The sequence below is a fragment of the Methanobacterium sp. BRmetb2 genome, assembly GCA_003491285.1.
Classification (GTDB): Archaea; Methanobacteriota; Methanobacteria; order Methanobacteriales; family Methanobacteriaceae; genus UBA117.
The window spans coordinates 1795514-1910856 of the sequence record CP022705.1; the positions used below are offsets into that span (position 1 = coordinate 1795514).

Sequence of the window (115343 nt, forward strand, 5' to 3'; positions counted from 1 at the left end):
CACTAGGAATAATTAACAATTTTCTCCATATAAAAAAACTCTTTAAAGAAAAAAAAGGCAATTTAAAATGGAATGTTGGATATGATTGAACTAACTTGGCAATTTTTAATAATTACAGTGATACTACTCTTCGGCATTAATATTGGTTTGGCAATAGGGTATACCAGGATATCCAGAAATGAAATTCTTTTAATAACATTATTGTACTCAATATTAACAGTTATAGTCTTAACTTTGGCTAAAATATACATTAACTTATTATATGGATTTATAAATCAATTTATACCTGAAATACTGGGCATAATAGGTGTTTTAACAATTGTAAGTGGAATTTATACTATTATTCAATGGAAAAAGAATAAAGAAGGAGATTATCCTCTACTCTCGCCTGCATTTTTATCATCAGTAATCTGTGGCATGCTGGGTATGGTATCTACATTTATATTACTATGTAAAGGCACACCATTTTCCATTGAGCTTGTACTGGTTCTGGCAGGGGCTTTATTCCTGGTAATTATGATGTTTTACTTGTTTTCAAAAGTTTTACAAAAAGCTGAAACACCATATTTAGTTGTAGTCTCAAATTACATGATTTTAAATGGTTTTTATTTTTTTATTGCCGCCACATTCATCCCTAATATTGGCACATTATCCGATCTTCAGATGAATCCCCTGACTCTAAATTCCAGTTCATCTCTATTTTTCCTATCTATTGCAGGTTTAGGGGTATTATTATTGGGAGTTTTTTTACAAAACAGAAAATTACAGCGTCAAAATAGTTTATAATATTTTAACAAAAATTTAACAGAAGTTCAGAGTATATTAAAGATTATTACGAGTTCAAAATTAATGCACATGGAATGAAATTAAATAGAATAACACAATTTTAAAGGAGATTACCTATGATACTTTTTGGAAGTGAAATATTAAGCAGTTTAATGCATTTAATTTCTGCGAGTTTACTTATACCCGTTATAATTGTCCTTTTAGCATTCATAATATTTGCGGTTTTGAGTTTAGGAGGATTTATAACTGAAAAATTTTCAAGAACTAAATTTGATGTGGATAAAACAGAAGAACTTATAAGGGCTATTTCCAAATCGTCCAGTCCTGAAGAAATGAGGGAAAAAGTTGAAAATAGCCAATTATTAGCCGGTGATAAAAAGGTGCTGCTAAAGATCATTTCCAATCATGATATTGGTTCCCATGCTAGAAAAGCACTGTCTACAAAATTAATTGAAGAAAAAGAACTTGAATTTGCCAATATAACTCAAAAAACCGATATAATAATTAGATTAGGTCCAACTATGGGGTTAATGGGAACATTGATTCCATTAGGCCCAGGTTTAGCTGCTTTAGGGTCGGGGGACATAAATGCGCTGGCACAATCATTAACCATAGCTTTTGATACGACTGTAACTGGATTAGCAGCAGGTTCAATTGGTTTTATCATATCTAAATATAGAAAAAAGTGGTATGCAGATGATCTATCTATTTTAGAGGCAATAGTAGAAGCAACACTGGAGGCTTTAAATAAATGTCAAACAAGAAAAGAAAATTTTTAGATGGAGATGATGAGGATCCTAGTGCAGGAATTGTTAATTTAACAGATTCCATGCTGGTTTTAGCAGTAGGGTTTTTAATATTTGCTATAATGGCATTGAATACCAATCCGGCTATAGTGGCACAATCTTCAGGATCAACTCAAAATACAGTTTCTGTAACCACAGGTGAAGTTATCAATGATACTCCTGCTACAGAATCTGGTTCAGGTGAAGGATACCAGGAAATGGGAACTGTTTACAAAGATCCAGACACAGGAAAACTTATTATGGTTAAATAAAATGTTCAACATGAAATAAATATTATTACACATGTTAAATTAATTTTTTTCCTAAATAACTGGTTTAAATGGGTTTATCTATAAATAAGAATTTAAAATCAAATTTCAAAATAAATGAGATGGTATCATGATTAAAAAAAGTGATGATCCTCTTGAAGATCCTCTAAAAGATGTGGATTGGTCTTATTACTGGAAAAAAGATTTAAAAAGCCTTCCATCCACTACAAAAGATAAAAAATGGGATAATATCGCTGAAAAATTCAGAGGATGGATGGAAAAAGATGACTATCCTGGAAAATTGTTAAGTAAAATAAAAACAAGTCCAGAATATTCAATTTTAGATATTGGCTGTGGAGAAGGCACAATAAGCATACCCCTTGCAAAAAAAGTTTCTAAAGTGACCTGTGTCGATTTATCAAGCGGAATGCTTAAACTTTTAAAGGAAAGGGCTGTTAGAGAAAAATTAGATAATTTAAAGTATATAAAAACAGATTTACAGGATATTTCTGTTGATGATTTTGAAAAACATGATATTGTAGTTGCCTCCCGGTCATTAAATGGCATAGCTGATATTAAAAATATTCTAAGAGAAATTAATAAAATTGGTAAATATGTTTACATCACTTTATGGGGTCCTGAGGGTAGAAAATATGAGGAACTGGCATGTAATCTTTTGAATCGGAAGCCTCCGAAGTATCCAAGTTATATATATGTATATAACTTGCTGTATCAAATGGGCATCACTGCCAATGTAGAAAAATTGGAATGTGAGACAATTAACACTTATTGCGACTTTGAAGAAGCTATTGACAGATACAAATGGAAAATTGGTGACTTGAATCAGGAGGAAGAGCAGATCCTGAGAAAACATCTGGAAAAAACATTGATTGTCCAGGAAGATGGAACCCTTGAAAATCCTTATGAAAAACCGGATTGGATTCTTATCTGGTGGAAAAATGAATAGAAATTTGATTAACAGTACATATGAGTGATAACTATGAATAAAAATTACTTTGTTTTAATTGCAGCAATTTCTTTGATAGTGATTTCTGGTTTAGGTTATTATATATCAGAAAATGGATCTCTTACCGGCAGTGGCAGTGCCAACATTACAGACATGGCCAACCGAACTTTAACGGTCCCTTCACCAGTTTTTAAGGTGTTATCCACTTCACCCCCAACCACAGTTATGATATATATGCTGGCCCCTGAGAAATTACTGGCTTTTAATTATGAAGTCACCGGTGAAGAACAGAGATTTATACCTGATGAATATAAAGGCCTTCCCTCGGTAGGTGGATGGTATGGATCACAATCAGGTAGCTATGAACAGTTTATAGCGATGGAACCAGACCTGATATTTGAGAGTATCACTCCTTCAAATTCCACATCCCAGCACGCATCAACAATAGCCACTTTAAATGAAAGACAGCAAAAATTCGGTTCAATACCAGTGGTAGGTGTAACTGATACCAGTAACTTCACCACTTTTAATCCATCCATTGAATTTCTGGGAAAAATACTGCAATCAGAAGATAAAGCCAGTAAGTTGGTTAATTTTAATGAAAAAGTGCAAAATGAAGTTAGCAGTGTGGTATCAACTATACCTGAAAGCGAGAGGGTAACGGTTTATTATGCAGAAGGTGTTGATGGTCTTAATACGGATCCTTCCGGCTCAGTGCATGCCCAGTTAATTGATTTCTGCGGAGGAAAAAATGTAGCTGATGTGCAGATTCAAGGGAGAGTAGGCCAGACAGAAGTATCCATGGAACAGGTTCTGAAGTGGAATCCTGAGGTAATTATAACTACTGATTCAACATTCTTCAAAAGCGTCTACAATAGTCCTAACTGGAAGGAAGTAAGTGCAGTTAAAAATAAAAGGGTTTATCTTTCTCCACAATCTCCATTTAAATGGTTTGATAGACCAACAGGAGCAAATATAATAATAGGAATTCCATGGGTCGCTAAAACCCTTTATCCAGATAAATTCCAGAATATGGACCTAAATGGTTATGTTAAGGAATTCTACTCTGAATTTTATCATTATGATTTGAGTGATGGTCAGATAACTGAAATTCTGAAAGAATCTGGAATGCAAGTATAAAACATATTAAAAGGCTAAAATAATCGTTTAACAACTAATCAAAGATTTAAAATGGGTATTAATCATTAAATAAGTCAATAGATGGTTTAGGATGCAATGATCATGTCAACAAGGATACAAACTTTAAAAGAGAAATTAGTTACTGATGAAAAGACTAGAAACTGGTCAGTGAGTATAATATTAATTGCACTACCAATAGTTCTGTTTTTTACTTCTTTTCTTGTAGGAAGATATCCTTTGACTCCGGTTGAAGTTATTATAACCATATTTGCTAAGATTTTCCCAAACATACATGTTTCTCCTACAGCAGCAACTATTGTCTGGGATATACGACTGCCACGTATTCTGGCGGCTGTTCTTGTAGGGGCAGCTTTGTCTATAGCTGGGGCTGCTTTCCAGGGTACATTTAAAAACCCACTGGTGTCTCCAGATATACTGGGTGTTTCTTCAGGGGCAGGATTTGGGGCAGCTATTGCCATACTGTTGTTGGGCATTCCATTTTTCACCCAGCTTTCGGCTTTTATATGGGGACTTATAGCAGTTACCGTAACTTACCTAATTGCCCGGTCCATCAGGGTTTCAGAAATTTTGGTGATGGTATTAAGTGGTATGGCCATTGGAGCACTTTTTACAGCTATGATATCCTTATGTAAATATATGGCAGACCCTTATGAGAAATTACCCCAAATTGTATACTGGTTAATGGGAAGCATATCAACTGTAGATAACCATGAAGTTTTAGTAGCATCTGTTCCTATTATCATTGGAATAGCTCTACTTTTCATACTAAGATGGAAATTAAATATTCTAGCTATGGGCGATGAGGAATCAAAATCACTGGGAATAGAAACTGGGAAATTAAGATTTATAATAATTGTCTGCTGTACTCTGATTACAGCTGCAGCTGTTTCCATCAGTGGAATAATTGGATGGGTGGGGTTGGTTATACCACACATCAGCCGGATACTTGTAGGTCCGGACCATAGAAATCTTCTACCAGCTACAATATGTTTAGGAGCATCATTCCTATTGTTTATAGACAATATCTCCAGGACAATGCTGGTTACAGAAGTTCCCCTGGGTATTTTAACTGCACTGATAGGAGCACCATTTTTCCTATACCTTCTAAGGAAAGGATACGGGGATTGGACATGACACCACTTTTATCACTAAGAAATCATTATTTAAAGTGTCACATGATTAAAGGAATTTTTAAAAAATACGTAGTTAAGGAGGTGCTTATTTGAGTATATTATCCATAGAAAATGCCACTTTTTCTTATAATGGTAGTGAAAATATATTTCAGGACATTAATTTAACTGTGGATGAGGGGGATGTTCTTTGCATACTTGGCCCTAATGGTTGTGGTAAAACCACATTAATAAAGTGTTTAAACAAATTACTGGAACTAAAAGAAGGCCAGGTTTTTATCAGTGGTAAAAATATTAAAGATATAGACCAGAGAGGAATAGCCCGAAATATTGGTTATATTCCTCAGGGCCATGTTTCAACATTTGCATTTTCAGTATTTGATGTGGTGCTCATGGGTCGGGCTCCTCATCTTGAGTTTCTGGAATCTCCCGGCCGTGAAGATTATGAAAAGGTTGAAAAGGCCTTAAAAAAGATGGGGATATATAATTTAAAAGATAAACCATACACCTCTTTAAGTGGGGGTGAACAACAATTAGTATTTTTTGCCAGAGTTCTAGCCCAGGAACCACGTATTTTGATACTTGATGAACCTACATCTCATCTTGATTTTGGCAATCAGCTTAAAACCATGGATATTATAAAAAAATTAGCTTTAGACGGTCTTTCAGTTATAATGACCTCCCATTTCCCAGACCATGCATTTATATCTTCCAATAAAGTAGCCCTTATGAAAGACTGCAGATTCATAGGTACAGGTACACCAGAAGAGATTATAACTGAGGAAGCCATGGAAATGGTCTACGGAATCCAGGTAAAGATAATGGAACTTGAACTAAGAAAAATTTGCGTTCCTTTGAAATCTTTATAAAAAAAGATTATAACATAATTATAGTATTTAACAGAGCACAGAATATGCAGTTTATAAACAATTTAATAGCTTAAACTTGGGTATTTTAAAGATTAATATGATTGATAATATGATGGGAGGAGCGGTGATAAAATGAGTAATTATATGGATTTATTAAAAAAAGCTGGTAATTTTCACGGAGAAATTTGTGGCGGGATTGTTATGGGAACCAAATTAGCAATATACGGCATGGAAACTATGGGCATGGAACCGGGCAAGAAAGATAAAAGATTGATAGTATTCACTGAAATTGATCGATGTATTTCTGATGCGGTTATGTCAGTAACTAAAACATCTGTTGGAAAAAAATCACTTAAAACCATGGGTTATGGTAAATTCGCTGCCTCCTTTGTTAATATAGAAACTGGAGATGCAATCCGTGTCATAGATATTGATGCAAATAAAAAGAATGAAAAGAAATCAAAAGTAGATGAAGAAACAATTGAAGAGCTAATTAAAAGGATTGATAAAACACCAGCTGAAGAACTTTTTAAGATTCAGAGGGTTTCAGTTAAAATTGACGAAAATGATTTACCTGGAAAACCACGGGAAATGGCCACCTGTGCTGAATGTGGTGAAGTGGTTATGGATGGTAAACATCATTTAAATGGTGGTAAGTCGTACTGTACATCCTGTTACAGTGGGTCATATTATACTCTTTTAAGTGAATAATTTACTTTTTATTACTTATTCCTAAATTATTTAATAGTTGAATCAAGATTTAAATATGGTAATTTAATTTTATTTTTGCCATGTTATTGTCACTAAATACAGTTATAAAGTGTACAGTTTCTACAGTCACTACGATATCTTCTAAATATAACTAAAAACAACTAATTTTATGAAATTTTTGATTTAATTTGGATTATTATTTATTAAATATAGTCTATAATGTAATATAGAAGGGGAATTGATTTTATGGTGGCTGGTGGTACCACATGAATAAGCTGAAAAATCGCATAAAAGGAGTATTTTTTGAGGGTTTACTACCATTAGATCCCTCCCGATTTAGAGCGGAAATCATTGCCGGTATAATCATGGCAGCCATATTTATTCCGGAGGTAATGGGATACTCTAAAATTGCGGGAATGCCTATAATTAGTGGTATATATACCATAATATTGCCAATGGCAGTATTTGCTGTTTTTTGTTCTTCCCGTCACCTTATTGTAGGGGCAGACTCGGCAACGGCAGCTATATTGTTTGGGGTGTTAGTGACAGTGGCTGTTCCGGGAAGTCCCCAATATGTGGCTATTGCTTCTTTAGTTGCTATTTTATGTGCTGTATTTTTAATAACGGCCCGTATTTTAAACCTGGGTTTTATAGGAGATTTCCTGTCCCGTACAGCATTGGTGGGATTCCTCTCTGGAGTGGGGATTCAGGTAGCCATAAGTCAATTAGGGGGAATGTTTGGTATTAAGTCGGTAGGGATAAATACTATTCCCCAAATTATAAATTTCGCCTTTAATTTAGGGGCAATCCATATTTACACTTTAATTATATCAGTTGTTGTATTGGCAGTTATTCTAATAACCCGTCGTATCTCTTCCAAAATACCTGGTGCATTGATTGCAGTGGTAGGCACTATTTTGGCCAGTTTATTATTTGATTTTTCAGGAACAGGAATTTCATTACTGGGCATGGTTCCCAGCAATATTCCTGCTTTTAATCTTCCTAATTTTAATGCATTAGATTTTTATACTTTATTTACTGCTACAGTAGCTTGTTTCACGGTTATAATAGCTCAGAGTGCAGCTACATCCAGGGCATACAGTTTGAAATACTCGGAGGAACTGGATGAAAATAAAGATATTCTGGGTTTGGGATTAGCTAATCTGGCAGCAGGATTAAATAGTACCTTTGTGGTTAATGGGAGTCCAACCAAGACCCAAATTGCCCTGGATTCAGGTGCTCAGAGCCAACTGGCCACACTGGTAACTGCAGCAGCCGTCCTGGTGGTGGTTATTCTATTTACCAAACCTCTTTCTTTACTGCCTAACGCCACTCTGGCCAGTATAGTTTTTTTAATTGGAATGGAAATGGTGGATATATCTGGATTAAAAAAAATTTACCGGCAGGTACCCTCAGAATTTTATCTTGCTTTCATCACTCTTTTAACTGTGGTGGTGGGGGGTGTTTTATGGGGTATTATAGTTGCAATCGTAATATCAATACTTTTACATCTCAGTCACTCCTATCGACCAAATAATAGCATATTAACCCTTAATGAACGAAATGAATGGAATTTTACCCCTGTCCGCCCAGGTGAATTTACCAAAAAAGGTTTGATAGTTTACCGTTTCAACCGAGATCTGTACTATGCCAATGCATACAAACTCATGAAAGAAGTAATGAAACTGGTCAAAACATCAGAATATCCAGTAGAATGGTTTGTTATCGATGCTGGGGGGTTCAGCGGTATCGATTATACTTCTGTGCAGATGTTAAAAGAATTAAAAACTAAACTAGATGAATTAAACATCGTTTTTGCAATGACCACAGTTCTTCCCAATTTAATGAAACAATTTGAGCAGTCTGGATTTATGGATGTTTTGGGGGAATATAACTTATATAAAAATGTAGATGAGGCACTTCAGGCTTTTGAAAATAAAAATAATTTTTAAGATAAAAATTAATCTTGCAAAGCGATACTAAGTTATCACCCTAGAAAAAGATTAATGTTTCTCCAATTATCATGTATGGCTGTTGTTTGTATTTTGAAATATGTATTGAAGATTGGATTATACATTAAGATATTGTAGATTGGATCACGTATTGTATTTTCGGATTAGGTATTGTATGTTCTCTTTTGGAGCCTCATGAAGAAAAGCCAGTTCATAAATGAGTATTAATAGTAGATTTAATTAAAAATTTTTTTAGTAGTTGCATATTATCTATCTCTAAAACAACCTGAGGGAATTGGCTTAATTTTAATGGCTTTGAAAATCCAGGGAGATAAAAATACAATCCATCAACTGCAGGGTACACTGGTGATATTTAAAATAGACATACCTATTGTAACTCCCTAATTAATAATATGCAAACAACAAGTAGAAAATAAATACATCAAAACATCCTACATATGATTTTAAGTTTTTTAAGACAGTTAAAAAATCTAATTTAAAAGAATAATAGTAATAAAATTAAAATCACTATTACACTACTTTATAGGCTTTTAAGATCAATAGTTAATTGCCTATTAGGCAAAAAAATGGAAGTGATAAATTTGTTCGAAGATAGTTACAGTAAAGATAAAAATGCTCCTATTAAAGAAGGAGGAGAATATGATGTTAAGATTGAAGATACCGGTAGAGACGGTGATGGAATAGCCCGTATAGAAGGTTTTGTTGTATTTGTTTCCGGTGCTAAAGTTGGCGATGAAGTTAAAATTAGAGTTAACTCTACAAGAAGAAATTTTGCCTTTGCTGAAGTAATAGAATAACCATTATTTTCTAAAAATGAAAAGTAATATTTACTAATTTCATCTTTTCATCTTTTTATTAAATTTAAGTTAATCATTAACTATTTCACATAAAGTAAAAAAATATTTTTTATACCTCTTTTTTTCTTTTTTAATTATAAATCAAACATTATTTTCTTAAAATCTATTTTTGGTTTGAATATCCAGAATAAAGAATAAGTTCAGGTTGATACTTTTAGTTCTAATAATATTGGTATTGTGACTATTGCCACTGAAATTGGCTGCTGTAAAATAATAAAGATTTTTTCTGGAAATCTGGAGTTATATTTAAATAAATTTAATTACAGGACTATTAATTTTCTTTTTATTATTCAAATAATTTTAGATACTTCTATAGGGAAAAACTCCCTTTTCTTCAAATTCACTTTTGAGCCAGGCCTTTAATATATGTTCGGAAATATTATAAACGCCCTTTTCTGATTCTATTAATCTTAACTTCTGTATTTTGTTTAGAGGTTTACTTAATGAACCTGGCGTTACTTCTAATTGTTTGGCTATTTCATTTCTTTTTAGGGGCTTATCTATAAGAATGGTTATTATATTTTGTTCTTTGAGGGTCAACCTGCTCCATTGATTTATTAAATGAACAGCAATATAAGGCAATGTCCTTTTAAATTCTTCATTTACTTTATCTTCAGTTAAAGACACATTCTTTTGGAGTAATTTAGCAAAGGTATTCACGTAAAATGGTATTCCTTTAGTACATTTATAGAATCTTTCAAATCCACTGTCATCTAAATTTAGGGAAGGCAATTTCTCTTTCAGATAATTATATACAGTTTCTTTGGTGAAAGGAGATATTTCTATATTCAGCATTCTACCTCCAAATGCACCGTCATGGCCTGCTATTTTTTCTATTATGGAATCTCTGGAAGTTATTGATCCTGCAAATACATAAGCTACATTTTTTTGATTTTGAATAACACTTCTAAGAAACCATAAAAATGCGTCTAATTTTTCACCCAGATCATTAAGGGCCTGAAATTCGTCAATTATCATAATGGATCCTTTTATGTCATTAGGGTGTTCTTCGTAGATTATTTGAGGTAAATCCAGAACAAATTTTGAAAGTTTTTTATAATCATCTTCTGACTTGGGAATAGGAACTGGTATCCCTCCTGCGTCAGTGATTTCTCTTAAGCTGAAATTTTTTGTTTTAAAAAATTTTGATATTTTCTGTGATGTGGTGGAGAATTTCTTATTTTCACAGGCTTCTATCCAGCCAGTATAAAAATGTTCAATTATTCCCATTTCAGTTAATTGACCTCTTTGATATCCCGTAGTTGCAGATAGGTCAATATAATTTGTTAAGTAATCATTTTCAAGTTCTCTTTTTATTTTTTTAATTAAAACGGTTTTTCCTACTCCTCTAATCCCAATAATCATCAGTGTAGGGGGAGATCCTTTAGATGTTGTTTCTAAAAGAGTTTTAAGCAGGTTAATATCATCTTCTCGATTATAAAATTGTTGATCTGTTAATTCTGCGTCTGTTCCCCATGCCAGATCTTCCATGGATTCACCTCAAGGATATTTTATTTAGAAATAATGTATTTCAAACTTGTATTGTATTTTGGATCATGTGTTATATATAATCTTTTTTGGATCATGTATTGTATTTTGGATCATGTGTTATATATAATCTTTTTTGGATCATGTATTGTATTTTGGATCATAATTTAGTTATAATTTGATTTTTTCTAAAACCCATTATTTTTAAGGAAAATTCTTCACATTGATAATTGTTCTTCATGTTTGGTTAATCTGTTCATAATTGGTTTTAAAACCGCTCACAATCCAAGTGGGTAAATGCAATTGGAAAAACATAAAAAGAAAAACATCAAAATAATTCAATATAGTTCTAATTTGAGGGGGTGCTTTAATCAATGGATAATATAGATTTAAAAAAAGATCTGTTAATAGTGGGAATTTTAGTATCCTTTCTTACGCCATTTGTTAGATCATCTATTAATCTGGCATTACCTGCTCTAGCAGTTGAATTTGGTTTATCAGCTGTATTTTTAACCTGGATATCAACAATATATTTACTGGTTAACGCCATACTTTACATTCCATTTGGTCGAATTGGAGATATCTATGGGCGAAAACGTATCTTTCAATATGGATTAATCATTTTCACACTAAGCTCATTTGTATCAGCATTCTCTATTTCAGGGGAAATGTTCCTTTTTTTCAGGATTATTCAAGCTATAGGAAATGCCATGATATTTGCTAATTTAAATGCCATGATTTCATCAGCATTTAAAGAAAGTGAAAGAGGTAAAGCTTTCGGATTAACATCCATGGGCGTTTTCGTAGGGTTAATTTTTGGGCCAATACTTGGAGGAGCTATCACTGAAATTGTAGGATGGAGAACATTATTCTATTTAGATACCATAATAGGGATAATAGCAGCTTATGCTATCACAAGGTTTAAATATGATTGGATAGATGCAAAGGGTGAAAAATTAGATATTTTAGGATCATTTATCCTGGGCATATCCCTTATATCCATAATTTATGCTTTGTCAAATCCCACAAGCAATTACATTCTATTTCTACTAATTGCAGGGATAATAGGGCTGGCACTGTTTTATTTGGTGGAAAAGAAGGTTGATTATCCTTTGATTAATTTAGATTTATTTAACAGTAAAAGTTTTACCTTTGGAAACATCACTGCATTCCTAAATTACGCCGCCTTTGTATCTGTAGCGTTTATTCTAACCCTCTACCTTCAATATTTAAAGGGTTATGGTCCTCTTACAGCTGGTCTGATTGTTTCTGTTCAATCCATTATGATGGTTATTGTATCTCCCTTTGCCGGAAGATTATCAGACAAAATCAATCCTGGAAGCGTATCAACCGCAGGGATGGTGTTAACAACTATTGGTGTGGCTCTTATGACTCTAATTAACTTCCAAAATGCCCTATATGTGGGGGCAATTTCTCTTATTATTTTTGGAGCAGGTATAGGTTTATTTTATGCTTCTAATACCAAAGTCGTTCTTGGTGCGGTGGACAAAAAATATTATGGAATTGCAAGCGCCACATTAAGTAATTCAAGATCCATAGGTCAGATATTTGGAATGGGCATAGTAACATTAGTAATCTCTGCCATTTTGGGAAATGTGCAAATAGCACCATCCAATTATCCCGGGTTAATTCTAAGCCTTAGAATAGCACTAGTTGCTATTGCGGTTATAAGCGCAACTGGAATTTTCACCTCAGTATTTAAAGATTAAAAAAATAATGTTATAATAAATGCCTTGATATGGTTTTTAAAAAGTAAATTATTTTAATTATTTTTTAACCTACTTCTTTAATTTACATGATTTATATATGAACAGTGCTCCAATTAAAAAGTTTATAATGGCAATTAAAATAAGTTCCGGTCCTTCAGCTGAGCTTACTTTAATTCCCAGCGGTCCGGTTATATTAAATAGTTCTACTATTCCTATTAGCCACAGTAATATTCCAACAGCATATGTGGCAATTAAATTTTTAGTTAACTGAATTACTACTGCAAAGATAATAAAAATTATTCCAATTTCAGGACTGGAAAATAATAGACTTAAAATTCCCCATATAGCTACAATAATACTGCTTCGCTTTATCCATGTTTTTCTTTTTTCGTCAGCAGATGGTAGAGTTCCTTTATCATTTTCAACATTTTCACTCAAAATAACACCCCCCTTTATGTTGAATATGTATATTGGTGGTTTATATATTTTATGAGTTAATTAAACAGTTAATAGTAGTTTAATGTGAGTTAATCTTAACATTATTAATATATTTTATAAAAATACTTAAATATACCAATTAAAGTAATATTAAAATTTTCTTGAGATATTTAAAGCTTAACAGCGCTTAAATAAAAAAAATTAGGAAATTAAGGATTCATTGGAAAGTATTATTTTCCCTTATTTATAAATTTTTTAGAAAAAGATAATAGAAAGCAGCGAACACTAAAACAATTGTTATATTTACGATTAATTGTAAACAAAAATCGTGGCTTAAATATGTTAATCTAGAAAGACTATAGTTGCTACTAAAAGCACTACATATAGTATAGTAATTATTCTATTCATTTAAACACCAATCTTTTCTATAATCCCTTTTATTACTTATTTTTTGGTAAAAGGTTGAGCACTAAATTCAATTTTTATTCGATTTAAAAAATTCATTAATTCTTCAAGTTTAAAATCTCACCCATACATTTAAACATGAAATAACATGTATATATGAATTATATGATTAATATGAATTTGTGATATTATGACGGAACTTAAAAAAGGAAAATATCTATTTGGCACAGTAAAGGTAGGTGAACGTGGACAGATTGTTATTCCCAAAGAAGCAAGGGATAAATTCGGAATAAAACCCGGAGACAGTTTAATGGTATTGGGAGATAAAAAAAAGGGAATCGCAATAGTAAAAACTGACATGATGAAAGAAATTGCACTAAAAATATTAGAAAATATGAATAACGTCAAGGATGTTTTCAGTTCAGAAAAAAAATAGAAAAAGAATTGATAGTGGGGTTATAATATGGTAAAATCAAGAATACCGGAAACCGATAATGGTATACAAGGCGAGTTTAATGTGGAAATCTATGACCAGATGATGTCCAGGTTGAGAGATAAGGGATTTATGGAAACTGACGAAATTATAAAGTCCGGAATTAATAAGGGATTTGTCCTGGAAATAGGGCCGGGACCAGGGTATCTTGGCCTGGAATGGTTAAGCAAAACCCAGGGTACTAAACTGCAGGGAATTGAAATTAGTCGGGATATGATAAACATGGCCCGTAGAAACAGCAAAGAATATGAACTTGAAAACCGGGTAGAATATGTTGATTGTGATGCTCAAGACATGCCCTTTGATGAAAACATGTTCGATGGTGTTTTTAGCAATGGATCGCTCCATGAATGGTCACAACCCATTAAAATATTCAACGAAATCCACCGCGTTTTAAAACCTGGTGGCAGATACTTTATTAGTGATATGAAAAGAGATATGAACTTTTTAGGCAAATGGTTCCTGAAACTTAATACTAAACCTAAGGAGATGAGGGCTGGATTGATATCATCAATTAACGCGGGATATACTGTTACTGAAATAGTAAATATTCTTGAAAAATCTAATCTGAAAGATTTTAGTATTAATGAAGTATTTATCGGTTTTGAAATTACCGGGAAAAAAGAATAAGGAAAATTAGTCCAAGTTGTGATCATTTTCCCTATTAAATTCCGATATATCTATTTTGTCAATGGATAGATAGGGTAATGCCTCCATATACCTTTTTTTTAAGGATTCAGGGTCCATGTACCAGTAGGCCCGGTCAACATCAGATATTTTATGGCCTGCTAGAAAATCGGCTAATGTTTTATCTCCTATATTATTCATTATGGTGGATATGAAGTATTTACGCATGGCGTGGGCTCTCCAATAACTGTAAGCACCTTCCTTTTTTTTTAAACCTGCCTTTAACCCAATTCTCCGGAAATTGGTTACAATCACATCACGATCAATTGGTTCGCCATTGTTTTTAACGAATAATGCAGAGTCATAATCATTGATTCTTATCTTCTGGTTGCATCCTTTGACCCTCTCTTTGAGATAATCCAGAATCTTCCTAGTAACTTCCGGAGGTATAAAAGTAATATATCTATAATTCACCTTCTTCCGGGTTATATGGACCGTGAGTATAACCTTTCTAAGAAGATGCTGATACTGGAAGAGATCATCAATGGTTTTAATTTCTTTTTTGATTGCTTCACCTGCTGCGTCCATGAATTTCCTAATAGTTAAATTCCGGGCTTCTGCCTGAGCCATACCAGATAATGCCATTAAATAGATTAGGGCCGTTTCTCTAGGGGCAGCAACACTAACCAGACGAGATAAATCTTTCCTTGTTATTAATTTACCATAATTTTCTTCCAGGGCAATATCACCTCGGGAGATCTTGATCGGTGGTACTTGAATATCCATAGAATCATAAAAAGATTTTACAGAGTAAATATACAGATTTATTGTTCCTTCAGCTTTATTTTCATTTTTAAGTTGTTTTTTCATCTTTAAAAAATAGAAGTTAAGTTTTCGATCTCTTAGTTTTATACTTTTTTCTTCTTCAAGGTCTGCTTCCTTGATGAGTTCATCTGGTGTTAAACCGACTAGATTGCAGTAATATTTGAGGAATTCTATATAATATTCAATGGTTGAATCTTCCAGATCTTTTCGTAAAACCCACAGATCAATGCGTTTTTGGTCATCTTCTGTAAAGTTCATACAGATGATTGGGTGATTATTACTAATAAGTATTACCATTCAATTATTATAGTAATATTTATTAAAATTGAAAATTTGATTTATTTAATTACTCCTAATCGTCCTTCCTGTTCCAGTTCCTCTGTGATTTCACATACCAATTCATAGTCGATTTCCAAGTCTTGTGCCGCTTCATAGTTATAAGCTTCATGGTAACTATGGTAATAACCTAAAACCTCTTTTTTAGCAGTATTATAATCAATATTTCGTATTTTAATTACTTTATTTACTCTCAATTTGTTTTTAACTCCTGCTATCATGAAATAATATTTGTTGAATTTTGTTATATATAATTTCATAAAGCTAACTTTGTAAACATTATTTATTTTTAGCTCTAATAATTACATTATTTTGATAAAAAAATTAAAATTGATTCATTTCATCTTCTAAAGGTTTTATAATCTCTTTAATCTTTTTTGCCTTATTGATGTTAAGATAAATATCTAATCCATGTTTTGTTTTATATGGAACAATTAAACTTTCTTTAATTAAGTTTCTAATAGTTCTTTTTACCAGTTTACAACTATATTTGGGTAATCTTTTGCAAACATAGTTTACAGGGGTATGCTTTTGGTTATAGTAACCTTTGCGGTGCATTGAAAAGAGTATCTCTTTTGAGAGGTCATCATATTCCATAAAATTATTAGTAATTACTATAATAAAAGTATTACTATCGTTATTTCAATACATTTATATTACATTAATGTAAAACTAATTTACAGGCGAGTGCATGTTAACCAAAATTTTCGGAAGTTCTCCCCGAGTTAAGTTAATTGACTATTTAGTGGCCCATCCCTGGGAGGAATTTTCAAAAACTCAACTGGCAGAGGGAGCTCAAATCACAAGACCCACAGTATACAAATTATTATCTTCATTAATCCAAGAAAAACTAGTAATCAAGACAAAAAAGGTTGGCAATATCCAATTATATCAAACCAATAGGAAATCACCTATAATAAAACATATTAGTTCCCTACAGAGCTTGCTTGCTGATATGGAAGTGGACAAACAGAAAAAAAATTCCATTAATGAGCAAACAAATATATCTGAAGCCGAATTAGATGAACTGTTAGGAACAGATGATGATGCCAGCCGTATTCTTAAAACCAAAGAAGTTTTACATGTTTTAAAAGTAAATAAATGAGTTAAATACAACTTAAATTTCATTTTTTATATATAAAAATATATAATCTTTTATAACTAGTTATATACAAAAATATATAATCATTTATAAATAGATGTATTTTCTTAATACAACTTTAAAATCTTCCTTTATTTTCCATAATTTAAGTTGATATTCTGAAATAACCTTTTTTAGTTGTTCTAAACTTTCTAGATCATATGATTCTTCCATAGGACGAAATCGCTTTCTTATATCTAAGACGACTCCATTTTTTGAGAAAGCTACTTTTAATATTGTAAAAAATCAAAAAATTTCTTCAACTTTGAAAATCGGATTAAAACAGTAATCAGTTATTGGATTAGATCATTTTCGTAAATAATTCAATTAAAATATACTTAACAACTTACAAACTTTTTTATTAGTTTATTTTAAAACTAAAAATATAATATCTTTTATGGGGGATTGAATGAAAATTGATAGCATTACTATTAAAAATGTGAAAAGTTTTCGAGATGAAGTTATCATTGATTTTAATAATGATTATAATATTTTAGTTGGCCCAAATGGCGGTGGAAAAAGTAATTTATTGGATATAATCACTGTAATTTTGAGACATTTTATTATTAAAGGGTATAAAATAACTTCTCGCACTGACAAGGGCAGAGAATATAAAGACATATCAGAATATAATTTATTTGGACAAATTAACAATATTTTAGATAAATTCATTGGTAATAACAGTGATTCATGCGTTAAAATTGATTTAGAAGTAAATGATGGGGATATAGAAAACATCAATATTATCAAAAATAACCTTAAAAAATTTGAAGAGATATGGAATAAATACAGAACTAAACCTATATTTGATTTTGAAGGTTTTAAAAGTTTAGATCTAACTATTTTAAAATCAAAACAAATTTTAACTTATGAAATAAAAAATAATTCACTTTCTCCTCCTTCTAATAATAAACCAGAATACATTTATCTACAATATCTAAATTTTTTCAATTTATTTGTTTTATTGGCGAAAGAAATGACTGAAATAGATAAGTTAAATAATATTTATCTTTATTTTTCTCCATATCGGGTGGAAGAACAACAAAATTTACAAGTTAGTTTAGCATCCGAGAATTATTATGGATTATTGGAAAAAGATTTAAGATCAACCTCTAAGACAATATCTTCATCACTTAAGCTTGCAACATTCCACTTCGCTGAAAAAATGAGATTTTATGAAGCAGATGAAGATGAAAAACATTTAGAAAAATGGAAAAAAGATTCAGAAGTTAAATTAGTCGATCATTACTTAGAAAAATTGGGTTATTCTTGGGAAATAGACCTTATAGACCCCAATCGTAATTTATATGAAATAATTTTAACTAAAGATGGAAAAAAATTTAATATAGGACAGGCAAGTTCTGGTGAAAAAGAGATAATTAACTTTTTATTAGGTATTTTTGCATTTAATATTGAAAACGGATTGGTAATAATAGATGAACCTGAATTACACCTTCATCCTAAATGGCAGTCCTTACTTATGGATTTATTCATTGATTTATCAGAGAAAACGGGTAATCAATTCATTCTTTCTACTCACTCGCCCGTTTTTATAAATAATAAAACAATATCGAACATCACTAGGATTTATATGGATAAAAGAGAGAGTAATAAAGTTAAACTTGATGAATCTAAGCTTAAAAATGTTAAAGATTTACTTCACATGATTAATTCTCATAATAATGAAAAAATGTTCTTCGCTGACAAAGTAGTTCTTGTTGAAGGAATTCACGATAGACTTATTTTTGAAAAATTAATCAAATTATTTTCTGAAGATATTTCAGAGGTCATTGATGTCTTAGAAGTTGGAGGAAAACATAATTTAGAGAAATATAGGAAATTTCTTGATAATATAAAAGTAAAAAATTTCATAATAGCGGATTTCGATTATTTATTGGATATTGGAGCTGAGGAAATAAAAGATTTGTTTAAAACATCCCCTAAACAGATTAATAAAGAAGTGATAAATAAAAAATCAAGTAAAGATGGCAAAAGGTTAGTAGAAGAATTGGAAAATGCTATCGATGAAAATGATATTGCTAAACTAAAAGAAGTATGGGAATATATCAAATATCGGCATCGGAAAATTAAGGATGTATTAACTGATGATGAAAAAAAATTGGTAAATAATTTTATTGATAGTAAAATGGCAGAAAATATATTTATTTTAAAAGAAGGTGAATTAGAGGACTATTTACCAGATGGTTATAAAAGTAAGGATTTAGAGAAAATTATAGAGCTTTCAAAAGATGAAAATTTTTTTAAGTGGTGGAATGAAATTAAGAATGATGAAAAGGGAATTGAAATGAGTTCTATTATTTCATTTATAGTAAATGCTTAAAAAATCAATTTTCTAAAGTTTTTTATAAAATATTAATCTTTTTCATTTAATAGAAAGCATCTTTTTTAGGTTTTATGGCTATTTTATTAGTTTATAATGAGTAATATGTTAATAAGGTCCAATTCTTATATTCTACATATGAAGCATATATTCTATAAGTAGTTTACAATCATCTTTGAGGTATACAGTGGTGATGTGTTATGGTAACAAATTTTTGGAATCAGATGTATTTTTATTCAATTCTTCACTTCATTTATTAGATACATTATCACCATACATCTTGAGATATTTCAAGGAATTACATTTCTAATTTGTTTAGTACTTCACTTAATTCAATATGTTTAATTTTAGGATTGGTTAATCGTGCTGATGCGAATTTTGTATCATAACTAGGGCTAATTACTATACCTTTTATAACTTTTCCATTTGACAAGTTTTTCATAACCCATCCCATATAAGCGGATATCTGACCAAAAACTTCTCTAGTTGCTCTTACAACTTTTAATTCGATCACCACATATTCTCCTGTCTTTTTATCTTGAGCTAATATGTCAATAAATCCTCCATCTCCTTCACAGAGTTTTTGTCGCTCAGGATTTTTTAGTTCGTAACCAAGATCTTTCAATATACCTATATTATTGTTCAGTTTTTTTTCAATTTTGATTTCATCAAGTATTTTGTCCATTATTTTCACCCAATCAAATTTATCTAAGAACTTTTTATATTCTGGATTTTTATCAATTAACACATCCGTTAGATGTTTCCAAATATGGTCTTCGATTTTAAAAGATATTCCCTGGAAATTCTTATTATAAGCATTCCACTCATCAAAATAAGGATCACTTTTAATTTCATCAAAAGTAATAGGATTCTCAAATTTATACAAAGGCAGATATTCACATCCATAATGCCAATTTTTTATATTAGATATGTCGTTTATGGGATATGCATCACTTGCTGCTAGGATTAAATATTTAATATCCCTGTAAATAACTCCATTTTTCTTACCAGCCCGGTATAATAATGCTAAATCTCCAGCTCGGGTGTCTTTATGACAAGTCCACCAGCTTGCAGGTTCAATATCTGAAACGTCATACTTATTTTTGGGGTTAAGTGATTCTCTTTCGGTTCCATCTTCTTCTAAGAAATATTCGGGTTTAGTTACCCATTGCCAAAATTGTGGTTCATCTCTAACATTGATAGTTACTTTTCCACCAGTTTTTTCGATCCAATTTAAATACTCATTTATTCTATTGGCTTCGAAGTAAAGATCAGAAATTTTATTGTCCCGAACAGTTTTAACAAATTTTCTGTAAGCCTCTTTAGTTTTATCAATTTTTCCCATAGAGTGAAAAACTTCTCCAATTTCCAATAAACTATCCGCATCATTGGGTTCGATTTTTAAAACTTTATTGAAACATTCAAGTGCTTTTTTGAATTCTTTATTTTCCTTAAAAATTAATCCCTTCTGAAAGAAAGGTGCTTCCCATTCAGGATCTATTTTTATACATTCATCGTAATTTTTTAATGCATCATTTTTATTTTTTAACCTATAAAATGCATATCCTTTACTAAAATAGGCATCTATATGATTTGAATCAATTTTTAGGGCTTTATCAAGAAAATTAATATAGCTGATTTCGGATCATCACGTTCAATAAAAATATTCCCCTTACAATACCATGAATCAGCATTTTCAGAATTTATTTTTATTGAATTATTAAAACAATCCAAAGCTTCGTCAAATCTATCGAGATGATAATAAGCTTTTCCTTTTAAAAAAAGAGCAATATCATCTTCTGGAATTATTTTTAGACTTTTATCAATATTTGATTGCACTATTGTATTGATTCAAATCAAGTAAGTTTAAACCTTTGCAGAATGATAATTGATGGTCATTTGGATTAATCTTCAATGCCTTTGAGAACCATTTATCTGCATTTTTAAAATCATTTAAAAGATTAAAAACCATACCTATCATTTCATATGACTTCAAATTTTTTGGATTTATTTTTATTGCCATTTCAAAGCATTTTATTGATTTATTGAATTTTTCTAGTTTAAATAATGCCATTCCCTTAAAGAAATAAGCATCATAGTTGTTAGGGTTAGTATCTAATTCCATATCTGAAAGATTAATTAATTCTTCGAAATTTTCTGTATCTAATTCTTTCTGGGCTTTTTCAACAAATTCTTTATTTTCTGACTTCATTTTATAACCCCTTCAAATCTATTTATTTTAAAATACGATTTTTATACTTTATTTATTTTTAATTCGTTTTAATTTTGTATGTTTCCCCATGATAGTTGATCATTTACCATGTAACCTTCCTACTTTGCAACACAAATTATTTTTTAGTTTTCAAATTAATCATATAATATATACTTATATATACTATGTATATACATTATATAATAAATAGAAATGATAAGGGGGATGTGGAATTAAAAAGTATTTTGAGAGAGTATTTTTTAATTAAAAAGTAATCATTTATATTTTAGATTCAGGATTTTATTGAAGACTATGTAAATTGAAGGATATTAAAATAAAAATTTAAGAATTTAGGGTGAATTTATGAAAAAACATCTGATTTTAGTCGTATTAGTTCTCGCATTTGTTGTAGCTGTATCTGGATGTACTTCAGACACTCAAAGTGAAACCTATTCTTCAGAAGATAATGCATCAAGTGGTGCTGATTCTTCATCTGGAAATTCAGGTAGTCAACTTAAAATTTTAAGTTCAAATGCCCATAGAGATAGTATTGGAAATTACATAATTGATGGAGAAGTTCAAAATACGGGTAATACTGATTTAAGCTATGTGGAAATTTATGCTACCGGTTATGATAGCAGTGGAAATGTAGTTACAACAGACAATACATATGCAGACATGGATAGTATACCTGCAGGCGGAAAATCGGGATTTAAGGTATACTTAGATGATGAACAAAATCAAATAGTAAAATATGAATTACAAGCTTCAGGTTAATTATTTTTTTTATTTTCTTTTTTTAGTGTATCGAGCTACAACCATTCTAATATTTTTTTAAATTGGTATGTTAGACTATAGTACTATACATAGAGTTCTAGGTCTAAAACTCTAAAAGTATAGAAGTAGGGGTTTAAATGGATAGAAATCTAGAACTCTAGAAGAATAGAATCATAATTTTATTGTTTGATTTACTTCTTGATTTTCCATATAACGAAATATTTTTTCAACTTCGTAATATGCAGATTTAACGAAGTTAGATATTAATATAATTTTATCTCCGGAACCAGGGAAAAACTGGAGAAGAAGGATATTAAAACCACACCCCAAATTTACCATAAAGTTGCTTTGAAAACTATTGGGACGAGTTAAAAAAGGATTTGGGTTTTGATGAAGAATAAGCACTTTTTTTAGCTAAAATCTGTGATGTTTCCCGGTTAAGTTATGTTAATACGACTTTTGCAACCTTGCTGGTGAATTCAAATTATGATTCTGTAAAAAATAAAAAATGCAACTATAATGAATTTTATCAGAATTTAGTAAAGGTAAAGGTAAATAAAAGGTATTATAAAGGAAGAATAAACCCTAAAGATATGGAATTTCTGGTTAACGAAACATTTAATATTTAATTAGCGGTGGAATGTTGATGATTACCATCCAAAATTAGGAGATGAGGATATGACATACGTAGATGATGTATTAGAAGAGCTGAGGAGAAAAAATCCTTATGAAACCGAGTTCATACAGACTGCAACTGAGATTTTAAGATGTCTTAATGTAGTGTTTGAAAGGCATCCTGAATTTCAGGAAGCAAAGATTTTAGAAAGATTTTTAGAACCTGAAAGAGTGGTGATGTTTAGAGTACCATGGGTTGATGATAATGGCGAAGTACAGGTTAATCGAGGTTTTCGTGTTCAGTTCAACAGTGCACTTGGCCCCTATAAAGGAGGGCTTCGTTTTCATGAGTCGGTTAATTTATCGATTCTTAAATTATTAGGATTAGAACAGATTTTAAAAAACAGTCTTACCGGTATGTCAATAGGCGGTGCAAAGGGTGGAAGTGATTTCAATCCAAAAGGCAGATCCGATGCTGAGGTTATGAGATTCTGCCAGAGTTTCATGACTGAACTTAGAAATTATATAGGCCCTGATATTGATGTCCCTGCTGGGGATATTGGTGTGGGTTTAAGAGAAGTGGGGTACCTATTTGGGCAGTATAATAGAATTTCAAAGAGGCATAATTGCGTATTAACTGGAAGTGGAATTGAATATGGTGGATCTCTTGTAAGAAGAGAAGCAACAGGTTATGGCCTTATTTATATATTGGAAGAAGCTTTAAACGCAAGGGGAGAAGTATTGGAAGGTAAAAAGATAATAGTTTCTGGTTCAGGAAATGTGGCCATATATGCAGCTGAAAAGGCCATACAACTTGGAGCAACAGTTATTGCTATGTCTGACTCAAAAGGTTACATTTATGACGAAAATGGAATATCTATCCCATTTGTAAAACATATCAAAGAAGAAGAAAGAAAATGTATCTATGAATACTTAAATGATTTTCCTGATACCCTCTATAAAGAAGGAAGTAAAGGTCTTTGGAATATAAAATGTGATATAGCTCTTCCCTGTGCTACTCAAAATGAGTTAGATGAAGATTCAGCAATAAAACTTATTAATAATGGAGTTAAATATGTTGCAGAAGGAGCAAACAAGCCATCAACACCCGAAGCTACTAAATTATTCTTAAAATCTGGATTAATGTTCTTACCAGGAAAAGCAGCTAATGCTGGAGGAGTTACAACCAGTGTACTAGAAATGGCACAAAGAAGCTCAAATATGCACTGGTCATTTGATGAGGTTGATACCCGATTAAAAAGAAACATGGTTAACATATATAGAAATATTGATAAAATGGCTAAAGAATATGGATTTGAAGGTAACTATGTAGTTGGAGCTAATATTGCAGGATTTATTAAAGTTGCAAAGGCAATGATGGCTCAGGGAATTGTCTAATAACTATATAAGTATATAGTTATGAGTTAGATACTTAAAAATTCACATATAATTTATGACTGGATCAGGCTTGATAGTTGGCATATTACACCGTTATACATCGGCTAGAGATATAATGTGTTCGAAGCAGTTAATAAAGATATTGGACCCTAAACTTTCGCCTTCCTCTGTTCTGCTATCACTCGTATCATTAGTTAGTGGATGGATTCTGAAACTAAAAAAATTAATATTTTTAGTAGTATTTCTGGGGCTTGGTCAGACTTTTTTGCATTACTTTTTGTTTTCCTGAATAAGATTATTAAACGGCTTATAATGCCATTAAACAGTAAAACTGTAATACGCTTGACTAATTCTCTAAATCAAGTAATTGTTTTTTCTTTTTCTCAAATTCTTCTTCAGTAATAGCGCCCATATTCTTTAATTCAGCTAATTTTTTAAGTTCATCTAATGAACTAACTGGATTAGTGGTTTTTTCGGATTTTATGCGTGATTCTTCTATTTTGTCATGGATTAAATTGTATATTGACTCTAATTTTTTATCATTGCTTCTAAAAGAATACTGTATACTAGACATATATAATTGAATTGCAGCCGGTGAAAGAAATTTTCCAGAGTCATAATCAACGCTTGTTATCTGATCATAACGGAGATGTTTTTTACCTCGATCCTTTCCCCTAAAATAACTTTTTTTATGAACTATAATCTCATGATCTGCTATTTCCAAAACACCCTTAATATAATCAACATTACTACCAAAACTAGCTCTTCCAGGCATTGATTCAAAGAAGGTAACATCTATTTTAGGATTTGTGGAAGAAGTAACTTCTCCCACTTTTTTCTTATTATTAGTTTTTACATCTTCATTTTTAGTTGCAGATAAATTTTTAGAATTTATTGTATTATCCTGAATAGAAACTTCTTTTTTTGACTTGGATTGATAATTAATATTCTCAAGAGAATTCCCGCAATTAAGACAAAATTTATTATTATCCTGATTTTCTTCACCACATTGAGGACAATGAACCATTAAAAACACCACTTTTAAGTTATTATTTTTATAATTTTATTGTTGCAATAATTCTAATAATCGGTTCTACTATATATTCTTTATAGCTTCAGGTGGCAGAATAGTGCTAAGCAAAACCATCAAAAATTTTTGTAGTGTAACATTTAACTCCTATTTCTAAGCAGTAGATATATAATGGTGTTGTTATAGCATCATCATAAAAACTGGTACACGTTTCAAAATTACTAACAGAAATAGAGTTTTTTATTAAAATTTTTAGTAAAACTAAGAGATGGATAATCTAATTTTTAGTTAAATTAGAAAAATGGAATTATTTAGAATATTAAGTTACAATACATGTTTCAATAATTGTATAAACACATTATTTTTTTGAATTTATTGAAAATAATGATTTTATTAATCTACTGGAGAGGAACTCTTTTATAACGAATGATCCATATTTCTATTTAAAGAAGTTCAATTAGCTGCCATTACTCCACATACTAAACTATTAGAATCATTAATATTTATCTCAAAAATTTCTAAAAAAAAAGAAAGATAATATTTAAATAATTATTTTAATCTTATACAGTTGAAATATCCTTAAATTCTCTGCGGGGCTAGTAATGCTAAATAATCGCCAAAAAAAAGAATTTTCTAGTTAATAGTAATATTTTGTGCTGTTTTAATATATTTAATTCTTTATGAAAGATTTATTAATTGATTATCAATGATTATTTTTTTTCATAAATTCTTCAATAACCTCTAAAAAATGGTCAAAATAGTCTAAATTATCATTTAATATTTTAAATGCCATATCATCTTCAATTTTACCATACCTATGTACTAATATATTTCTGAAGCCTTTCATAGATTTTAATTTGTCCATAGTTATATCATCAATAACATCTGCTTCATATAAGTTATTTAAGATATCTTCATTATCCACAGGAACCCCTAGTTTCAGATCTGAATTAATGATAGAACATATATCAAAAACATTTTCTATAGCATATTCCATTCTTTTATAGATACCATCTTTAATCAATCCCATTTTTTTAAATTGGGATAATGATGAAGGCAAGTTATCTTTTACGAGTTTGAGACTATCATTTATCTCTGCTATCTTTGTTTTTATTATAACTTTTCTTAATGTCATAATAATTATCCTTTTAACTTTTTAGACAATTGCTTCTTTTCCTATATAATCATATAGATATTTCTTAAATAAATCATATTCTTTAATGGTATCATAGGCTATATCATACAAAAATTTTTTATCAGGTAAATAAACAGGTTCACCCTTTAAAACTTCTTTTTTAACATACAAGGGAAGATTTTCAAATATCTGAATATCATAATAATCTTCAAATAATTCTGAAAGTACCTTATATCTAAAATCTGATGCTTCATCCCGATCTCCTTTATAATAAATACATAGATCAATGTCAGAATCTTCCTTCATCTCTCCACGAGAAGCAGAACCGTGAAGCATTATAAATTTAACATTTTCAAATCCGGGAATGCTTTTAATTTTGATAACAGCATTGTCTATTTTAGCTGATATTTTATTGGACATATAATCTCCTATACTATTTACATATCACTTATTATAAATTTTATTTTATTTTTAGGTTTTTAATTAAATAGTTATTGGAATCTAATAAATTAGAAAAATTTATTTTAAAAAAAATTATGCTGTTGCTAAATCATAATGAGTTTGCATATTTGGTAAATTGATGTCATTCATAGTTTTAGCAGTAATAGGCTTTTCCACTTTTCTATGTCTAACAGGTACTATGAAAGAAGCATTTATACGGATTGAGTCTTCATCTATTTTTATATACATATCCCATTTAATAAGTTTTTTTAGTGAAAATTTACTTACATCTAAAATGGAAGTTGCTTCTACTATTTCTAAAGCAACAGGCCTGTAATTTACATCTAAATCAACTATTATGTTATCTTCAATTTCAATAGATTCCTTATATTTGTAATCATCTTTAATACGAAGGTAAAGAACATCATTTTGTACATCATAATCTTTATCCATCTTAAATGTTTTATCCATTTTTTCGCAACCTTCTTTTTACATTTTGTTCATATGTTGTTACTTTTATAATATTTTCGGGAGAATTTATAATTGCAATTATAATAATCAAGTCATATCCTTTTTTAGTAGGATGGTTATAATGTAATTTAAACTTATTTGAATCTTGCTTTAATATACCTTGGGGCTTTTCATTAAGTAAAGAATTAAGAATCCATTTATAATCTAAATTTCTATCATTCATCTTGTTAAGCGCATGATATGTGACAACAATTTGTTTTTATGAAGTACTTGATAAAGTAAGCATCACTTTATCTAAATCTATATCAGTCATCATCTAATTATTAGAAAGCTGCTGTAATAAAGGTATCGACTCTTATAAGATTAAGAATCTAAAATTTTTAAGTATTTTAGGTTATGAAGTCTTTTTAGAGGATTTCAATTATTTATTTAATAAAACATTTAAATAAATTTTATTTACTATTGGTACAGTAAAGTTAAGGGGTTAAGGAATGTTAATCACTGTTTAAATTCTATAATTATATTTCTTTCATTAAACAAAAACAAAAATTGGTAAAAGTTTCTTATATATTTTCTAACCTAGAAACTTTTTTTACTTCTTAAACTGGAATATTTTATATATTAAGTTAGAAAATCATTATAATTTATATACACCTATTTTTTTTGATTTTATTGAAATTTAATATTATTTAAAAACCACAGTTGAACATGATTTAAGATGTGAAGTTGACTTGTCATCATATCCATCTTCATCTCCCAATACTTCCCACTATTAAATTTTAAAAATATGAGAAAATACCATTTTTAGATAAAGCGGGCTATATGTATTGATCTATTTATCCACATTTTGAAATTTTTTTGTAAATATATTCTGTGACCTTAATAAAAATCGGATATTTACTTAAATTTCAACTTAGTTCCAACTAAAATTAGTAGAAGAGTAGAATAATGATCTTTTAATATTTTATATTTTTTTTGCAGCGAGTAAGTGAATAATTTTTTGTTCTATAGTAATAATTCTTCGATTTTAATAAAAATTTTATTTTCTATCCAAAATCTTTATATACTTCATATGACTACAAGTTATACTACTGACTAATGAGTCAGCATAGTGATCTTTAGTCATATTATATTTGGAGTGAAATCGTATGTCACTTGCAAAATGGAAGGAAAGAGAAAGAGAACAGCGTCAAAACGATATAATCGATGCTGCAAGAAAATTATTAGCTGATAAAGATTTTAACGAAGTTTCAATGGATGAAATAGCAAGAGAAATCGGTCTCGGCAAAAGTACCCTTTATCTATATTTTAAAAATAAAGAATCACTGTACTTTGCCATAGTTCTGCGCGGGATCCGAATTTGGGCTGAAACTGTTAAAAATGAGGTTAAAAAAGGAAAAACTGGTTTAGAAAAGCTAAAATTATATCTAAATGCCAATAGAAATTTCTCCAATGAATATCCTGACTATTTCAGGCTCTTATATTCTCCTACATCTATTAAAAAACAATTTGATATGGATAAAATGAACAGTAGTGAAGAGTTCCAGGAAGTAAAGGAATTATTCAAAGAAATAATGTTCATAGGAATAGATTCGATACAAAAAGCTATTGATGATGGTGAAATCAGGCCAGATGTGGATCCTACCGAAGCAATTATTCTCCTATCAGTAATATACAATGGCATGGCAAATATGGGCGACTGGAGTAAAGAGATATTGGAAAGTAGGGATGTTGATCAACAGAAATTTAGCATAGATATAGGAGATTTATTTCTCCACATTGTAGTAAAATAGAGGTATTTGTTATGGAATTTCAGGATAGTATAAACTGTTTGGAGGGTTATTTATGAAAAAAGTGCTATTATTATGTGCCAGTCCACGGCCAAAGGGTAATACTTATCAAGTTTTAGAAGAATGTGCTAATACAATAGAAAAAGAAGGTTTAGAAGCTGAAATAATATCATTTGTAGGAAAAGATATCAAATCATGCCTGCATTGCAGGAAATGTGAAGAATTGAATGAATGCATAATCAACGATGGAATAAATGATATTATAACTAAAATTAAACAATCTGAAGGTTTTATTGTTGGATCCCCAGTATATTTTGGCACTGCACGTGGCGATATAATGTCGGCCTTGCAGAGAATAGGAATGGTATCTTTTTTTAATCAGAACTTTTTATCATGGAAAGTAGGAGGCCCCATAGCCGTTGCACGCAGAGGTGGCCACACATCTACTATACAGGAAATGCTAATGTTCTTCTTATATAATGATATGATTGTTCCCGGTTCAAATAGCTGGAACATGGTTTTTGGATGGGCTCCTGGCGAGGTTCAGGATGATAAAGAGGGAATGGAAGTTATAAGAAAATTTGGTTTTAATGTAGCTAATTTAATTAAAAAAATTAAGTGAAAAAAATGGATGGATTAAATTTATGCTCACAACATGAGCGTTATTTGGGTTAAAGAGGTTTTAAATATGGATTATAATAAATTGGGGAATAAATTAAATGAACTTCTAAAATTGAAAAATGAACCAGTAGCCATAAAATGGTCTGTAAAAGAGCCAAAGAATGTTGGAAAGGAAGAAGGTAAATCAAGATTCTGCAAAAAACTTGAAAAAGCCATGAACGGCGAAATATTTTATGCTACTATGGAAGAGGAAGAATGTATGGGTGGTGCAAGATATTCTGGACTTAAGGATATGCGCGAATTTCCTGCAAATGTACAAAGCGGTGCATTTATGGTTCCAAAGGGCCTGTACAAGAACATTCCAGCAGTGCAGCGTTCAAGGAAAAATGAAACATACATAAACCCTGGAATTTTTAATGCTGTCGTTTTCGCTCCTTTAAATAAGGCAGAATTTGAACCAGATGTGATATTTATGGTCTGCAATGCCCAACAGGGAATGGAAATACTTCACGCAAATGCCTACGATTCAGGAGAACATGGGCTGGGCGCTGATGCAGTTCCAGTATGCAGTTCCATGGCTGCAGCTCCTTATATGACTGGAAAAGTTACCTATGGGTTTGGTGACGTTGCCGCAAGGAAAAACATGAGTATTAATCAAGAAGACATTATGGTCAGTATTCCTGCAAGTGAATTGTCCCGTATAGTTTCTAATTTAAAGGAGATGCGAACTAAAATGTTCTTTAAGGAAATACCATTAGGTGGAGATGTAGCTACTAACTCATGATATAAAGAGGAAGGCTTATTCTTGCAAATAAGAACTGCAATGAATGGATAGTATTAAAAAATAGGAATTAGTGATGTTGAATTAGTGCTATCTTGGCTCCATTTGGGTCTTCTATGAATGCCAGTAATCCCACTGTTATTTGAATGGGTTCCATTGTGACTTTAGCACCCTTTGCTTTAAGCTCTTTAATTGTGGTGTTTAAATCTTTAACGTCCATTCCTATGGAAAATAGTCCCGGTTCATCTACTGGGTTTTTAATGATTTCTACCATAGTTTCCCCTTCACCTTTCAATAGTGTGATTGTTCCTGCTGGTCCGAGATTGTATTGGCTATCTACCTTAAATCCCATAACTTCAGTGTAAAATCTAATTGACTCATCCATATCCTCAACTATGATGGTAGCATATTTAATTTTCATATTTTATCACCATATAAACATCTATTAACCTGGTTAATAATTTTTTATTTTTAAATTTCATTCTTTCTAGAGATAATTCAAGTATCAAAATTGGAAGTTACTACTCTAAAGAAAAAGATAAAACATTGATTTAAGTTTGAAATCATAAATAATTGTTAATTTATATTATTTATTGAATATAATGTTTTCAAATTTAGTAAGATATGCTATCAAGTTTTGAAAATCCGTTTTTTATGTTTTTCCCACAAAAGCCACTAACTCATCATTATCTTTTATTTTAAAAATCGTTCCATTCATATTTGAATTCCCTTTTAATTCTATTAAATCAATGATTTAATTGTAATCTTATGCTATTTATCTCTTTTTTTAGTCATGTATTCCTAATCTCGACTTCAGTTAGCTACTGTCTAAGATATATCTTCTAATAAAAATAATAACTTTTTTTATTTGGGTTTAACTTAATAAAAATGTAGGTGAACCTTATAATGCTGATTTAACTCAATACTAACATCTTTTTTGCACAATTAATGAATTCAAATTAATTGCCTTTAAATATGATTATTTATATATTTGAATCTGATATGCAACTTAATAATAGTTTAAATACATCATATTTTGAATTAATTAAAATTAATAGTTTTCGTAACCTACTGGTGACAAACATTGGATTTAATGAAGTTCAATATAATCATCAAATAATTAAAAATATTTCAGAAAAAGTGTAATTTTATTTAATTAAAAAGAAAAAAAGAGAAAGGGATCTATTTTTTACTAGTTACTATCCCTCCTAAAACCATTAAAACCGCTAGTAGCAGTGCTGCCATGGGTATTCCTGTGGTTTGCATGCCCACTGTTTTTCCGTGTACTGGTGTTGTTGCTGCGTTTACTGTTAATGTTGCGGTGTCTTGGTCGATTGTAGGGTCGTAGGTGCTGGTTAACAGTTGTGGATTGATGGTGTATGTGCCGGCTTTTATTATTTTTAATTTCAGCTTCATGTATGGGTCTCCTACGGGTACTTTTCCTATGGTCCATGTTATTGTTCTTGTTGTAGGATCGTATTTCCATGTTCCCACATCCACTTTTGCACCGGCAAATTCTAATCCTTCAGGTATAGTGTAGGTCATAACCACGTTCCGTGCAGTGTCTGGGCCTTTGTTACCTACTTTGAGTGTGTAGGTTACAGTGTCACCTACCACAGGGTTATCTTTGCTGGGTGTTATTGTCAAGTATAGGCTGGATTTAGGATTGATGATAACATTTACGTAGACGGTCTCATCATCGGTTGCTGCGTTTACATGGGCTGTGCCGGCGGTTTCATCAGCTGTTAATGTTGTTGTGGCTATTCCGTCGGTGGTGGTTTTTTCTATGGTTTTACATCCAATGCTTCCTTTGTCAGTGTTGAATGTTACTGGTGTGTTGTCGGGTATGTGTCCAATAGCTGGATCTAAGGGTGTCACATTTTCTCCGTCATAGAGATTGTTGAAGCTTACAGTTATAGTACTTTCTTGGCCGTTGTCAATAGTGGTTGGATCAGCAGCAATGGTCATATACAACCAAGGGGTGTTAATTACCGGGATGCCTTGGATTAGTTCATCAAATCTTGGATTATTGCAACCCCACCAGTTGTACATACAATCTGCTTCGGGATTACTATTATAAATTGCATCGGGATCATTAACTACTATTCGACAGTAATTAACTTTAAATGATACTTCCTCAGAAGCATTATAGATTCCTCCACCATGTTTAATGGTAGCATCTCCATTGAGGAAGTTATTATTGTTTTGTATGGTGCTATAGGCGATGGTTAAAGCACCATCGTTATATATTCCTCCACCATATGCACTGCCAGAACTATAGTAGCCATTGGCGTAATTGAAGTTGCCTTGTATGGTGCTATAGGTGATGATTAAATTACCATTGTTGTATATTCCCCCACCACGTGCAAGGGCAGTAGTTTCGTATAAGCCGTCAATGTAGTTGTAGTTGCCTTGTATAATGCTATTGAAAATTATTAGATCACCCTCGTTGTATATTCCTCCACCATAGCCAATGGAATAAGTTCCGAGGTCGCAGCTGTTAGTGATTTGGTTGCCTTGTAGGGTGCTATTATTGATGATTAAAGTACCATTGTTATATATTCCTCCACCATATGAAGCTCCGTCGGTGCCTGTTCTATTGTTGTTTAGTGTACAGTAATTAAGAGTCAATAGTCCCATTTCATTGCATATTCCCCCACCATATGCAGTCCCACCATTTTCCATATCCCATCCGGAAAGCATGTTGTTGTCTAATATACAGTGATTAAGAGTTAAATCTCCCATTTGATTGTATATCCCTCCACCTCGTACAGAATCACCGAATAAATAACCATTTTGTATGGTGAAATTGGTTATGGTGACCGTGCAGCTGTTTATGGTTACAGGTCTACCTCCAAATCTACCAACTCTAGTGTTTAAGCTTTGGCCTACCAAATTAAGATCTTTATTTATAACAATATCTTCGTTGTAGGTTCCGTCTGCTACGTAGACGGTTTTGCCAATATCGACGTTGGTTATTCCATCAGTGATGCTAATGTATGCATTGGGAGCGCTTTTGTTGATGGTTGTTCCATCAGGGAATGTAATCATTTCATCAGGGTTGGTTGCCCATCCTCCATATACATAGGTGTCTCCTACTCCTAATGTGAAATCTGCTGTGGCGTAGACCGTGTTTTCTGTTCCTGGATTTATGGTGATGTTTTTGCTCTGTGGGTTGTGTCCGGTTGAGGTGGCTGTTACTTTAAAATCTGTATAGTTTGTTTGGAAATTTAGGATGTATTGGCCTGCACTATTAGTATTAATGGTGGCCAGTATTTCATCTTCATGTGTAACAGTAACTGTAGCACCAGCAAATGGTGTTTCATCAGAACACTTTAAGACCTGGCCAGTAATAGTAACATCCACTCCTGTATCTTCAGCAGGTGTTTCTTGAGACCCTGTGGTTGAAGGATTATCTGGTGCTGCAGGAGTATCATCTACTGTTTCGGCTGCAACTGCTCCAGCAAAACAAAGAGCAAGAATAAGAATACTTGTAGTTAAAATAATATGTTTTTTCACGCTTTTTTCACCCCCTTTTACAGCTATTTTATAATATAATGATCTGAAAAATTAACTGATTATCCACAGGAAAATAACTGAATTTTTAAAAAAGATGGTCAAAGTACAGCTTTAAAACTGAAAATAGTCACATTGACGTGGAATTTTAATCCACTAACTGAAATTTATGTTGTAGTATATAATTATTCCCATATATTAAATTTTTCTTTTATTTGTGACATTAGTCACAGGTATCAATATTAAAGAATTTTGTATCTTTAGTCTACCATTTATAACATATTTGTTTTTATATTACTTTTTTATAGTCTTATAAAACGATTAAAAGAAATATGGAGATATTATTTAAATATTTTATAAAATTTGAAGTTATTTAATAAAAAAGAATAAATTAAAATAAGAGACAATAAAAAAGTTAATGAATTTAAATTACTGAAAAAAGAGGAATATTAATTTTTTCGTGCTTGTATTCAATCTAAAATTATTAAATACCATTATTAGCGTTGTAAATTGAATTCAAGTACTTCGTATGGGCACGGTCGTACAATGTACATGAATAAGTGTTTGTGGGATTATTTCCAATAACAAATATTGTACTTTTCCCATAAATTATTGAAAAATTAGAATAATAATAAATTTTTCTTTCCCACAATTACTATTTAACAGTTAAATAAAAGACGTATATTAGGTTAAGGGGGCTGATATTTAGTCTTAGGGAGGAAAAAACTCGTAATAAATCCTAAAACAAGAATTAATGATAACGTAGTAAATGTTTGCTTCATTGCCGAGCTTATTGTTGAATCAATTATCTGGGTAGCCTGTGGCACGAGTTCAGAGGGTATTGGGGGTTTACCCGTCTGCATCTTTTCCACATAATTAAAAAGACTGTCCTGAATCTCTTTGGTGGTCATATTCTCAGCCACACCCGATGACTCTATACCTGCTGTAAGACCTCCAAATATTCCAATCAAAAGTAAAACACCAATTAAAGCAGTTCCTAATGAATATCCTAAATTTTTAAAGGAATTAAATAAGCCAGAAGCATCAGTTTCCTGGTCACTTCTAGCAGCAGACATGGTTAGATTAGTTAACTGTGATAGTAAAAGGCCAACTCCTACTCCAAAGACTATGGTTCCAGGTATAATATCCATCATTTGAGTGTTCACATTAAAAACCCCAGATAGGATGAATGTTCCTACTGCAGAGATTAGAAAACCAATCATCAATATATATTTAGATTCTAAAACTGATGATAATCTCGCTCCAATTATTGAAAACACAAGAATGGTGATGGATGCTGGGAAAAGGGTTAAACCTGTATCAAATGCATTCAGTTTGGTGACCTGCTGCAGGAATACCGGTATGATGAAAAGAAAACCGGCCAGAGGAATTTGAGATATAATGGAGTTAATATTACCCAATCCAAACAGACGATTTTTAAGAAGAGATATGTCGGTCAACGGTTCTAAACCTTTATTAATTCTTCTTCTCTGCCATAATAGGAATACAATGAATATAATCGAACCAGAAACAATCAGAGTCAAAACGTATTCCCAGAATTGTGGTTTTGTCAGCAGTAAAATGCCTAAAACGATTAATACAAGTGACACGATTGAAAGCAGCGCCCCTACAATGTCTAAATCTTTCCATTTCAGGGTTGGTTTTGATTCTGTCAAGTAGTGTCTGAATATTAATATGGCTGCAATAAATAGCAGTTCAGATCCAAATACCAATCGCCATGAAAGGTAAGTGGTGAAAATTCCCCCTATTATAGGGCCTATGGCTGCACCCATTGCTGCAATTCCTCCCCAAATTCCAAAGGCGGTGATTCTATCCTTACCTTCATAACTAGAAGCTACAAGTGTAGTGGTTGCAGGAAACATCATAGCAGCACCAATACCCTCTAAAACAGCCCATCCTATAAGGAGCATACCTGCATTCATACTAAGAGTTGCAATTGTTGTTCCCGACCCATAAATCAATAGACCTAAAATAAAAGTTTTCTTTCTACCAAGAATATCCTGAAGTTTACTGCCTAAAAGCATGAATGAGGCTATTATGAGAGCATATAATGCAATAATTGCCTGAATAACAGATAAAGTAGTATTTAAGTCCACTACTAGATTGGTTATTGCAACGTTCATTGCCGATGAATCTAGAACAATTATGAAAATTGCTAAACAAGCAACTAAAACTGTACCCCATTTATATTGATTTCCAGCCATAAATTATAACTCCTATTATTATAATTAATAAATGAAAATTTAAGGATGTTTATTCAAATATTAAGTTATAGTTTGTTTTGAGGGTAAACCCTATAACAATTTAGCTAATTTTAACCGTTTACTTCCCAATATCTTTATCTATTTTTCCAAATTCTTTGTATTTAATTTATAATATTAATTATTAAATAATTATCTATTTTTAATCTTCGATTAAGTTTAAATATGTGCTTTTTTGAAATAAAATATATAAAAGATTAAATCAAGGCAAATATGTGTGTTTTATGACACATATCAACCATATTTTAGAATTTTACTTAATTCCCATTATTTTATTTATTAACATCACCTTCTAGTAGAATTACCATAATATTTTTTAGGAATATGATTATTATTTCAGAGTTTAGAAAAGTGGGAGTCAAAACAAAGGATTTAGATAAGTCTATTCAATATTAGGATTAAAGATAAGCTTATTAATTAAGTGTCACATATTTTAAACAAGATGAAATTATTATAATCTGGAGAATTTAGTATGAGTGAACAAAAAAATGTTTTAATAGGAATTTTGGGAATTTTATTGGGTTTAATGGTAATTATATTTCCTTTGATCAGTGTTTTCACGGTTAATGCCATAGCTGGTGTTGGAATAATATTTTTGGGAATATGGTTGATTGCACATGGCTTTAAATCAGGAAGTCTGGCTGTAGGAGTAGCTTCCCTAATACTGGCTTTATTTGCCATAATGTTAGGAATAGTTTTCATTGCAGATATAAAAGCATTTGAATTCTTTTCATTACTGGCTCTTTATCTGGTTGGTTTATTCCTGGGTCTGGCTGGTTTAACATCATTATTTTCAGGCAGAGGACTGAAAGAAAAAACAATTGGATTATTAGGAATTTTAATTGGTATCCTCTTTGTAATAATAGGTTCTTATGTTAACCATCCAGTAGTATTAGCCGTGATCATCGGCGCATTCCTCATTATAGCTGGTATTATGGAAATCTTTGACATGTTTGGAGAAAGTAAGCCAGAAATGTCTGCCGGTGAATTAAAAGACTAAAATAATGAAATTCCATCCGATGAAGAAGTTAATTCTGTGCAAGAAAATGTAAAAGGATTTTTAAGGCAGTTGTCCTAGTTAATCATAAAAGGAAACTTTTTTATGCAAAAAACTGTGATAGTTTATGAGAGTGAGTATGGAACTACTGAGAAGATTGCTAAATACTTATCTTTGGTTTTAGGTCCGGCAAAATATTGTAAAACCGCCGATTTTAGTGATAATTATAAGGATTTTGACTTCATAATTATTGGTTCTCCTATATACAGTGGAAAAATCCTGCCTAAGATAACTGAATTTATTGAAGAAAACATTAACTGGTTAAAAAAGAAGAATGTTTCTCTATTTTGTACCTGTATAAATATTGAGGATGGGAATGAAAATTTAATCGCGCTTGAGAAAATTTTAGGAAATGTAATAACTAAAAGAGCTCTAGGCGGAATATTAAAACTTGATAGGCTAAAAGAGAATGATTCTCAATTATTAAAGGAATTCAGTGAAAAACTTGGCTTTAAATTAGGGGATATGGATAAATTTAAACTGGAAGATGTGGTGAACTATGCGCTGGAGTTAAAATTGATAAAAGATGATCTTATACCAAAAATGCCAGTTACAGATTTAAAAAATATCTTAGAAGAATTTTTAACCAACCACAACACATGTACACTTTCCACATCTCATAAACAAAGGGTAAGATCAACGCCTATTGAATACAACTATAATAATGGATATATCTACCTTTTAAGCGAAGGTGGGGAAAAATTTGCCAATATTCTACTGAATAAAGATGTTTCTGTCGCTGTATATGAGGACTACACCAACATGGATAATTTAGCTGGTATGCAGATATCTGGCACTGCATCAGTGGTTGAAAATAAAGAAGAATACAAGAATATAATCGCCATGAAGGGTTTAAATTTAAATTTCATCAAAAAAATGCCGGTAAACATGAATATAATAAAAATAAAAATAAAAAAAATCGAATTTCTATATTCCAAATTCAAAAAAATGGGCTATGAACCCAAACAGATTATCCAATTCGATTGAAAATATAATTAAATATTTAAATTTTCTTTCATCTCTTACTATTCAATTTAGACTGCCTAAAACTATCAGCCCTTAATGTTTCGCCTTTACGCTTGGGCCTTAAAAAATTCCTTTGGGCAGCTATTAAATTAGGCAATTTTTTAAAATTGATTTTTTTTAAAATTGATTAAAATCTAATTTTATTTATGATGATCTATTTCTATGAATCATTGCTCTATTTTATAGAGATACATTCCCAAGGTTGAGATTCCGTGTCAATAGTGGCGAATAAATCTTTTTCTACATCCTGGAATAAATCCTCACAAGTGAATTTTAAATCTGCAGATTTTTTAACGGGATATATTCTGCCTCTTGCACTTTTAACAATTATATCGCCCTCTCGACTTATGCCCACCACTAATTGATTTATTTCTTTTGCCATATTTTCAACCTTCATTTTCAAATTTATGATTATATATTAATGAATATTATCTAAACATTTCATTATAATTAAAATCTTAAAAAACTATAGTGACTATTGTATTAAAGATGGATATAATCCATCCCCATTTAGAGCCATTTTTCTATTTTTCAAAATTCTAATCTGATTTATTCTTTGTTTTTAATAGCCATTATTCATTACCAATTTTCAATGACTTCCTCATCTGACAGCCATTGCTGTTTTAAATATTCAACTTGGCTAACTAGATCGTCCTTATTTTGACCATACAGTTCTATTTTTGCTTCCACACTTCCGCTGTCAGCATCAATGAGGTTTACTTCTACGTAGCAACTATCAGGATTCATTTCATCTTCAAGGTAAGTGAAATTTTCAACCCGTATCTCTTTGTCCCTGATCATTGATGTTAATTGTACAAAACTACATATTTTATTATCCATACTACCATCTCAACTTTTTTAAGTTATTCAAATGTTACCAGTTAATTAATTAATTAATTTAGTTTTTGATAAACTGTCATGTTTTTTGAACGAAAAATAATTTCTTATTTTTTCAATCTTTATTTAGTGGAATGACCTTTGCAACTAGTTCGCCATAAATATATTGATTTATTAAACACAAAATAATATTTTAATTATTCAAACTCAAATTGCATTGGTTATTCTAGGAAGAAACTAATCGTAATACTTCATTTTTAACTTATTAATTTGGAAAAATACACATCAAGTTAACCAAATCCCAATACCACAAACTATTTATATAAGTTTTCCGATAATATTGGTTAGTCGATATCGATAGATCGATATTCTTGATATGAATTCTATTTAAAATTCTTAAAAATTAATTTAGAAGAATTATAAACTGTATTTAATATCAAGTTCTCGATATTAATATTGCTCATACGATTTGGAGGTAAGAATTCCATATGTTGGATAACTTATTTAAAAATATTCATGAAGAATTTCATGAAAAAATAGAAGAAATGCAAAAATCTAAAGGCCTGAGAATCTGGATACTCCACATCCTGGATCAGCATGGGCCTAAAAATGGTGTGGAGATCATGGATGCAGTCCAAGCACATCATGAAAATATACATCGAATACTTCAAAAAGATGACATAAACCATAAACATCATAGGGGTCACATCCACTCTAAACGGCCTTCACCAGGTTCAGTATATCCCATGCTCAAGAAAATGGTGGATGAAGGTTTGATAGTCAAAAGAGAAGATGGAAGATATGACTTAACCGAAAAAGGACAGAAAATTATTCATAAATTATTTGGATTTGGCCACCCCTTTTCCCGATCACATGAAAAACGAATGGATCGTGGAACATTCGCAATAGAAAGCGTGTTAACAGAAATCGATGGTTATATTTCCTATTTAGAGGATGTCAAGAGAGAAAAATTGATCCTACATACAAAATTAATAGACGAACTTAACGAAAGATTCAAAAAGATAAGAGAATCACTTCAAGAGGAGTAAACAAGTCAACTCAGTTTTCAAGTGTATTTCAAAATAAATGCATAAAATTTAGGTGAAAAAATTATGACAGAACAAGCTATTGAGTTAAATAATCTCACCAAAAAATTCGGTGATTTTACAGCGGTGGATGATCTATCGCTTGAGGTAGAACACGGAGAGATATTTGGCTTTTTAGGTCCAAACGGCGCAGGTAAAAGTACCACCATACGAATGCTCTGTACCCTGGCCCAACCTACATCCGGCTCAGCTAAAGTAGCCGGCTACGACTTAATTAAAGATTCTGCCAAAGTCCGCGAGAACATAGGACTTGTGGCAGAAAAGATGATTATGTATGATAAACTTACCGCGGCAGAAAATCTCCGGTTCTTCGGGAAGCTCTATGCTATACCAAAACAAAAGCTGGAGGAAAAAATAGATGAGCTGCTTGAGCTGGTTAACATGCAGGTATGGAAAAATACGCAGATCAGTAAGTTTTCCACGGGTATGAAACAACGAATTAATGTTATCCGAGCGTTGCTTCCAGAGCCCAATGTACTATTCATGGATGAGCCCACACTGGGCCTAGATCCACAGACCACATTTTCTATAAGGGATATTACCAAAGATATCAACAAGAGCGGAGTCACAGTTATATTAACCACGCATGCTATGGCAGAGGCAGAAGCGCTGAGTGATCGCGTTGCAATCATTGATCACGGTAAGGTTGCTGCTTTAGACACACCTCAGAATCTGAAAAATAGGATAGCAGACAGTGATACTACTGTATTTGGCATAAAAATTACAAATCTGACATCTGAGTTGATGAAAAAGATTGATGCACTTGTTTGTGTGGCTGCTGTGGCCCAACAGGATCACTACAACCTGAAGATCAGTGCTAAGGGTACAGATGCTCTTAATCAGATCATTGATGCTATTCGTCGTGAAGGTGGTAAAATTGCCTCTATAACCAACAGCAATGAATCCACACTGGAAGATGTTTTCCTGGCTGTTACAGGTAAGGAAATGCGTGATCAAGCCAGTGAAAAATCAGCTCCTGTGCATCATGGGCATGGACCAGAACCTAAAGCAAGAGTAAGGTGATATCATGGATGTCGTGAAAATATTAAAAGACAGCTACCATGTAATGGCTAAGGACATGTTGGAACTCAAACGCAACCGAATGTCGCTGGCAACACTGTTTATTATGCCTTTATTATTCCTGGTCATGTTTGGTTTCATTTTCCCCAGCGGTAACACGCAACAGAACATGCCCATGGGGTTGGTCAATCTCGATCAGGGTCAGGGAAGTAATGAATTCATAGCTCAGTTGGAGGCCATGAATAAAAATACCAGTTATATGGAGTTTAAAAATTATTCCAGCATAGATGATGCTAAGACTGCAATTAACAAGGGAAAGATATATGGTGTATTTATTATAACTCCTGGATTCTCTGATAATCTAACGAATGGAAAATCTGCCGATTTTACGGTATATGTTGATAACAGCAACCCTCAAAGTTCCATGCAAATTCAACAGGTATTATCCAGCACAGTAAGTGGCATGAATGATATGAAGGCCGAGGCTAATATAGTAGATCTCAGTAAGGCAACAAATCAGCCCGTTAATCCCCAGGCCATGATTTTCCCTTACATCCTTAACGTTCAAACCACAATACCAGGACAAACAAATTACTTCAACTTCCTGGCACCGGGATTGATGATCATGATCGTGATGATGAGTGTCATGACTGGTATTCCGGAAGCTATCTCTAAAGAGAAGGAAATGGGCACCTTTGATGGAATGTTATCAGCACCAATCAGTCAACTCTCTGTTATCGTTGGTAAAACTGCAGCACTGTGCACCAGAGGTTTAATCCAATGCGTAATAATACTTGCAATTGCTATAGTTCTCTTTGGAGTTACCATTCAAGGAAGCATCCTGCTGGCATTCTTTATGCTCCTTCTAGGCATATTCAGCTTCATAGGAATAGGAATACTTGCCATTTCCCTGTCTGGAGATCAGGCCTCAAGTACCATGATTGTGAACCTGTTGATGTTTCCTATGATGTTCTTGGGAGGTGTTTTCTACCCGATTCAACAGATGCCATGGTTTATGCAGGCTATTTCGCAGGTAATCCCGTTGACTTATGCTGCTGATGCAATGCGTAAGATAATGCTTTTAAATGCGGGTGTTGGAGATGTAATGACTCAGATACTTATACTGGTAGCTTTTGGAGTTGTTACAATGGCTATTGCAGTGCCGCTCTTCAGGAGATCCATGACCAGATAGATAAATGAATCTAACAAAACAAGATTGGATGATTAAAAACTTATTGATTTGTAATAGTGGATTTTATTCCACTATTCCATAAATTATTTTATGAAATTTGAGGATAAGGCAAAAAAAATTGTTGAAAACGAGTGCAAAATTATTTTTTAGGTATTATGGATTTATTTCTGGTCAAAAATGCCGTTATTGAACAATTCAGATCATTATTTTATTAATATCCGCGAACAATCTCATAGGAATTACTGTGCTTTTTAAAAAATAAATTTAAAATATTTTTTTATGTACTCTTCATCATTATTTCAGCTTAAAACGAAATTTCTATATACTGTGGGGCGGTATAATATTAGTAGTAGGTAAACCTACAAACTATAAGCAAATATTGTTTATTGTGAGGTGATAGGTTGAGAAATTCAAAAATGTTGCAAATAGGTTTAGTGGTTTTAGTTTGTTGTATTGTTGCTTTATCTGGTTGTACTACTAATAATGACACCTCCAGTTCTGACACATCTGGTTCAGACGCATCCAGTTCCAATGATTCTGGTACAAATGCTTCCAATTCAGATGATGTTATGGTCACTGTAAATTATGATGGTAACTGGGGTGGATCCGCAAGTGGTGAATTTGGATATAAGGGATTGTCAGGTAATGGTGATCAAACAGTTAATTTAGGTAATATATCTGGTACTTTAACAGTCAGTACTTGGACTACAGAAGGATCCGGACCAATGAGTCTTAAGGTAACAAGGGGTGGGGAAACTCTGGGAGAAGAGTCTAACTCATATCCATCAGCTACTGTAACCATTACGGTCTAAATCCCTTTTTTTCTTTTTTTATTTAAAATTCATCAAATCATTTTTTATTATCCAAACTTAGAAATTCAAATATTTTTCAAGTGGATACTGAGTTAGGTCACAGAACGATAATTTTATGGTTTTCAAGAAGAATCATCTAAATGTTGGTTTAAATTTCACTAATTTAAATTGTTTGTAACGTGGTTGGTGCGATTTTAAAAATTATTTGCAAACTTAGACAGGAACTGAAGGTATTAACTTTAATAATATGTAAAGGATAAATACTCAGTAAATATTATTTCAAATTAAAAATAATTTGGAGGAAAGAAGTTATTATTTATAGGGGGAACTATTTTGGTAAATTACAAACTATTTTTAATATTAATCATCATGGTCGTTGTTATTATAGCAGGAATTATCAGCCAGATAGAAACCACCACAACTGCAGAAAGTGTTAATCCTGCAGGAAAAGTTGTGGCCACCTACGGTGAGGGGAAACTGTACCAATACGGTCCATTATACCTGGTGGAACTGCATGGCAGTTATCGTGAGATGGGCAGGCAGTACGGGGCGTTACGAAATAATACTCTACATGATATTTACAACCGGGTAACCGCCGGTCCTGAATTCCTAAACATTTTAGCATCCAGTGGAATTAATGAAAGTGATCTGGATACTTTAGAGAGTGATATTAAGCAGACTTATGTCCAATACCCTCAGTATAATGAGATAATCATGGGGATATCTGAAACCACAGGCATGGGAGATGATACCTATCTAACCTGCAGTATAATGAAAGAATTATACTATATGAGCTCTAACCAGTCTTCAAACTCCCAGTGTTCATTTGCTGCAGCGTGGGGGGCATATACTCCAGACTCGTCGTTGGTAGCTGGGCGTAATTATGATCTGGGCACTAACATGGCTAATTATACTGAAATAGTTGTTTATAATCCTGACGATGGTAGTATACCCGTTGCTAATATGGGATATATAGGTTCAATATACTTGACATCTGGTGTCAATCGAGATGGATTGTTTATGGAATTAAACAGCGGTGTTACACCAGCCCAGTGGCTAAAAGTCAGAGATCTTTATATGAATATAACTAGACCTGCCACTGCTCCTGTTGACACCAACCTGGAAATATTCCAACTACTACAAAATTCATCCGACATGACTGAATTGGAACAGAACTTCCAGAAGGCAGGTACCACTGCAGGAACTATTATTAACGCAGCAGATAAAGATGAAGCCAATTCTTTTGAATGGATGCCCTATACCTATAGAATAAGGCCTCCTCAATACAACGGCTTCATAGCAGCTACAAATATTTTCATTGATCCATCATGGGGTCTTAAACAACCAGACTCGGGAAGTGCTCTTGATTCTGGTGAAAGTGTTTTGAGAATGGATAATTTACTGAAGCTAGGTCGGAAGAACAAGGGAAAAATAACACCAGAGGTAATGATGCAGATGATGAGCACACCAATACCTAATGGTGGGCCACTGTTTCCTACTCATACCAGTTATGAGATGGTAGTGGAACCTTCAAATCTCAAGGTCTGGTTTAGAGTACCCCACTATTACAACTGGACGGGTGTGGATCTTAGAAATCACTTCAGCTGAATATATGTTTTACTTGAACTTTTAGCCTTCAAGTAATCTAGAAGTGCATATGATCCTGGTGACATGAGGATCAAAAATTATTACACGTCCTTTTCGTGACCCGGCCACATGTTATTTTCAATTAGTTTTTAGTGACCCTGTTGAAAAATGAAGATTCCTTTTCGTTAATACTTTACTTATTTTTTAAAAGATTCAAAATATTACCTTTGGTAGGGATTTTTTACAAATTACCTTTTTTAATTTTAGAGTTGTCAATCCCATTTTTTAATTTACAATCTAATTTTTAAATTCTGGGATTTATAGGAAATTAAACTCCAAAAAATTGTAATAGGCTAACATTGTGGTGAATAATAGTTTGGAAACTATGCGGTTTTCTGTACAAATACTGATTCAAACCTGCTCTTGTGAACTTGAATATCAATTATTATTTTTTGAATAAATAACAGTTTATATCACTTTTCAAAAGATTAATAATACATATTAATATATTACTTAAAAATAATATACGCTTTTTTGTCTTTGAATTTCTAAGGTTTAAAGTATTAATTTTCCTTTAAAATTCAAACAAATTTTATTTTTACTAAGAAAAGCTTGAAAAAATCTTTAAATACTATAAAATAACTATAATAATTAGATTAAATAAATTAAAAGGTGATTATCAACTAGATTAAAGTAATACAAAATAATATGATTTTTAAAATCCAGGGCATTTTAGGAGCAAAATAATGCCCCCGTTTATAAAATCTGTATTTATGAAAAATAATTAAATGCCTTAAATTTATTTAAAAGAATGAAAGTTCAACTAAGAGGAGCTGATTTGATGAGTGAAGAAGAAATGAAAAAAACTGGTGTTGTATTAGCAGGACATGGAAGCAGCCTGCCATTTGGAAAACAAGTCTTAGAAGATTTAGCTGAACAGTACAAAAAAAATTCAAAGTACCTGGTTGAGATCGGTTTTATGAACATATCCAAACCATCTATACCCGAGGCCATTAATACACTGGCGGTTAGGGGTGTGAATGAGGTTATTGTGCTGCCAGTATTCCTTGCACACGGAGTCCACACCACACAGGACATACCCCGCATCCTTGGTTTAAAAAATGATGAATCTTCACATAAACACAGTCACCACCATGCACATGGCAGTGACCATAATGAGGAAATTGAGTTTGATGGCCAGATCCTATACGGTGAGCCTCTGGGGGCAGATTCCCGGCTGGTGGATATAATAGAAGACCGGATTGAATCTGTTATTAAAGATGCAAAAGATTAGTTATCTATCAAAACTTTTTATAAAGGTAGGAAAGGTGCACCGGATTGAAATTTAACATTAACCAACTACAAATGAACCGGGAGTTCTGGACAATTGTTTTAACAATTATCTCGGCTATATTCCTTTTAATCAGCTGGTTTGGATGGCTTAATAATATTTTACCCTTTGATGTGGCACTCATCAGTGTAGTTATAAGTGGTACTCCCATTGTATTTGAAGCAGCAAAAGCATTGATCCAGGAATTTGATATAAAAGCAGGAATTCTGGTTAGCATTGCTTTGATAGCGTCAGTTGCTATTGGTGAATATTTTGCAGCTGGAGAAATAGCAGTTATCATGATGATCGGCGAAATCTTAGAAGATAGGACTGTTAGAAAAGCGCAGGAAAGTGTTAAAAAATTACTTCAGCTCGCACCTCCTGTGGCCAGGATAAGGACCTCTAGCGGTGAAAAAGAAGTTTCCATTGAAGATGTAAAGATAGATGACGTAATACTGGTTAAACCCGGTGAAACCATCCCGATAGATGGTATTATAATAAAAGGCCACACTTCTATAAACCAGTCCATTATGACTGGAGAGTCTATACCTGTTGATAAAGGTGTGGATGATGAGGTATTTGTAGGGACATTAAACCATTTAGGGGTCATTGAGGTTAGGGCCACCAAGATTGGTGAAGATACTTCCCTTGCAAAATTAATAAGATTGGTTAAAGAGGCAGAAGATAAAAAAGCACCTATAGTACGGATAACCGACAGGGTAGCCACATTTATAGTGCCCATGGCCATCATAGCTTCGGTAGTTACCTATTTACTAACCAAGGATATCATAAGGCTGGTGACTATCCTGGTTGTTTTCTGTCCCTGTGCCCTGGTACTTGCCACACCCACAGCTATCATGGCCGGCATCGGAAATGCGTCACGTAAAGGTATACTAATTAAAAGTGGCGAAGCACTGGAGAATGTGGCCCAAATTGATACTGTACTATTTGATAAAACAGGAACAGTTACTAATGGAACACCTGAAGTTATTGAAATCTTACCACTACACAAAGACTACAGCAGAAAAGAGATTCTTAGACTAGCAGCAACTGCAGAAAAGTTTTCAGAACACCCTCTGGGTAAAGCAGTTTATTTAAAAGCGCAGCAAGAATCTATAGATGTATTTGATCCTCAAGAATTTGAAATGATGTTAGGTAAAGGGGTTTCTGCAGTAGTAGATAATAGAAGGGTTAATGTTGGCAATCAAAAGCTCATTGACCAGGCCGAATCTATTGAATTAAATCAGAATGAGCAGGATCTCACTTCATTTCAGGAAAACACGGGAAAAACAGTTTTGATTGTCTCAGTTGAAGACTTTATTGTAGGTCTAATAACTGTAGCAGATAGAATAAAACCCAATGCACCCGAAACAATACGCCAGCTTAAAAAGATGGGTTTAAATGATATTCTTATGTTAACTGGGGACAATAAAAATGTGGCCCTTTCTATTGCCAAAGAGGTCGGTATAGATGAGGTTTATCCAGACCAGCTTCCTGAAGGTAAGGTACAAATCCTTGAGAACCATTTAGCTGATAATAAAAAGGTGTGCATGGTTGGTGACGGGATTAATGATGCACCGGCCCTGGCTATATCAGATATTGGTATTTCTATGGGGGCATTAGGAGCTGATGTGGCAATAGAAACTGCAGATATTGCCTTAATGTCTGATGATATAGGTAAGATCCCCGAACTTATAACTCTCTCTAGAAAAGTTTTAAGTACTATAAACATTAATATTGCAGTTCCTATTTTGATTAATTTGGTAGCTGTTCTCCTTGCAGCCTTTGGTCTTATTGGACCAGTTTTTGGAGCGTTAATCCATAATTTAGGGTCTGTACTGGTCATTGCCAACTCTTCTCGATTGATAAATTATAAAACTACTTTTCAAATCCAAAGGGGGGGGGGGACTGGCAATAAACTCTTTAATTAAAATCATAAAGTGATTGATAATTAAATTACACTCTTACATCTCTTAATAGGGCTGAGACTAGAATTGTTAACATTTTATCTCTTAAAGTTTTAGTTTGTCCACAGCCCATATGAATTCATTTACCTGGTCTTTTATGGTGTTATTGGGAGTTCCATAAGCTTCGAATATAATGGTTGGTGTTCCATTTTCAATTATAGGGAGAGTACAGTACTCAAGACTGGATGGATTTGGAAGATCAAAATAATAAAGCCAGTCCAAGGAATCTGTAAGATTTTTAGAGATGTTTAATGATTTATTATCATTTATGGGTACAAATACATACGGTGTGTTTATGTAGAGTCCATTAGAAGCATGTACATCTATCACTAAGCTGTAATTATCGGAATTTACATCGGGAACAACGTATTTGTAAGCCAATTTCTGACCATTCAACCGCCCCATGGTATAATCATAGGTCTCCTGGGTGATGTTAATATAATAAAGGTAGTAACAATTCTCAAGAGATTTAGAATTATTTCTTATAATGGCCATGGTGGCGTTATGGGATCTTGATTCACGCGGGTGCATGCCCATGATATAGGCTATTTTCGTGATGGAATTTGGATTTCCATAGGGCCCTTCTTTGGTAACCCTACCCATAGATTCATTTCCCAAAATTTCACTGGTGACTTCTATTGAAGAGGTACTGGTGGCTGGCGATGTATCAGGGGATGGGGTTAGAACTCCTGCAATAATCACAATAAAAATTATCAAAAAACAGCATATATCCAAAAATGAAGATAAAAGAATGTCTTTATGGGAATTGGTTTTTTTTATTTTGTCTTTCAATTAAATCACCAAATATTATAGACTTATTTTATACCAAGTATATTATAAAATTATTTTAAAAATTTTAGATGGTTAGTGTCATAACCTCTAACCATAACTCATCAAATATATATGTTGATAGATTTTTGATACGAATTATAATTTATTTTGGGATTGAGTTTGTGGTCAGTTCTGGCAATTGAAGATTCCAAATTTTAATCTCAATTAATAATCTTTTTTTGGAAAATATTTTTCTTGAAAATCAAAAAAACAGTTGGTAATTAAATGTGCTATTTTTCTAGTTTTATAGATCTTTGTCTATCTGTTTTTAATCATATTTTTTCAAAAACATCAATAATTTTTTCTAAAATTGAAAAGAATTATCGAAATGCTTATATGTACATATCGATAAAAAGAGTTAAGTAAATTATATTAAATTAAATTTGTAATTAGTACCCAAAAAAATCCTTCAAATTAGAGAATTAAATCAAATTCATTAATTTAATTTTCTATTTAGAAAATCACGGTTAATTGGAGAAATAATTATGCAAAAATCAGATGACAACATAAATCAACTAATTTACTGGAATGAGCTGTGGAATGAGGCTGTTAAAGGGCTACCTGACAAAAAAAGTTCAGGTTCATGGGATAAAATCGCACCAAAATTTGGTAAATGGACCCAAAAGGATAATTATTCCGAGGAGCTCTTGAATAAAATCAAAATTGATAAAAATGACACAGTACTGGATATTGGATGTGGAAACGGGATAGTTACCATACCTCTGGCTAAAAAAGCCAAACAAGTAACTGCCATGGACATGTCACCAAAAATGCTTGACATGTTAAAAGAAAATGCAGAAAACGAAGGTTTAGATAATATAACCTCTGTAAATCAGAGAATTGAAGATTTAGATGTAAAAAATGATATTGAACCTCATGACGTTGTTTTAGCCTCCCGATGTCTAAACGGTATATGTGACATTGGAGAGTTACTTCAACAACTCAATCAAATTGCTAAAAAATATGTCTATATTACATTGTGGGGAGTATTAGCCAGAGAATTTGACAGAGAATGTGCAGAAATTATTGAAAAAGAATTTAACCAGCATCCCGATTATATCTGTGTTTACAATATCCTTCATCAACTGGGAATCTATGCCAATGTCGAGATGCTTGAAACTGGAAGTCAGCAGTATTACCCCAATATTGATAAAGCAATTGAAAAGCTTCGGTGGAGAATTGGCGGTTTAGGTGATGAAGAAGAGATTATTTTGAGAAAATATTTAGCTGAAAGATTAGTTAAAACAGAAGATTCGAAATTTACGCTTCCATACAATAACCCCAGTTGGGTATTAATTTGGTGGAAGAAATAATAAGGAGGCGGTTTATTGGAGAGAAAAAACACGATTTTACTTGTTGCAGCAGTTATAATCGTAATTGCTGCTGTAGGGGGGTATTTAACATATAATTCGTCGGTTTCAAATGGACAAACAGTCCAGGTTACGGACATGTTAGGCAGGAACGTTACAGTACCTGCCCAGATAAACAAGGTGGTTGCTACATCCCCTCCCACTACTAATTTAGTTTATATGCTTGCTCCCGACAAGCTAGGAGGGTGGAGTTTTAAACCAACAGGCCAATTTATTCAACAAAAATATAAAGACATCCCTGAAGTAGGTGGTTGGTTTGGAAAACAAACTGGGAACTATGAAACATTTCTATCTATAAATCCAGATGTGGTGTTAGAAGGTTCTAATCCAAAAGGAGATCCTAATGCAACAGTAGATGAAAGACAGGCAAAATTTGGTCAAGTCCCGGTTGTAGCAGTTTTAGATGTTTCGGATGTAACCAAATACAGGGCACCTATAAAGTTTATGGGAGAGTTTTTAGGAGTTCAGGAAAAGGCCGATGAGTTAATTGTTTTCTATGAAACCATGCTCAAGAAGGTTAACAGCACGGTTTCTACCATTCCGGAAAGTGAGAAAAAGACTGTGTATTATGCTGAAGGTCCTGAAGGGTTGCAGACTGATCCAACAGGTTCACAACATTCTCAGTTAATTGAACTGTGTGGTGGAATAAATGTGGCAGATGTCCCCCTAAAACAGGGTTATGGTATGTCAGATGTTTCTATGGAACAAGTGTTAAGCTGGAATCCAGATGTAATACTTGTGGGCGACCCTAATTTCTACAAAAAAGTTTACAACGATTCTAAATGGCAGAATGTTAAAGCAGTAAAAGAAAAGAAGGTTTATTTAATTCCACAAGATCCTCTAAACTGGTTTGACAGACCACCAGGTGTAAACATAATTTTGGGGATCCCTTGGACTGCTAAAACTATTTATCCTGAGAAATTCCAGGATATAGATATGAACAGCCTGACAAAAGAATTTTATTCAAAATTCTACCATTACGACCTCAGCGACGACCAGATAAACAGTCTTTTAAACCCACAGCCATAAAGGTAGAGAATTTCCATTTAGAGCACGCAAAGGAAAACCAAGCAGAAAAAAAGCCGTAATCACCTTGTAATCCCACTGCCGGTTATCCTTTTTTTTATTTTTTTCTCAAAGATATTTCGTATTGGTTTTGTTAATCTTATTTTCTAAATCTTCACCAGTTAGTCAGCATGCGGACTGTGGTATTTTATTTATCATATAAAACAGGATTTCCATATATCATGGCTGCAATGATGGTTATTATTAATGATTTATATCTGTAATATAAAGCCGTATATTGATTTAAGAATAAATAGATTAGTTTATAATTTAATTAGTATCATGAAAATAGTTGTACTGGTCAAATGTAAATTGTTTTGGTTAAATGTCGAAAAAATCAATTATAATATCATTATATTCAAAATTGTTTAACGAAAATCTTTTGTTTTTTTGAGAAAATGATTATTTAATGCCAAAAAGCATATAATGTGCTATGAATAATACTCAATTTAATCAAGTTTCTTAAATAAAAATATCTATTAATAAACACATATTATATTCATTATTATAATTTGAGGGGTAAGTGATTACATGGACTACTACCATGATGGGAAAATGCGTAAACTTTTTGCAATCCTTAAAGAACCTAAATCTTTAGAAGAAATTGATCTTTCTGATGCTTTCATAAAAAATCTGGTATTAAAGGTGGTTTCAACCTATGGAAATATAAAGGTAAGCCAAATACACGAAATAACCGGATTAAATATTGATCTCCTGGAAGAAATCCTTAAAATGCTGGAGGCCGATGATCTGTGTGTTCCTACCGGGGGAGGATTTTTATTTCCCAGTGTTGAGTACACAATAAAGAAGAAAGGGTATCAAAAGGCAGCTAAACTTTTAACTGAGAATCAATATGTAGGTCTGGCCCCGGTATCTTACGATGTTTACTACAAAATAATGGAAGTACAGCTTAAGGACAGATTCCCATTACAAATACCACCTGAAGTGGTTGAAAAAGCTTTTAAAGATGTTGTAGGGGTGGAAAGAGCTAAAAAAACATTAGTGGAAGCATCCATCGGAGGAACAGGTCTTTTTATTTACGGGCCCCCGGGAACTGGTAAAACATTCCTAACCAGTAAAATGTCAGATCTCCTACCTCCTATTATAATCCCTAAATTTATCGAGTTTAATGAAATGGTCATACAGTTATATGACCCTGATTTTCACCGACCCACTAAAAAACAGCCGGAAGATCCCCGATGGATTAAAATATACGCCCCATTTGTCTTTACTGGGTCAGAATTGAATACAGAAAAACTAGAAACGAATTATGATCCTAACAAGGGTGTTTATGAAACTTCTCCCATTATTAAGGCTAATGGAGGTGTTCTGCTTTTAGATGACTTGGGTAGGCAGAAAGAGGATCATAACGCCCTTTTAAACCGATTAATTGTACCGCTAGAGAACAAGAGAGATGTTATTTATATAAAAGGTGCCCCTATAGTGGTTCAAACTCATTTTATTCCGGCATTTTCCACCAACCTAGAAATAACTATTATGGATGAGGCCCATTTAAGAAGAGCTCCCTTACACATTTTCCTGGAGAATCCTTCCACTGATGAAATTTTAGAGGTATTCAAGAGGAATCTTGATGAATTAAACGAGGAATATGATGAAGGGATCTTAAAAAGATTTGAAAAGGTTTACCTGAAAACATCACAGGGAGGGGAAAATCTTCAGCCCACTTTCGCCCATGCACGTGACATTGCCCAGATTGCCCAGGCCATAAGAATCCGGAAAGGAGAGGAGAAAATCACAGAAGAAACTTTAGAGGAGGCATTGGAGCAGCACATTTTAATTGCACTTCAGAGAAAGTTCACACCAGAAATATTTAAACAAATTGTCGGGCCAAGATAATGTTTTATTCAATAATAAAGCTTAATAATCAATATTTTGATCATCATGGTTATTAAAATAATTTTTGTTATATAGAATTTTTAGTAAGGGAAAAGTTTTTATTAAATCTTTTTTAATATAAAAGAGGCTATAATATAAGGAGTATTTCACATGACATGTAGTGTATTAGTTGGAGGCGGATGGGGTGACGAAGGCAAAGGAAAATGTATTACATATCTTTGTTACAACGATAAACCCGACATCATAGCAAGAGCAGGAGTAGGTCCCAACGCAGGGCATTCTGTAGAATTTCACGGTGAAAAATATGGATTAAGACTAACTCCTTCTGGATTTGTTCATACTGGGGCAAGACTACTAATTGGGGCAGGTGTCTTAGTAGATCCAGAGGTATTTTTACATGAATTAGATTATCTGAATAAATATGATGTTAAAGGTAGAACTTTTGCTGATTATAGATGTGCAATCATAGAAAAAAAACATAAAGAGCAGGATCAGGCTTCTGATTATCTTTCCAAGAAGATAGGAAGTACTGGTACTGGCTGTGGCCCTGCAAACTCTGACCGGGTAATGCGGGTGGCCAAGCTTGCTGGGGATGTTGATGAAATGAAGTCTTACACAACCGACGTTCCTAAAGAGGTTAATGGGGCTTTAGATAATGAACAAAATGTTTTTATTGAGGGATCACAAGGTTTTGGTCTTTCACTTTATTATGGTACTTATCCTTTTGTCACCAGTAAGGATACAACTGCAAGCACAGCCGCCGCAGACGTGGGTGTTGGACCAACTCGGGTGGACGATGTAATAGTAGTTTTCAAATCGTATATAACCCGTGTCGGCGAAGGACCTTTCAGTACAGAAATGAGTCAGAAAAAGGCAGAAGAAATGGGCCTGGAAGAATACGGAACCGTAACTGGCAGAAGAAGAAGAGTTGGCCTTTTTGACATGGATCTGGCCAAAGAATCATGCATGATAAATGGAGCAACCCAAATAGCATTGACCTGTGTTGACAGACTTTATCCACAGTGCGAAAGAGTAAAAGATTACTCAAAACTATCCATGGAAATTAAAAGATTTATTGATGAAATTGAAGGCGAAACCGGTGTTCCTGTAACCATTATATCCACAGGGCCCGATCTGGAAGATACAATAGATTTAAGAGATGAACTTCTTTAAATTTGAGTATCTTATTCTATTTTTTTTTATTTGAAAAAAGTAAATATCTCATTTCATTCGTTGAAAGAGATATTTATTAAATTTTTAATTTAATATTTTTACAACTCCTTAATTAGCAGTTATCTTCTTATAATTATTTGCTGTTTTATATTAGTATTATTATGGGAAGAATTACGTGTAAAACTATGTCTGCCGAGAAATGAGAGATCATGGCGGATTCTAAACCTTTTTTCCAGTATAGCCATCCAAAAATTATTCCACCAATTCCATTTAAAACTATGGCACGAAGTATAATACCTGGAGTAATAGCAGTTATAGCACTGGTTATAGGCAGGTGTCCAATACCGAATAGAACTGCTGTTATAATTATAGCCAACCATACTCCTATTGATGTAGGTTTGCCCTGGGCAGTTTTTTTAATTTTATAGAAGATCCAGACAAAAAGACTCATTAAAAACAGTCTCATCATTATTTCTTCATTTATTCCGCCGTAGAATGATGCCAAAAAACCCTGCCATGCTGGAGGATTGATTTGAGTTGCAGTGGCTCCAATTAGGGTAACACCCATTAAAGAGAAAATGTTATCAAAAACTATAATCAAAATAGCTGCAGCTACTCCTAAACCAATTGATATTCCTAAAATAGATTTTAGGTAACTCCTAACTTCATTTCCCTCTAACCATCCTTCAAGTATAGGAAGGCCAAATCCTATTTTTTTAGCTATAAAAAGACCCAAACCTATTAAAACTGCAAATAAAACTGTATTTTGTATTATCTGGGCAATTAATAATATATGCAAGGGCACTGGTAATTCTGCAGGGATTCCTCCTTGGAGAGTTAATGAATAGGGGATTACTGTAATAATTCCAATTAGACTTAAAATTAACAATATTATAAATAGTTTCCATCTAGTTTTCATTTAAAAACCTCTTTTATATTAATTTAAATTATCTATATATAGTATTAACATTTTGTTCTCTAAATGTGTTTTAATATTCGTGTATAGCACAATTTAAATATTAGTTTAAGTATAAGCATCTTAATCTGTAAAAAATCGCATGTAATCGGAGAAAAATTGATGAATTTACGTGGAAAAACCTTGATAATAATCGGAGTAACATTGATAGTACTTATTTTCACGTTATATATGGTTTCTCAAGCTTTAATAATTCATAGTTTTGATGAAATAGATGAAAATAATGCCCGTAGAAATATGGAAATAATCCAGGGAGCTTTACTAAAAGACATGGAGAGTTTAAATGATACGGCTCAATACATGTCAAAGAACTTTGATACTTCATTATTATCACCAGAACAGGAATCTAATTATATTAAAAAAAATTTAACCAATCAAAATTTTATAAATTCGAGAATAAATTTAGTTGTAATATATGATTCTTCCAAGCGTGTACTATACTCCAAAGCATTCGATTTAGAAAAAAAGAAACAAATCCCGGTATCAGATGAATTAAAAAATTATATATCAAACGGTTCCATCAATTCGAACTCTAACACCTCAGTTAATGGAGTTCTTGCTTTATCAAATAATCCAATGATAATTTCTATTTGGCCCATATCCTCTGGAAATAACCGAAGTACCAGCTATTTTTTAATGGTAGGCCGATATTTTAATTCAGAGGAAATTAAGAGGAATACTGGAATTAAAACTTCTGAAATCAAATTTATACCACACACTACTCAAAACATGTACTTTAATGAGATAGATCCTTCATTCTCCAAAGAAACCCCAGTGATGATACAAAGTAATGAATCCAATTCTATTAATTCTTTTACAATTCTAAGGGATGACCTGGGAAAAGCAGTTTACAGTTTAAATGTTAAAATGCCTAGAACCATTCATGAACAGTTTTATGAAACTGTACTTTATTATCTTCTTTCCTTTCTAATTATCGGTTTGGTAATTGGGGTAATACTATTATTATACCTTGATAAAGTAATTTTAAAACGTTTGTCAGGATTAATTAATGATGTAACAACAATTGGTGAATCTTCTGACCTATCAAAAAGAGTTTCAGTAACTGAAAATGATGAATTACAGAAATTAGGTAATTCGATAAATCAAATGTTATATCGGTTGGAATTATTGAATAATAAGATATTAGTGAGTCAGAGAAAATATAAAACTATTTTTGAAAATACAGGAACTGCTACTGCTACTATTGAAGAAGATGGTAAAATTGCGTTGATAAATAAAGAATTTGAAAAAATTGTTGGTTATTCCAAAACAGATATTATTGGAAAAAAGGCCTTTCTGGATTTTGTTGCAGATGAAGATAGAAAAAAAATGAGCCATTATCACACTTTAAGATTAGATCCAACCCATTCCCACGCTGCTCCTCGAAATTATGAATTTAAATTATTAACTAAAAAGGGCAATATAAAAAATATTTTTTCAACGGCGTCCCTTATCCCCGAAACAAAAAAGACTTTAATATCGCTTTTGGATATAACCGATAAAAAGAATGCTGAGAAAGCATTGAAAGCATCAGAAGAGATGTATAAAACATTGATTAAAACTTCTCCCGATGCATTAATTGTTATAGATTTAAAAGGAACCATTAAGTTTTTATCTCCGAGAGCACTGGAATTGTATGATTATAATCATAAAAAGGAACTAATAGGTGAAAATATTACTAAAATTATTGATTCAACTGAAAAAGAACGAATATTCCCTTTTTTTGAAAATGTTTTTAATAAGGGTATTTTAAAAAATACAGAATTTAAGATGTCGAAAAAGGATGGAACAAATTTTTCAGGTGAAGTGAATGTTTCAGTGATAAAAAATGATCAGGGAAATGTAGAATCTTTCATGGGGATAATAAGGGATATAACTCACCATAAAAAAATTGAAAATGAAATAAAAAGATCTCTCAATGAAAAAGAGATGCTTATTAAAGAAATTCATCACCGTGTAAAAAATAATATGCAGATAATAACCAGTCTTTTAAATCTTCAATCCTCCTATTTTGAAGACGAGAATGTTAAATCTGTTTTTAAAGAAAGCCAGAACCGTGTAAAATCTATGGCTATGGTGCATGAAAAGCTATACCAATCAAAAGATCTGGCCAGAATTAACTTCGCAGATTATATAAAAAGTCTTGCTTTGGGTCTTTTAAGTTCGAATGGCATTGATTCAAATGTTATAAAACTCAATTTAGACCTGGATACTTTTTATTTAGGTATTGACACCGCAATTCCATTAGGATTACTATTAAATGAAATAATAACAAATTCCCTGAAACACGCATTTCCTCACGGTAAAAACGGTACAATAACTATTGGACTTAGAAAAAAGGATAGTATATTCATAATGAGTATCAGTGATGATGGTGTAGGTTTGCCTCATGATTTAGAATTAGAAAATTCCACGACTCTGGGGATGAAACTAATAATGAGTTTAGTAGACCAGTTAGACGCAGATTTAACCATGGAAAGAATTAAAGGCACAAAGTTTATCATAAAATTCAGGGAATTAAAATATACTAAGAGGATATGAATTTTTAAGATATTTATTTCCAAAATTGATTAAGGGTACCTTTGTACCCGTATCTTATACTTTCAGTTACAAATATGCCAGCTTTTCGAACTGATTCTTCTAAACTGAATCCTTTAATTAAATAGGCAGTTATTGCTGATGAATAGGTACAACCACTGCCATGGGTGTTTTTACTTTTTATGATTTCTCCATCAATTACCTTTACTGTCCCATCAAAATAAGTGTCATTACCTTGAAGATGACCTCCTGTAATAACCACGTTACATATTTCCCCTATCTTTAATGCAGCTTCCATTGCATCATCTTCATCCTCTATTCTATAACCAGATAATGCTTCAGCTTCAGATATATTGGGAGTTGTCAATAAGGCATGGGGTAGGAGATATTTTTTGAGAGAATCTGCAAAATCTTTCTGGGATAAAAAACCACCAGACCCAGCTACCATCACTGGATCTGCTACCACTTTCAGCTCATGTTCAGAAACCTTGTGGGCCACGCATTTAACTATTTTCTCAGAGTAGAGCATGCCTGTTTTTGCGTATTCAATTTGTTCCTGCTCTAGAATAAGTTCAATCTCTTTTTCAATAAAATCAGGGTCAACGGGAAATATGTCTTCCACTTTATATATATTTTGGGCAGTTAAGGCCGTTATTACTGCAGTTCCATATATACCTAATGCAGTGAAGGTTCGAACGTCATTTAGAATACCTGCACCGCCTGAAGGGTCATATCCGGCTATGGAAATGGCTGATTTAAGTTTCATCTTTTTCTACTCTTTTGACTTCTAATCTTTCAGAACCATGGTTGGAACGAATTTTCAAGGGCAAAGATTTTAAATATTTCTGGGTTTCGGTTTCATGGCCATGTAAAATTATTTCACCCAAATCTTCAGCAGTATTCACGTCCATGGATAAGTAAAAGGAATCATATACGCCGAAGGATATATTATTTGATTCTGCTTCTTTTAAGTGTTCAAAAAAACTGTAATCTCCAAATTTAGTTCTCATATCCCGGGTGGTAAATAATATGGCATTGGTTCCCCCACCCTTTGAAGGGGCTATTACCATATCAAATTTTTCACCCATTTTTAGCATGTCTTCTATATGGGCTTTTTTAATTAGAGGTACATCTGAAGGTGTTATTAATATTTTATCACAAGTTTCCCAGCAAAAATCAACAGCCTGACTTAATGCACCGTTCAGATCAGTTTTTCCCTTCTCTTTAACTGGTGTAACTTCCAATTTTTTCACGTAGTTTAAAACGTCATCATCTGAGCTTATAACTGCAACTACATCTAATGTTTCTTTTAATGAAGCTATTACATCTTTTAACATGGATTTTAACAGATTTTCACGTTCTTTAATGGTTAATGTTGGTGATAATCTAGTTTTTGCATGGTAGAAACGTGAAACTGGTATTATTGCACAAGTTTTTTTATTCATTTTTACCTCTTAAAAATCTAAAATTTCACTCAATCAAATTCATTTATTAAAAATAGTTTAAATGCCTAAATTTGTCCTGATCCATATTATAATTCCGTCTATCCAGCTCTGCCCCTGATCTGCATCTGAAAGATTCTGTACATTTCTTAACTGTTCTTCGCTCATGTTAAATTTGGTCATAACCTCGATTTTTGCCTCTGAAACGTTATCTCGCATTTCTGTATAGGATAATCCTTGGGTCTTAATAACTGCGTATGGTTCAGCACGATAAATATTTAAATTTCCCCCAGATACCAGTACCCATATCTGAAGTTGAGCTTTCAGAGCCCCTTCTGGGTTTTGCATATTGGAATCTTTTATTATTTGAATGATTCGACTGGAACTACTGTTGGTGGGGATGAGTTTTTCACCAGCTAACGCTCTTTTTTCAGGTTCTATACAGTAAGCCTTGACATTGGTAACAGAATCAGGATCAATTATCTTACTCTCGGCAATAACCATGTTTTCACTTGTGGAACTAGTAAGAGTATCTCCAACTTTAATTTTCACTGATTCGAGTCCGTTATTTTTTATTGTAATGTCATGGGGTACTGCACCGGCACTGCTATTTTGTACTATTTCTAATGCTCCTGTTTCGTAAGCTTGATTAATATCTAGTCCTTGTAGGGAGAGATAACTCCAGATTCCAGTGCCAAAGGCAAAAGCAACAATTATGAAAACAACGAAGATTACTCTTATATTCATTCTTTATCCTCATTACTAAGAATTTTCCAATTATCTATTTCTTTAAATTTAGGTAGATCGAATTACTTTAAATAATATATTTCCTGGATCAGTTTTTGTTGGTAGTGTCCTTAGGTTTATTATTAATATGTTTTAGCTATTAAAGTCTTGTATTTTGCCTTACTACCACAGTTAATGCATTCTCCTTCTTCTTCGTATTCCTCTTGAACACCTAAAATGTCAACGTGAACCTTTTCCTCCAGATCCTTTCCACAATCCTCATCACCACACCAGTAAAAGTTAACAATACCACGGTACTTTTCAATATGTTCTCGTGCATCTTCCACAGTTTCAACACTCACGATATTATCATTAAATACTTTTTCTGCCTTACTTTTCATGTCCACTTTAACTTTACTCAACATATCTTTAACCTGACTAAATACGTCATTTCCTAGTGGAATTGATTCTTTTTCCAGGTTATCTCTACGGAAAACCACCATATTTTTATTTTTAATATCCCTCGGGCCTAACTCTATTCTGAGCGGAACTCCTCTCATTTCCCATTCATAAAATTTCTTACCAGCCCTCATATCCCGGTCATCCAGGTATACTTTTAAGTTGCCTTCCTTTTCCAGTGATTCTTTGATTTCTTGACAAAGTTTCAATACTTCTTCACCACCTTCCTTGAAAATAATTGGAACTATTACAACTTGATAGGGGGCAATATCTGGGGGTAGGCACAAACCTTTTTTGTCACCGTGAATACCAATTATTGAGGCAATAACCCGGTCAGAAAGTCCGTAACAGGTTTGGTAAACATATTCATGATCACCTGAGGCAGTTTCGTAGGTTATATCAAAGGTACGGGCAAAGGTCTGGCCTAAATTGTGGACAGTTCCAATTTGTAAAGTTTTACCATCGGGCATGATTGTATCAAAAGCCATGGTATAATCTGCACCAGGGAATTTGTCCCAAATAGGTCTCTTGGTTATAACGTATGGTACTCCTAACATGTCAAAAAATCTTTTATATAACTCTATAGCGTAATTTACCTGATCTCCAGCTTCTTTTTTAGTACAGTGCATGGTATGGGCTTCTTTAAAAGTTGTGATTTCTCTAACTCTTATTAAAGGCCGTGTATGTTTTGTTTCATAGCGGAAGGTGTTAACTATTTGGTAATACTTTAGAGGCAGGTCTGTGTGTGATCTTACCCATAATGAAAACATGGGATACATTGCTGTTTCACTGGTAGGTCTTAAAGCCAGTTTCTTGTTTAACTTGGTTAAACCGCCATGAGTAATCCAATAAACCTCAGATTCAAAACCTTTAACATGTATACCTTCTTTTGCCAGTTCATCTTCGGGTATTAGTAAGGGGAATAGTACTTCTTCATGTTCTTCATCCAGGATATCTCTCAATATATTAAGTACATTTTTTCTTATTTTAAATCCTTGTGGCATCCAGACATGCATACCTTTAATAGGATATCTGATATCGATTATTTCTGCTTCTTCCAGGATTTTATGAAACCATTCACTGAATTCTGACATTATTTCACCGTAATTTTTAAAGTGTTATACAAATTAATATAAGTATTTCATTTATTGGAATTTAAGTAATATAATACTATTTAGTATCAAAACTAAATCAATTATGTGTATTTTTATTGATATGGAAATTGTTTATGGAATAATAGTATTTAGCGATTGATTGTTTAGTAGTTTAATATTAGTGTGTTATCAATTTGTTGAGTATAGATTTATTGCAATATGTAATAGTAATTAATATATGTAGTATCAGATTAAATCAATTAGTATTTCTAATAAATTTCTTAGATAAAATCAAAATTATTTTATGGGTTTAAATCTTATAATGATTGAAGGTAAAAAAAATGGATGCAAAAAAGATTCAATTACCCCGGGAAATTCATACTGGTGTGGGAGTAATAAAAAAAACAGGAACTATCTGTAAAGATTTACGTTTTTCTGGCAAAGTTTTAGTGGTAACAGGACCTAAAACCCTGAAAATAGGGGGAGAAAAGGCTACTGAGAGCCTTCAAAATGAAGGCTTTGACGTGGAAACTGTTAAAATAGATGAAGCATCTGAAAAAGCTGTTTCCAGTGTTGAAAATTTTATAGATTCTGTATCGGTTGTTTTGGGTGTTGGGGGAGGAAAAGTTATCGATGTGGCAAAAATGGCATCCACACGCTCCAATATTCATTTTATCAGTGTCCCTACTGCGGCCTCCCATGATGGTATAGCCTCTCCCAGAGCATCTATACGGAGTGAAAAAGGTACAGTATCACTCCAGGCACAACCGCCCATTGGAGTTATTGCAGATACAGAGATTATAAGTAAAGCCCCATTTAAGCTACTTGCAGCTGGGTGTGGAGATATTGTATCAAATTACACAGCTATCATGGATTGGAAACTGGCCAATCGTCTTTTGAATGAATATTACAGTAGTTCTGCTTCTGCACTTTCACTTATGACTGCAAAGATGATAATCAAATCTGCAGATGCTATAAAAGAGGGGCTGGTGGAAAGTTCAAGAATGGTGGTTAAAGCACTAATAAGCAGCGGTATTGCCATAAGTATTGCCGGCACCAGCAGACCAGCAAGTGGTTCTGAACATAAATTCAGCCATGCATTGGATATTATATGTCCAAAACCAGCATTACATGGTGAACAATGTGGAGTGGGCACCATAATGATGATGCACTTACACGGCGCTGATTGGAAATTTATACGGGATGCATTAAAAACTCTAAAAGCCCCCACCACTGCACATGAATTAGGAATTGAACCTGAAGATATTATTGAAGCGTTAACTATAGCTCATACTATTAGAAAAGAGAGGTACACAATTTTAGGGGATCGTGGCCTTACCAGGGAAGCAGCGGAGAAACTAGCTACCACCACTGGGGTGATTTGATTGATTACACTTATTGGGAAAAATCTTGCAAAAAAGGGATTAAAATTTCTTCATTATGGTGAAGCCACTGAATGCGAAAAATGCAGGTTCAAAAGTACCTGTATTGATTCACTGGAAATAGGGAGGATGTATGTCATTAAAAATGTTAAAGATACTGAACATAATTGCCCTATTCATGAAGGTAATAAAGTTAAAGTTGTGGAAGTAGAAAAAGCATTTATCAACACATTAGTTGATACAAAAATTGCATTTGAAGGATCAATGATAGTTTTCAATGCTCCTGATTGTGAAGAAGAATGTTTAATGCGAGATCTATGTTTCCCAGATGGTTTAAAAAATGGTGACAAATGTAAAATCATTAAAAATAAGGGAAAACCTAAAAATAAATGTATTAAAGGATTAGATATTACTGAAGCAGTTTTGAGCCTATAACTATTATATTTTATTTATCCAAATAAATTCAAATTGTTGTTAAACTTAATATAACGGTTATATTTCGATAACTTAAAGGAGTACTTTTCTATGAACCTTAAAAAAATGGCAGCATATGAAGCAGCAAAACGCGTAAATGACGGTAATGTAGTTGGATTAGGAACTGGATCTACCACTCATCATTTCATAACCAGATTAGGTGAAAGAATAAAAAATGAAGAAATTGAGATTATGGGAATTCCTACATCATATCAATCCTTCTTTATTGCCCGAGATTCTGGCATTCCTTTAACTACTCTTAATGAACATGAAATCGATATTGCAGTTGATGGGGCAGACGAAGTTGATCCTGATCTGAATCTTATTAAAGGTGGGGGAGCTGCCCACACACTTGAAAAAATAGTGGATAATGCTGCAGAAAAATTTATCGTCATTGTAGATGAATCAAAAATAGTGGATGAATTAGGAAATTTCCCAGTACCTGTAGAAATCATTCCTCAGGCTTTAAAAGTAGTTGAAAAAGCATTGATCAAATTAAAAGGTATTCCATCTCTTAGAATGGCCCAACAGAAAGATGGTCCTATTATAACTGATAATGGCAACTTTGTTATCGATACTAAATTTGATAAAATCCATAATCCAAGTATACTGGAAAAAGAGATTAACTATATCCCGGGGGTTGTGGATAATGGTATATTTTCAAAGATGGTTGATGAGGTTATAATTGGTGCTCCTGATGGAATTAAAAGGTTAAAATCAGATTAAATTTTTTTTTATTTTTAAAAATTTTTATTAAATTTATCTAAATATCTTAAAACTCTATTGATATTATATATTTAAAAGGAATTAATACAGATGTTTTATCTTTACCGCCACGTAATTTAAGATCTAAAGTTAAATAATCCTTTTTCACCAATTTAACTTCACCATAATACGTTTTTCCAGGCATGATAGTGATAGTAATATAATCTCCTTCAGCTGTTTTAAGGGTATCAGCCAAATCAGAGCTAAAAATCATTTTTGACCTCTAACAATATTCCTATTAACTTAGCGTAATTCAACACATTCATTGATGCATATAGATTTTTTATTACCATATATTAATCATGGTATATAGATTTTTTATTAAATAGATCTTCTATAGTTTGGTAATTAAAATAAGTAATTGATAGTGTAGATTTATCTGAATTTTACTATTATAATCACTATTACCATTAAAACTAGTAGAACGCCTATTATTAACCACCAGTAATCATTAAGATTGAACATACCCCTAGAAGGTTCAGGTAAATTATTTTGATCTTCAATACTCTCTTCTTGTTGAGAACCATCTTCAAAAGTATAAATAATCTTTGATTTTTCAATATTTAATTCATTGGAATTTAAATCTTTAATTTCTAGAATTATTGTTACTTCTTTTAAAGGATTTTCAATTTTAACGTCTCCATAACTTCCATCAAGAGTCATGTTGGATTTAATGAGGTTGGGGTTGTTTTCGAAAAATGCTTGTATCTCTTCAGGGCTTCCATTTAAAATTTCCTGGTTAAAATCAGCTTTTTTAATTGCGTAAATAGAAACCGTGCTCAATTTGTAAAAACTAAATTCAGAAGAGTTAATAATTTCTATATCTGGATTTGGAGTTCCGTGAAGTAAAAACACATAATCAGGATAATTATTAATATTTGATATTTTATAATTCAGGTTTATTGTTTTCATACCCGGTTCTATAACATCGGCATAAGTAATGGAACTAATAGTTAATAAAAATATAAAAAATGTCAGAAAAAACAAGTTTCTATTTTTCATAATCATATTATTACCTTTAAATATAATAAAATTTATCTAATAAAATTTATTCACCTTTATAAATTTAAATGGTTTTCACCTAATTTTTTTGTTAATGAAACTAAAATAAATGTAAATCCCAGAACCAATACTATAGTAGCTCCTGAGGCTAGATTAAGCAGATAAGATAACCATAATCCAATAAATGTTAATATTATCCCTGTAAACGTGGAGTAGACCATTAATCTATTGATATTGTGGGTGAAGTTCTTGCTTATGGCAGCAGGTATAGTTAGAAGTGCAATAATCAGTATAACACCCACGGCTTTTATGAGCACCACCACGCTCAAAGCCACTAAACATAGAAGCAAGAGATACATAATCTCTGAGGGTATTCCCACCACTTTCGAAAATTCTTCATCAAAAGATATGGCAGTAAACTCCCTGCGAAATAGCAAAACAGTAACTAGAATAATAATATCCAGAACCAGCATTATGATTAAATCGGACGTAGGCACAGTTAATATGCTTCCAAAAAGATAACTGAATAAATCTGGAGCATATCCTGGACTTAAATTTACGAATATAATACCCAGCGCCATTCCCACAGACCATAAAATTCCGATTGCAGTATCTTCACTTACTTCAACCTTTTTACTTAAAAATCCAATGCTTAATGCAGATAAAATACTGAAAGGAATGGCGGTGATTATTGGATTTATACCCAGAAGATAACCTAAACCAATACCTCCAAAGGCAGCATGAGAAATACCACCACTTATGAACACAATTTTTTTGATTACTACATAAGTGCCCACAATTCCACAAGCTACACTAACCATGATAGCAGCAAGGAATGCATTCTGCATAAATCCATATTGAAGAATTTCAAACATCTAAATTTCCTCTTTTTTTAGAATAGTTTAACATATTACCATATTAAGTCATATTAAAGGCAGATACTGAGTTTAATAAAGAATTTTCATGATCTGATTGAGGTATATTATATTCAATCCTCATCATCAGCGTGTTTTTCGAGAACGCGGTGGGGTATTCCATGGGCTATTAACTCCACTGGGCACTGATAAACATCACCTAAAGCTTTGACTGCTATTTCTGGAGGGCCATGGCAGAATAATTTACGATTTAAGCAGACGATCTTCTCAACATGGGTTGAAACAACGCCAATATCATGGGTAACCATAATTATTGTCATATCTTTATTTATCCTTGCTAAAAGTTTATAAAATTCATTTTGCATCTCTGGATCAATACTGGCCATAGGCTCATCAAGTAAAAGAAGTTCTGGTTGTTTTACAATTGTTCGGGCAATTAAAACTCTCTGTATTTGTCCCCCTGATAATTTTCCTATCTGTCTATCCTCATAATCCTCCATTTTAACGGTTTTAAGAGCATTCGACACTGCATTTTTATCTTCAGTGGAATAATTTTTGAATAAACCATTGTATCTGCCCATTAAAACGCATTCAAACACATTCATGGGAAAAGTTGGATCAAAATGAGTATGTTGAGGCAGATAACCAATTTGTGATCTGGCAGCTATGGGACTTTTATCTAAAACGTTCACACTGCCGGTATCTGGTTTGATTAACCCAAGAATAACCTTCAACAGAGTAGTTTTACCTCCACCATTGGGTCCTATGACGGCCACAAATTCGTTTTTTTCTATTGAAAGATTAATATCACTTAGAATAGGTATATTATTATAATTCAAGGATATATTATCCATTTGAACTGCTATGTTGCTCATTATTTAACCTTTAATAACTTTTAATGCAGTTAAAACTTTTTAAGGACTTTTAATTTATCAAAAACTTCTTTAAGAATTTTTAAATGCATCTACAACTTTGTATAGGTTATCTACATAATTTTTTGCTAGTGGATCAATTCTAACCACTTCACCGCCAATATTTTCTGCTATTACCTCAGCACTATTGGAACTGAATTGGGGGGATACAAAAATGACCTTAATATTTTCTTCTTTAGCCTGTTTAATTAAACTTGCAATACCTTGAGGGGTAGGTTCTTTTCCTTCATTTTGAATAGCTATTTGTTTTAAAGAATAATCCCTGCAGAAATATCCCCAAGCGGGGTGATAAACCATAATTAATCTATTATCCTTATCTTCAAGGCTTTTTATTATATCTGAATCTAATTTATCCAGTTCTTTTAAGTATTCATCCTTATTTTTTTTATAATACTCTTTGTTAGCAGGATCTATGGAACTCAATTCTTTGTAGACATTTTCAACCATTATTTTGGCATTTTTAGGTGAAACCCATACATGAGGATCTGTATTTGTTTCATGTTCATCATCTGTATTCGAATTTTTAATTAGAGCAATATTTTCGGAACTGTTAATGATCTCCATATTAGAGTTCATTGAAGTGAATTTGTCCATCCAAACTAGTTCAAAATCAATTCCCGAACCAACCATAAAATATACATCTGCAGAACTTAAATTTTTGAGTTGTTCAGGCATGGGTTCATATGTATGCGGGTCTGCTCCAGGTGGAACCATGGTAGTTACTGTGACTTTGTCACCACCTACTTTCTCCACAAATTCTGCCTGGGGAAGTACAGTGACAACAACTCCTATTTTTTTATCAGAACTTGCATTATCCATGCTTGGAATTGGAGAATAATAAGTAAGAAATATAGAAATAATAACGATAAAAACTACCAATATGACTAAAAATCCTTTATAGAGCTTTTTCATTGTTACTAATTTATGCTTATTAATATTTAAATATTATCTTAATAATTTTTAACAATATATTTATAAATAACTATTAATTGATAGTATTTTATGACCATAATCAGCGTTTCTTTAAATGAAAAACTGCTAGATGAGCTAAATAAACTTCAAAATGAAATGGGATTTTCAGGAAGATCTGAAGTTATGAGGGCTGGCGCAAGAATGCTCCTTGCAGATAATAAAGAAAAAGAAACGTTAGAAGGAGATATTAATTCAATACTTGTTTTAATCCATCCACAAGAATCTGAAGATAAAGTAACAGAGATAAAACATGATTTTGAAGATATAATCAACACTCAAATCCACAGCCATCTAAAAGATCATAAATGTTTAGAACTATTTATCCTGGATGGCAATGGGCAACGCATGAAAGAATTATCTGATATTTTTTATACCTGCCGAAAAATGGATTATGTTAAATTAATAGTCGTTTAAAATCTTAAACAATCAAAATTCTTTGGCGTTGCTTAAGATACCTAATGAGTACTATACATTATCACTTCTTTTCCCTTCCCGGTATTCATGTGAAAATTCTGCATCATAAAGCTTGGATGGTACTATTTTACCTGGATCTAGGACATCTCCAACCACAATAATAGCAGTCTTTTTTATACCGGCAGATTTTACTTTAGCTTCAATATTTTCCAATGTTCCTTTAACAATAAGTTCATCTTTCCAGGAAGCTTTTTTCACCACGGCAACAGGAGTTTGGGGTAGGTAATGCTTTTTTAAATCTTCCATAACTTTTCCAATCATATGCACACCTAAAAATATACACATGGTTGTATTATGTTTGGCTAAACTTGAAATAGACTCTGATGATGGTTTAGGAGTTCTGCCTTCGGGACGGGTTATTATAACTGTTTGAGATACCTCGGGTAATGTCAACTCACATTCAAGAGCAGATGCAGTTGCAAAAAGGGAACTTACACCAGGTATAATATCATATTCAATATTATGCTCTCTTAAAATCTCTATTTGTTCGCCAATAGCGCCGTATATTGACGGATCTCCAGTGTGGACCCTGGCTATAATTTTAGAATCTTTGACTCCGTTCTTCATAACTTTGATTATTTCAGGCAGGTTCATTGATGCGCTGTTGTAAATTTCTGCATCTCCTTTGACATATTCTAAAATTTCTTTATTAACAAGTGAACCAGCGTATATTACAATATCTGCCTTTTTTAAAGCATTAAAAGCCTTTAATGTTATAAGTTCAGGGTCCCCCGGCCCAGCGCCCATAAATATTACTTTACCTTTCATATTTTTCACTTTAAACAGTTTTTTCCTTTCCATTATATTATTCATATATTTTAGATATTCCCTTACCCAATATAAATTAGACAGTTTCTACATATTTTTGAGGCTATTTTTATCAAATTTTAATCTTTTGATTTTTTTAAGGATAATTTTTTATCTATTATTCCTATTGCACCAAATGGGCATTCTTTTATACATAGTTCACAGCATCCGCAGGTTTCAGGATCAACTTCAACCTTTTTATCTTCATTAATAACAATGGTTTTATCCCCAATTTTAACTGTGGGGCAGATATCAGTACATACATATTCACAGTCTTCACCCCCCTGACAAATATCCGGATCAACAATAGCCGTTTTAAATGCAAATCCCAATCCATTTTTCACAGCTTCTTTACTCTTATACCCTGCCAGGTGCATGATAGTGTCTCCTATCACGGGATCAGTATTCATGGAAGCTAAACAGGGAAAATTATGGAATTTATCGCCAGTTACAAATTCAGCTTCATCTACAGGTACTCCTACCAGTTTTTCTGCAATGAACCATGTTGAACCACAGGGAGCTCCTCTTATAACCTCTACCTTTTTAATCCTGGCATCAAATTCAATTTTCAGGTGGGGTTTCCCAAAAGATTTAGCAAATTTATCCACATATTCATCTCCAACCGGTTTTAGAGAACAGAATGGTTTGGGAAAAACAACTCTAGCTTCACATAGTCCATCCATTATCTCCTGCTGAAGACCTATGGGGATTTGTTTAGGATCATGTATGGGTATTATGATGGATTGGCAATTGGTTTTTGATGCTATAATAGGGATTATCATATTTATATCCCCAAATAGTCCAATAGATAAGATTAAATCACATTCAGGAAGATTTTCTGGCACATAATCTTCAAATTCATCAATAAATTCAGGTAAATCATCTGGAAATTCGTATAAACCCACGATATTAGACGCTAAACCTCTCTTAGCAATATTGTTTATGATTCTTGACCCATATTTACCTGAAGTTAATATTAGAATACGCATCCATTTATCTCCGATTATTTAGTTGGCATTTTCATTAATAAATTTTTATCTCTCGCTTTTGAAAATTTGGCTTTTTGAGAATTTCTATAAAATTTTAATTAATCCAGGATTAATTATTTACAAAAAAGGCCTGTAAAATAAGAAATATGATATTACCATTAAAATTATGGCAAAGATTACTGCAATGATAGTGAATGATTTATTTGTTCCAAAAATAATTGGAATAGGTCCAATCATTATTACTCCACCGGCTTTAACAGTTTCATCTTTAGAATTAGTACTCTGCAGAGCCGTTCCAACAAATATTAAAATCATCCCTATGAAAATTACCACCACTCCGGCAATTACCAGTGTCCCGGCTTTAATCATGTTCTACCCTTAAACGATATTCAACATTATCTTCTTTTTCCCGTATTTCTATGAGTTCAATTGTTACCATATCCATTAATATTTCATCTAATTTATCTTTAGCACAAAATTCACTTGAATTATCGCAGTTAATAATACATGGACATTTTAAAGAAGCTGCTATTTCTTTTTTTCCTAACCAATCATCAGATTTACTTAAAATATCATATATGTTTAGATAAGATACTAATTCTGCTTTTTTTTCAGATTCTATTTTAGTTTTAGAAATATTTCCTTTTATTTTTTCAGCCATTTTATTTACATTTTCAATTTCTTCAACTGGTAGCACTAGGGGAGCTGTGATTTCTTCAGATAAAAAGTAAATACCTCTACTAAGCTCTAAATGATCTTTCTTAAGCACTAATCCGCCTAAATCTTCTACAAGCTCTTTGAAATCATCAAATTTGTATACTCCGCCTTGAAAAATAAGAATTTCATACATGGATACCACAATAATTTCCTAACCTATTCTATGATCTTTAATTTAACTTTAAATTTGGATAATCAGAGAAAGAAAATTTTAATCCTTTTTTAAAATATCAGAAGGCTTTGAAACACTTATACCTGTGTTTTCTCCTATAACCTCAATTTGCACCACCCAATCAGGTTTTACAAGGTTTTCTTCAAGATTCAGATTATCTAGTAATTCATTTGATATAACTTTTATCAATTCATCTTTTGATTCTATATATTTACGCCCTCTTAAATCGCAACGGACAGCAATACTACTGCCTGGTTTTATTTTTTGATTGGCTATCTGTAAAGCTTTTTCTTTAATTATATTGCTTCGGGTTCTTACTACTTCATCAATAATTACAATTTTGGAGATAACCGTAGTTGTAGTTTTTTTTAGTATATCCAGAGCTAATTCAGGATCCATACTTAGATCGATGAGTAATACATTGGGAAATTCTGAATCTTTAATATTCAATGTGGGTTCATCTTTTTGGAGTGCTAATTCAATTTCCTCAATTCCAAGTAATTCTTCTCCCACATTGTCATCTTTATGGCCTTTTAAGGTAATTAAAAAGTTAAAATTTTCTGTTGGTTTCATGAGAACACCCTTTTTAATACTCGAACATAGATTTTATATGTCATTTTATCTATTAAATTATTATGGATCAAGTAGGAACTTTTAGCATAGATTTCATACTTTCGGTTTTTTTATTTTTTATAATAACTACCAGCGTCCTAAATATAGTGACAGATCGTGTTGAAACAGTTGAAAACACTCAAAAACTGGCAGATGCGAGAAATTTAGCTGAAGAAATTGCTAGGACGATAGATCTAGTTTATTATGGTGGGAAAGGTCATTCAATCAAAATTAATTTGCCACAAAAATTAGGTGATAGTAATTATAAGGTTAAGGTAAATTCATCGGGAGTTTATATAATAATTGATGGAATGATGGGCAAGGCAAACATTGTCCCTAAGAAGTTGATTAATGGTGAACCACCCAGTTATTCCCAAATTACATTGTTATCAGGAAGAAGTTATACGGTATGTAATATGGAAGATGAAAATGGTGGTAATTGGATTGTTATAAATTAATATAATAACAAAAGCACATTTTTCTTTAAATATTGATTATATATTTTATAATTCTTTTCATCGATTATTAGAATATTAAACTCTATTAATTAAAAATAGGAGACTATTTATGGATTTAAAAGGACAGATATCAATAGAATTCATGTTTTTAGTTGGATTTGCTGTAACTATTACTCTGCTTGTATTTTCCTATGCATTAGATGCAAATGAGTTGAATATAGCAATGACTGCTGCAAGAAGCGGTGCTCTTGAAGGGACAAATATCAATTCTTTTGCTGTTTACTCCGAAATAACATTTAAAGAGTATGAAATTGAGAAACCACGGTTGTTATACACTTCCAATATTAAGATTGTTAAAATTGACTATAAAAATCAGGGTTTTAGTAATGTTTATAAAAAGACTAAAATCATGTTAATAATATATGCATCCACTCCTATGCTTAGCAGTTATGCTGATAAGAACTCTCTTGGAGATAGAATAAATTATAATACAAGAAAAAGCATCACAGATTCTTTTAAAACCCATAATTTGACTAATGCCCTGTATAATCCGGCATTCTCAAACAATTATGTGTTCACCACTGCCGATGTAAAATGGGTATATTGATCTCAGAGTAGATGTTAAAGGGATATAGTTTATTTGTTAAAAAATATAAAAATAGTAAAGAATAGGGACAATAACACTATATTTATAGTAGGAATAAGGGGAATAATATCATAGTCTTTAATTATTTAAAAAATCAGATTTACATTAATGTCTAATATAAGGAATAGGGTGAGGGCTGATATCATGGCTTATAATATGGGTATTCCAAAAATTTCAAGTGACATCCCGCCAGGAACCAATATTTTAATTTCTGGAGATTTATTTTCAGGTAAGGACGTATTTTCCAAAAAATTTGTCACTGAAGGACTATCTGATGGGGAAGCATGTATCTACATTTCAACTAATGAATCTGCTGAAAAAATATTAGATGACTTAACCGGTTTAAACCTGGAAAATTTAAGCATAATTGACTGTGTATCTAGTAGATTTGGTGCTACGGTGGAATTGCCTTTTTCAGAGCAGATTCGCTATGTTGAAAGCCCGGTTGATCTTACCATGATGATGGTTGCTACAAATGAATTCATGGATTTATACACAAATAACAGAAATATTAGAAAAATCCGCATAGTACTCGATTCTATTTCAACATTACTAATGTATTCCAGTCTTAGAACTATTTTTAAATTCTTGCACGTTCTTACCACCCGTGTAAAAACCGTAGGAGCGGTTTGTTTGGTATTAATGGAAGAAGGTGCTCATGACGAAATTGAAATAAAAACTATTCAGCAGTTAATGCATGGCCTTATTTCTTTAAATGGTGGAGACTTAACAATTAAAGGATTTACAAACCTGCAAATGAAATATAAAATAGAAGATGGGGATATAATTATATAAAATTTTGTTAAATCAGTTTTTCATTAAAATTTACATTAATTCTTAAATAATTATTTTGCATAGTATAATATTTAAAATCCGTAATCTATCTGGAGGATGATACAACTTATTTAAGTCTTCTATTACTTAACTATTTTTTTAATGTTAATAGGAGCATTGTTGATTGTTTACTATTCTGCGGGCCTTTTCAAACAAAGAAGTAAAAAATATAAAGACATTCAAGTTGAGTTCCAGTTGTGTTAATGTTTTGTTAAGATACTGGGGAATTGTTGTTGCAGTACTCCCCTGCATTTATTATTTCAACATTTAATAGGTTAGCAAGCAATATTATGACCATTATTTGATTTTTATCTTTTATAGAATATTTAATATAATTAGATTAGACAATTATTGAATAGATGAAAAGCATGAAAAGTCACAATAGAATCTGTTTTATATATGAGCCAATAAAATAATAACTAGGTGAGGGAATGACAAAAACAAAGAAAGAAAAGCTTGATGATGAATTAACAGGCCTTACGCAAGTGGGGCAGATTAAAGCATCAGGAATAGTTTCTAAGGAAGGTCTTTTGATTAATTCAAGAACTCCACCGGATGTAGATGCAAGGATATTTTCTGCACTTTGTTCAACGATTATGGGGGCTGCAGAGGCAGCATCGGGACAGATGAACACGGGATCAGTTAGTGAAATTTCAGTAAAGACAGAAAAAGGCACCATAGTATTGATTCCAGCTGGTGAAAAAGCTATTTTAACGGCTTTAACAGAACCAGATGCACAACTTGGTTTAATACTATTTGAGATGGAATCAAGAGCTAATCAGGTTGATAATATTCTCAAGGAGATGTAATCCATGAAAAAAACTCATATTCCTAAATTAGACGATTTGTTAGGAGGCGGAGTTCCTGAAGGATCATCTATAATGTTTTGTGCATATCCTGGAGTGGATTGTGAGGCGTTTGGTTACCAAATGTTAAATGGTCACCTACTCGAAGGTGAAAAGGGATTTATTTTCACGAATGTTGCAGAACCAGATAGTGTAATATACGAATTTGATTCTTATGGATGGGACATTGTATCTTCAATTGAAAAAGATAAAGTTTTCTTTGTGGATGGAAGCTCAAGTTTTATAGGTGCTCCTTCCAAAGGTAAATATTCTCTTACAGATTATTCAGAAACGGAAAATACAATTTTACAAGCTATAAATGATATTCCTAATGGTATAGGTGTTATTAACAATCTTTCAACAATAATTGATTATCTGGGCAATGGCGACGCAATAAAAATTGTAAAAAAATGGAATGAAAAAGCAAAAGAAAACAATACCATATTAGTTTATGTTTTTACTGAATGGGATTATGAAAAATCCTTGATAAAAGAATTAAAAAGTAATGTGGATTGTGTTGTGGAATTAACAACTATAGAGGAAAGGGTAATTGTTGGTCAGGGTTTTATGGTGGCCAGTGCATCTTGGACTGATCCAGTGGATACCATGATCTTATTTTTTATAGTTCAGCCTGGCGGTGTAAAAATATACATACCAAAAATATTAGTCACAGGTCCATATAACGCCGGAAAATCAAGTTTTGTTAAGGCAATTTCTTCTAAATCTGTTTCAGTCGATAGAAAGGCTGTTGGGGCATTCCCTACTACTATTGCTATGGATATAGGTCACTTAGATTACAAAGGATTTTTTGCAGATATATTCGGCACACCTGGCCAGGAACGTTTTGATTTAATATTGGATGTTTTATCAAGAGAAGCTGTGGGGGCTTTTATAATCATTGATTCTACTGCTCCACAAACATTTGCTCGGGCCAAGGAGATGATTCGAAAAACGAGGGCAGAGGCTATTCCTAAAATAATTGTTGCAAATAAACAGGATCTTGATGGTGCACTCTCCCCAGATGAAATAAGAGAAAAAATGAAATTAAGTAAAGATATTCCTATAATACCTGCAGTAATTCCTGAGGAAAAAGGAACCCAGGAATCTTTAGATGCTCTTTTAAAACTTTTATATGGTGATTAATTTGATTTTGAGGATAGAATCTGGAATACCTGGTTTGGATCAGGTTATGGCTGATAATAAAACAGGTCTGGGAGGGATTCCTGAGAATACTGCAACTCTCGTATACGGACCTCCTAAAGTAGGCAAATCCATATTTTGTTATCAATTTATGCATGGCGGCTTATCCTTAGATGAACCATGTCTTTATGTGTTGACAGATTACGGCATAAAACAATTACAGCAAAATATATTAGATTTTAGTTGGAAATTAGATGATTATATCGAAAATGACATGTTGTACATTGTAGATGCAATTTCCAGCATATCGGGCACTAAAATTATGAATACTGAGAATTTTTCTTCATCTTCAGTTCATAATCCCACGGATATAATGGTTAAACTGGGAGTGGGAACACGTTATATGGCGCAGAAATCACCAAGATTCAGGTCAATCTTGGATTCATTAACTACTCTCTTTGCATTCAATCAAGAAATGTTGATAGTTCGAGTTTTAACTGCCTACATAATGCGTATAAGAGAAGCCGGTGGCACCGCAGTTATCACGTACACTGAGGGTTCTGCTGATATTAAAGTGGAAACAATGTTAAAAGCAGTGGTGGATAACGTAATAAAACTTGATGGAGAATATATAACCATAGAAGCTATGGTAGGATCCGGACAAAAGAAAACTCCCTACAAAATAACCGATGAAGGAATAATTCTTGAATAATTATTATGGGATGTGATGAACATGATTCCCCTTGTTGAAACAGGAATTCCTGGATTTGAAAAATTAATTCAAGATGAGTATACTGGTTTGGGAGGAATTCCTGAAAATACTACCACTCTAATTTATGGCCCTCCTAATGTGGGTAAATCCATTTTCTGTTATCAATTTATGTATAATGGTCTATTAAAAAATGAACCATGTCTTTATGTTACTGCTGATTATGGAATGAAACAACTTCAACAAAGGACAATGGATTTTGATTGGTTCTTACAGAATTACATCACAGATGAAATGTTATATATTATTGATGCTCTTTCTAATTTTTCTGGTGCAAAAATAGCTGATACCAATACTTATAAATTAACTGCAGTCCACAACCCTACAGATTTAATGGTTAAAGTGGGTATAGGTACTAGATTTGTTTTTCAAAAATCTTCCAAATTTAGATCAGTTTTTGATTCACTTACCATCCCTTTTGCATTTAATCCGGATAGATTAGTACTGCGAATTTTAAAAGCGTATGTTAAAAGGGTTAAAGAAGCAAGAGGCATTGCAATTATAACCCACACTGAAGGTTCCGTAGATCAAGATATAGAAAATTCACTCAAAGACATTGTGGATAATGTGTTCAAAATGGATGGAAACACAATCTTATCAGAAAAATTAATGGATTATAGAAACTTTGAATCCAGTTACAAAATAACTGATAAAGGAATTATTATAGGGATGGACTGATTTATATAAATAAAAAAAAGAATAAATCTTGAAGAGTTATTACATCTAAGTTGCTACTGAAAAAATCAAGTTACTATTATAAAAAATTATAATATGAGGATATAAATGTTTAAATCCCTTTTACTAATCGGTTTATTCGATCTTCTCAAAAAAAAGGAGGAATCTGTGGATTATTATATTCAAAGACTTCATGATCTTCGAGAAGAGGAAATCGAGACTTTAATTAGTTTGGGTGCGTTATATGCTGAAGAAGAAAAATACGAAGAGGGTTTGGAATATTTAGAGCAAGCATTATCTATATATAAATCAATGAATGATGAAGAAGGACAAGCATTTGTTTTAGATTCAATTGGCGATGTTTATCTTAACATGAGAAGAATCAACACAGCATTAGAATATTATAAAGAATCTTTTAAGTTTTACTCTTCTGCACATTCGGTAAATGCTAAAGAAGAAATTTTAGAGAAAATAAAAGAAGTTGAAAAGATAAGAGATGCTGTGGATATTGTAGATCATGAAAAAACCGAAGAAATACCTCCAAAGTTCCCGGTTGAAGATGAATATGTTGCTGACTTCCAAAAGATCAGTGACAAATTAGAAGAATTAATTAAAATTATTGAGACTACTAGAATCTATGATATGTATTTTAAGAAAAAAGATGCCATGGAACATCTTCAGGAAGCTTATAGCATCTCAAAGGAGATCGGGGATGATAAAGGGGAAGCTGCCTTGCTTTTGATGATGGGAAATATTTTATTAAGGGAAAAAAATGTTAGAAATGCATTGAGATATTTCACAGATGCACATAACCTGTTTGATAAGATGGGGGATGAAAATGGTAAGGCCATATCTTTGCTTTTGATTGGAACTGTCTATTTCATATTAGGTGACATGGGTAAGGTTTCTGCCAGTTTTAGAAAATCTGTTGAAAAATTCCAGGAATTAGGAGACAAACATTCAGAATCACTGGCTATTGATTTATTAAATATGCTTTATAATGAATAAATAAGAATTTTTACTAAAAAACGATTTTTTTATCTTAATAATTTCCAATTTTTAATTGAATTTAGAGTATAATTAGTTGTCATTTTTTTGGTTGATTTAATATTTTAAAGTAACTAGATTCGTAATTTGGTAGGACATTCATAGTATTAACTATAAAAGTAAAGAGTATTTGAAGTTATTACTAAAATTATAAGTTTTTAGGTGTTAATTAGTGATAACTCGTTATAATAATTAAAATTTTTAAACGATCTAAAATAGTTATATTTTATAGTTTAATGTAGATCAATAAGTTTCTAAAGGCAGAATAAATGCAAGTATTATCCCAATTGCTCCACAGATTATTCCAATGATCCATACGATTATCACGACATGTTCTTCTTTCATAGGTTTTCTTAAAACTGAACGAATTAATGATTTAAAACCTGTTGGGGGAGCAAAGAGTTTTCCATCAGCTCCTATTTGGGTCGGAGCATGTTTTTGTCTTTCCATTACTCCAGCACTGTAAAATTTTAATATTCCATCGATAATATTGGGCAGTAAAACTATAAATGCTATTATTTTAACTCGGCCAATGAAAGCTACAGAGGCAATGGTGGCACCAATAATCAACGTTCCAACATCTCCTGGGAAAACCCTTGATGGATGTTTATTGTAAATTAGAAATGCGAGAAGAGCTCCTAACATGGAAATGGTGATTAGTGAAACATTATATTTGCTCATTATTATACATGAAGCAGTTAAAGAAACCATAGCAATTGCTCCGAGACCAGATTCAATTCCATTCAATCCAGCCAACATATTAGTAAGATTAGATGCTATTGAAACAGCTATAGGTATCAATATTATATATAAAATGCCCACTTCTGGGGGAGCAACCCATATTAGAGGTAAACCTGCCAAAAATAGTAGAAATAACTTTTCCTTGGATGTTAATCTTACCAGATCATCCACCATTCCCACCATACCAACTAAGAGGATTACTAGTAAGGTTACCATTAATTCATATGATAGGGGAGGATAAATCCAGATACCAATAAACATACCAATAGTAAAACCAAAAAGAATCCCTATGCCGCCCATTTCTGCAACGGGGGTCTTTTTTAGTTTATGCAAGTCTTGTCCAACTACATTTGCATCCTTTAATTTGTCAATGAGCCGGGGCATTACGAGATATGTTGCAAAAAATGCTACAACACCACAAATACTGGATACCATAAGTATGGTTTGATATCCTGGGGAAATTTCAAAAGTCATGATTTAACCTCTTAAAATATAGTAAACACTTCGCAATGGTATTTTAAGTTTTTCAGATATTTCTCTAGCTTTAAAACCTTCTTTGAACATTTTTTTCACTTGAAACTTTGTTTTTGCACTGTATTTCGATTTTCTACCCGGTTTTAACTTGGTTTTTTTAAGATAGTAAACAGATTTAGATGGTATTCCCAGTTTTTCCGAAATATCCTTGGGAGAAAAACCTTTTTTAATCATATCCTGCACTTTTTGTGTGTCTTCCTCTTTATATTTAGGTGGTCTCCCTTTTTTTTCTACAGCTTCAACCTGGATGCCTAACTGTTGGAGTGCATCTAAATATTTTTTAGAAGTTCTCTGATACAAACTTGGGGGGCACTGTATTTTTTTCACATTTGGATGTTTGTCTAAAAGTTCCATTATTACCTTAGAGGATAACTGTTGGTTAACATAAATTATTTCATCCAAAGTACCACCCAATTCAATTAATAGCTTCGGAGTTTAATATCAATTTAGTTTTATTTCTTATAAATTACATTATCTTTTTTATTTTTTGATAATTTCCAAAAATCTCTCAGCCTTTTTAGATGCAGGTTTTCCAAAAGTCTCCATATTTTTAACTTCAGCCAAAACATCCTGAGAACTAACAGAAAACAGATCAGCTACCTCTTCGGTATTTAAATCTGTTTTAAATTTTAAAACAGCAGCTCCAAATGCAGCAGGATTTGTTCTTAGATGAATACCCTTAGTCTTCTTTTCCATTTTAAATTTTTCAGCTAAAACATTCCGGAAGTTCTTAAATACCGTTATCTTTTCTTCCATATACTTCTTTAAAATATTTGTAGTAAACTCATCAAAATCATCAAATGCTTGGAGCTGATTACGATCTAAATTGGGTCTAAGATAGGGGAAAGGACCGGAATATTTGCTTCTACGATCATAAGAGGTAGTCAGATAATATTTACCAATATCCCATAAAATTAAGGTTCTGGGAATTTCAATAAACAGCTTCTTTTTAAGATTTTTTCGTTTTTTTAATTCTCTGGCAAGTTCCAAGTCAAGTGTTCCTTCAGAATTCATTAAACCATTTTTCATTAAAATTTTTCTGAAATGTTCTTTTTTTAATATATTTTGGTCTTCTTCTGATTCGGTAAGATTAACTAGGTCTTCTGCTTTTTTTTTAGACTGGTCATATAAATTAATTTTATTAATATGGTTAAGAAGACCTTTCATTATCTCTTTGATACTTTTTTCAATACTATTTTCTGCAAATTTTACGTAAGCCAGTGAAAGTGAGGTTCGTGTGTGTTTATCATTGATTATAGATGGTTTTTTACGATGAAACTGTAAAAATTCTATTCGAACATTGGAACCATATTTTCTTTGCAGTTCCTTTTCATAATTTTCTCCATCATCCGCATCTAAACTAACCCTTTTTCTAATCCACCGGTCATCTTCTAACACTCTTATTACTAAAGAAACAGTTTTAATAGCTCCTCTTTTTTCATGTTTCAAGATATTGACGATTTTTTTGTATGCATCTCTGCCCAATGGAGATAAATCTGACATCTTAACCATATAATCTCCGGATAGTGGCAAATATTCTAGCATGTCCAGTCTGGAAACACCATTAACGTTTTTTTCAAGATTTAAACTAATAGATCCACATTCACATTTAACTGGATCTGAAATAATAAGGGATATTTCATGTCCTTTATACTTCTTTCCACATGAATCACAGTTGATTATAAAGGATTCTTCTAAGTGGCCAATGGCTATTTTATGAGAGGATATTGATGAGTTGATACGGTCTAAAATATTTTTTTTTGCAGCAGCTTTCATTCTAAAATATTGGTTATGACGAGTTACATCTTGTATGTCTTCAACTAGAATTTCGCCTACTGTAGGTGGTCCGAATCTGGCCAGTGATCGATAGGGGGCTTTATAACCCTTTAATTCCATTAATTCTTTAAATTCCTGTAATTTATCTAAATTAATTTTAAAGAACTTAAAAATTTGAATAAAACTGCTAAAATCAACTATTTTTTTTGTATTTAATTTTTTGCGTTTTATTTCATCAAGAAATTTTTCAGCATCCACTATTAATACTGATTCGTTCATTTTATTTTTTCACCAATCTCAGCGTTTTTGGATGTAAGTATACTCATATTTTTCTCAGTAGCAAGTATCATTCCTTCAGATTTTATACCAAATAGTTTGGCTGGTTCCAGATTAACCAGTACAATGACTTTTTCGTTTAGAATGTCCTCAGGGGAATAATTCTGTGCAATTCCAGCTACCACTTGTAAATTTTTATCTTTAATATCCACCATTAATTTAAGGAGATTTTTTGAACCTTTAACTGATTCAGCACCTATTACTTTTCCTACTCTAAGATCTATCTTCGCAAAATCATCAATGGTAATAATATCTTTCATTTCAAATCTACCTTCTAAATTTTTGTAAAGCATTTCTTTCTGCTTTTGTATAACTTCATCATCTATCTTGTTAAATAGAGGTTTTGGCTTTTTGATTTCATGACCATGAGGAATTAAATCACTTAAAATATCCCATTTTTTATCTTCAACATTTAAATTCATGGTTTCCAATATTTTTTGAGATTTAGTGGGCATATAAGGGGTGAGCATAACTGCTAAATTTTTAGCAAGTTGGTTACATAAATACAAACAATTTGAAGCTACTTCTGGGTTGGATTTAACTGTTTTCCATGGTTCCCGGTCATTAAAATATTTATTTCCTTGCTTTGCAAGTTTAATAATTTCAACCAGACCTTCTCTAAACTTGTAATTTTCTATGTAATTAGATACGGTTTTTGGAGTTTCTTTAATCTTTTTTTCAAATTCTAGGTCAATTTCATCCAATTCAAATACTTCTGGTATTTTTCCATTGAAGAAACGTTTAGTAAAGGAGAATGTACGATGCAAGAAGTTTCCAAGCACATCTGCCAGTTCATCATTAACTCGCCTCTGGAAATCGTCCCATGAAAAATCAGTGTCCCGGGTTAGGGGAGCATTTATCACTAAATAATATCTTAAAATGTCCGCTTCAAAATTTTGGAGAAAATCAGATGCCCATATAACCCAATTTTTACTGGTTGACATTTTACTACCCTCTAATGAGAGATATTCTCCAGCTACAATGGCATCGGGCAGTTTACACCCATAACCCATTAGAAGGGCCGGCCAGAATATGGTATGGTGATAAATTATATCTTTACCTATAAAATGTATAACTGAATCATCCCAGTACTCTCTCCATGAAGCGTTGTTATCATGTGCCCACTTAGCAGCTGAAGAGATGTAACCGAGGAAGGCCTCTCCCCATACGTATATGATCTTACCTTCAGCACCATCCAGTGGAACTGGAACCCCCCATTCCATATCTCTGGTGAGTATCCAATCTTTTAAACCCTCTTTTATCCACTGTAATGCATAATTTTTAACATTTGGAGGGAGTTTATCATTTTCTTCAATCCAATTCTTCAACTCATCCTGGAAATGGCTGAGTTTGAAGAAGTATTGTTGGGATTCTCTTATCTTTGGGGTGGAATTACAGATCAAACATTTAGGTTCCAGTAATTGGATGGGTTCCAGATGTCTGCCACAAGTTTCACAGTGGTCACCTCTAGCACCCTCTCCATTACAGTGGGGGCATATGCCTTCAACATATCTATCTGGCAGGAATCTTTCACATTCCTCACAATAAGGCTGTTTTATTATTTTTTCATATATGTATCCCTTTTCATAGAGTTTTAAAAAGAAGTTTTGGGCAATTTCATAGTGCAAGGGGTCAGAAGTTCTGGAAAAATTATCAAAAGATATACTGCAGGCATCAAGGTCCTCTTTGATCATGTTGTAGTATCTACCTGCTACTTCCAGTGGAGATTTTTTTTCTTCTTCGGCCCGAACTGCAATAGGGGTGCCGTGTTCATCAGTAGCACACACAAAAAGTACATCAACCCCATTCATACGATTATAACGTGCATATATATCGGCAGGTATGTAAGTTGATCTTAAATGTCCTAGATGACAAGGTCCATTTGCATAAGGCAGTGCACACGTGATAAATACTTTATCCAATCAGATTCCTCCTTAATATGAAAATAATATTTAAAGACAATTCTTTTTTTTGTCTATTAGTAAATTTGAAAGCATTTTTTCAAGCTTAACATCAAATATCAAAACAGTAAACTTAAAATGATTTATAATCTTAGATACTTTCTCCTAAAATAACTAGTTAAATTAGATTAATCTAATTATCTATTTAAATTTTAATATAAATCTATAAAATTTGTAAATGAGATTCTCCAATAACTAATTGATTTCTGGGATATTTAAACAGTAGTTTATATGAATAGAATTCTAATTATTAAATGGAGTACTTAAATTCTGTTTTTACATATAATTAGGCATTTATCAATTTTAATATAGATAAAATAGAATTAAACTAATTTTTTACTATCTTAGTTTTATTAAAATCCTTTTTAGAGTAAAATAGGTTAATTTAAGACTATTATTTTACCTTTTAAATGTACTTAAATTGATTAAATATTTTTATAATGATTATCAAATGAGTATTATGGTTTCAGTAGCATTTTTAAATCCTTTATCTGATAAAGCAGAACAGATTGTTCGTGATATAGGGGATTTAAGTAAAATATATGATAAAAATTCGGATTTAATTCATGCTGTAGATACCAGTAAATCCCAAAGTATGTCTGATAATCAAAATATACCTGAAAATTATGTTGAATTAGCAATAAAGCGCATGGAATGGTATATCAAAAAGAAAAATGATAAAAATTATAATTATAAGGATTATGCATTTTTATTTAATAGGGAAATCACACGATTTGATGTTGTAGCATTTTTTATACTGGCCCAGGCCATAGGCATCAAATTTAATTCTAATTCACGGGAATCTAAACTTTTTGTAGATTTACAAGGAAACATAATTGAGGAAAGGCTGGAAGAACTTTCAATAAGTGAGAGAAGAGATGTTTGTCAGAAAATCTTAGATGAATTGATTCTACAGGATAATGTGAAATGGACATTTCTTGAGGAAATATTAAGTTCCAAGAAGATCTCTCTTCATGAACTAATTTTAGATAAAGGAGAAATAATACTGGATAAAGAAGATTTTCTAGAGAGATTTTCAGATAAAATCAGCCACAGAAATCCAGAAAGAATGTACGAACTTTTAATTGGAGATCCAGTTAAGGAACTTATCATGATTAAAATGATAATGCAAAAAACCGAGGATTATGTTAAAAAAGTTAACGAAATGTCACAAAAGGTTGAACCCCACCCATACCTATTAGAAGTAGGTGAAAAAATATCTAAAATTTTATCTGAAAATATTAAATACTACACAACATCTCACGGAGGAATGAAAGGATTCAAATTAAATTCTGAAGCATTCCCGCCATGTATTAAACTTACATTAAATGGGGTTGAATCTGGAAATCGTAACGATGCCATTGTTCTTCTTTTAACTTCATTTTTATCTTATGCAAGACTTTATCCATCTATATTTCGTGATAATGTAAGCGTCAAAATATCTGACGTAGATCCAGAACTTAAAATAACTCAAAATGAAATATTACCCCTAATTTATGATGCTGCCCAGAGATGTAACCCTCCTCTTTTTGATGATGATCCACAGGAAAAATTGAATATAACGGCCAAGTTGGGATTTGGGGTTCATGAACTGCCTGAAATTAAAAATGAAGGCGAGAGTAAATGGTATACTCCCATGAGCTGTGACAAAATAAAAATTCATTTACCAGCTCTTTGTAAGCCGGATAAAACCTGTAAAAAGATTGGTAATCCTCTTTCATATTATAAAAGTAAGTCATGGCAATTAAATAAACAAGGAGATAATAAAGAAAAATCATCTAAAGATAAAGATAAGAACAATGTTGATAAAAGTAAATCCGACCAAGATAATGTTAATAAGGTTATAAATCCAAGTCCTGATAAATCAGTTAAGAATACTAAAGAAGCAGACACACTAAACGGAAGTGATTTCAATTAACGAGCCAGCAACATTGCAGGAACGTCGAAGATATTATAGGGAAGAATGGAATGTAAAGAAACTTCCGGATTTTATCAAGGAGGGGATGGAACAACGTGAATTTGGATTTGATCATCTTGGAAAAGGACCAAATGATCGCTACCGTATTTTCCGTTCTTTAGAATATTTAAAACGATTTATGAGATATAAATCCCCATTTGCAGCGTACTGTTCGGTGGCTTTTTATGATAAACCATTTAAAAGGGCAGATTGGATCAAATCCGAACTTATTTTTGATGTTGATGCCAAGGACATCCCAATTCGAACTTGTATGTGTGATAATGTATGTGAAGTTTGTTTAGGTGAGGCGAAAGAAATTGTTTCTGGTTTAATAGATACTTTAAAGGGAGATCTGGGTTTAAAAGATATTCACGTTATTTATTCTGGGAGAGGTTATCACTTAAGAGTTCTAGATGAAACTGTAATGAAAATGGACAGTGATATCAGGGCGCAGATATTGAAATATTTAGTGGGCAGTGAAGTTCCAAGAAGTGAATACGGTACTGAAGGAGAGAAATATCAACTGGAACACTTTTCCATACCTTTTGGTTACCCAAAAGTATTCACCCAACGTTTCAAGTATGCAGTCCTGCATTTAACACCCAATATTGAAATGGAAAACATCAGTCCTGCTCTTTTTAAAAAGGTTTTAAAGAATAGGACATATCTACTAACTGATGAGTGGGGTTTATTTAGAAAAAACATCGGGCCTATAAATTATAAAAAATTAGTAAAAGAAATAGGTGCTTTAAATATGGGTTTAGTAGATGCAAAAGTATCAATTGATCTAAAACGGATATTAAGACTTCCCACATCTCTACATTCTAAAGTCAGTATGAAATGTATGGAAGTGCAAAATATTGAAAAATTTGACCCATTTAAAGAAGCAGTACCTAAATTTGTTTATGAGAGAGATGATTGAATCTGCTATTGAAATTTGAAAATTTATTTTAAGGAATGGTTATTATCTCCAAATATTCTCGCTTTTGTTTAGATATTCATATAAAAATTTTAGTGAGGAATCATCACATTTTGGGGAGCTTATGAAGTTTTGAACATCCACGATCTCAACGTTATCTAAAATTTCTTTTTTTACATGTTTTCCTAATTTGAGGTAGTTAATTTTTTCGGGGGTTAAGATAGCTTTTAATAGAGACTTTACATCATTATATTCTCTTTTAATATCCACAGTCCACTGTTCACCATTTATCCATGCTTTAGATCCGTATTTATCCAAGAACCTTTTTTGATGATCTTTTGACCAAATAAAAGGTCCTAAATGTTTTTTTATTGTGGGCAGTTCCCATACTAACATTTCCAGTAATATTATTGCAAGTTCTGTCTGGTCAGTCCAGTTACTACTACCATAAACATGGAAATCTTCTCTTTCTACAATTTTTCTTAAAGAATTTTCAGTTTTTTTAAGTTGAGGATAAACTGCATCTGCAGGGACTGATGGTGGTGTAAATGTTAAAAGAAGGGTTTTTGTCCCTCTTTTCGTAAATCCATTTTTTACAATATCTGCATCGTATTTTATAATTTTTTTTGAAAAAAATTCGGGGTTAGGCTTTTTTATAAAATTTCTAGAAGCAACAACAAACTCAGCCATTTTTTGAGTGGTTAATGCCGCAGCCACATTTCTGTTTTTATCCACAGGGTCAATAACTATTAGGGGTTCAGTAAAACCAGTTCCAGTATTAAATTTTTCAAGGTCAATTATATATCCTTGATGCCAACTATCTGCAGCTGCCTTTAATACAATATTAAATGAACCATAATAAATTATCAAAAGTTCGCATAAGTACCCGGCAAATCCGCCAACCTTAAATTCAGAGCCGTAAGTGGCTATCGATTCCATGAACTTTTTGAGGAGAATAACTTCGTCTTTTTGTTCTTCTTTTAAATTCTTTTTTACGTATTCAGTATGTAAAATGGTCCTATCCACAGCTGATTTAAGTTCACCAGCATCTTTTATAGAATAACAAGGAACAAAATCGATTTCAAATCCATTAATTAACCCGGTTACATAAGGATGAGATGCATATCTAAGTTCATACTCCCCTCCCATACTTTCGATACATTTGTGACCTAAAAATAGACCCTTCTCTTTGAGTTCTGCTTCATCTGTCCTTAACGGAAATTCTATAAATATATCAATATCGGCTTTACCAGCCAGCCAGGTATCTTTGGCTACAGATCCTACAAGTGCAGATTTGGCATTTATACTGTTATTGGCTGCTATTTCATCAATTATACTAATTAGTTTAACTGCCAACTCATTAACTTCATGATATTCTTTTTGGTCAGGTTTTATTTCTTTCAAAATTTTGTGATAGTCAATTTTTTCAGACATAATATCAATTATATTTAGTTTTAAAAAAATAGGCTATAAATTTATGTAAATAAAAATAAATTTGATTTGATTATCAAATAATAGCTCATTTAGTTAGTTCAAACTCTTTTAAATCAGTGTAAATAGGGCCAGATGGTGTTAATTCGCTTTTTTTAAGGATTAATCTATCAACCTTCATGTTGCCAATTTCAACTTCATTTAACTCTTCAATTTTAGTAACTAAATCTTCCTTGTTTTGGGCTCCTTTCAATCTTCCAATGGTCAGGTGAGGGATATAACTTCTCTCCTTTTTAAAGCCCATTTTTACAAATTCTTCGTCAAATCCTTGCAACATTTTAGAGAATAATTCCGGGTTTTCGACTCCTAACCATAAAACTCTAATATATCTTAAATTGGGAAAAACTCCCATTCCCTTTATAGATAAATCGAAAGGTTCAAATTCTGATACTTTATTTTCTGTTGCTTTTATTATTTCGTCCTGTTTTTCTTGATTAATCTCACCGAAAAATTTGAAAGTAAAGTGAAGATTTTCTCCTTCCACTAATTTTAAAGGAGCTTCTGTTTCCATCAATTTTTTCTGCAAGCCAACTACTTTTTCAACAAGATTTTCATCGAGATCTATCCCCAAAAATGTTCTCATAAAATCACCTCTTTGCAAGAGTTTTTATTCGATTAAGACTTTCTTCTGGACTTTCAATGGTGTTCAACATATAAACTTCAAGTTTTGAGAATATTTCCCCAAAGAATGCTTTGCGGAGATTAATTTTATGTTCACTGGTAACGAGTTGGTGGGGATTGCAAAAATTTTCATTTATCATGTAATCAAGGGCTTCTGTGACATCCAACTTTTCAAAGGGAACATCTTTCTTTTCTCTTTTTAGCAGAATTACGCTTTTTAATGTTGAACTTTCCCGTATTCGTCCATTGAATAAAGTATTAACATCTGCAACTCCTCGTCCCTGTATATCTAATTTAACCTTTTTTACCATAGGAGAAAAACCAGTCCACACATCTGCAAGGTCTTCTCTGATGTATGAATTCTTTTCTGAGGAATATACTACTGTTCCATTGTTAAATAATCTTGTGAAAAACCAGTCATCTGAAATATAGTTAAAATCATTATCCTGAAGTAAACCATAAGTTAAGGTGGTTTTTCCTGTGCCGGGAGGTCCAATTATAGCAATAGAATGGCCCATATAATCTACTACTGAGCCGTGGACTGAATAACGTCGGTGAATTGAATGATAATCCTCAAAAAAGTCAGAAATAGTTGCCAGCGCAATACTTTTTATCCAACCGTAATAATCACAGTTGAGAACTATTGACGTTTTAGATATAGGTTCATAAATCACCTGAAGAGGACCATCATCTTCCACTGCAAAGATCTTGGCATGGGGTCTGACATCTTCATTCATAAATTTGAAATTTTCTTCCCATTCCTCTTTAAAATCTTCATTATCTGTGAGTAGTTTGACACAGGCTCCATGTATATTTGCCTTTCTTTCAAATATAACCCTTCCAGTTAATTCTTGAAAAAATTTCTCCTTTTCTTCAGGATTTATAATTTTCACTTGATATGAAGACATTTTTACCATTTCAAAATTATTTAATTGATTTTAGAGAAGATCTATGAATATCTATCTTTTATTAACAAGGATTAAAGTTATTTCTCTATTATACTCTCTTCTATCGCCATACCAAAGTGTCTGGCACTTTTTTCAAGATAAACCATCACTTTATCACCTATTTCCAACTCAGCTACAGATATGGGAGATCCATCTTCAGCAACTAACCTTATAGTTTCTGCATTCTGCAGTAATGTTCTAAGTTTTATGCCTTCATATTCGGCTTCAATCAGCATTAAGGGTCTTTTTTCAATTTTAACTCGTCCTACAATTGAAGCACGGGTGTTACCCTCTTTGTCAACTGTTAAAATCTCATCACCAGTTTCAATCTCAGAGAGATATTTGGTTTTATTTCCTGGTGTCATTACATATGCATGTACAGGGCCTGCATTAACCCTGAAGGGCCTGGAAGCAACATATTCACTTTCCAATGATTCACTGTGTACTAAAAATAATCCTTTAGAGTAAGAACCAATTAACATACCTTCCCCAATGTTCATCATAGAACAAGTATCAACACATACCCTATCTCCAGTTCCAACCGGGGCTATTTTGGTTATGGTGGCTGGTTTTAATTCAAAATTTTCTGATTCAATCTTTTCAATTAATTCAGCAACCTTTTTTATCTGGGAAAATTCAGTTGGACTTAAAAGGATCCCATCAGTGCCATGTTCCAATGTTTCTAAGGCTACTTTAGCTTCATCATAATCTGAAACGGCAGCTATTATTTTAACATCTTCTTTTTGAAGATCTGCAATTATATTTTCTAGTGGAATTACAGTCCAGTCTTTACCTACCAGTATTAAGTAGTCTGCAACACGGCCCAACTGTGAGGCAAGTTCTTCATGTTTTTTACTTAATATTTCAATGTATGCAGCAACAGTCTTATTTTTTCTTTTAAAACTAGTAATAGCAGCTAAATCCTTTGATTCTGCTAAATCATCTGGAATCTTTAATGTACCGTCGCCTTCACCATTTTTACCTACTAAAATAATATCGGAATCATCTGAATCTGATATAATTGTGATATTGCCTAACTTTTTAATATTATCTACATGAGCAAAGTCCAACACATGATCTACGCCAGATTCTAATGCAGTGGTAATAAAAGATTTTTTCTCGTCCCAGTCTGCATTTTCAGCCATTATCCACGCAAATTTCATATAATATCTTCCTTTTAACTTTGCAAAATTTTAAGAGCTTCTTCCACTTCTAAATTATTGTGAACTATCTCAGATATAGCCCGGGTAGTTTTTTGAGGGGATTTTGCCTGGAAAATATTTCTACCTATGGCAACACCTGCTCCACCAACGTCAACCGAGTTTTTAACCATTTGAAGAAGTTCTTCATCAGTTTCGACCTTAGGGCCGCCAGCAATAACCAGAGGAACAGGACATCCCTCTATTACTTCTTTGAATGAGTCTGGATCACCGGTATAATTAGTTTTAATAATATCAGCACCTAACTCTGCACCCGCGCGAGAGGCAAGTTTCACAACTTCAGGGTCATGTTCGTTTTCTATATTCTTTCCTCGGGGATACATCATTGCAATAAGGGGCATTCCCCAATCATCACAGATTTCAGATATGGTCCCTAGTTTTATTAGCATTTCTGGTTCTCTTTCAGATCCTACATTTACATGAACTGAAACTGCATCCGCACCTAATTTTATTGCTTTCTCAACAGATGTTACCAGTACTTTGTTATTAGGATCTGGACCTAGAGCCGTACTAGCTGATAAATGGATAATAAGACCAATATCTCTTCCATAACCTCTATGACCACTTCCAACCATTCCTTTATGCATCAAAACTGCGTTAGCACCACCACTTGCAACTTCGTCAATGGTCTGTGCCATTTTAATTATTCCCTTCACCGGTCCAATGGAAACACCGTGATCCATAGGTACTATTACGCTGCGCCCGGTTTTCCTGTCGATTATTCTTTCGATCCTGATCTTTTTACCTATCATAAACACCCTCCTTACTTTAAAGAGAAAGTTAGAAGTTTCTTATTATTTGTTCATAAACTATTATGTATTATATATGAAATTTAGCATACAAGGTATAAAAAATGATCTATATTTTCTGGTACTATGTGATATGATTATAATAGCAAAATATCAATTAAATATTGAAAAAGAATTTGAAAACTATACTTTATTTTAACTTTAAATAATATCAATTATTTTTTCATTATAAAAACCATTTTAATCCATCAAATTTTAATAGAGGGTTTATAATTGTATTTTAATTTAAGTATTTTTAATATAGGTATTTCAATATTGATTCTAAATTTTAATTTCAAAAAATTTTCCATAATAAACTTCATTACACAGCCATCACAAAAATATTTCAGGTGTTTGTATGGATTATGAAGAACAATCATTAATTTTAAAAAAAGTTATGGATTTAAAAAATGAGCCCTTGGCAATTTCTTTTACTAATGAAGAAATTCCAACCATTGAAAAACAAAAAATATCCATTTGTAGAGCTTTAAAACTAGCTTCCCAAGGGACTTCATTAGTTATTGATAAAGATATGTCAACATGCCCCGGGGGCAGCATGTATTGCGGTTTTTCCGAGCCAGTTTCCGGCGAACAAAAAAGGAAACTGCAGTGGTTTTTAACTCAAGGTGAAAAGTTATTCAACTCCATAACCACCTTTGAGAGGATGAGAAAATTGACTTCTCCTTTACCAACTGGACTTGCAGAGTACATGGTGATTTCCCCTCTGGAAGAAGCAACAATAAGACCTGATATAGTCCTATTTTTATGCAATCCAGAACAGGCATGCCGTTTAATTACACTGGATACATATTTTGATGGAATACCTCCTAAACAGGAGGTAATAGGTGCTTTATGTCACACGGCCATATCATATTCACTGGTCACTGGTTTTACCAATATATCTATGGGTGATTGGACCGCCCGTAGAAATCAAAAATTTGAATCAGACACCCTATTTTTTACACTCCCCTATGAGAGGATGGATAATGTAATAGCAGCTATACCTAAGTGTTCTGCCGGAAAAGCGGATTTAGTGATTCCTAAAGATTTTCAGCATGATTAAATTAAAATTAGTTGAATGATATGTGTTAATAGATAAATTATAATTTAGATGACCATATTTTCAGTTCTTTTAGTCTAGGCGGAATTCCATCATCTCCTGAGGATTCTAACCAACCATTACTTGATTTAATATCTTCAACTGTTATTGACGAATTTACAAAATCTATTAAGCCCCGATTCCTAATTATTGTATTTCTGGGCTTTAAAGTAGATGCCCATATGAAGAATACCTTAAAGGTAGTGTCGGGATGATAACCACCACCTAAATCAATTGATAAAACATCACATTTTCCAATTTTTTTAAAAACCAGTTCAAGAGTTTTATGAAGTCTAACATCAGCTCGGATAAATTCCACATGGGGATGTTCTTCCATAATGATTGCCATTTTATTAACCGATTCAGGACTGTTATCCAATGCAATCACCTGGCCTTCGCTGACTAAACCTGCTATTATCTTTGTGGAATTACCTACATGACATCCTAATTCCACCACTGAGTCTTTTTTTTTAAGGGTATCTCTTAACAGATCCTGGTAATCTTTAATGTCGTATACAAGTTTAATCATGCTATCCCCATTTCTAAGAAAATCCTAAAAAGTTTTACCCGGTTTAAAAATTTATCTTATTACACGAATCTAACGCCTTTAAAATCAATTTTAGCAGTTAATACATTTTCTACACTGCTTTCTGGATACTTTGATAGTGCAAATGCAGTATTTCCCAGCATAGCCATTGAAGACCCGAGTGTTTCCTCTCGCATTATATCCACTATTTCCAGCACTTCATCACTTATTAATGACGTTTCTAGAGCAAATTTATAGGACAAATCCATGAATTTTTCAGGACAGGGATTTTCAATAATTTTTTGAATCATTATTTTACCAGCATTACTAATTTTCTCTTTTAGTGTGGGATGGTCAATTATACTGGCTGTATCCAGCTTACCCAAGGTTTTGGTAATAACATAAAGTTCATCAGAGATTATTCTATCTGTTCTTCCTATTCCAGGAGCTCCCTCTCTTGTTCTTATTACTATGCCTCCCATAATTTCAGCTATTACATCACCTAAACCACTCATCATCTCTACTTCGGCCACATGTGCAATACTGGCTGCCTGAAAACATGATAATGGTAAATTCAATGCTTTAATAAGTGAAAGAGATGTTCCTAAAGCTCCTGAAGCAGATGTTCCAAACCCGGCTCCAATTGGAACTTCTATTTCATGTTCTATCTCTAAAACTAGATCATCTAATTTGAACCTATTTTTAATTAAGTCCACTGTTTTTTTAGTTACACAAGCATTATCTTCATTCTTTTTTCCATTTATTTTTACACTAACTTTATCTTCACCTTTACCTACTTTTAGATGGGTTGTTACTCCTTTGTCTAATACTACTCCTGCTCCTTTGGATCCTTTTTTTAAAGGGTCATTATTATTTATAATTTCAAAAAAACCGGTTATATGGCCTGGAACAAAAATTTTAGTTTCCATTTTTATCACGTATCTGTTTTACTGGAGAATTAAAGTTTTTTTTATTATTATTTTATCTATTTTTCCCTTCCATTTCAATTAGAAATTGAATTGTTTATAAGTTAAAGATAAAGGATATCATATAATCATTCAAACTATCTCATCATTAAATGCAATATTTTTTTACTTTCTTAATGTGTTAATTTATTTATCATTAATCTTTAATAAGTTGAAAAACAATAATACTTTTACCTAATTAATGGGGGATATCAAATTAAAAAAAGGATAGATCTTCACACACATAGTCTATTTAGTGATGGCGAGCTTTTACCCTCTGAAATAGCTCGAAGAGCTCACGTTTTAAATCACCAGGCCGTAGCAATAACTGATCATGTAGATGCATCAAATATAGATTGTGTAGAACGTATAATTAATGCTGTTTATGATATTCAGGACAACTGGGACATTGTTGTTGTACCTGGAGTAGAAATTACACACACACCGACACAAGTAATTTGCAAACTCGCCAACCGTGCCCGGAAATTAGGGGCAGAAATTATTATTGTACATGGAGAAACTTTAGCCGAGCCAGTCATAGAAGGAACAAATCTTAATGCAGTTAATTGCCCGGAAGTTGATATTTTAGCACATCCTGGCCTAATAACAATTGAAGAAGCAGAAATTGCTTGTGACAATGATATTGCACTTGAGTTAAGTGCTAGAAGAGGACACTGTTTAGCCAATGGTTACGTGGCTGATGTGGCTATGGAAGTGGGTGCTAATCTGGTGCTTGATACTGATACTCATTCTCCCAGTGATTTAATATCATATGAAACTGCTCATAAAATTGCCCTAGGGGCGGGTTTAAAGGGAAAAGATATAGAAAAAGTTTTAGAAGAAAATCCACAACAAATTTTAAAAAGGAAAAATCTTCTATAAATTTTGTTTATTTATTTTTTATTATTTATGAATAACATTATATTCAACAATAAGGTCGTTAGTGAATAGCATTGTATTCAACAATAAGATCATTACCCAATTTATAACTTTTTTTAAGCCTTAATTTGTATGCATTATTCATATAATCCACACCAGAGCCATCTACCAATGTTTTTGATTTGGTTCCACCAGCTATCATTGGAGCTATGCATACTCTAACTTCATCTATCAATTCATCTTCAAACATGGAATAGTTGAGAGTGGAGCCTCCCTCTAACATTAAAGATTTTAATCCCCTTTTTGCAAGTTCTTCCAGTAGTTTTTTAAGATTTACCTGTTCATCGCCACAAATTAAAACTTCTACCTTTTTTTGCAAACTTTTTACTCTATTAACTGGCGCTTTTTTTGTAACTGCAATTATTGTTGGAGCTTCGTCATTTAGAACACGGGATTTGAGGGGTATGCGGGCTTTATTGTCTACTACGATTCGGGTAGGGTTATCCTTTAAATTTGCCGGTATTTTGTGAACGGTGAGTCTGGGATCATCGGCTAAAACAGTATTGATTCCCACCATTATAGCATCAGAATTTTTTCTAAGTTCATGAACTCTTTTTAGATCATCTTCACCCGAAATTTCAGAGCTACCTTTTTTAGTTGCAATCTTACCATCAAGGGTCATAGCGGCATTTAGTATTACGTAAGGCTTCATATTATCACTTAAATGATAAATTAAAATTAATATAAATGTTAATTTAGTCTATGAATTTGTCTACGTTTTTTAAATTCATTAGTAATTTATTGTTGGCCAGTTATGCTCAACCATAGCTGTTCAATTTGCATGATAATTGAATTGATACTGTCTAATATGCTTTGTATCGGATCTAAACTTTCTTCAATATCGTGGACAGCATTTTCAGTAATATTTGTTGCATTAGATATTGTTTCATTGGTTACCTTTTTGATTTCATCTAAATCTCCAAGTTTTTCTAAAATACTTAAATCAGGTGCAGTATCGGCGTAGGAATAATTTAAAAATCCTAATGATATTAGGAAAATACTTAATATAGCAAAACTTTTTTTAATCATACTATCACCATACAAAATTAAATTAATTTAATTAAATCAATAATTATTTTAACTGATTTCTTATTTATATTTATATTAATCCAATTCACAATAACTATGGCTTAATTACTAGTTAATCCTAAGAACATTTGTATAATACCATCTTAAAAACATACAATAAAATTAAAATGAGATGATTCTATGGAAGAAGAAAGATTTCAAAAAGGTTTGAAAATATTGGAAAAATATAACCCTGATTCTTTTAACAATTTAAGGAAAAGTTTAGAAGATGTAGCCCCTGATCTTGCCAGATTTGTTGTAGAATTTCCTTATGGAGATATTTATTCAAGACCTGGTTTGGAGATGAAGACCCGGGAGATGATCACAGTAGCAGCACTAACTGCACTGGGAACCGCAGAATTACAACTTAAAAGTCACATAACTGCTGCTCTAAATGCAGGGTGTACTCGAGAGGAGATAATAGAAATAATGATTCAATTGGCAGCTTATGCAGGATTTCCTGCAGCTATTAATGGAATTAATGCAGCTAAAGATGTTTTTGAAAGTAGGGATGAAAAATAAATTCCACAAATTAAAAAATAATTATAAAATAATTTTTTCAGTCAGATTTGAAAAATTTTTTTAGCATTTTTTTCAGTCAATTTATCAATTTTTTCAAAGCTTACCTCTTTAATTTCTGCAATTTTCTGAACAGCTTCTCTAACATATACTGGTTCGTTACGTTTACCTTTAAAAGGGGATAAATAAGGACTGTCTGTTTCAGTAATAATGTTAGCTAAAGGTAAATCTTTTACCAAATTTTGGTGATGATTGGAAAAACATATCATAGTGGAAATTGATATGAAATATTCCTCATCTACAATGTCTTTTGCTGTGGGAGCATCTCCACTATAACAATGAAATATAACATTAGGAATGTTTGAATTTTTTTTAACCAACTCAAAAGCTTTTTTTTCTGAATCACGTGCATGTATCACCAGAGGCATTTCATATTCAGATGCAAGATCAATAAATGATTCAAATACTTTAATTTGTTTTCTTCTACCTTCAACATCTTTGGTGTGATGAAAATCTAATCCAGTTTCACCAATAGCAACAGCTTTATCTATATTGGAGATAATTTCTTTTTTAGCATCTTCCAATACAATTGCTTCTGCTTTAGCTGCATTTACTGGGTGAAAACCAAGAGTACCATAAATAAAGCCTTTGTATTCCTTTAAAAGTTTTAGTGTTCTTCTATTTCCACCTAGAGTTGCACCGGAATTAATAATAGCTGTTAATTCAGCTTTAGCTCTTTTTATTACATCTTTTCGGGTTTTGTTATAATCTTTGAAATCAACGTGGCAGTGTGTATCAATCATTTTTTAACCTCCCATCTAAAATTAGAAATTCAAAAAATAGATTATCTTATTGTCAATTAATAAATTTTATTGAAGTTTAGACACCAAAACGTCTTTCCCTTTGTTGATATGATCTTAAAGCCCTTAAAAAATCAACTTTTCTTAGTTGGGGCCATAAACTATCACAGAAATATAATTCAGAATATGATGATTGCCATAATAGAAATCCACTTAGTCGTTCTTCGCCACTTGTCCTAATTATAAGGTTAGGATCCTCCAAACCGGCAGTGTAAAGATTTTTATTCACTAAATTTTCATCTATATCGGCAATGTTTATTTTGTTGTCTTTAACATCTTTTGCAATTTTTTTAATTGCATCAAGTATCTCCAGGCGGCCATCGTATCCAATTGCAATATTAACAAGTCTCTTATCGTAGGAAGCTGTAGATTCTTCTGCTATTTTTATGGCATTTTTAACATTTTCAGGAAGTAATTCTAATTGGCCCACAGCTTTGACTTTAACCTGATTGTCATGTATTTTTTTATTTCTTGCTATTCCTTCAAAATTTTCCTGGAATAGTCTCATTAAACCTTTAACTTCTTCTGGCGATCTATTGAAATTTTCGGTTGAAAATGCATAAACCGTTACAATTTTTATTCCCAGATCTATACACCAATCTAAGACACTTTCCAGAGTATTAACACCACGTTTGTGTCCTTCAATTGCTTCTTTTTGTCCTTGAAGTCTTGAATATCTTCGGTTACCATCCATTATTATGGCAATGTGTTTTGGCATATTTTTTTGATTTAGATTGCGTGATATATACCATTCGTAAACTTTATAAACTGGAGTTAAAATTGACATGTTTATTCCTACTCTTTAAGTCAACTAGATAATTTGCAAATTTCAAAGATCTCACAAATCCATTAATGCTTTGAGATCTCGATGTATCGATGAAAATTTTATCAATCCCAAGAGTTACAGCACCATAGCTAATACCGGAACCTAAAAAAACTAGGGTTCTGAATATTAAATTCCCAGAAATACCATCTGGTGCTAAAATAAGATTACATCCATCATTAATTGCATCTTCTATTAATATATAGTAATGTTTAACTGGATATTTATCCTTTGTGATCGAAGTAACTTTTTTCCCTTGATTAATAGAATTGTCTATTTTTTTACTTCTACCAATATCTTGGGCTCTGCCCCCGGAAAGTACAGCTATTTCAGGAGTTGCTCCTATTTGTTTTAAAAATTCAGCAGCATATGTAATTATAGTTACTTTATCTGATAAGGAGTCTCCTTCATCAATACCTACAGGTGCTAAAAGAAATTTATGATTATTGATTTCTAAAAAAGATGCTCTGTAAATTTTCTGGTCAGAAGCCTCTCTTATCTTATTTATTATTTTAGAAGCAGATAATGATCCTCTTACAGCAGCATCTATATGGCCTTTTAATAATAAATCTACAAGTTCACTTTCAGATTCAACTGCAATTACCTTAAAGTCTAATTGGTTTATGGCTTTAAGAACTGCAGAATTTTCTCCTATTCCAATTCCGATTGTCATAATATCATCATAAAATTTTACAACAATATTTATATTATATCTAAGCTTATTAAATTAAATAAATATATGATTATGAAATATATTTATCTCATAAAAAATAAATCTAACATTTCTGATACTATAAAAATCGATAAAAAAATAAAAAATAAATAAAAAAATAAAAAAAATTCTAAAAATTAAATTATTTAGTTCAAAATAAAAAATAAAGGTGAATACATGTCAAGAAAGGACGTTATAATCATAATTCTATTTATACTCATAGTAGGATTAGGATTTATGGCTTATCAATTCAATACATCAGCTCAGCAAAATGTAATGCAAGGAGAACATAAAGTATTACTCCTAGCAGCTGATCCATCAGAGCAAAGACCCGGTATCGGTGCTATCGATATGGCTTTTATAATCACAGTCAAAGATGGAAAAATTATAAATAATACTCCTGTCTATCCAGGAGGGATGGCACATCCAACTGAAGCAGCACCGCTTGAAGTACAAAAACAGGGTGTAAGTAGACTATTATTGCATGATTCATTCTGGTATGAAGACAATGAAAAATGTGCAAAATTAGCCCAGGAGATAGTAGAATACAATACTGGAGAAAAAACAGATATTGTAGTTGTTGTTACTCCTGAAGCAGTCGATGCCCTGATTCAAGCAGTAGGGCCTGTTTATATAGAGGGATCTGGGTACATTAATGGTAGCTCAATAGAGTTTTTAAGATCTGAACAAGACGTAGGCGGCCTTTCTAGAGGTAATGCGATTGAATCTGTGATGAAAGCTATTGCTAATGCATCCAAAGACAAATCTAAATATTTAGCATTGATACAGGCAGCCATATCTCAATATAGTCAGGGAAATATTGTGGTTATTCCACAAGGTGCTTTCATTCAATTTGTAATGTCCAGTGGATTAAGTGGAATTTCTTAATCTAATTTTCGATTTGAAATTCCCCTTACCTTATTTTTCTTTTTCTTTGTTTTTGAATAATTAAAAAATAAAATATTAACTTCCACTTATCCTAAAAATCTAATCAATAAATTTAATAACAAGATTAATTTATATATTAATAATAAATTTTTTATTTGGCAGTTAACCATATTGGTGCGTTTTCATGTGATACTTAGTTGAGGGGTTTGCATGGCTTTAAAGAGTAATGTTAACAATTCACACAATTTAGATTCTTCTAATACTTTTGGAGGATACTTAGTTTGTTTTAGCTGTAGTGGATATTATGAACTTAAAGCAGGTGAATCTCCTGGAGATTTTGAGGAATGTGAATGTGGGGGAGAACTGCAATATTTTGAAAATATTGATAAATTATTTTTGGAGAATGAAAATTCTGATAAATTTAATGAAGATATAAACGATGTTGATGTGTTTTCTGTAATAGATAATCTAACATCTAAAGCAGAAAAGAGAAAGGAAGTTTTTAAAGAACTATCAAAACGTGTTGAAGTACAGGAAGATTTATTGAATAAAATTAAACAAGGAAAATCATCACTTTTAGATGAAATCAATGAAAAAAACTTAAGTAATGATATAGGTGAACAAAAATTAGTTCTTCAAGATATAATTGAAGAAGAAGAATTAGATTTAGAAATACAAAAGGAACTTCTTGAAACTTTAAAAGATGATCAAAATAAATTGCTGGAACTTGCTGACGATAAGAGATATAAAAAGAGATCTTCTACGTCAACAATTTACATAGGATCTGTGGGGATTGATCAGAGATTTTTTATTTTGATAATTGTTTTAATAGTGATTATTATTGGACTTTATATTATTCTTTAGATTATTTAGATTATTTATTACATTAGTATTTTTTATAATCTATAATCTATTATTTCTCAAAAGAAAATAAGGGGAGATGTTTAAGGTATTATTTTTGTTTTCGTTTTGCTTCAATGATTAAAATTAGAAATGCTAGAATTAATAGTATTAAGAATATAATTCCAGTTGATTGTAAGCCAGTTTTCTTTTGATCAAATTCATTTTCACTATCAAAATCTTCAAAGTTAACTAAACCACGATTTATACTTCTTTTTATAAATTCCAATAGTCCCTTATTCAGGGAGTATTTATTGGATTTAGTTATATGGTTGTTCAAAATGTTTTGAGATTTTTGGCGGTTGTTTTGATTGTTTTCAGTTTTAGATGAGGTTTTCGTCATTGTTAATGTGGCTGTTCCTGTGGATGATAGGTATTGTGTGTTTTCTAGATAGGTTGCGGTTATAGTGTACGTTCCTGGTTTCCAGTTGGTGGGTATTATCCAGTTTAGTGTGGCTATTCCATTTATTACATTTGCGGTTCCTATTAGTGTGGTTCCAATTTTGAATGTTACTTGTCCCTGGTTTATGGGGTTGTTGTTAATGTCGCTTATATGTGAAGTTATTGTGATTTTTTCCCCGGCTATGCTTTCTAAGTCATCTGTGATGACTTTAGTCGGTGTTTTTCCCCCTATATTAACGTTTATAATGTTTTTCAGTGTTTCATAGTCCAACGTTGCGGTTATAATGTTCTCGCCTATTTTGTCAGGGATGAAGGTCGTTATGGCAATTCCACTTTTAAGGGCGGGTTCTGATTGTTCTAATATTCCATCTTTTGTTGAAAGAATGATTTTGATGTCATCTGGCACATGACCATATTGAGGATCATGATATTGGCCATGGTTATCATGACACAAGTCTACTGTTATTTTTGATATATCCCCTTTCGTTATATTATCAGGATCGGATGTTGTAGTTAAAATCAGCCAGGTATCAGAAATAACATCTCCTATAACACCTGATGGGCCATCGTTTGAACCCCACCAGTTATATCTGGCGTCAATATTACTATAGTCAATACTATAAATTTGACTGGGACCATTATCCAATATCCTACAAAACCAAATAGTTCCTTTCTCATTCTCACTGTAAATAACACTACCTTTTATTGCAGTGTTATTAACAAATGTACAGTTCTGTATCGTAAAATAACTTTTTATCGTATAATAAAGGGTTGGGTAGACTAATATAGCTCCTCCAGTATATGCTGTGTTGTTTGTGAATGTATTTCCCGTCAAAGTCATATTACCGTGAGTACAGCTTATACCACCTCCAATCTGACCATAGTTATTGTTGAAATTACTGTTAATAATTTTTAGACTACCATTATAATGGCGGATAGCACCTCCATTAAATGAACCAATATTTTGTTTGAATGTACTATTTGAAATTGTCAAATTACCATAATAACTGCTTATTGCACCACCATCAGGAGCAGTGTTGGATGCGAATATTGAGCCCATTATTATTACATTGCCATACCTACTGCTAATAGCCCCACCATCAAGTTTTGCTTTGTTGCCAGTGAAAGTGGAGTTAATTACTGTTAAATTACCACCATTATTGTCAATGGTACCATTAGTTGCAAAATTGTCAGTGAATATAGCATTCGTTATTGTTAAATTTCCTTGATTGTTGATAAACCCATTATCACCATTATATTTATTATTAGTTAGCGTCAGATTATTGATGAGGAAATTTATTCCGGAAATGATATTGAAAATTGTGTTCTTTTTTGCGTATATCAAAGTGTTTATATTGTTTTCTCCGGTTATAGTCATGTTTTTATTTATATTGACTGTATCTTCGGTGTATGCTCCTTTTGATATATATACAAGTCCGTTAATTCCCACAGTTTCTGTTGCATTTTTTATTGTGGCTTTAGGTCCACTTGTCCCGTTCCAAGTTGGAGATAGGCCATCCCAGAAATCATTTCCAGTTGTACTTACGTAAATAATGTTTTTATTTCCGGTTGCGTCTGCAGCACTAACAGCGCTAATACATATTAAAAGTATAAAAATGCCTGTGAGAAAAAAGGAGATATTAAATGTTTTACTAATTTTTCTTTTCATTTGTTTTCACCTCCTTTATTATATTTATGTCAATCCCCCCTTATTTTCGTGGAATTTTTGGATATTTAATTGAAAATTGTATATAATCCAATTTGGGGGGAGTTCCACATTTTTGAGGGGGATTGGTATATGTTAAACAATTTGCTTAACAATTAAAATTTAAAGAAAATAGTATATATAATTTATTATTTTTTATAAATTAACGCACAAAATTTATATTTATATCCCTTTTTAAACTATGTTTTTTGCTTTATTTATATAATAAATTGCTTAATTTTTAAAATTTTATATGTTAAATTTGATAATTCCAAAATTAAATACCATATGTAACTTTTTTTTTTATTATGATAAATTAGTTCAATATGTTATTAGAATTTTATGCATACTTTCTCCTGTTGAAAATTACATAGCCCAATTTATAATTTTGAAAATTTTAATCAGATTATGCCAGGAATTCTTTAACCAATAAACTGATTATTTTACAATGGTTTGTATGGCTGTTCTGTATGACTAGTGAATCTATAATCTTTTAAGGTGTCGAAATATCTTTTTTGATCCATATTGTAAATTGTCGGTTGAATTGTAGGATCATAAATCCGGTTATTCCAAATAAGACAGGCGTGACTGTATTTACCAGATTTATGTTTTAAATTCACTAAAAATAATTTTCTTTCGCCTTTATTGTAGAGATAATCCAGAAATGCCACAGCTTTGTCATCACAGTCCCCGTATCCAAGATTCCATAATTGTGCTGGTGTTTTTGGTTTTGATGTTGTTACATCACCTCTGTAAGGTAGCTCAGCGATTCTATTGAAATATTTAATTACATCATAGTTATCAGGCGATAAAAAAGTATTGAGCGGAGCTACTGCAGTGCAGATTGATAATGATATGGTTAAAATGAAAACCACCGTAAATAAGCTCAATTTATACATAATTACTATAATGGCATCAAAAAATCAAAATTTCACAAATTAACTGGTTAAATACGATAAAAGTAAATAAATTTTATCCTAATCTAAACGTCCATTGGTTTATAAAAAAATATTATACGTATTTGCGTCATTTTTGTATTTTTCAGGTTTAACCAGTTTTTGGAATTTTAATAGTTTGAATTGTAGGATCCAAAGTTTTTAATACCACTTCTCCCAAATTATATTAAAAAAATATTAATATATAAATTTTTATATATTTAAGAAAATATCGCATTAATTATTCTAAATTTTTTATTTTAAATTAAATTAATTTCAAAAAAATCAATTTTAAAACTATAAATTTAAAAAAAATAAGTTTTATTGTCCTATAATTAGTTAAATTCCTCAAATATATTGATTTTTTAATCAATATATAACTAAATTAATAGTTATAATTTTTATTAGAAATTTACGCATAAAATTTCCATAAATTTTGTATTGAAAATGAAGTTTAAAAAAATATGCACTTAAAAAATGATATTTAATTCTTTGGATTTGTTTTAAATCCTTTCTAGTTAAAATTAAATTAAAATAAAAAAAGATAAGGGATATTAAATTCATTTAATAGCAGTTTTCATACTTTCAATGGTTTTTTGCAAGTCCACATCATCATGCATTAAGGAGATGAAACAACATTCAAACTGTGACGGCGGTATGAAAACACCCTGCTCTAAAAGTGAATGGAAGTATTGGGAAAATTTTTCAGTATCTGCAGTTTTAGCATCCTTATAATCTAATATTTCATTTTTTGTGAAATATATTTGAAACATGGAGCTTAAACCTGCCACTTGATAGTCTAAGTTTGAATCATCAATTATATCCTTGATAGCACTTCTCAACAGATTCCCTTTTTTCTCTAATTCAGTATAGAATGTGCTATTTAATTCTTGCAAAGTGGTAAATCCAGCAGTTATGGATATTGGATTCCCATTAAATGTTCCGGCCTGATATACATTTCCAGAAGGTGCAATCATCTCCATTAATTCTTTTTTACCAGCTAATGCGCCCATAGGAAAACCTCCACCCAATATTTTTCCTAAAGTAACTAAATCAGGAGTTACATTATAATAATCTTGCGCCCCACCTTCAGCTAATCTAAATCCAGTAATGACTTCGTCAAATATTAATATGATACCATTTTCTTCAGTTATCTGGCGTAAAAATTCTAAATAATTTTGTTTTGGAGGAATACATCCAATGTTACCCATAACGGGTTCTACAATAATAGCAGCAATATTATTTTTTTCATGCTCTACAACATCAATCACTGCTTTTTCATCGTTAAAAGGAACTAATATTGTATTTTTAGTTGTTTCTTCTGGAACACCTGGAGAATCTGGCTTTCCTGCTGCTCCAGACCCAGATTTTACCAGCACATAGTCGTGGGCGCCATGATATGATCCTTCAAATTTGATGATTTTAGTTTTATTGGTAAATGCTCTGGCCAATCTAATGGCACTCATAGTAGCTTCTGTACCAGAATTTACAAATCTAACCATATCCGCACATGGAACCTTACTCACCACTAATTTAGCTAACTCAATCTCTTTTTCGGTGGGTACTCCATAGGCTGAACCTACATCTAACTGTTTTTTAACTTCGTCTACCACTTTTGGATGGGCATGTCCTAAAACCAATGGTCCATATGCAAGACAATAATCAATATAATTATTACCATCAACATCGTAAAGTTTAGATCCTGATGCTTTTTTAGCAAAAAAGGGATAAGGTTTATAGGCTCTTACTGGTGAATCCACTCCTCCAGGGAGGAATTCTTTTGCTTGATTAAACAATTCTTTTGAATTCATTCATAACGACTCCTTACTTAGACGAATAATTGAATTGGTAACTGCCACGGCAACCGGTGTTCCACCTTTAGGTCCTTCTGTGATAAGATAGGGGATATCAGTCTCTTGAAGCTTCTTTTTGGATTCTGCTGCACCAACAAAGCCTACAGGCACACCCACAATAGATTTAACTTCCATTTCATCATTTTTTACTAAGTTAATCACTTCAAAGAGTGCAGTAGGTGAATTACCAATAACTACAATTCCTTCAAATCCTTTTGATGCTGCTAACCTCATTGCTGCGGCTGCTCGAGTTATACCTTCAGTTCTAGCGATATCTATGGTTTTTTCATGAGTGATATAACATTTAATTTCACCAGAATATTTATTGATTCCGGTTTTAACCATATTGATATCTGTTAATATATATTTATTATTTTTAACAGATTCTAAACTTTTTTTTAGAAAATCACTGCTAATTTTAGTGATATCTGCATACTCAACATCTGCTGTAGAATGAACAATTCGTTCCACAATACTTCTTTCATAAGGTGATAAATGGGAAATTTTATTCCCTATAAGGGATTTCACAATTTTCCTGCTCTTTAAAGCAATATCATAGCCTTGTTTTGTAGATGCACCCATAAAATTATCGTTTTCCGAGGATTTAGAACCTTTTTCCATATTTTCACTCGCATTTATAATTTGTCCTTTAAAAGATTGTTTATCAACAATCTATATATATTTTATAAGCCTACATTAAATTACAAAAAGAAGTATTACATGGTGTCCATTATCATCTCATGTAACTTCTTTTTGTTTATACTATTAATTCTACAAATTCAATTTTTTATAATTTCAATAGTAATGATTAATCAACTGAAAAACTATTTATTTCTCACAAGTAATCAGTTGAAAAGGCGTGTAAAGTTTTAAAAAGTAAATTATTTCAAAAATAATAGATTTAATAAAAAAAATATAAAATCAACCATATGAGGTTGATTATGGGGTTAATCTTCTTCGATCACGTGGGAACAAAACCGTCTCTCTAATGTTTTTTGCTCCAGTGATGCACATGGTAAATCTTTCAGCACCTAGTCCCCAACCAGCATGTGGTGGCATACCATATTCAAATGCAGCCAGATATCTTTCAAAAGAATTTGGATTAAGGCCCTTATTTTTTATTCTTTCAACCAGCAGATCCAGTTTGTGAACCCGCATGGCCCCAGATGATATTTCCAGGTCTTTATACATTAAATCAAATGCCAAACTTTTTTCTGGTTCAGCTTCGTCGGGCATAACGTAGAATGGTTTTATGTCAGTCGGCCACCCTGTAACGAAATAGTATCCATCCAGTATTTCTCCAATAACTTTTTCAGCAGCTCTGGAAAAGTCTTCTCCGTGCCTCATTTGGACGCCTTTGGAGTTAACCAGATCTACCACTTCGTCATAGTCTATTCTCTGGAAAGAGCCTTCAGGTATCTGGAGGTCCACACCTAACACTTCAAGATCCTTACTGCAGTGATCTAAAACATCTTTAAGGGCAGTTTTCACAAGGTTTTCCAGAGTATCCATCACATCTTTTTCATTAGAAAAGGAAGATTCAATATCTATAGATATTACTTCATTTAAGTGCCTTAGAGTGTCGTGTTCTTCTGCTCTAAAAATTGGGGCTATTTCATAAACTTTATCAAAACCAGCAGACATCATAATCTGCTTGTAAAGTTGGGGGCTTTGACCCAGGAATGCTTCCCGTTCAAAGTAGGTTATAGGGAAAAGTTCGGTACCACCTTCAGTGGCAGAAGCAACAAGTTTAGGGGTGTTAACCTCAATAAAACCATTTTTTTCAAGGAATACTCTTACGGAGTGGAGCATCCTACTTTTAACTTTAAATACAGCACTTACTCCTTGTTTTCTAAGATCAAGGAATCTGGAATCCAGACGGGTGTCTATTTCTGCTCTGACTTTTTCTGTTGGGTCAAGTGGTAGTGGTAGTTTTGATTCATTAAGAACTCTTAACTCTTCAGGTATGATCTCTACTCCACCCGGAGCCTTGGGAGATTCTTGTACCTTCCCTCTAAATGCTATGACTGATTCTTTTTTTAATTTTCTGATTTCCTCAAACAATTCTGGGCTAATTTTTTTACTTGGAGCAGTAATCTGGATGATTCCATCTCTATCTCTTAAAAGTACGAATATAATTCCACCAAGGTCTCTTATTTCATGAACCCATCCCATTAATGTAATTGTTTCTCCTTCTAATTCAGAATCTACGTTTTTTGAATAATGTGTTCTTCTCCAATTTCCTAATGAATATGTCAAATTTATTCACCTCTAAATATTGTTATATCTATTATTAAATGTTCAATTAATGAAAACAAACTTATAATTAGTCAATTCATTTCTATAATAATCAAAATTACATCAAGAATTATTATATTTAATTTGTATAATAAACTAATTAACTAAGTTGTTATTGTTAAGTTGAACTAATTTTTTTGCTAAATATTCTTCACTTATTTGAATTATTATTTGAGGATCTAATTCTAACAGATTCTGCATGGGCATATAAACCTTCACATTCTGCTAAGGTTACAACCATATCCTCTAAATTTTTCAACCCTTCCCTGGTCAGTTTCTGTACAGTAGGCTTTTTTAGGAAAGATTCAGTTGAAAGCCCGGAATACATCTTGGCACATCCTGCTGTTGGTAAAACATGGTTTGTACCAGACCCATAATCTCCAGCAGCAACTGGTGTTAATTTTCCAAGAAATATGGATCCTGCATTTTTTATATCCTCTAAAATCTTCTCAGGATATTCGGTCATAATGATTAAATGTTCAGATGCATATTCATTGGCAAATTTCACAGCTTCATTCATGGATTTTGCCACAACGATCTTCCCATACTTTTCCAGGGCTTCTTCTATTATTTCTTTTCGCTGCATATTGCGAATTTCTGAGGAAATCTTTTCATTAACTTGTATTGCTAAATCTTCTGAAGTAGTAACCAGTACTGAAGCAGCATTAGGGTCGTGTTCTGATTGGGCCAGCATGTCATAGGTTATATAATCAGGATTAGCACTATTATCAGCGATTATTAGAACTTCGGATGGTCCTGCAGGAAAATCTATATCTACAGTTCCATAGACCAGTTTTTTAGCAGCCGTAACAAATATATTCCCAGGTCCCACTATTTTATCCACTTTGGGGATGCTGGCTGTCCCATAGGCCATAGCTGCGATAGCTTGAGCTCCCCCAACACAGTATATCTCATCTGCACCAGCAATATCTGCTGCAACCAGAACCATGTCATTAACATTTCCATCCAGTGTTGGTGGAGTACAGCATATTACTTTTTCTACACCTGCAATTTTTGCAGGTATTATAGTCATCAATATGGTGGAGGGGTAGATTGCACGTCCTCCGGGTATATAACATCCCACAATTTCCAGTGGTCGAATAATTTGTCCTGCATGTATTCCTTTATCCACTTCCATAAACCATTCCTGGGGTATCTGGGCTTTGTGGAATTTTTTTATATTTTGGGCTGCTTTTATAAGAGAAGTTACTATTTTTTCATCAACATTATTGTAACTATCTTTGATCTTCTCTTTTGATACTTTAAAATCGTCCAAATTAACATTATCAAATTTTTTAGTATAATATTTTAATGATTTATCCCCATTTTCTTTTATATCATTGATTATGGTATCAACAGTAGCTATGATCTCATCTATATCAATTTGTGACCTTTTAATAGTGTCTTTAGTTTTATGACTTATGTTTCTGATGATTTCCATATTATCACACTCTAATATATTGTAATTAGGATTAATAAATTGTCATTGTAATGTTTTTATTACCATTAATTATTATTTAATCAAAAACCTTTATCTATATTGATTTTCAATATTATTATGAAGTCGTGATGGTGGTTGCATAGTTGCATATACTTATTAATAATGTAATAAATAATAATAGCTACCACTTTGTTTAGGCCCTGAATACAATAATATTGATCTGTATTGTTGGAAATAATTTTATATAATAAAAAAATTTATTACTGCTTAAGATACTTAATTTTTTTTAGAAGGATACGAGGTCTGGGAATATGTATAAAGATGAGATGATACAACTGCATCAATTTTTAGTATATGTTTTAAAATATTTGGAGAACGGCTATGAAATTAGGATGGAATGTGATGAATATCTGAGTCTGAGTATAAGCCCGCACCATATTCACAGAACAAAGGCCGAACATAAATATGCCATATTTGTTCTATCCAGCGCTATTTCAGAAATTATTGCCAAGGAAAACTCTGATACTCTACCCACTAACGTTGTAAATGGATTATCAGAACTTGCAAAAAGATCAAAAAAGGAAATGATCAATACTCAAACCATAAAAGTTTAACCTTTAACATAATAAGAGGGACACATTTTAAATAATTTGGCAGTATACAATTCTAATATTAATAATATCCAATTTTGATGATATCTTTTTTGATAGGTATTTATTTAACTAATTATTCTATTAACCTAAAATCATATTTTTTACATTTTTTATTTAATTATTTAATCTTATTTTAAAATACTAACATTAATTAACACTTAGCACCAAAATAGTACTGTACACGATTATGTTGGTGTTAACATGAAAGCAATGAAAAGAATGTTATGTTTAGTAGATGGGGAACATTATTTACCAGTTACAAAATCAGCAATTGATACTCTGGATAATATAGAGCATATAGAAATAGTGGCAGTTGTATTTATCGGAGGAACAGAAAAACTCAGAGAATTTTCTGAAGAATCCTTTGCCCAGAAACTTGGAAGACCAGTTCATTTCGGACCTCATTCTCACAAAATACCTTATGATCTAATTGGAAAAGCAGTTGAAAAATATGATGTTAATATAGTCATGGATTTAAGTGATGAACCAGTGGTTGATTACTCTAAACGGTTTAAAATAGCTTCTCTTGTTCTGGGGATGGGCGTCCCTTATGAGGGTCCTGATTTTAAGTTTTATCCAGTTTCTGAATATGATGTTTTAACCAAACCTTCAATTAAAATACTTGGAACTGGTAAAAGAATTGGAAAAACTGCCGTATCTGCATATGCGGCCCGGTTGATACATGAAAAAAAATTCAATCCTTGTGTTGTGGCCATGGGCCGGGGCGGTCCAGAAGATCCTGAAATAGTTAGGGGAGATTTGATAGATATAACTCCTGAATATTTAATGGAACAATCAGAAAAGGGAGTTCACGCAGCCTCAGACCATTGGGAAGACGCTTTAATGAGCCGTATATTAACTATTGGTTGTAGAAGATGCGGTGGGGGAATGGTTGGAGATGTTTTCATAACTAACATGAAACAGGGAGCCAAATTGGCCAATGAGGTAGACGCTGATTTTGTGATTATGGAAGGAAGTGGAGCAGCTATTCCGCCAATCAAAACCAATAAGCACATTGTTTTAGTAGGAGTTAATCAACCTATAATCAATATCGAACGATTTTTTGGACCATACCGGATAAATCTGGCGGATTTAATAATTTTAACCATGTGTGAAGAACCTATGGCCAGTCAAAAAAAGGTAAAACGTGTGGAAAAATTTATAAAAGAGCAAAATCCTGAAGCAGTGGTAATACCAACAGTGTTTAGGCCAAAACCTTTGGGTGATATAAAAAATAAAAAAATACTCTTTGCCACCACGGCTCCAGATTCCATTAAGGATGTTTTGGTAAATCATTTAGAAGAAAATTACAACTGTAAAGTGGTTGGAACAACTCCTCATCTATCAAATAGACCACTTCTTCAAAAAGACATTGAAAAATACATAGATGAAGTAGACATAATGTTAACTGAACTGAAAGCCGCTGCAGTGGATGTTGCTACCAAAGATGCACTTGATGCAGGCTTGGGTGTTGTTTACTGTGACAATATACCGATAGTAACTGAAGGAGGGCCTGATATTCTTCCTGATGCTATAATAAAACTGGTGGAGGATGCAATATCAGATTTTAATTCTAAATAACATTTTATTTTATTTCATAGGTTAAATCCGAATATTTACTTTTTTAAATTTATATTTAAGGAGATAAATTTTATTTTTTTTGATTTAATTAATTAAAACTAATTAGTCCTGATTTAAATTTAGATTCATACTCATAATGGAATATAAAATAATGAATATTATTAAAGGCATTTTTTGGGAGTATTACATATTTAAATTGCTTATTTTTTGAAATGAGTTAAAATTTAGGATAATACAGGCGAATAGTAAAAAATTTTAATGATCAATTAAAAATATATTGGTATAAGTTTATGTGGTGTTAAAAATGAAAGCAGATGCTAAAAAAATTTCAGATGGAGTTTATTGGGTTGGTGTTTTTGATTGGGATTTGAGAACCTATCATGGATATACATTGAAAGGAACAACTTATAATGCCTATTTAGTTTTTGGTTCCGATAAAGTTGTTTTAATAGACAACACTTATCCTGGAACATTCCCACAAATGTTGGGAAGGATTATGGATGCTTTTGAAAAGGAAGGTAAAGAGTTAAGTATTGATTTAATAGTCCAAAATCATGTGGAAAAAGATCATAGTGGAGCTTTGGTGGAAATTCATAATAAATTCCCAGAAGCTCCCATATACTGTACTCAAAAAGCTGTAGATGGATTAAAAAATCATTATACTGCTCTTGAAAATGTTGATTTCAATGTAGTTAAAACAGGCGACTCTTTAGACATAGGTGGAAAACAACTTGCATTTTTAGAAGCACCTCTGCTTCACTGGCCAGATAGTATGTTCACTTTATTATTGGAAGATGGAATATTATTTTCTAACGATGCCTTTGGACAACATTTATGTGTTATGGAACGTTTAGATAGTGAGATTAGTGAAGATATTGTGATGGACGCTGCTCAAAAGTTTTTTGCTAATTTGATCACACCGTTTGCACCCTTGGTCTTAAGGAAGTTTGAAGAGGTGAAAAGTTTAGGTTTACTGGAAAAAATTAAAATTATTGCCCCGTCGCATGGCCAAATCTGGACAGAACCAATGAAGATCATTGAAGCTTATACAAACTGGTCTACAGGTCAGTGTAAAGATAAGGTTACAATCATTTATGATACAATGCATCAGTCTACACAAAGAATGGCACATGCATTTGCTGAAGGAATTATGGCTCAAGATGTTGATGTAGTCATGTTCTTTTTACATGAGGATGAACGCAGTGAAATTGTCAAAGAAATTTTGGACAGTAAAGCAATCTTGTTTGGCAGTCCCACAATATTTAACGGCCCATATCCAAGTACTGGTGATCTGATATACTATTTAAATGGATTAACTTTCAATCGGACAGGTTCTAAAAAATTAGCCATTACATTCGGTTCAAAAGGATGGGGTGGTGGAGCAACCCGCAAACTTGCAGAAGATTTAGAAAAATGTGGCTTTGAAATATTCGATAAATATGAAGTTAACTACGTGCCTACCGAAACTGAACTGGAAGAATGTTATTTACTTGGCAAAAAACTGGCAAATGAGGTTAAAGGCAGTTAAACATTATATTAGGAATTGATTGATATCTTTCATTAGTTTCCTAATTTATTCTATTATTTTTTAAGGATTTTTTTAGAAAATTAATTTTATAGTTAATTAAATCATTAAAAAATTATTAATATTTTTTTAATTACAAATCTATTTACAATTTGAACTTTATATTATAATATTAATTATAAAGGTTCTGAGAATGGTTTTAGGGGGTGAAACATGTGAAATACTTAAAAATTAAAAATGATATGGATTCTAAACAACGATTGATTTTGAGTTTATTCTGGACTAATCGTAAAGCAGCCCGTGCTGAAGGGTGTGCACCCTTTTTAGTTAAAAGAATAAGTACAGAAAACAATAATTACGTTCCTGAGGATGGAAAACTACTTAAATTATCTGAAAATATTTTAGAGGATATTTTAAGTGATATGGAATCAGGTAAAAGAGTTGATCTGGAACTGGAACTTGGCGAAGAATTATTTAATGCCACAATTGGAATGGATTGTTTCTCCATATCTGCTACAAAAGACCCAGAATTAGAGGATGAGATCATAGAAAAATTGGAATCTGAATTAAACCGCAAATATCCCAACTTCTGTGAAACTTTTATTCCACGGGTAATGCCTCAAAATTGATGTCTTCCACTTTTTATTTAATTTTAAATTTGTAGAAATACATTTTTTAGTACGTATTTTTAATTCTTTAATTTAATTTTTTTAATAATTATTCCTTAAATTAGTTTAAAATACTTATTCACATTTTATTTTTTGATTAACATCACATTATTTAGTAATTTATTTTTATACATGATTAATATGAGATATATTTGTTTTAAATGTATATTGTTTAAATCCAATATTCGAAAAATATTTATAGAACCTCTAACCCATCGATAAATTACAAAGAAAGAGGTGAAATAATGGCACAATTAGGTGGCCCAGGCCAACCAGTTTTAATATTACCAGAAGGTACTAATAGATTCTTAGGACGAGACGCTCAAAGAATGAACATATTCGCGGGAAAAGTTCTTGCAGAAACAATTAGAACAACTTTAGGCCCAAAAGGAATGGACAAAATGCTAGTTGATTCCTTAGGCGATATTGTGGTAACTAATGACGGTGTTACCATTCTCAGAGAAATGGACATAGAACATCCAGCAGCCAAGATGCTGGTAGAAGTGGCCAAAACCCAGGAAGACGAAGTAGGGGATGGAACCACAACTGCAGTTATAATCGCTGGAGAATTATTAAAAAAAGCAGAGGATTTACTGGAAATGGACATCCATCCTACAGTAATTGCTATGGGTTACAGACAAGCAGCTCTAAAGGCAATGGAAATCTTAAATAAAATTACAATCGATGCTGATGATCGTGAAACTCTAATGAATGTGGCCATGACTGCTATGACAGGAAAAGGAAGCGAAAAAGCTAAAGAACCGTTAGCAAAGCTTGTTGTCGATGCAGTAATGCAAGTTGAAGAAGAAGGTGAAGTTGATAAGGATAATATTAATATTCACAGGATTCAAGGGGCAGTTGTAGATGATTCTCAGATTGTAAATGGTGTTGTTGTAGATAAAAGTAGAGCAGATCCTTCCATGCCTAAAAAAGTAGAAAATGCTAAGATTGCTTTACTCAAATACCCAATTGAAGTAAAAGATCTTGAAACTGATGCTAAAATCAAATTAACTGATCCATCACAGATGCAAGCTTTCATTGAAAATGAAGAACAAATGATCAAAGACATGGTTCAAAAAGTTGTTGATTCTGGTGCCAATATTTTATTCTGTCAGAAAGGTATAGATGACCTGGCACAACATTACTTAGCAAGAGAGGGTATTTTAGCTGTTAAAAGAGTTAAAAAATCCGATATGACCCGTCTCGAAAAAGCTACCGGTGCACAATTGGTAACTAACA

111 protein-coding genes and 2 pseudogenes (1 of these 113 cut by a window edge) are annotated in these 115343 nt (G+C 32.3%); 58 read left to right on the forward strand and 55 right to left on the reverse strand.

Features of this window, described 5'->3' with window-relative positions; genetic code table 11:
* Positions 1–72: 72 nt before the first annotated feature.
* From CIT01_09005 to CIT01_09050, 10 genes are all read left to right on the forward strand, one after another.
* Positions 73–786, forward strand: coding sequence for a hypothetical protein (locus CIT01_09005; GenBank protein ID AXV38327.1), 714 nt, complete (start codon positions 73–75; stop codon positions 784–786).
* Positions 787–902: 116 nt separating this feature from the next.
* On the forward strand, positions 903–1565 hold the full coding sequence (locus CIT01_09010; protein AXV38328.1) for a flagellar motor protein MotA: 663 nt from the start codon (positions 903–905) through the stop codon (positions 1563–1565).
* Positions 1538–1843, forward strand: coding sequence for a hypothetical protein (locus CIT01_09015; protein AXV38329.1), 306 nt, complete (start codon positions 1538–1540; stop codon positions 1841–1843). The genes CIT01_09010 and CIT01_09015 overlap by 28 nt, the downstream gene beginning before the upstream one ends.
* Before the next feature lie 127 nt (positions 1844–1970).
* The gene (locus CIT01_09020) at positions 1971–2807 is read left to right on the forward strand and encodes a hypothetical protein (GenBank protein AXV38330.1); all 837 of its coding nucleotides are present in this window, start codon (positions 1971–1973) and stop codon (positions 2805–2807) included.
* A 33-nt stretch (positions 2808–2840) separates the two neighbouring features.
* On the forward strand, positions 2841–3947 hold the full coding sequence (locus CIT01_09025; protein ID AXV38331.1) for an iron ABC transporter substrate-binding protein: 1107 nt from the start codon (positions 2841–2843) through the stop codon (positions 3945–3947).
* A gap of 102 nt (positions 3948–4049) precedes the next feature.
* Positions 4050–5102, forward strand: coding sequence for an ABC transporter permease (locus tag CIT01_09030; protein ID AXV38332.1), 1053 nt, complete (start codon positions 4050–4052; stop codon positions 5100–5102).
* 88 nt (positions 5103–5190) lie between these two features.
* Positions 5191–5967 (forward strand): iron ABC transporter ATP-binding protein, encoded by a 777-nt coding sequence (locus CIT01_09035; protein AXV38333.1) that lies wholly within the window; start codon positions 5191–5193, stop codon positions 5965–5967.
* 144 nt (positions 5968–6111) lie between these two features.
* Positions 6112–6678, forward strand: coding sequence for a formylmethanofuran dehydrogenase (locus tag CIT01_09040; GenBank protein ID AXV38778.1), 567 nt, complete (start codon positions 6112–6114; stop codon positions 6676–6678).
* Positions 6679–6944: 266 nt separating this feature from the next.
* A complete protein-coding gene (locus CIT01_09045) occupies positions 6945–8630 on the forward strand; it encodes a hypothetical protein (GenBank protein ID AXV38334.1) in 1686 nt (561 codons plus the stop codon).
* A 602-nt stretch (positions 8631–9232) separates the two neighbouring features.
* Complete coding sequence (locus tag CIT01_09050) at positions 9233–9448, forward strand: deoxyribonuclease (GenBank protein ID AXV38335.1); 216 nt, start codon at positions 9233–9235, stop codon at positions 9446–9448.
* 360 nt (positions 9449–9808) lie between these two features.
* On the opposite strand, the gene CIT01_09055 is transcribed toward CIT01_09050, so the two are convergent.
* Positions 9809–10999: an ATPase gene (locus CIT01_09055; GenBank protein AXV38336.1), complete on the reverse strand. Its 1191-nt coding sequence runs from the start codon at positions 10997–10999 to the stop codon at positions 9809–9811.
* A 371-nt stretch (positions 11000–11370) separates the two neighbouring features.
* Between CIT01_09055 and CIT01_09060 the strand changes: the two genes are divergently transcribed.
* Entirely contained in the window at positions 11371–12726 is a 1356-nt protein-coding gene (locus CIT01_09060) for a hypothetical protein (protein AXV38337.1), read from the forward strand.
* 69 nt (positions 12727–12795) lie between these two features.
* On the opposite strand, the gene CIT01_09065 is transcribed toward CIT01_09060, so the two are convergent.
* Entirely contained in the window at positions 12796–13164 is a 369-nt protein-coding gene (locus CIT01_09065) for a hypothetical protein (GenBank protein AXV38338.1), read from the reverse strand.
* Between the two features lie 595 nt (positions 13165–13759).
* Between CIT01_09065 and CIT01_09070 the strand changes: the two genes are divergently transcribed.
* Both CIT01_09070 and CIT01_09075 read left to right on the forward strand, forming a co-directional pair.
* On the forward strand, positions 13760–14005 hold the full coding sequence (locus tag CIT01_09070) for an AbrB family transcriptional regulator (GenBank protein AXV38339.1): 246 nt from the start codon (positions 13760–13762) through the stop codon (positions 14003–14005).
* A 27-nt stretch (positions 14006–14032) separates the two neighbouring features.
* The gene (locus tag CIT01_09075) at positions 14033–14692 is read left to right on the forward strand and encodes a hypothetical protein (protein AXV38340.1); all 660 of its coding nucleotides are present in this window, start codon (positions 14033–14035) and stop codon (positions 14690–14692) included.
* Positions 14693–14698: 6 nt separating this feature from the next.
* On the opposite strand, the gene CIT01_09080 is transcribed toward CIT01_09075, so the two are convergent.
* From CIT01_09080 to CIT01_09090, 3 genes are all read right to left on the reverse strand, one after another.
* Positions 14699–15811 (reverse strand): integrase, encoded by a 1113-nt coding sequence (locus CIT01_09080; GenBank protein AXV38341.1) that lies wholly within the window; start codon positions 15809–15811, stop codon positions 14699–14701.
* A 41-nt stretch (positions 15812–15852) separates the two neighbouring features.
* Positions 15853–16110, reverse strand: a complete 258-nt coding sequence (locus CIT01_09085; protein AXV38342.1) for a hypothetical protein — start codon at positions 16108–16110, stop codon at positions 15853–15855.
* 64 nt (positions 16111–16174) lie between these two features.
* The gene (locus CIT01_09090; protein ID AXV38343.1) at positions 16175–16408 is read right to left on the reverse strand and encodes a hypothetical protein; all 234 of its coding nucleotides are present in this window, start codon (positions 16406–16408) and stop codon (positions 16175–16177) included.
* A 133-nt stretch (positions 16409–16541) separates the two neighbouring features.
* On the opposite strand from CIT01_09090, the gene CIT01_09095 reads away from it, so the two are divergent.
* Entirely contained in the window at positions 16542–16955 is a 414-nt protein-coding gene (locus tag CIT01_09095) for a hypothetical protein (GenBank protein AXV38344.1), read from the forward strand.
* A 445-nt stretch (positions 16956–17400) separates the two neighbouring features.
* A complete protein-coding gene (locus CIT01_09100; GenBank protein AXV38345.1) occupies positions 17401–19332 on the forward strand; it encodes a hypothetical protein in 1932 nt (643 codons plus the stop codon).
* A 298-nt stretch (positions 19333–19630) separates the two neighbouring features.
* Here CIT01_09100 and CIT01_09105 read toward each other — a convergent pair whose 3' ends face one another.
* From CIT01_09105 to CIT01_09115, 3 genes are read right to left on the reverse strand one after another with little or no spacing between them, the layout of a single operon-like run.
* A complete protein-coding gene (locus tag CIT01_09105; protein ID AXV38779.1) occupies positions 19631–20935 on the reverse strand; it encodes a hypothetical protein in 1305 nt (434 codons plus the stop codon).
* A 2-nt stretch (positions 20936–20937) separates the two neighbouring features.
* Entirely contained in the window at positions 20938–21183 is a 246-nt protein-coding gene (locus CIT01_09110; GenBank protein ID AXV38346.1) for a hypothetical protein, read from the reverse strand.
* Positions 21155–21544 (reverse strand): hypothetical protein, encoded by a 390-nt coding sequence (locus CIT01_09115; GenBank protein AXV38347.1) that lies wholly within the window; start codon positions 21542–21544, stop codon positions 21155–21157. The genes CIT01_09110 and CIT01_09115 overlap by 29 nt, the downstream gene beginning before the upstream one ends.
* Positions 21545–21907: 363 nt before the next feature.
* Here CIT01_09115 and CIT01_09120 point away from each other — a divergent pair, with 363 nt between their 5' ends.
* Both CIT01_09120 and CIT01_09125 read left to right on the forward strand, forming a co-directional pair.
* Positions 21908–22321 carry a hypothetical protein gene (locus CIT01_09120; GenBank protein AXV38348.1) on the forward strand — a complete coding sequence of 138 codons (414 nt, stop codon included), beginning with the start codon at positions 21908–21910 and terminating at the stop codon, positions 22319–22321.
* Positions 22322–22999: 678 nt separating this feature from the next.
* Positions 23000–24334: a glutamate dehydrogenase gene (locus tag CIT01_09125; GenBank protein AXV38349.1), complete on the forward strand. Its 1335-nt coding sequence runs from the start codon at positions 23000–23002 to the stop codon at positions 24332–24334.
* A 346-nt stretch (positions 24335–24680) separates the two neighbouring features.
* Here the strand turns inward: CIT01_09125 and CIT01_09130 are convergent.
* The 5 genes and pseudogenes from CIT01_09130 to CIT01_09150 form a co-directional block, all read right to left on the reverse strand.
* Positions 24681–24779: pseudogene (locus CIT01_09130) on the reverse strand (hypothetical protein).
* 1288 nt (positions 24780–26067) lie between these two features.
* Positions 26068–26499 (reverse strand): hypothetical protein, encoded by a 432-nt coding sequence (locus CIT01_09135; protein ID AXV38350.1) that lies wholly within the window; start codon positions 26497–26499, stop codon positions 26068–26070.
* A 21-nt stretch (positions 26500–26520) separates the two neighbouring features.
* Entirely contained in the window at positions 26521–26919 is a 399-nt protein-coding gene (locus CIT01_09140; GenBank protein AXV38351.1) for a nucleotidyltransferase, read from the reverse strand.
* Between the two features lie 114 nt (positions 26920–27033).
* Complete coding sequence (locus CIT01_09145) at positions 27034–27411, reverse strand: hypothetical protein (GenBank protein AXV38352.1); 378 nt, start codon at positions 27409–27411, stop codon at positions 27034–27036.
* Positions 27404–27634 (reverse strand): hypothetical protein, encoded by a 231-nt coding sequence (locus tag CIT01_09150; GenBank protein AXV38353.1) that lies wholly within the window; start codon positions 27632–27634, stop codon positions 27404–27406. The genes CIT01_09145 and CIT01_09150 overlap by 8 nt, the downstream gene beginning before the upstream one ends.
* A 925-nt stretch (positions 27635–28559) precedes the next feature.
* Between CIT01_09150 and CIT01_09155 the strand changes: the two genes are divergently transcribed.
* The 3 genes from CIT01_09155 to CIT01_09165 all read left to right on the forward strand — a co-directional run bounded on the left by CIT01_09155 (position 28560) and on the right by CIT01_09165 (position 30606).
* A complete protein-coding gene (locus CIT01_09155; GenBank protein ID AXV38354.1) occupies positions 28560–29204 on the forward strand; it encodes a TetR family transcriptional regulator in 645 nt (214 codons plus the stop codon).
* Between the two features lie 52 nt (positions 29205–29256).
* Positions 29257–29823, forward strand: coding sequence for an FMN reductase (locus CIT01_09160; protein ID AXV38355.1), 567 nt, complete (start codon positions 29257–29259; stop codon positions 29821–29823).
* Between the two features lie 66 nt (positions 29824–29889).
* Positions 29890–30606, forward strand: a complete 717-nt coding sequence (locus CIT01_09165; protein ID AXV38356.1) for a hypothetical protein — start codon at positions 29890–29892, stop codon at positions 30604–30606.
* Between the two features lie 67 nt (positions 30607–30673).
* On the opposite strand, the gene CIT01_09170 is transcribed toward CIT01_09165, so the two are convergent.
* The 3 genes from CIT01_09170 to CIT01_09180 form a co-directional block, all read right to left on the reverse strand.
* Positions 30674–31024, reverse strand: a complete 351-nt coding sequence (locus tag CIT01_09170; protein ID AXV38357.1) for an S-D-lactoylglutathione methylglyoxal lyase — start codon at positions 31022–31024, stop codon at positions 30674–30676.
* Positions 31025–31785: 761 nt separating this feature from the next.
* Positions 31786–34122: a hypothetical protein gene (locus CIT01_09175; protein ID AXV38358.1), complete on the reverse strand. Its 2337-nt coding sequence runs from the start codon at positions 34120–34122 to the stop codon at positions 31786–31788.
* Between the two features lie 686 nt (positions 34123–34808).
* Complete coding sequence (locus tag CIT01_09180) at positions 34809–36344, reverse strand: MFS transporter (GenBank protein ID AXV38359.1); 1536 nt, start codon at positions 36342–36344, stop codon at positions 34809–34811.
* A gap of 529 nt (positions 36345–36873) precedes the next feature.
* Here CIT01_09180 and CIT01_09185 point away from each other — a divergent pair.
* Both CIT01_09185 and CIT01_09190 read left to right on the forward strand, forming a co-directional pair.
* Positions 36874–37401 (forward strand): hypothetical protein, encoded by a 528-nt coding sequence (locus CIT01_09185; GenBank protein ID AXV38360.1) that lies wholly within the window; start codon positions 36874–36876, stop codon positions 37399–37401.
* A gap of 102 nt (positions 37402–37503) precedes the next feature.
* Positions 37504–38445: a pyridoxamine 5'-phosphate oxidase gene (locus tag CIT01_09190; protein ID AXV38361.1), complete on the forward strand. Its 942-nt coding sequence runs from the start codon at positions 37504–37506 to the stop codon at positions 38443–38445.
* A gap of 214 nt (positions 38446–38659) precedes the next feature.
* Here the strand turns inward: CIT01_09190 and CIT01_09195 are convergent, their stop codons facing one another.
* Positions 38660–38866, reverse strand: a complete 207-nt coding sequence (locus CIT01_09195; protein AXV38362.1) for a hypothetical protein — start codon at positions 38864–38866, stop codon at positions 38660–38662.
* Positions 38867–39063: 197 nt separating this feature from the next.
* The gene (locus CIT01_09200) at positions 39064–39324 is read right to left on the reverse strand and encodes a hypothetical protein (GenBank protein ID AXV38363.1); all 261 of its coding nucleotides are present in this window, start codon (positions 39322–39324) and stop codon (positions 39064–39066) included.
* 485 nt (positions 39325–39809) lie between these two features.
* On the opposite strand from CIT01_09200, the gene CIT01_09205 reads away from it, so the two are divergent.
* From CIT01_09205 to CIT01_09235, 7 genes are all read left to right on the forward strand, one after another.
* Positions 39810–40370 carry a hypothetical protein gene (locus tag CIT01_09205; GenBank protein ID AXV38364.1) on the forward strand — a complete coding sequence of 187 codons (561 nt, stop codon included), beginning with the start codon at positions 39810–39812 and terminating at the stop codon, positions 40368–40370.
* Between the two features lie 63 nt (positions 40371–40433).
* Positions 40434–41450, forward strand: a complete 1017-nt coding sequence (locus tag CIT01_09210; protein AXV38365.1) for a daunorubicin ABC transporter ATP-binding protein — start codon at positions 40434–40436, stop codon at positions 41448–41450.
* 4 nt (positions 41451–41454) lie between these two features.
* A complete protein-coding gene (locus CIT01_09215; GenBank protein ID AXV38366.1) occupies positions 41455–42639 on the forward strand; it encodes a multidrug ABC transporter permease in 1185 nt (394 codons plus the stop codon).
* 401 nt (positions 42640–43040) lie between these two features.
* On the forward strand, positions 43041–43451 hold the full coding sequence (locus CIT01_09220; GenBank protein AXV38367.1) for a hypothetical protein: 411 nt from the start codon (positions 43041–43043) through the stop codon (positions 43449–43451).
* A 333-nt stretch (positions 43452–43784) separates the two neighbouring features.
* The gene (locus tag CIT01_09225) at positions 43785–45059 is read left to right on the forward strand and encodes a hypothetical protein (protein AXV38368.1); all 1275 of its coding nucleotides are present in this window, start codon (positions 43785–43787) and stop codon (positions 45057–45059) included.
* Between the two features lie 820 nt (positions 45060–45879).
* Positions 45880–46332: a sirohydrochlorin nickelochelatase gene (locus CIT01_09230; protein AXV38369.1), complete on the forward strand. Its 453-nt coding sequence runs from the start codon at positions 45880–45882 to the stop codon at positions 46330–46332.
* Positions 46333–46403: 71 nt separating this feature from the next.
* Positions 46404–48299 (forward strand): copper-translocating P-type ATPase, encoded by a 1896-nt coding sequence (locus CIT01_09235; GenBank protein ID AXV38370.1) that lies wholly within the window; start codon positions 46404–46406, stop codon positions 48297–48299.
* An 81-nt stretch (positions 48300–48380) separates the two neighbouring features.
* Here CIT01_09235 and CIT01_09240 read toward each other — a convergent pair whose 3' ends face one another.
* The gene (locus tag CIT01_09240) at positions 48381–49127 is read right to left on the reverse strand and encodes a hypothetical protein (GenBank protein ID AXV38371.1); all 747 of its coding nucleotides are present in this window, start codon (positions 49125–49127) and stop codon (positions 48381–48383) included.
* Positions 49128–49651: 524 nt separating this feature from the next.
* Here CIT01_09240 and CIT01_09245 point away from each other — a divergent pair.
* The 4 genes from CIT01_09245 to CIT01_09260 all read left to right on the forward strand — a co-directional run bounded on the left by CIT01_09245 (position 49652) and on the right by CIT01_09260 (position 54631).
* Complete coding sequence (locus CIT01_09245) at positions 49652–50479, forward strand: hypothetical protein (GenBank protein ID AXV38372.1); 828 nt, start codon at positions 49652–49654, stop codon at positions 50477–50479.
* Between the two features lie 15 nt (positions 50480–50494).
* On the forward strand, positions 50495–51565 hold the full coding sequence (locus CIT01_09250; GenBank protein AXV38373.1) for an iron ABC transporter substrate-binding protein: 1071 nt from the start codon (positions 50495–50497) through the stop codon (positions 51563–51565).
* 567 nt (positions 51566–52132) lie between these two features.
* Positions 52133–53458, forward strand: coding sequence for an AAA family ATPase (locus tag CIT01_09255; protein AXV38374.1), 1326 nt, complete (start codon positions 52133–52135; stop codon positions 53456–53458).
* Between the two features lie 150 nt (positions 53459–53608).
* Positions 53609–54631 (forward strand): adenylosuccinate synthetase, encoded by a 1023-nt coding sequence (locus CIT01_09260; protein AXV38375.1) that lies wholly within the window; start codon positions 53609–53611, stop codon positions 54629–54631.
* A 145-nt stretch (positions 54632–54776) separates the two neighbouring features.
* Here CIT01_09260 and CIT01_09265 read toward each other — a convergent pair whose 3' ends face one another.
* Positions 54777–55550, reverse strand: coding sequence for a CPBP family intramembrane metalloprotease (locus tag CIT01_09265; GenBank protein AXV38376.1), 774 nt, complete (start codon positions 55548–55550; stop codon positions 54777–54779).
* Positions 55551–55709: 159 nt separating this feature from the next.
* Between CIT01_09265 and CIT01_09270 the strand changes: the two genes are divergently transcribed.
* Positions 55710–58148, forward strand: coding sequence for a hypothetical protein (locus tag CIT01_09270; protein AXV38377.1), 2439 nt, complete (start codon positions 55710–55712; stop codon positions 58146–58148).
* Between the two features lie 13 nt (positions 58149–58161).
* On the opposite strand, the gene thiD is transcribed toward CIT01_09270, so the two are convergent.
* The 4 genes from thiD to proS all read right to left on the reverse strand — a co-directional run bounded on the left by thiD (position 58162) and on the right by proS (position 61866).
* Positions 58162–58911 (reverse strand): bifunctional hydroxymethylpyrimidine kinase/phosphomethylpyrimidine kinase, encoded by a 750-nt coding sequence (gene thiD / locus CIT01_09275; protein AXV38378.1) that lies wholly within the window; start codon positions 58909–58911, stop codon positions 58162–58164.
* Positions 58901–59590, reverse strand: a complete 690-nt coding sequence (gene cofC, locus CIT01_09280) for a 2-phospho-L-lactate guanylyltransferase (GenBank protein AXV38379.1) — start codon at positions 59588–59590, stop codon at positions 58901–58903. The genes thiD and cofC overlap by 11 nt, the downstream gene beginning before the upstream one ends.
* 57 nt (positions 59591–59647) lie before the next feature.
* Positions 59648–60334, reverse strand: coding sequence for a hypothetical protein (locus CIT01_09285; GenBank protein ID AXV38380.1), 687 nt, complete (start codon positions 60332–60334; stop codon positions 59648–59650).
* A gap of 122 nt (positions 60335–60456) precedes the next feature.
* Entirely contained in the window at positions 60457–61866 is a 1410-nt protein-coding gene (proS, locus tag CIT01_09290) for a proline--tRNA ligase (GenBank protein ID AXV38381.1), read from the reverse strand.
* 341 nt (positions 61867–62207) lie between these two features.
* Here proS and CIT01_09295 point away from each other — a divergent pair, with 341 nt between their 5' ends.
* From CIT01_09295 to CIT01_09305, 3 genes are all read left to right on the forward strand, one after another.
* Positions 62208–63251: an NAD(P)-dependent glycerol-1-phosphate dehydrogenase gene (locus CIT01_09295; GenBank protein AXV38382.1), complete on the forward strand. Its 1044-nt coding sequence runs from the start codon at positions 62208–62210 to the stop codon at positions 63249–63251.
* Positions 63252–63683, forward strand: a complete 432-nt coding sequence (locus tag CIT01_09300; GenBank protein AXV38383.1) for a hypothetical protein — start codon at positions 63252–63254, stop codon at positions 63681–63683.
* 90 nt (positions 63684–63773) lie between these two features.
* Positions 63774–64448: a ribose 5-phosphate isomerase A gene (locus tag CIT01_09305; GenBank protein ID AXV38384.1), complete on the forward strand. Its 675-nt coding sequence runs from the start codon at positions 63774–63776 to the stop codon at positions 64446–64448.
* A gap of 46 nt (positions 64449–64494) precedes the next feature.
* Here the strand turns inward: CIT01_09305 and CIT01_09310 are convergent, their stop codons facing one another.
* The 5 genes from CIT01_09310 to CIT01_09330 form a co-directional block, all read right to left on the reverse strand.
* Positions 64495–64701: a hypothetical protein gene (locus CIT01_09310; protein ID AXV38385.1), complete on the reverse strand. Its 207-nt coding sequence runs from the start codon at positions 64699–64701 to the stop codon at positions 64495–64497.
* Positions 64702–64862: 161 nt separating this feature from the next.
* Positions 64863–65495 (reverse strand): hypothetical protein, encoded by a 633-nt coding sequence (locus tag CIT01_09315; protein ID AXV38386.1) that lies wholly within the window; start codon positions 65493–65495, stop codon positions 64863–64865.
* 50 nt (positions 65496–65545) lie between these two features.
* The gene (locus tag CIT01_09320) at positions 65546–66364 is read right to left on the reverse strand and encodes a hypothetical protein (GenBank protein ID AXV38387.1); all 819 of its coding nucleotides are present in this window, start codon (positions 66362–66364) and stop codon (positions 65546–65548) included.
* Positions 66365–66477: 113 nt separating this feature from the next.
* Positions 66478–67239 carry an ABC transporter gene (locus CIT01_09325; protein AXV38388.1) on the reverse strand — a complete coding sequence of 254 codons (762 nt, stop codon included), beginning with the start codon at positions 67237–67239 and terminating at the stop codon, positions 66478–66480.
* 69 nt (positions 67240–67308) lie between these two features.
* Entirely contained in the window at positions 67309–68208 is a 900-nt protein-coding gene (locus CIT01_09330; protein AXV38389.1) for a zinc ABC transporter substrate-binding protein, read from the reverse strand.
* Between the two features lie 90 nt (positions 68209–68298).
* Between CIT01_09330 and CIT01_09335 the strand changes: the two genes are divergently transcribed.
* A complete protein-coding gene (locus CIT01_09335; protein AXV38390.1) occupies positions 68299–68682 on the forward strand; it encodes a nickel-responsive regulator 1 in 384 nt (127 codons plus the stop codon).
* A 51-nt stretch (positions 68683–68733) separates the two neighbouring features.
* Here the strand turns inward: CIT01_09335 and cobM are convergent, their stop codons facing one another.
* The 5 genes from cobM to CIT01_09360 all read right to left on the reverse strand — a co-directional run bounded on the left by cobM (position 68734) and on the right by CIT01_09360 (position 72000).
* Positions 68734–69510, reverse strand: a complete 777-nt coding sequence (cobM, locus tag CIT01_09340) for a precorrin-4 C(11)-methyltransferase (protein ID AXV38780.1) — start codon at positions 69508–69510, stop codon at positions 68734–68736.
* Between the two features lie 119 nt (positions 69511–69629).
* Positions 69630–70538 (reverse strand): thymidylate synthase, encoded by a 909-nt coding sequence (locus CIT01_09345; GenBank protein AXV38391.1) that lies wholly within the window; start codon positions 70536–70538, stop codon positions 69630–69632.
* A 117-nt stretch (positions 70539–70655) separates the two neighbouring features.
* Positions 70656–70907 carry a TIGR00304 family protein gene (locus tag CIT01_09350; protein ID AXV38392.1) on the reverse strand — a complete coding sequence of 84 codons (252 nt, stop codon included), beginning with the start codon at positions 70905–70907 and terminating at the stop codon, positions 70656–70658.
* Positions 70900–71388 (reverse strand): hypothetical protein, encoded by a 489-nt coding sequence (locus tag CIT01_09355; GenBank protein AXV38393.1) that lies wholly within the window; start codon positions 71386–71388, stop codon positions 70900–70902. The genes CIT01_09350 and CIT01_09355 overlap by 8 nt, the downstream gene beginning before the upstream one ends.
* Before the next feature lie 78 nt (positions 71389–71466).
* Positions 71467–72000 carry a hypothetical protein gene (locus CIT01_09360; protein ID AXV38394.1) on the reverse strand — a complete coding sequence of 178 codons (534 nt, stop codon included), beginning with the start codon at positions 71998–72000 and terminating at the stop codon, positions 71467–71469.
* A 62-nt stretch (positions 72001–72062) separates the two neighbouring features.
* Here CIT01_09360 and CIT01_09365 point away from each other — a divergent pair, with 62 nt between their 5' ends.
* From CIT01_09365 to CIT01_09400, 8 genes are all read left to right on the forward strand, one after another.
* Complete coding sequence (locus tag CIT01_09365) at positions 72063–72497, forward strand: hypothetical protein (GenBank protein ID AXV38395.1); 435 nt, start codon at positions 72063–72065, stop codon at positions 72495–72497.
* Between the two features lie 109 nt (positions 72498–72606).
* On the forward strand, positions 72607–73104 hold the full coding sequence (locus CIT01_09370; protein AXV38396.1) for a hypothetical protein: 498 nt from the start codon (positions 72607–72609) through the stop codon (positions 73102–73104).
* A 147-nt stretch (positions 73105–73251) separates the two neighbouring features.
* On the forward strand, positions 73252–73938 hold the full coding sequence (locus CIT01_09375) for a hypothetical protein (GenBank protein ID AXV38397.1): 687 nt from the start codon (positions 73252–73254) through the stop codon (positions 73936–73938).
* A 470-nt stretch (positions 73939–74408) separates the two neighbouring features.
* Positions 74409–74786: a hypothetical protein gene (locus CIT01_09380; protein AXV38398.1), complete on the forward strand. Its 378-nt coding sequence runs from the start codon at positions 74409–74411 to the stop codon at positions 74784–74786.
* Between the two features lie 3 nt (positions 74787–74789).
* A complete protein-coding gene (locus CIT01_09385; GenBank protein ID AXV38399.1) occupies positions 74790–75965 on the forward strand; it encodes a GTP-binding protein in 1176 nt (391 codons plus the stop codon).
* A gap of 1 nt (position 75966) precedes the next feature.
* Positions 75967–76674 carry an ATPase gene (locus CIT01_09390; protein ID AXV38400.1) on the forward strand — a complete coding sequence of 236 codons (708 nt, stop codon included), beginning with the start codon at positions 75967–75969 and terminating at the stop codon, positions 76672–76674.
* Between the two features lie 24 nt (positions 76675–76698).
* Positions 76699–77409 carry a recombinase RecA gene (locus CIT01_09395; GenBank protein ID AXV38781.1) on the forward strand — a complete coding sequence of 237 codons (711 nt, stop codon included), beginning with the start codon at positions 76699–76701 and terminating at the stop codon, positions 77407–77409.
* 105 nt (positions 77410–77514) lie between these two features.
* Positions 77515–78414 carry a hypothetical protein gene (locus CIT01_09400; protein ID AXV38401.1) on the forward strand — a complete coding sequence of 300 codons (900 nt, stop codon included), beginning with the start codon at positions 77515–77517 and terminating at the stop codon, positions 78412–78414.
* 282 nt (positions 78415–78696) lie between these two features.
* Here CIT01_09400 and CIT01_09405 read toward each other — a convergent pair whose 3' ends face one another.
* The 4 genes from CIT01_09405 to CIT01_09420 form a co-directional block, all read right to left on the reverse strand.
* Complete coding sequence (locus CIT01_09405) at positions 78697–79668, reverse strand: multidrug transporter (protein AXV38402.1); 972 nt, start codon at positions 79666–79668, stop codon at positions 78697–78699.
* Between the two features lie 3 nt (positions 79669–79671).
* The gene (locus CIT01_09410) at positions 79672–80130 is read right to left on the reverse strand and encodes a resolvase (protein ID AXV38403.1); all 459 of its coding nucleotides are present in this window, start codon (positions 80128–80130) and stop codon (positions 79672–79674) included.
* A 78-nt stretch (positions 80131–80208) separates the two neighbouring features.
* Positions 80209–81783, reverse strand: a complete 1575-nt coding sequence (locus tag CIT01_09415) for a hypothetical protein (GenBank protein ID AXV38404.1) — start codon at positions 81781–81783, stop codon at positions 80209–80211.
* The gene (locus CIT01_09420; GenBank protein AXV38405.1) at positions 81780–83762 is read right to left on the reverse strand and encodes a methionine--tRNA ligase; all 1983 of its coding nucleotides are present in this window, start codon (positions 83760–83762) and stop codon (positions 81780–81782) included. The genes CIT01_09415 and CIT01_09420 overlap by 4 nt, the downstream gene beginning before the upstream one ends.
* A gap of 499 nt (positions 83763–84261) precedes the next feature.
* Between CIT01_09420 and CIT01_09425 the strand changes: the two genes are divergently transcribed.
* Together CIT01_09425 and CIT01_09430 are read left to right on the forward strand one after the other, a co-directional pair.
* Positions 84262–85719, forward strand: coding sequence for a DNA primase (locus tag CIT01_09425; GenBank protein AXV38406.1), 1458 nt, complete (start codon positions 84262–84264; stop codon positions 85717–85719).
* Entirely contained in the window at positions 85715–86680 is a 966-nt protein-coding gene (locus CIT01_09430) for a DNA primase (protein AXV38782.1), read from the forward strand. The genes CIT01_09425 and CIT01_09430 overlap by 5 nt, the downstream gene beginning before the upstream one ends.
* A gap of 42 nt (positions 86681–86722) precedes the next feature.
* Here the strand turns inward: CIT01_09430 and cca are convergent, their stop codons facing one another.
* The 5 genes from cca to CIT01_09455 all read right to left on the reverse strand — a co-directional run bounded on the left by cca (position 86723) and on the right by CIT01_09455 (position 91708).
* Positions 86723–88111 (reverse strand): CCA tRNA nucleotidyltransferase, encoded by a 1389-nt coding sequence (gene cca, locus CIT01_09435; protein AXV38407.1) that lies wholly within the window; start codon positions 88109–88111, stop codon positions 86723–86725.
* Between the two features lie 85 nt (positions 88112–88196).
* Positions 88197–88751 carry an RNA 2',3'-cyclic phosphodiesterase gene (locus tag CIT01_09440; protein ID AXV38408.1) on the reverse strand — a complete coding sequence of 185 codons (555 nt, stop codon included), beginning with the start codon at positions 88749–88751 and terminating at the stop codon, positions 88197–88199.
* A 4-nt stretch (positions 88752–88755) separates the two neighbouring features.
* Entirely contained in the window at positions 88756–89697 is a 942-nt protein-coding gene (locus tag CIT01_09445) for a hypothetical protein (protein AXV38409.1), read from the reverse strand.
* A 77-nt stretch (positions 89698–89774) separates the two neighbouring features.
* Positions 89775–90899, reverse strand: a complete 1125-nt coding sequence (locus tag CIT01_09450; GenBank protein ID AXV38410.1) for a 3-dehydroquinate synthase II — start codon at positions 90897–90899, stop codon at positions 89775–89777.
* A 14-nt stretch (positions 90900–90913) separates the two neighbouring features.
* Positions 90914–91708, reverse strand: coding sequence for a fructose-bisphosphate aldolase (locus CIT01_09455; protein ID AXV38411.1), 795 nt, complete (start codon positions 91706–91708; stop codon positions 90914–90916).
* A gap of 394 nt (positions 91709–92102) precedes the next feature.
* On the opposite strand from CIT01_09455, the gene CIT01_09460 reads away from it, so the two are divergent.
* A complete protein-coding gene (locus CIT01_09460) occupies positions 92103–92807 on the forward strand; it encodes a hypothetical protein (GenBank protein ID AXV38412.1) in 705 nt (234 codons plus the stop codon).
* 37 nt (positions 92808–92844) lie between these two features.
* Here the strand turns inward: CIT01_09460 and CIT01_09465 are convergent, their stop codons facing one another.
* Together CIT01_09465 and CIT01_09470 are read right to left on the reverse strand one after the other, a co-directional pair.
* A complete protein-coding gene (locus tag CIT01_09465) occupies positions 92845–93372 on the reverse strand; it encodes an SAM-dependent methyltransferase (GenBank protein ID AXV38413.1) in 528 nt (175 codons plus the stop codon).
* A gap of 59 nt (positions 93373–93431) precedes the next feature.
* The gene (locus tag CIT01_09470) at positions 93432–94298 is read right to left on the reverse strand and encodes a GHMP kinase (GenBank protein ID AXV38414.1); all 867 of its coding nucleotides are present in this window, start codon (positions 94296–94298) and stop codon (positions 93432–93434) included.
* Between the two features lie 252 nt (positions 94299–94550).
* Here CIT01_09470 and CIT01_09475 point away from each other — a divergent pair, with 252 nt between their 5' ends.
* Complete coding sequence (locus CIT01_09475; GenBank protein AXV38415.1) at positions 94551–95216, forward strand: PHP domain-containing protein; 666 nt, start codon at positions 94551–94553, stop codon at positions 95214–95216.
* A 58-nt stretch (positions 95217–95274) separates the two neighbouring features.
* Here CIT01_09475 and CIT01_09480 read toward each other — a convergent pair whose 3' ends face one another.
* Complete coding sequence (locus tag CIT01_09480) at positions 95275–95925, reverse strand: 2,5-diamino-6-(ribosylamino)-4(3H)-pyrimidinone 5'-phosphate reductase (protein AXV38416.1); 651 nt, start codon at positions 95923–95925, stop codon at positions 95275–95277.
* A gap of 86 nt (positions 95926–96011) precedes the next feature.
* Positions 96012–96302: a hypothetical protein gene (locus CIT01_09485; protein ID AXV38417.1), complete on the reverse strand. Its 291-nt coding sequence runs from the start codon at positions 96300–96302 to the stop codon at positions 96012–96014.
* A gap of 180 nt (positions 96303–96482) precedes the next feature.
* On the opposite strand from CIT01_09485, the gene CIT01_09490 reads away from it, so the two are divergent.
* Entirely contained in the window at positions 96483–96863 is a 381-nt protein-coding gene (locus CIT01_09490; protein AXV38418.1) for a 4-carboxymuconolactone decarboxylase, read from the forward strand.
* Positions 96864–96904: 41 nt separating this feature from the next.
* Here CIT01_09490 and CIT01_09495 read toward each other — a convergent pair whose 3' ends face one another.
* The 3 genes from CIT01_09495 to CIT01_09505 all read right to left on the reverse strand — a co-directional run bounded on the left by CIT01_09495 (position 96905) and on the right by CIT01_09505 (position 99216).
* Positions 96905–97663, reverse strand: a complete 759-nt coding sequence (locus CIT01_09495) for a DNase (protein AXV38419.1) — start codon at positions 97661–97663, stop codon at positions 96905–96907.
* A gap of 76 nt (positions 97664–97739) precedes the next feature.
* Positions 97740–98507: a di-trans,poly-cis-decaprenylcistransferase gene (gene uppS / locus CIT01_09500; GenBank protein AXV38420.1), complete on the reverse strand. Its 768-nt coding sequence runs from the start codon at positions 98505–98507 to the stop codon at positions 97740–97742.
* Positions 98482–99216 carry a methyltransferase gene (locus CIT01_09505; protein AXV38421.1) on the reverse strand — a complete coding sequence of 245 codons (735 nt, stop codon included), beginning with the start codon at positions 99214–99216 and terminating at the stop codon, positions 98482–98484. The genes uppS and CIT01_09505 overlap by 26 nt, the downstream gene beginning before the upstream one ends.
* Before the next feature lie 216 nt (positions 99217–99432).
* Between CIT01_09505 and CIT01_09510 the strand changes: the two genes are divergently transcribed.
* Both CIT01_09510 and CIT01_09515 read left to right on the forward strand, forming a co-directional pair.
* Positions 99433–100143 (forward strand): hypothetical protein, encoded by a 711-nt coding sequence (locus CIT01_09510; GenBank protein ID AXV38422.1) that lies wholly within the window; start codon positions 99433–99435, stop codon positions 100141–100143.
* Between the two features lie 210 nt (positions 100144–100353).
* Positions 100354–101007: a hypothetical protein gene (locus CIT01_09515; protein ID AXV38423.1), complete on the forward strand. Its 654-nt coding sequence runs from the start codon at positions 100354–100356 to the stop codon at positions 101005–101007.
* A gap of 88 nt (positions 101008–101095) precedes the next feature.
* On the opposite strand, the gene CIT01_09520 is transcribed toward CIT01_09515, so the two are convergent.
* The 5 genes and pseudogenes from CIT01_09520 to hisD all read right to left on the reverse strand — a co-directional run bounded on the left by CIT01_09520 (position 101096) and on the right by hisD (position 109677).
* Positions 101096–103114 carry a hypothetical protein gene (locus tag CIT01_09520; protein AXV38424.1) on the reverse strand — a complete coding sequence of 673 codons (2019 nt, stop codon included), beginning with the start codon at positions 103112–103114 and terminating at the stop codon, positions 101096–101098.
* A 479-nt stretch (positions 103115–103593) separates the two neighbouring features.
* Positions 103594–104049: a hypothetical protein gene (locus CIT01_09525; GenBank protein ID AXV38425.1), complete on the reverse strand. Its 456-nt coding sequence runs from the start codon at positions 104047–104049 to the stop codon at positions 103594–103596.
* Between the two features lie 596 nt (positions 104050–104645).
* Positions 104646–106559: pseudogene (hemL, locus tag CIT01_09530) on the reverse strand (glutamate-1-semialdehyde-2,1-aminomutase).
* Positions 106560–106877: 318 nt separating this feature from the next.
* Complete coding sequence (gene aspS / locus CIT01_09535) at positions 106878–108197, reverse strand: aspartate--tRNA(Asn) ligase (GenBank protein ID AXV38426.1); 1320 nt, start codon at positions 108195–108197, stop codon at positions 106878–106880.
* 190 nt (positions 108198–108387) lie between these two features.
* On the reverse strand, positions 108388–109677 hold the full coding sequence (gene hisD, locus CIT01_09540; protein ID AXV38427.1) for a histidinol dehydrogenase: 1290 nt from the start codon (positions 109675–109677) through the stop codon (positions 108388–108390).
* A gap of 311 nt (positions 109678–109988) precedes the next feature.
* Here hisD and CIT01_09545 point away from each other — a divergent pair, with 311 nt between their 5' ends.
* The 5 genes from CIT01_09545 to CIT01_09565 form a co-directional block, all read left to right on the forward strand.
* Positions 109989–110291, forward strand: coding sequence for a hypothetical protein (locus CIT01_09545; protein ID AXV38428.1), 303 nt, complete (start codon positions 109989–109991; stop codon positions 110289–110291).
* 240 nt (positions 110292–110531) lie between these two features.
* On the forward strand, positions 110532–111911 hold the full coding sequence (locus tag CIT01_09550; protein ID AXV38429.1) for a 2,3-diphosphoglycerate synthetase: 1380 nt from the start codon (positions 110532–110534) through the stop codon (positions 111909–111911).
* A 304-nt stretch (positions 111912–112215) separates the two neighbouring features.
* Positions 112216–113439 carry an MBL fold metallo-hydrolase gene (locus tag CIT01_09555; GenBank protein AXV38430.1) on the forward strand — a complete coding sequence of 408 codons (1224 nt, stop codon included), beginning with the start codon at positions 112216–112218 and terminating at the stop codon, positions 113437–113439.
* Between the two features lie 212 nt (positions 113440–113651).
* A complete protein-coding gene (locus CIT01_09560; protein ID AXV38431.1) occupies positions 113652–114065 on the forward strand; it encodes a hypothetical protein in 414 nt (137 codons plus the stop codon).
* Between the two features lie 284 nt (positions 114066–114349).
* Positions 114350–115343: the 5' portion of a thermosome subunit gene (locus CIT01_09565; protein AXV38432.1), read on the forward strand. The gene runs 671 nt beyond the window's last position; the window shows 994 of its 1665 coding nt (coding positions 1–994); it begins with the start codon at positions 114350–114352; its stop codon lies beyond the right edge, outside the window.

Excerpts from the sequence above, each read along its gene's own strand:
- CIT01_09005 (AXV38327.1), top strand. The coding sequence starts at position 73 with ATGTTGGATATGATTGAACTAACTTGGCAATTTTTAATAATTACAGTG.
- CIT01_09010 (AXV38328.1), top strand. The coding sequence starts at position 903 with ATGATACTTTTTGGAAGTGAAATATTAAGCAGTTTAATGCATTTAATT.
- CIT01_09015 (AXV38329.1), top strand. The coding sequence starts at position 1,538 with ATGTCAAACAAGAAAAGAAAATTTTTAGATGGAGATGATGAGGATCCT.
- CIT01_09020 (AXV38330.1), top strand. The coding sequence starts at position 1,971 with ATGATTAAAAAAAGTGATGATCCTCTTGAAGATCCTCTAAAAGATGTG.
- CIT01_09025 (AXV38331.1), top strand. The coding sequence starts at position 2,841 with ATGAATAAAAATTACTTTGTTTTAATTGCAGCAATTTCTTTGATAGTG.
- CIT01_09030 (AXV38332.1), top strand. The coding sequence starts at position 4,050 with ATGTCAACAAGGATACAAACTTTAAAAGAGAAATTAGTTACTGATGAA.
- CIT01_09040 (AXV38778.1), top strand. The coding sequence starts at position 6,112 with ATGGATTTATTAAAAAAAGCTGGTAATTTTCACGGAGAAATTTGTGGC.
- CIT01_09045 (AXV38334.1), top strand. The coding sequence starts at position 6,945 with ATGAATAAGCTGAAAAATCGCATAAAAGGAGTATTTTTTGAGGGTTTA.
- CIT01_09055 (AXV38336.1), bottom strand. The coding sequence starts at position 10,999 with ATGGAAGATCTGGCATGGGGAACAGACGCAGAATTAACAGATCAACAA.
- CIT01_09060 (AXV38337.1), top strand. The coding sequence starts at position 11,371 with ATGGATAATATAGATTTAAAAAAAGATCTGTTAATAGTGGGAATTTTA.
- CIT01_09070 (AXV38339.1), top strand. The coding sequence starts at position 13,760 with ATGACGGAACTTAAAAAAGGAAAATATCTATTTGGCACAGTAAAGGTA.
- CIT01_09075 (AXV38340.1), top strand. The coding sequence starts at position 14,033 with ATGGTAAAATCAAGAATACCGGAAACCGATAATGGTATACAAGGCGAG.
- CIT01_09080 (AXV38341.1), bottom strand. The coding sequence starts at position 15,811 with ATGGTAATACTTATTAGTAATAATCACCCAATCATCTGTATGAACTTT.
- CIT01_09085 (AXV38342.1), bottom strand. The coding sequence starts at position 16,110 with ATGAAATTATATATAACAAAATTCAACAAATATTATTTCATGATAGCA.
- CIT01_09090 (AXV38343.1), bottom strand. The coding sequence starts at position 16,408 with ATGCACCGCAAAGGTTACTATAACCAAAAGCATACCCCTGTAAACTAT.
- CIT01_09095 (AXV38344.1), top strand. The coding sequence starts at position 16,542 with ATGTTAACCAAAATTTTCGGAAGTTCTCCCCGAGTTAAGTTAATTGAC.
- CIT01_09100 (AXV38345.1), top strand. The coding sequence starts at position 17,401 with ATGAAAATTGATAGCATTACTATTAAAAATGTGAAAAGTTTTCGAGAT.
- CIT01_09115 (AXV38347.1), bottom strand. The coding sequence starts at position 21,544 with ATGAAGTCAGAAAATAAAGAATTTGTTGAAAAAGCCCAGAAAGAATTA.
- CIT01_09120 (AXV38348.1), top strand. The coding sequence starts at position 21,908 with ATGAAAAAACATCTGATTTTAGTCGTATTAGTTCTCGCATTTGTTGTA.
- CIT01_09125 (AXV38349.1), top strand. The coding sequence starts at position 23,000 with ATGACATACGTAGATGATGTATTAGAAGAGCTGAGGAGAAAAAATCCT.
- CIT01_09135 (AXV38350.1), bottom strand. The coding sequence starts at position 26,499 with ATGACATTAAGAAAAGTTATAATAAAAACAAAGATAGCAGAGATAAAT.
- CIT01_09140 (AXV38351.1), bottom strand. The coding sequence starts at position 26,919 with ATGTCCAATAAAATATCAGCTAAAATAGACAATGCTGTTATCAAAATT.
- CIT01_09145 (AXV38352.1), bottom strand. The coding sequence starts at position 27,411 with ATGGATAAAACATTTAAGATGGATAAAGATTATGATGTACAAAATGAT.
- CIT01_09150 (AXV38353.1), bottom strand. The coding sequence starts at position 27,634 with ATGAATGATAGAAATTTAGATTATAAATGGATTCTTAATTCTTTACTT.
- CIT01_09155 (AXV38354.1), top strand. The coding sequence starts at position 28,560 with ATGTCACTTGCAAAATGGAAGGAAAGAGAAAGAGAACAGCGTCAAAAC.
- CIT01_09160 (AXV38355.1), top strand. The coding sequence starts at position 29,257 with ATGAAAAAAGTGCTATTATTATGTGCCAGTCCACGGCCAAAGGGTAAT.
- CIT01_09165 (AXV38356.1), top strand. The coding sequence starts at position 29,890 with ATGGATTATAATAAATTGGGGAATAAATTAAATGAACTTCTAAAATTG.
- CIT01_09170 (AXV38357.1), bottom strand. The coding sequence starts at position 31,024 with ATGAAAATTAAATATGCTACCATCATAGTTGAGGATATGGATGAGTCA.
- CIT01_09180 (AXV38359.1), bottom strand. The coding sequence starts at position 36,344 with ATGGCTGGAAATCAATATAAATGGGGTACAGTTTTAGTTGCTTGTTTA.
- CIT01_09185 (AXV38360.1), top strand. The coding sequence starts at position 36,874 with ATGAGTGAACAAAAAAATGTTTTAATAGGAATTTTGGGAATTTTATTG.
- CIT01_09190 (AXV38361.1), top strand. The coding sequence starts at position 37,504 with ATGCAAAAAACTGTGATAGTTTATGAGAGTGAGTATGGAACTACTGAG.
- CIT01_09195 (AXV38362.1), bottom strand. The coding sequence starts at position 38,866 with ATGGCAAAAGAAATAAATCAATTAGTGGTGGGCATAAGTCGAGAGGGC.
- CIT01_09200 (AXV38363.1), bottom strand. The coding sequence starts at position 39,324 with ATGGATAATAAAATATGTAGTTTTGTACAATTAACATCAATGATCAGG.
- CIT01_09205 (AXV38364.1), top strand. The coding sequence starts at position 39,810 with ATGTTGGATAACTTATTTAAAAATATTCATGAAGAATTTCATGAAAAA.
- CIT01_09210 (AXV38365.1), top strand. The coding sequence starts at position 40,434 with ATGACAGAACAAGCTATTGAGTTAAATAATCTCACCAAAAAATTCGGT.
- CIT01_09215 (AXV38366.1), top strand. The coding sequence starts at position 41,455 with ATGGATGTCGTGAAAATATTAAAAGACAGCTACCATGTAATGGCTAAG.
- CIT01_09230 (AXV38369.1), top strand. The coding sequence starts at position 45,880 with ATGAGTGAAGAAGAAATGAAAAAAACTGGTGTTGTATTAGCAGGACAT.
- CIT01_09235 (AXV38370.1), top strand. The coding sequence starts at position 46,404 with ATGAACCGGGAGTTCTGGACAATTGTTTTAACAATTATCTCGGCTATA.
- CIT01_09245 (AXV38372.1), top strand. The coding sequence starts at position 49,652 with ATGCAAAAATCAGATGACAACATAAATCAACTAATTTACTGGAATGAG.
- CIT01_09255 (AXV38374.1), top strand. The coding sequence starts at position 52,133 with ATGGACTACTACCATGATGGGAAAATGCGTAAACTTTTTGCAATCCTT.
- CIT01_09260 (AXV38375.1), top strand. The coding sequence starts at position 53,609 with ATGACATGTAGTGTATTAGTTGGAGGCGGATGGGGTGACGAAGGCAAA.
- CIT01_09265 (AXV38376.1), bottom strand. The coding sequence starts at position 55,550 with ATGAAAACTAGATGGAAACTATTTATAATATTGTTAATTTTAAGTCTA.
- CIT01_09270 (AXV38377.1), top strand. The coding sequence starts at position 55,710 with ATGAATTTACGTGGAAAAACCTTGATAATAATCGGAGTAACATTGATA.
- thiD (AXV38378.1), bottom strand. The coding sequence starts at position 58,911 with ATGAAACTTAAATCAGCCATTTCCATAGCCGGATATGACCCTTCAGGC.
- cofC (AXV38379.1), bottom strand. The coding sequence starts at position 59,590 with ATGAATAAAAAAACTTGTGCAATAATACCAGTTTCACGTTTCTACCAT.
- CIT01_09285 (AXV38380.1), bottom strand. The coding sequence starts at position 60,334 with ATGAATATAAGAGTAATCTTCGTTGTTTTCATAATTGTTGCTTTTGCC.
- proS (AXV38381.1), bottom strand. The coding sequence starts at position 61,866 with ATGTCAGAATTCAGTGAATGGTTTCATAAAATCCTGGAAGAAGCAGAA.
- CIT01_09295 (AXV38382.1), top strand. The coding sequence starts at position 62,208 with ATGGATGCAAAAAAGATTCAATTACCCCGGGAAATTCATACTGGTGTG.
- CIT01_09305 (AXV38384.1), top strand. The coding sequence starts at position 63,774 with ATGAACCTTAAAAAAATGGCAGCATATGAAGCAGCAAAACGCGTAAAT.
- CIT01_09310 (AXV38385.1), bottom strand. The coding sequence starts at position 64,701 with ATGATTTTTAGCTCTGATTTGGCTGATACCCTTAAAACAGCTGAAGGA.
- CIT01_09315 (AXV38386.1), bottom strand. The coding sequence starts at position 65,495 with ATGATTATGAAAAATAGAAACTTGTTTTTTCTGACATTTTTTATATTT.
- CIT01_09320 (AXV38387.1), bottom strand. The coding sequence starts at position 66,364 with ATGTTTGAAATTCTTCAATATGGATTTATGCAGAATGCATTCCTTGCT.
- CIT01_09325 (AXV38388.1), bottom strand. The coding sequence starts at position 67,239 with ATGAGCAACATAGCAGTTCAAATGGATAATATATCCTTGAATTATAAT.
- CIT01_09330 (AXV38389.1), bottom strand. The coding sequence starts at position 68,208 with ATGAAAAAGCTCTATAAAGGATTTTTAGTCATATTGGTAGTTTTTATC.
- CIT01_09335 (AXV38390.1), top strand. The coding sequence starts at position 68,299 with ATGACCATAATCAGCGTTTCTTTAAATGAAAAACTGCTAGATGAGCTA.
- cobM (AXV38780.1), bottom strand. The coding sequence starts at position 69,510 with ATGAAAGGTAAAGTAATATTTATGGGCGCTGGGCCGGGGGACCCTGAA.
- CIT01_09345 (AXV38391.1), bottom strand. The coding sequence starts at position 70,538 with ATGCGTATTCTAATATTAACTTCAGGTAAATATGGGTCAAGAATCATA.
- CIT01_09350 (AXV38392.1), bottom strand. The coding sequence starts at position 70,907 with ATGATTAAAGCCGGGACACTGGTAATTGCCGGAGTGGTGGTAATTTTC.
- CIT01_09355 (AXV38393.1), bottom strand. The coding sequence starts at position 71,388 with ATGTATGAAATTCTTATTTTTCAAGGCGGAGTATACAAATTTGATGAT.
- CIT01_09360 (AXV38394.1), bottom strand. The coding sequence starts at position 72,000 with ATGAAACCAACAGAAAATTTTAACTTTTTAATTACCTTAAAAGGCCAT.
- CIT01_09365 (AXV38395.1), top strand. The coding sequence starts at position 72,063 with ATGGATCAAGTAGGAACTTTTAGCATAGATTTCATACTTTCGGTTTTT.
- CIT01_09370 (AXV38396.1), top strand. The coding sequence starts at position 72,607 with ATGGATTTAAAAGGACAGATATCAATAGAATTCATGTTTTTAGTTGGA.
- CIT01_09375 (AXV38397.1), top strand. The coding sequence starts at position 73,252 with ATGTCTAATATAAGGAATAGGGTGAGGGCTGATATCATGGCTTATAAT.
- CIT01_09380 (AXV38398.1), top strand. The coding sequence starts at position 74,409 with ATGACAAAAACAAAGAAAGAAAAGCTTGATGATGAATTAACAGGCCTT.
- CIT01_09385 (AXV38399.1), top strand. The coding sequence starts at position 74,790 with ATGAAAAAAACTCATATTCCTAAATTAGACGATTTGTTAGGAGGCGGA.
- CIT01_09400 (AXV38401.1), top strand. The coding sequence starts at position 77,515 with ATGTTTAAATCCCTTTTACTAATCGGTTTATTCGATCTTCTCAAAAAA.
- CIT01_09405 (AXV38402.1), bottom strand. The coding sequence starts at position 79,668 with ATGACTTTTGAAATTTCCCCAGGATATCAAACCATACTTATGGTATCC.
- CIT01_09415 (AXV38404.1), bottom strand. The coding sequence starts at position 81,783 with ATGAACGAATCAGTATTAATAGTGGATGCTGAAAAATTTCTTGATGAA.
- CIT01_09425 (AXV38406.1), top strand. The coding sequence starts at position 84,262 with ATGGTTTCAGTAGCATTTTTAAATCCTTTATCTGATAAAGCAGAACAG.
- cca (AXV38407.1), bottom strand. The coding sequence starts at position 88,111 with ATGTCTGAAAAAATTGACTATCACAAAATTTTGAAAGAAATAAAACCT.
- CIT01_09440 (AXV38408.1), bottom strand. The coding sequence starts at position 88,751 with ATGAGAACATTTTTGGGGATAGATCTCGATGAAAATCTTGTTGAAAAA.
- CIT01_09445 (AXV38409.1), bottom strand. The coding sequence starts at position 89,697 with ATGTCTTCATATCAAGTGAAAATTATAAATCCTGAAGAAAAGGAGAAA.
- CIT01_09450 (AXV38410.1), bottom strand. The coding sequence starts at position 90,899 with ATGAAATTTGCGTGGATAATGGCTGAAAATGCAGACTGGGACGAGAAA.
- CIT01_09455 (AXV38411.1), bottom strand. The coding sequence starts at position 91,708 with ATGATAGGTAAAAAGATCAGGATCGAAAGAATAATCGACAGGAAAACC.
- CIT01_09460 (AXV38412.1), top strand. The coding sequence starts at position 92,103 with ATGGATTATGAAGAACAATCATTAATTTTAAAAAAAGTTATGGATTTA.
- CIT01_09465 (AXV38413.1), bottom strand. The coding sequence starts at position 93,372 with ATGATTAAACTTGTATACGACATTAAAGATTACCAGGATCTGTTAAGA.
- CIT01_09470 (AXV38414.1), bottom strand. The coding sequence starts at position 94,298 with ATGGAAACTAAAATTTTTGTTCCAGGCCATATAACCGGTTTTTTTGAA.
- CIT01_09480 (AXV38416.1), bottom strand. The coding sequence starts at position 95,925 with ATGAAGCCTTACGTAATACTAAATGCCGCTATGACCCTTGATGGTAAG.
- CIT01_09485 (AXV38417.1), bottom strand. The coding sequence starts at position 96,302 with ATGATTAAAAAAAGTTTTGCTATATTAAGTATTTTCCTAATATCATTA.
- CIT01_09490 (AXV38418.1), top strand. The coding sequence starts at position 96,483 with ATGGAAGAAGAAAGATTTCAAAAAGGTTTGAAAATATTGGAAAAATAT.
- CIT01_09495 (AXV38419.1), bottom strand. The coding sequence starts at position 97,663 with ATGATTGATACACACTGCCACGTTGATTTCAAAGATTATAACAAAACC.
- uppS (AXV38420.1), bottom strand. The coding sequence starts at position 98,507 with ATGTCAATTTTAACTCCAGTTTATAAAGTTTACGAATGGTATATATCA.
- CIT01_09505 (AXV38421.1), bottom strand. The coding sequence starts at position 99,216 with ATGACAATCGGAATTGGAATAGGAGAAAATTCTGCAGTTCTTAAAGCC.
- CIT01_09510 (AXV38422.1), top strand. The coding sequence starts at position 99,433 with ATGTCAAGAAAGGACGTTATAATCATAATTCTATTTATACTCATAGTA.
- CIT01_09515 (AXV38423.1), top strand. The coding sequence starts at position 100,354 with ATGGCTTTAAAGAGTAATGTTAACAATTCACACAATTTAGATTCTTCT.
- CIT01_09520 (AXV38424.1), bottom strand. The coding sequence starts at position 103,114 with ATGAAAAGAAAAATTAGTAAAACATTTAATATCTCCTTTTTTCTCACA.
- CIT01_09525 (AXV38425.1), bottom strand. The coding sequence starts at position 104,049 with ATGTATAAATTGAGCTTATTTACGGTGGTTTTCATTTTAACCATATCA.
- hisD (AXV38427.1), bottom strand. The coding sequence starts at position 109,677 with ATGGAAATCATCAGAAACATAAGTCATAAAACTAAAGACACTATTAAA.
- CIT01_09545 (AXV38428.1), top strand. The coding sequence starts at position 109,989 with ATGTATAAAGATGAGATGATACAACTGCATCAATTTTTAGTATATGTT.
- CIT01_09550 (AXV38429.1), top strand. The coding sequence starts at position 110,532 with ATGAAAGCAATGAAAAGAATGTTATGTTTAGTAGATGGGGAACATTAT.
- CIT01_09555 (AXV38430.1), top strand. The coding sequence starts at position 112,216 with ATGAAAGCAGATGCTAAAAAAATTTCAGATGGAGTTTATTGGGTTGGT.